The following is a 115,343-nucleotide window of genomic DNA, read 5'->3' as shown; positions in this document are numbered from 1 at the left end:
GACCAAGTTCCGCGGTGGGGACCCGGAGGCCGAGAACTTCGGCGCCGGCAACGTGCCCGGGGCCGTGCAGCGCAATCGTGAGCTGGCCGCCTACCCGGCGTCCCGCTCGTTCTGGCTCAACCTCAGCCTGGAGTTCTGAGCAATGACGACATCCTCGATGGTCCCGGCTCGCCGGGTCGTTGCGGTCGCCATGCTCGGCGCCGCACTCACTGTCACGGCCTGCAAGGAAGTGGTCGTGCCGAACTTCAACTCCCCGAACGTCGACCAGCTACTCGCCGCCCCCAAGGCCGCTGTGGTGAACACCACGGCGCTGGGGCTCCTCGTCGGCGCACGTGGCTCGATCGCCGGATACGCGTCGACCCTCGGGATCTTCGGCCGGGAGTCATATAATTTGGACGTCGCGGACGCCCGGTTCGTGCTCTCCTTTCTCGCGCAACCACTGACCCCCGGCGGCTTCGGGACGGACCTCGGTTGGTCCGCGACGTACCGACAGGTGCTCACGGCGCAGACGATCCTCGACATCGTCGACAAGGTGCCGGACTACACGGCACCGCAGAAGGAAGCGATGAAGGGCTTCACGAAGACCTTTATGGCGATGGCCTTTCTGGACCAGCTGCGGGTCCGGGACACCTTCGGGATCGTGCTGCAGGTCGACCCGACGGCAAGGGAGCTGGGTCCCTTCGTGACCCGCGAAGAGGGCTTCAACCGGGTGGCGACGCTCCTCGATGAGGCCAAGACCCATCTCACCGCTGGTGGGGCGGCATTCCCGTTCACCCTGCACTCGGGCTTCGCGGGCTTCAACACTCCCGCGAACTTCCTGCGGTTCAACCGCGCGATGAAGGCGCGCGCCGAGGTCTACCGCACCCGCTGGGCGGACGCCCTCACCGCGCTGAACGAGAGCTTCATCTCGACGTCCGCGACCACGGCGGCCGCCCTGGCCACCGGGGTCTACCACGTCTTCTCGACGTCTGCCGGTGATGCCACCAACGGATTGTTCGATCCGGCGCCGCGCGCGCTGGCGGCGCACCCGTCGATCATCCCGGATGCCCAGCTGCGGGCGAACGGCCAGCCAGACCTCCGCACCGGAAAGGTCACCACGGGCGCCACGATCTCGAACCAGGGCGTTACGTCGAGCCTGCGGTTCACGATCTATCCCACCAACGTGACCCCGATCCCGGTCATCAAGAACGAGGAGCTGATCCTGTTGCGCGCCGAAGCGAACAACGGGCTGGGCAACCGCGCGGCGGCCATCGCGGACCTGGACTTTGTACGGGTCAACTCCGGTGGTCTCGCCCCCCTCGGCGCCGGTTTCGCCGGCGATTTGGTCAGCGAGATCCTCTACAACCGGCGGTATTCGCTGCTGTTCGAGTACGGGCACCGCTGGCACGACATGCGGCGGTACGGCCGGTTGGCGCAGCTCCCCAAGGCGTTGCCCAGCCACCTGGTGTACCCGATCGTCCCGCTGCCCGCGGATGAGTGCAACCAGCGGACGCCCCAACCCAAGGGGTGTGTGCAGGTAAACGGCTTCTAGCCGAGGCGTCAACAGGAACGCCGCGGGCCCCGGCCGTGACGCCGGGGCCCGCGTGCGTGTTGGGACAAGCGGGAACGGACTTGCAGGAGTCGGGATATAACCATATAGTTATATCTAGTACCTCTTGCTCCCTGCCTTGTGACCCTTCGTCTCGTCGTCGCGCTCGCGCTGGCCCCACTCGCGGCGCACGCCCAACCCGCCCGCCTCGGCCTCGCCGACGCGATCGCCCGCGCGGACCAGCGTGGGTACGCCAATCGGGGGGCATCCGCCGGGGCCGATGCCGCCCGGGCGAACACGCTCCTCCCCCTCAAGGGCATCCTTCCCAGTGCCCGCGTGGAAGCGGGGTACCTGCGCACCACCGACCCCATCGGGGCCTTCGGCACCGCGTTGCGGCAGCGCCGCATCGCGCAGGCAGACTTCGACCCCACGCGCCTCAACTTCCCGTCCGCCGTGGGGAATCACGCGGCCGCCCTGGTGCTCGAGCAGCCGATCTTCAACGCCGATGCCTGGGTTGGACGCCGCGCCGTGACGCATGCGGCCGACGCGTCAACCGAGGTCGCCGCCTGGTCCCGGAACCAGACAGCGGCACAAGTGGTTCGCGCATGGTACGGGGCCGTGCTCGCCGGGGCCAAGGCCACGGCCCTGGAGACCGCGCTACAGAGCGCCACGGCGCACGTCCGGCAGGCCCAGTCCATGGAACGCAATGGACTGGTGACCCCAAGCGACGCCATGCTGGCGTCCGTGCGGGCGGGCGAGGTCGAGGTGATGCACCTCGAGGCGGTCGCGGCGACGCGGCTCGCACGCGCAGGGCTTGCCACGGCGATTGGTACGCCGGAGGACACCACCTTCGCCCTGCCTGCAGCGCTGCCCTCGTCCCAGCGCTTGCGCGAAAGCGTCGAGCAGGTGATGGCGTTGGGGACGACGGAACGCGCGGATGTACGAGCGGCGCGCACCGGAGCTGCCGCCGCGGCCGCCGATCACGATCGCGCGCGCGCACTGCTGCTCCCGCGGGTGAACTCTTTTGCCCGGCTGGACTGGAACTCACCCGACCTGCCGTTCGGGGGGCGCAACAACTGGACGGTGGGTCTCATGGCGTCGTGGTCCCCATTCAGCGGGGCCTCCGAGCTGTCGGAACGCCGGGTGACGAGCAGTCGTGTAGCCGCTGCTCGGGCGATGCAGGACGGCGCCATCGCCCAGGCCGCCCTTGAGAACGCGCAATCCCGCAGCGCCGTCGAGGTCGCCGCCGCCCGCCTGGTCATCGCGGAGCGCGGGGTAACGCAGGCGACCGACGCGCATCGCATCATCGCGCGGAAGTACGAGGGCGGGCTGGCCGCCATCACGGAGTTGTTGGATGCCTCAACCACGGAAGTGCAGGCACGCCTCGCCGAGGCCGCTTCGCGTTACGCACTGATCACCGCACTCACTGACCGACTGCAGGCCACCGGAAATGCCCCGGCCTGGCTCTCTCGTTTGGATACCCTCCCATGATCACGATCCGTACTTCATCTGTTGTCCTCGGCGCTGGCCTGGCCATCCTGGCAGCCTGCGGGGGAGACCCGGCGCCGCACGCTGAGAGCGCCACCGAGGCGGTACCCTCCGGCACGGCGTTCACCGTGACCGACACGACGATCACCGCCATGGTCGAGGCACCAGGCACCGCGGAGCCCATCACACAGTCCACCGTGAGCACCAAGCTCATGGGGACGGTGACGGCCATCCTCGTACAAGAGGGTGACGTGGTCCGAGCAGGGCAGGTCCTGGCTCGCATCGACGCGCGCGACGTGGAAGCCAAGGGGACGCAGGTCCAGGCCGCGATGGCTGCGGCCGAGGCGGCCCGCAACGAAGCGGCGCTGTACGCGGGACGGATGCGGGCGCTCTTTGCCGACAGTGCCGCACCGAAAGCCCAACTGGACGCAGCGGAGGCGGGATTGCAGCGTGCGGAGGCCGGAGTGAACGCCGCTCGAGCCGGCCGCGCGGAGGTGGATGCGATCGCCGACTACGCCACCGTGCGCAGCCCGTCGGCCGGGGTGGTCACACAGCGCTGGGTCGATCCCGGGGCGTTCGCGGCCCCCGGTGCCCCGCTCGTCTCCGTGCAGGACCAGTCCAGGCTCCGCGTGACGGCAACCGCTCAGCCCGTGGAGGCGCGGACGCTCCGTCGCGGCCAGCTCGTCGATGTGGTGATCGAGGGGACGGTGGCTCGCGGCGTCGTTGAGGCCGTGGTCCCCTCCACGTCGGGGGGGCTGTACACCATCAATGCCATCGTGCCTAACGGCGAGCGGCGACTGGCCGCCGGTGGGACCGCGACGCTCCGCATTCCCAACGGCACACGGTCTGCTATTCTCATTCCCGCGGCGAGCGTCCGGCGCCAAGGCGACCTCACCGGTGTCGTGGTTCGGACGGGCAACACGGCGACAACCCGCTGGGTGCGCGTCAGCGCGGGTCCCGAGGGGCGGCTTGAAGTCCTGGGAGGGTTGCGGGCTGGTGATGTGATCCTCGTGCCGACCGCCCCGGTCCGCGGGAGCTGACCATGGGTATCTCAGGTCGTATCGCTCGGGCGTTCCTCCAGTCCCGACTCACGCCACTGGTCACGCTCGCTTCACTCGCGGTCGGGGTGATCGGCATCATGGCGACTCCGCGCGAAGAGGAGCCGCAAATCTCGGTACCGATGATCGACGTGATCGCGGCGCTGCCAGGCGCCGGGCCCGAGGAGGTGGAGAACACCATCGGCCGTCCACTCGAACGTCGCATGTGGGAACTCCCCGGTGTGGAGCATGTCTACACCATGTCCGGCGACGGGTACGCCATGGTGACGGTGCGCTTTAAGGTCGGTGAGGACCAGGAGCGCAGCATCACGCGCGTCCATGCCAAGCTCGCGTCGTCCATGGACGCGATGCCGGCCGGCGCCATGCCGCCCGTCGTCAAGCCGCACTCCATCGACGACGTGCCCGTGATGACGCTCACCCTGTCGTCCGCGGCCTACGATGCGGAGGCGCTACGGGCCATCGCGGTGCACCTGGAGGACGAGGTCCGCACGATTACCGATGTTGCCGAGACTTCGGTCATCGGGGGGCGATCGCGCCAGGTGGAAGTGTGGTTGGACGCCGCCAAGCTGGCGGCTCGTGGGGTGACACCGGGTGAGGTCCTCCAGGCCATCCGCGGGTCCAACGCTCGTGTGCAGGCTGGGGACCTCGCGGTCGCAAACCAAGGCGTGCGTGTGGCGATCGGGGCTCCCCTGGCCACGGCACAGGACGTCGGCATGGTCGTGGTGTCGATGCGACAGGGAGCGCCCGTGATGCTCCGCGACGTCCCGGCCGTCCGCGAAGGGCATGGGGACGTCACGGACTACGTGACGCACGCGACCAGGACCGAGGGGCCACGCCCTGCCGTGACCCTGGCGATTGCCAAGCGCCCCGGCGCGAATGCGACCACGGTCACCCGCGCGGTCGAGGCCCGCCTGCATGATGCACAGGGGCGCATCGTCCCGGCGGATGTCTCCGTCGAGGTCACGCGGGACTATGGCGAGACGGCGGCGGAGAAGGCCAGCGAACTGATCCTCCACCTGCTCCTCGCGACGCTCTCCGTCACGCTCCTCGTGGGACTCTTCCTGGGGTGGCGCGAGGCCCTCGTCGTCCTCGTCGCGGTTCCCGTGACGCTCGCCCTGACCCTGTTTGCCTACTACGCCCTCGGTTACACGCTCAACCGCATCACGTTGTTTGCCTTGATCTTCTCGATCGGGATCCTCGTAGACGACGCGATCGTGGTGGTGGAAAACATCTATCGCCACATGCAGATGCGGCGCACCACGCCAGAGGAAGCGGCGATCGAGGGCGTCGACGAGGTCGGCAACCCGACAATCCTGGCCACCTTCACGGTGATCGCCGCGATCCTGCCGATGGCGGTGGTCTCGGGCATGATGGGGCCGTACATGCGCCCGATTCCCGTCGGCGCGTCCGTTGCGATGCTCGCGTCGCTGGCCGTGGCGTTCATTGTCACGCCGTGGCTGGCCCTGCGCCTGCTGCGTGGCCACGTCAGCGCGCTGCCACATCCGCCGGCGGACCGCGCGCATGAACCGGAAGAGGGTGGCCGCTTTGGCGGATGGTACACCCGCTTCATGACGCCGCTCATCGAACAGCCGCGACGTCGCTACATCTTCTACGGCATCACCGTGGGCTTGCTCTTCGTGTCCATGGCCCTCGTGGCGGTGCGTGCCGTGCAGGTGAAGATGCTGCCCTTCGACAACAAGTCGGAGTTCCAGGTGATCGCTGACCTGCCGGAAGGGACGACCTTGGAAACCAGCCAGGGCCTTGGCGAGGCGATGGCGACCTACCTGCGGTCGGTCCCCGAGGTGCGGAGCACCGAGGTCTACGCCGGTGTGGCGGCGCCATTCAACTTCAACGGACTCGTCAGGCACTACTTCCTGCGCCGCGGCGCCAACGTCGTGGACGTGCAAGTCAACCTGCTCCCGAAGGGCGAGCGGGACCGCCAGTCGCACGACATCGCGGTCGCCGTGCGTCCCACCATCGATTCGATTGCCCGGGACTTTGGTGCCTCGGTGAAGGTGGCCGAGATCCCACCGGGTCCCCCGGTGCTCTCGACCCTCGTGGCCGAGGTGTATGGCCCGGACGACGCCACACGGCTCGCGGCGGCCACCGAGGTGCGCAAGGTGTTCGAGTCCACGCCGGGCGTCGTGGATGTCGACTGGACCATCGAGGCACCGCAGCAACAGGCCACGTTCCGTGTCGACCGCGTGCTCGCCGCGCGATCCGGCGCGAGCGTTGAGCAGCTCACCCAGGTCCTGTATCTCGCCGTGTCCGGAGCCCCGGCGGGCCGGCTGGCGAGCCTGACCGCCCGTGAGCCGGGCACCATCGTGCCGCGTCTTGACCTGTCTCAGCGGACCTCGGTCGAGGCCCTCCTCGCCACGCCGGTGGCGACCATGGCTGGCCCGCAGCCCCTGGGGCGCTTTGTCACCGTGGAGCACGGGACGACATCGTCGGTGCGTATGCGCCGCAACCTACGCCCGGCGATCTACGTCACCGGTGACGTGGCGGGATCCATCGAGTCACCGGTGTACGCGATCCTGGAGATGAACCGCAAGCTGGACGCGGTCCGGATCAACGGGGCGGAGATCACGCGCTACAACGCGGTGCAGCCGACGGCGGTGGACGAACTCGCGATGAAGTGGGATGGGGAATGGCAGGTGACCATCGAGGTGTTCCGTGACCTGGGGCTCGCCTTCGGTGCGGTCCTCATCTTGATCTATGTCCTCGTCGTCGGGTGGTTCCAGTCCTTCACGACCCCGCTCGTGATCATGGCGCCGATCCCACTCACGCTGATCGGCATCCTCCCGGGGCACGCGATCACCGGCGCATTCTTCACGGCCACGTCGATGATCGGGATGATCGCCCTGGCCGGGATCATCGTGCGCAACTCGATCCTGCTCGTTGACTTCATTCAGCTGGCGGAGGCCCGGGGACGGTCGCTGCGGCAGGCGGTGATCGAAGCGGGGGCGGTGCGGTTTCGTCCGATCGCGCTCACGGCGGCCGCTGTCGTGATCGGCGGGCTCGTGATGGTTCTTGACCCGATCTTCCAGGGGCTGGCGGTGGCGCTGATGTTCGGCGCAGTCGCGGCCACCCTGCTGACCATGGTGGTGGTCCCGCTCCTCTATTGGGAGCTCCGCCACCGCGCCCCAACACCGGAGGCCGTATGAAGCTGCTGATGCTCATCCACAGTGGACCGCACGAGGACCGCCTGACGCGGCTGCTTGATGCCCATGACGCTGGTGGCTACACCGAGCTGCGCAATGTCCATGGGAGTGGACCGAGTGGGCCGCTGCTCGGCACGCGCGCGTGGCCCGGGAGCGGCACGATCCTGTTCAGTATTGTGCCGGCCGCTCGCGTGGAGGCCCTAGTGCAGGCACTGAAAGAGTACAAGGCGTCCCTCACGGCCGGGGAGCACCTCCATGTCGCGGTGCTCCCCGTGGAGACGTACTGCTGATGCGCCGCTCAGTTCGTCGTCTCGAGCGACGCCAGGGCGCGGTGCAGTCGCGCCTTGACCTCGGTGGCCAGTTCGGCGATGTCCGTCCGACCGGTGAGGGACAAGGCCTCGACCGGGTCCATCGCGGCGACGACACTCGTCCCCTCAGTGTCGCCCGCATACACGATGACGTTGCAGGGCAGGAGCAAGCCGATGTCTCGCTCCGCGGTCAGGGCTCGGTGCGCCAACGATGGATTGCATGCCCCCAGGATGACATAGGGGCGAAAGTCGACATCGAGCTTCTTCTTGAGCGTGGCGGCGACGTCAATCTCGGTCAACACCCCGAATCCCTCAGTGGCCAGCGCCTCGCGGGTGCGACGCGTGGCTTCCTCATACGGGACGGTCAGGGTCACGCCAAAGCCATACCGGGTGGTCTGCGCAATCATGTGGGCCTCAGGGGCAGGGGACGGATGTATGGCCATTCTAGCACCTCCCCACACCGTGTCTGTCCGGGTTCCCCTGCCCGCTGAGCGTCGTCTTCCCATCTCGAATCCATCCCCCATGTGCCCTCCTCGCATCATCCTCCGCATTGCTGGTGCCTTCGTGCTCACCTCCGTGGCCTTCGCGACCTGGCTCCACCCGGCCTGGCTCGCCTTCACGGCCTTCGTGGGCTTCAACATGCTCCAGTCGAGCTTCACGGGATTCTGTCCCCTGGAGCGAGGACTGGGTGCGCTCGGCTGGCTGGGCTGCCAGCCCCGAGCGGCACGTTAGGTTGCGTCCGGCCTCCCCGCTCTTGCTCATGCCACGCATCCTGACCCCCGCGCTGCTCGATCTGGTCGCCGATCGCTTCAAGGCGCTCGCCGACCCGGCGCGCCTGCGGTTGCTGAGCGCCCTCCGTGATGGGGAACGCACCGTGTCTGAACTGGTGGAGGCGACGGACCTCTCCCAGGCCAATGCATCCAAGCACCTCACGCTGCTACACACCCTGGGCTTCGTGAAGCGCCGCCGGGAAGGGAGCTGGACGTACTATGCCCTGGGTGACCGGGACGTGATGCGACTCTGTGACCTGATGTGCGGGCGGATCGAGGCCGAGGTGGAGCGGCGGGCCCAAATGCTGGGGTGAGGTGCGGGGGAGGGCGCGTGGCCCCAGATTACGGCGCGCCGCTCACACCCCATCATGCAATTCCTCCATACCAAGCGTGAACGTGCCGGTCTCCTGATCATCCTGCTTGGCGCGGGGATCCTGATGGCCATCTCCTCGTTTGCCGTCGGGCTGCTTGGTGCGGCAGTCCTCTATGTGTTGTGTGTCCCTGTTTACCAGCGTCTGCGTCGGCGCGTGGGGCCGGACGGTGCGGCGTCCCTGACCCTGGTCTTTGCGGTGGTTGCCATTGCGTTACCGGTGATGTGGATCGTCGCGCTGGTGGCCGACCAGGGTTCCGAGATGCTCCGTCGAGCCCAGGAGTCCAACGCATTCGCGCACCTCAGCAATCTCCCGAAGATCGGGACGGTGGACATCGGAGCGGAGGTCGCCAAGGCGAGCGGGACCTTCTTCCGCTGGTTGTCCCAGCAAGCGTTCGATTTTGTGGGTGGCGCCGCGCGCGCCACGTTGAACCTCGTGATCTCGTTCTTTGCGCTGTATTACATGCTGGTCTCGGCCGAGGTGTCGTGGAAGGCGTTCCGCGAGTTCCTCCCGTTCTCGGAGGAGGGGGCGAACCTGCTGCGTGATCGGTTCTACTCGGTCACGCACGCCACGGTGCTTGGGACCCTGCTGACCTCGCTCGCCCAGGGGACCCTGATCGGGATTGCATTCCTCGTGGTCGGCCTGCCTAACGCGCTCTTCTGGGGGGTCGTGACCGGCTTTGCGTCGATCCTGCCGGTGCTGGGAAGCGCTCTCGTGTGGCTCCCCGGGGTGCTGGTGCTCCTCGCCCAGGGACGGTATGGCGCGACGGTGACCCTCCTGGTGATCGGTGCTGGCCTGGCGAGCAACATCGACAACGTGATCCGACCGTTGATCTATCGGCGGGTCTCGAACCTGCACCCGATGGTGACCTTGATTGGCGCCTTTGCCGGGGTGAAGTACTTCGGGTTGCTCGGTGTACTGCTCGGCCCGCTGGCGATCCAGTACTTCTTCGAGTTCGTGACGCTGTATCGCAAGGAGTACATCGCCGCGCCCAGCGCTCCGACTTCCGTCGCCGCGTCGTCGTGAGGCGTCGCTGGCCGGGCGTCGCGGCAGCGGGGGGCGTCGCGCTGGTTGCCTGGGGGGTGTCGCAACTCGCGGCGCCGCGGGTGTCGTGGGCACCGGACGCGGTGGTCCTCGCCCTGCTGTTCGGGATGATCGTCCATGCGGTGCGCCCCTTGCCCGCGTCGTGGGAGGCGGGCGTTGCGTTCATGGGGCGCCAGGTGCTGGAAGTCGCGATCGTAGTCCTTGGCCTCACGACGGACCTGCGGCGGTTTGCGGCCGCCGGACCGCTGCTGGTGGCGTGCACGGTGGGGACGACGGTGGTCGCGTTAGGCGCCGGCATCCTCATCGGGCGCTGGTGTGGCCTCGGCCGGCGCCATGCGGTGCTCGTCGCGTCGGGGAATGCCATCTGCGGCAACACGGCCATCGTCGCCGTGGCGCGGGCGAGCGGCGCGACCGCCATGGAGACGGCGTCGGCGATCGCGTCCACGGCGCTCCTCAGCATCGGGCTGGTGCTTGCCCTGCCCGTGATCGGGACCGTGATGGCCCTGGACGACGCCCGCTACGGGGCGTTGGCCGGGATGACCGTCTACGCCATGCCCCAGGTGCTCGCAGCGACCTTTCCCGTCAGTGGCGCGGCGGGCGAGGTGGGCACGATGGTGAAGCTCGTGCGCGTGATGCTGATGGTGCCCTGGTTGGTCTGGCTTGGCCGCCACTCCGCAGGCGACGCAGCGCACGGCACCGGGGTGGGCGCGGCACTTCGCAAGGTGCTCCCGTGGTACCTCGTGTTGTTCCTCGCCGGGGCTGCGTTACGCACCGCCGGCGTGATCCCGACCACGGTCGCACACGGAGCGCAGGTGGTGGCCCACGCCCTGACGGTGGCCGCCATGGCCGGGGTTGGCCTGGCGGTGTCCCCGGACAGCATCCGCACGGCGGGGGTGCGCACCACGCTCGCCGCGCTTGCCTCGATGAGCCTGCTGCTCGTCGTGGCGCTCGCCGTCGTGCGGTTCCTCCTCCCGGGCTGAACCGGGAGGTCAGTCGCGGCGGAGCAATTCCAGGAAGTCGGCGGCGGTGACCGGTTCGGAGAACAGCGCCCCCTGTCCGTATTCGCACTTGAACCGGAGCAACTCGGCGAGTTGTTCCTCCCGCTCAATGCCCTCGGCCACGGTGCGAAGCCGCTTGAGCTTGCCTAACGCGACGATGGCCCGCGTGGCGGCGTGTTCCTCCGGCCGCCGGTTCACCTGGCTCACGTAGCTGCGGTCGATTTTGAGGATATCGACGGGGATCTCCCCCGGATCGCCGAGCGACGCCCCACGAGAGCCGTAGTCGTCAATGGCAATTCGGACCCCGAGGGTGCGGACTTCGCGCAGCCGGGTCAGCGCGGCCGCCTGGTGCGCGACGAGGGCGCCCTCGGACACCTCGAGGACGAGGCGGTGTGGTTCGATGCCCGAATCGCGGATGGCGACGGCGACATCGTCCACAAAGGTGCCGTGCAGGAGTTGCTTGGCTGTGACGTTGATGGTGACCGTCAGCGAACGATCGGGGCCGATCGAATCCTGCCAGGTGCGCGCCTGTCGACAGGCTTCCCGGAGGATCCACTTGCCCAACTCGATGATGTGCCCGGACTCCTCGGCGACCGGGACAAAGGCGGCGGCAGGAACCAGTCCTCGCGTGCGGTGATTCCAGCGCACGAGGGCCTCGACGCCGGCGATGCGACGGCTCCGGAGGATCACGATCGGCTGGTACACCAGGGAGAACTCCCCGGCGTCGATGCCGCGCTTGATGTCGTCCTCGAGTCGCGTATGCGACAACGCGGGTTCGTGCACCCGGGGGTCGAACAGCTCACAGGCCCCACGGCCGCGGCGCTTGGCCGCCCGGAGGGCGACGTCCGCGTGACGCAGGACATCGTCCACCGTGTCGTCTGGGGTGGCCGATGCAATCCCAAGGTTGGCATTGCCCACAAAGCCCGCGGGGCCCGCCATGAGGGGCGTGGCGAATGCCTGCCCAATCCGCTCCGCGACCTGGACGAAGTTGCTCTCGTCCGCCATGTCCTCGAGCAGGATCCCGAAGCGTGCGCCCTCGAACCGGGCGGCACTGTCGGTGCCGCGGAGGCACGTCGCCAGTCGGAGTGCGGCCGCCGCGATGACGGCTTCCACTTGCTGAATGGTCGCGCGGGTGGCGCCCGCGCGGAAATCCTCGAACTCGAGGAGAAGGACGGCGAGGGGAAGCTGCTGACGATGCGCGCGAGCGAGGGCGTGCTCCACCCGATCCCGGAAGAGGGCACGGGACGGGAGGCCGGTCAGGGGGTCCTTGAGCACATCGGTGCTTTCCTCGGCCTCACGAGCCGGGGCTGGACGCATCGACACCACCACGCACCGCTCGGCTGGGGCATCGGCGAGCCGGGTCGCGGTGAACTCGATGTCCACGAACGCCCCCTCATTGGTGCGTGTGCGCCAGCGCTGTGGCACGTGGAGCTCGGCGCCGTTCGACACGCGCAGGACGGCCTGCGACGCCTCGGCGACGTTGTCCTCGTGCAGCAACGAGGTGAGTCGCTTTCCGGCCAGGCCAGCTCCGGCAAAGCCAATGATGCGCTCAACGCCCTTGGACGCCTTGGCGATGATCCCGTCGCGACTGACGATGAGCACGGCGTCGGCGATTTTCGTCAACAACTGTTCGTCTCGCATCGGATCGGGGTCGGTCGAATCGGGATCGTGTCTCGCCATTGATGCAGGGGTCGTTCCTCGCGTGTCCGCGACGGAAGTATCGGCGTAGTCGTTGTCCGGCATCAACATACGGCTTCCGACGGCCGGGCGGCGGGAATTGCCGGTCGTGCGTTTGTGGGGGACGCAAGCGACAACCTGTGGGGCGAAACCCGGGGGCGCGGGGCGTGTATGTTCCCTACCCGTGTGGACCCCCGCCTGGCTTGGCCGATTCCAATTCGAGAGTCCCGTGGCTCTCGTCCTGCTGCTCCTCCTCCCCGCCTGGTGGTGGTGGCGGAGGCGGCGGCGTTCCGATCGGGCGATCACCTTCTCGGGGACTTCCGTCCTTGCCCAGGGCCCCAGAGTGGGGAGCTGGATCCCGGTGGCGCTGGTCGTCCTCCGCTCGCTGGTCGTCGCCGGGTTCATCCTGGCGCTGGCGCGTCCGCGCATCGCCGGGCGTTCCGAGCAAGCCAACAGCGAGGGGATCAACATCGTGGTGGCCTTCGATATCTCCAGCTCAATGCTGGCCGAGGACTTCCAACCCCAGAATCGGCTCGAAGTCGCCCGCGAGAAGGTGAAGCAGTTCGTGAACCTTCGCTCCAGCGACCGCATCGGGATCGTCGCCTTTTCCGGCGAGGCGCTCACGCAAGTGCCCCTGACGACGGACTACCCCGTGGTGCTGGCCGCCATCGATAACCTGCAGCCCGGTCAGTTGGAGGACGGAACGGCAATCGGAACGGCGATTGCGACCGCGGCCAACCGGCTGCGGGGGGCACCCGGTCGGTCCCGGGTCATCGTACTTCTGACGGATGGTGTGAACAACCGGGGGGCGATCGACCCGCGGACCGCCGCGCAGGCGGCGGCCGCCTTTGGCGTTAAGATCTATACGATCGGGGTGGGGACGGAGGGAATGGCGCCGGTGCCCGTGGGGCGTGGTGTATTCGGCCTGCGCTACGAAAATCGTCCGGTCGAGATCGACGATCAGTTGTTGACCGAGGTGGCCGAGCGGACGGGTGGGCGATATTTCCGGGCGCGGGATGCGGCGGCGCTCGACCGCATCACGCTCGAGATTGACCAGCTGGAGCGTACGCCGGTGCGCACGCGCGTGTTCACGCGTTATGCAGAGTTGTTTCGGTGGCCGCTGGGGCTGGCCATGCTCGCCCTCATGCTGGAGCTCGGGCTGGCCGCCTGGCGGGGTCCGCTGCCCTAGGCACGGAACGCAGCCGGGCCAAATATCAGGTCGGCCGTCACAGCCACTTGCGCCACCGCAGCAGGCCGACGAGCCCGGCGCCTAACGCCAGCTGGGCCACCAGCATGATCTCGAACCCCCAAGGGTGGTCCGTCAACGGGATGCTGCGGTTGAAGTTCATCCCCCACATGCCACTGACCACCACGAACGGCACGCTCAGCGTCGCCACCACACTCAGTCCCTTCGTCACCAGGTTCAGGCGGTTGGACACCTGCGAGAGGTAGCTCTCCATCGTGCTGCTCAACAGGTCGCGATAGGTCTCGAGCGAGTCGTTGATCCGCAGCATGTGGTCGTACACGTCGCGAAAGTAGAGTTGCAGCTCGGGGGCGAGCAGGGGCGAGGGACGGTTGGACAGGATGTTGAAGATCTCGCGCTGCGGGGCCAGGTACCGTCGCAGGGAGAGCACCAGACGCTTCACGGCAAAGATGTCGCGCAGCGACCCTTCGTCAAACGAGGCAAAGACCCGTTCTTCCAGCGAGTCGAGAAACTCGTCGACCCGGTCCAGGATCGGGAAGTAGGCGTCGATCGCGCTATCCATGAGCTGGTGCGCCACGCGGGCCGGCCCGCGCCCGATCACGTCCGGGGTCCGGTGGCAGATCCCCGCCAGCTGCTCCACGTGGTGCGACGGACCGGCGTGGACCGTCACCAGGTAGTTGGTCCCGATGAAGAAGTAGAGGTTCGCCGTCTCCAGGTCGTAGGGATCGGTGGTTTCGTCGACGAACCGCACCACGCGCAGCGTCACGAAGAGGTACTGGTCGTACTGGTCCACCTTCGGGCGGCTCATCGGGTTGAGGACATCCTCGATGGCCAGCGGGTGGAACCCGAACAACTTCTCAAGCAGCGCGAACTGCGCGCGATTGGAGCTGTCGATATCGACCCAGAGCGTCACTGCGGGGTCGACAAGGGCCGACGCCAGTTCCTTGAGGTCGATGTCGCGTGCGAGGGTGGCCGCACCGCCGCGCGAAAGAAACGAACGGGGGAGCTTCATCTCTGCCGGAGCGGGGGGCCCGCCCGCCGGGGAGCCGGCATTAGATGAAAGAGGGGTCGTCACGGGGGGCTGGCGTAAGGGAAAGGCTGACGGGAAGTTACGGGGGACCCACCCGCGATCTGGCGGAATAGTGGGGGTTAGATTCTGCCTGTGCCAGCGACCGCCATCCCCCTCAATCCGGACCACGGCACCTTGGCCCTTCAGGCCGATGGTGTCACGCGCCGGTACGGCCGTCGCTGGGCGCTTCGGGGAGCCAACCTTGTCGTCCGGCCGGGAGAGGTTGTCGGGCTCGAAGGGCACAACGGTTCCGGAAAAAGCACCCTGCTGCGCGTCTTCTCGACCCTCATTCGTGCGACGTCAGGGCGGGCGTGGGTTCTGGGAAGTGACGTCCGTGAGCGGCCGGATTGGGTGCGGGGGCAGGTCGCCCTGATGACCTACCACCCCGGGCTCTACGACGACCTGACCGCGCGCGAGAACCTCGAGTTCGCCGCCAGCATGTTGGGCCGCGAGGCGTCAGGGATTGATGCGGCCCTCGACCGCGTGGGTCTCCTTCGGGACGGTGACGAGCGTGTCCGCACCTTCTCATCCGGAATGCAGCGCCGGTTGTCCCTCGCCCGGCTCCTCATGCAGCGGCCCCGGGTGCTGCTGCTCGATGAGCCGTACAACTCACTTGATCGCCAGGGGGTCGCGCTGGTGAACGAGGTGGTGGCGGAGGTGGTCCGCGGGTCAGACGGTGGAGCTGCGCTCATCGTGCTGCACGATCGACAAAGCGCGGGCGCCCTCCTCGATCGGGTCGAGGTGATGTTTCAGGGTCGGGTGGAGGGACAAGCCGAGCCCCAACTGCCGTCGGCGAGCGAAATGCTCGCGGAGCTGGCGTCATGAGCTGGCGCGACGACTGGCGGCGCGTCCGCGCCGTGGCCATGAAAGACCTCACCGCCGAGCGCCGATCAAAGAGCGGGCTGAATGCCGTCACCTTTCTTGGCGTGTTGGTGCTCATGTTGTTCGGCTTCGCCCTCGGCCCAGACACGGAGTCGTTGAGGGAGGCCGCAACCGGGGCGATCTGGCTGGCGATCCTCTTCAGCGGTGTCCTGGCGTTCAACCGCTCCTACCAACTCGAGCTGGACGGCGGGGCGCTGGAGCCGCTGCTCCTCTATCCCGGGTCACGCTGGTCGATCTTCGCCGGCAAGCTCCTCGCGAATCTCGCGTTTGTCGGGCTCGTCGAACTGATCGTAATTCCGGTAGCCCTCGTGTTGTTTCATGTATCGATCCCCGATGCCTGGGCGGCGCAGCTCTTCGTTACACTCCTTGGGACAATCGGGTTCGTCACGCTGGGGACGTTCTACGCCGCGATGTCGAGTCGAAGCCGGTCGCGCGAAGTCCTGCTGCCGCTCCTGTTGTTCCCGATGATGATCCCGGTCCTGCTCGGGGCCGTGGAGGCGTCGACCTCCTTGCTCGAAGGGAACGTGATGCGCGACGCGGGCGCTTGGATTCGGATGTTGCTGGTGTATGACGTGGTCTTCCTCGCGGCCGCTCTGGCCGTGTTCGAATTCGTGATCGAGGTGTGATATGGAAAACGTGGTGAGCCGTGCTGAGGGAGTGGCCGTGCCGCGCCGTGAGGTGCGGTGGACCACCGTCGGGTTGGTTGGCCTCCTGTTGCTGGTCGCCGCACAAGCGTACGGTGTCCTGACGAGCCCGCCCGACCGAGACATGGGCCATCTGCAGAAGATCATGTACGTGCACGTACCGGCCGCGTGGAACGCGATGTTGGCCTTTCTTCTCGTTGCGCTGGCATCCTTGCGCTACCTGTGGAAGGGGCGCCTGGCTGATGACCTGCTGGCGGCCTCGGCCGCGGAGGTGGGGATGCTCCTCACCGGCCTGACCCTGGCGTTGGGAATGATCTGGGGCAAGCCGACCTGGGGTATTTGGTGGACATGGGAGCCACGGCTGACGTCCACCGCCGTACTGTTCTTCATGTTCGTGGCGTACCTCATCCTGCGAACGTTTGTGGATGACGCCGAGCGCCGGGCGCAATGGAGTGCGGTGGTGGGGTTGCTGGGTGCGCTCAATGTCCCAATTGTCTACATGTCTGTGCGTTGGTGGCGTACCTTGCACCAGATGCAGTCGAGCCCGATGACCCTGGATTCGAGCTACACCTGGCCCCTGCGGGCCAACGCCGTCGCGTTGATGCTGCTGATGGCCTATGCCGTGGCGCATCGCTATCGGTCCGCGCTCATGACGCAGACCGCGGAGGAACTCATGGATCGATTGGCCCTGAAGGGGACCCCCGGAGGTTCACGTGCCTGAGTACAACAATGCGTTCATCATTGCCGCCTTTGCCGTGACGTGGATGGCGGTTGTCGGGTATGGCCTGCACCTGCGGCGCGCTCGTCAGGCCGCTGAGGCGCGGGTAGCGAGCGCACGATCCGCACTGGGAGGTGGCGCATGAGCTCCGATTCGGGCCGCCGCACGGCCGTGTTTGTCATCGCCGGCGTCATCGTGGCCGGCGCGTTTGCCTACCTCATGCTGGGTGGCATCGAGGATAACCTCGAGTACTTCAAGACACCGGCGGAGCTGACGCAGCTGGGACCCGAGGCCTACGGCAAGACGGTCCGGCTCGGCGGGCAGGTGGCCCCCGGTTCGGTGAAGTGGGACGCGGACGCGCTGGACCTTCGCTTTCGCGTCACAGACGGGGCCCAGGAGATCGAGGTGCACTCCAAGGGGGCGCCGCCGCAGATGTTCCGAGACGGGATGGGGGTTGTGGTCATCGGCCGATACGGCGCCGGCAAGGTGTTTGAGTCCAAGGAGCTGATGATCCGCCACTCCGAGGAGTACCGGGCGCCCAAGCCGGGCGAGCGTCCCCAGGAGATGTATCGGTCGTTGATCAAGGGAGAGAAGGCCTCGTGACACGGGCGATTGGGGCGAGCGCGCTGTACGTGTCGCTCGCTGTGACGGTGGCCGCGCTGTTCCTGGTCACGTTTGGGGCTCGTCGGCGGCAGGCGGCATGGGTGAACGCCGGGTACGCGGCGACCTACCTGCAGTTCGGGTTGATGACCGCGGCGACCTTCGCGATGATCTTCGGTCTCGTCGCGCACGACTTCTCCATTGAGTACGTGGCACAGGTGGGGAGTCGCGCCACCCCGCTGTACTACACGGTGATCTCGTTGTGGGGGGCACTCGAGGGATCCATCCTCTTCTGGGGATGGGTCCTCGCCCTGCTCACGGCGCTGGTCGTGTTCTGGAATCGATCGCGCGCCGGCAACCTGATTCCGTATACCACATCCACCCTGCTTGGCGTCGGGATCTTCTTCCAGTTCCTCCTGGTGGCGCCGGCCTTTCCGTTTGGGGCGGTCTTTCCGGTGCCGCCGGACGGCCCTGGGCCAAACCCGCTGCTGCAGAACCACTGGTTAATGGGGATTCACCCCCCGCTCCTGTACCTCGGGTACGTCGGGATGACCGTGCCGTTCGCCTTTGCCATGGGGGCCATGGCCTCCGGTGAGGTTGGCGACGGCAGCTGGATTCGCCTCTCTCGCCGCTGGACCCTCGGTGCCTGGGCCTTTCTCACCGCAGCGATCATCGCCGGGATGTGGTGGTCATACGAAGTGCTCGGCTGGGGGGGATATTGGGCGTGGGATCCGGTGGAAAATGCCTCTTTCATGCCGTGGCTCACCGCGACCGCCTTCCTGCACTCCGTGATGGTGCAGGAGAGGCGCGGCCTCCTCAAGTTGTGGAACCTGAACCTGGTGGTGGCCACCTTTGCGCTCACCATCCTTGGGACTTTCCTTACGCGCTCGGGGGTGCTGTCCTCGGTGCATGCGTTCACGGAAGGGCTCATCGGGTACTATTTCCTCGTGGCCATTGCGATCACCCTGCTGGCGTCGTTTGTCCTCGTGGCTGGGAATAGCGAGCGTCTGGTAAGCTTCGGCAAGTTGGAGGGGGTGGCCTCGCGCGGGACGGTCTTCCTGTTCAACAACCTGTTGCTGACGGCCTTCACCTTCACCGTGCTGGTCGGGACGCTGTTTCCGCTGTTCGCCGAGGCGATCCGCGGCGAAAAGGTGTCGGTGGGCGAGCCGTTCTTCAACCGGATGACGATTCCCATTTGTGCCGCCCTGCTGTTCCTGATGGGAGTAGGCCCCGCGCTGCCGTGGAAAGAAGCGGATCGGGCCACGCTGCGGCGCAAGTTGCTCCCCCCGCTGGTCGGGGCCGTTGTCGGCCTCCTGTTGTCGACCTTCGCCGGGGCGCGGTCGCCGTATGCCGTGCTGGCGTTCGCCTTTGCTGCTTTCGCCGCCGTCGCAAACATTGGTGAGTTTGTCGAGGGCGCGCGGGCGCGTATGCGGATGCGCGGGGAATCGCCCGTGGATGCCCTCGGGAACCTCCTGGCCACGAATCGCCGACGATACGGGGGATATGTCGCCCACCTCGGCGTCGTGGCGGTCGCGGTGGCCATTACCGCCTCGGCCACGTTCCGCGCTGAGCACGAAGCCACCTTGAAGAAGGGCGAGTCGATGACGGTCGGTGGGCTCGAGGTGCGACTCGAGGAGGTCTGGGGCCGTGAGGAGCCGCAACGTTCGGTCATCGGGACCACCGTCGCGATCCTGAAGGGCGGCAAGGAGATCGCGCGCCTCGACCCTCGCATGAACTTCTATCCAACGTCGCAGCAGCCAGTCCCGACGCCCGCGGTGCGCAGTCGTCCGTCAGGGGACATCTACATGAACTTGCAGGCGTTCGCGCAGGACGGCACTAATGCGACGTTGCGGGTGATTGTGGAGCCGCTGGTGCCATGGATCTGGGCTGGTGGGATGATCATCTGCCTGGGAGCCCTCATCTCCATCGCGCCATTCCGTCGACAGGCGCCGGCGGTGGTCACCGAGCCTGAGGCGGCCCTGGCCGCGCCCACACCGGTTGCCGCCACATGACGACCCCCGAGGCAACCCCGGCTCCTGGGCTGAACTGGCGACGGGCAAGCATGGCGGGGTTGGTCGCCCTGCCCATCATCGCGCTGCTCGCCTTTGGGCTTACCCGTGATCCCGGCGAGATCAAGTCCCCGCTACCTGGCAAGATGGCACCAGACTTCGCCCTCGAAGTCTTCGCACCCGGTGAGCCGGGGCAGGAGCGTGCGGTCGGCGACACGATCCGGCTGTCGGAGCTGAGGGGGCAGGTGGTGGTGCTCAATTTCTGGGCCTCGTGGTGTCTGGAGTGTCGACGCGAACACCAGGCACTGACCGAGGTCGCTGCCGACTATGCGACCCGCGGGGTCAAGTTCTACGGGGTGTTGTATAACGACTCTCCGTCGGCAGGAAAGCGATGGATCGACGAGATGGGCGGCCAGTCCTACCCGTCCGTTAACGATGCGCGGACCCGAACGGCGATCGACTACGGGCTGTACGGGGCGCCCGAGACCTTCTTTATCGCGAAGGATGGGCGCGTGGCCTACAAGCACATCGGGGCGGTCACGGATCGCCTTCTGGCCCAGAAGCTGGATAGCCTCCTTGCGGCTCCTGTGGCAGGCGCGCCGTGAGCGTGTTCCAATCGACGGTCGGCGGTGCCTCGCGGCGGATCATCGTGGCACTCCTCCTGGGGCTCCCGGCTACGAGTGTGCGTGCCCAGGAGTCGGCGGCTCCTCCGGTTGTAGGTGCCGATTCCGCGCTGGAGCGCCGCACGCGCGAAGTCGCCGCGGCGCTCCGGTGCCCGGTGTGTCAGGGCCTCTCGATCGCCGATTCTCCGTCCGACCTCGCCCTGGAGATGAAGGGGCTCGTGCGCGAGCAGCTCGCGGCGGGCAAGAGTCCGGAGGAGATCCGCGCGTACTTCATCGACAAGTACGGCGAGTGGGTCCTCCTGGAACCCAAGGCGGAGGGGTTGAACCTGCTGGTTTACGTCCTTCCCGTGGCCCTCGTGGTCGGTGGCGGGCTGTTCGTCGTGCGCTACGTCCGCGCCAACAGCACCGAGAAGAAAGCGTGACACGCGTGTAGGGGAATCCCGGAGTTCCGGAAGTTCATTCGGGGTTTATGTTCGGTCCGGATTAGTCGGACGTGCCCCTCAACGATCGCAGTGCAGCGCGATCCCCCTCCGTTGTCGAGCACGTATCGGTACGACACCACTCCCACGTGAGGTGTACGTCGATGCGTGTACGTCGTTGGATGGCCCGTTGGCCGGCGTTTGCCGGTGCTGCTCTTGTCCTCGCCGGTTGCGTGGACGAGAAGATCGTCTATCGTGATGGTCCGAATTTCGCCGCGCCCCCGGCTGCGGCTGCCAGTTTCGTCGGCTACGACGACCAGGCGGCCAAGCTTACGGTGTGCGGCAATTGCCACGTGAGCCAGCAGGGCAAGTGGAAGGAGACCGCGCACGCCGGGGCCTGGAAAACCCTAGATGACAACGCGGGGAAGCAGGGGCTCTGTCAGGCGTGTCATACGGTGAACAACCTCGGGAACGCTGTTACGGACACCACGGTGGGATGGAGAACCACCAAGGACCCGCGGTACCAGGATGTGCAGTGTGAGAGCTGCCATGGCCCCGGGCTCCAGCACATCGGGGTTCCGACGCGCGGGCAGATGCTCCCCTCGATCAAGGCGGACACCGGCCGCGCCGTCACGAACGGGTGCTCGGAGTGCCACTCGGGTTCGCACCATCCCTTCGTTGAGGATTGGCGCAAGTCGCGCCACGCGACCTCGTACACTCGAGCCTACAACGGCACAACTGCTACCGCGCCAGAGGTGCCGGGTGGGCCGCGCGCGGCCTGCCAGGGGTGCCACATCGGGCAAGCGGTGATGGCCAACTGGGGCGTGAACACGAACTACGCCGACAAGACCTTTGCCACCAATACGACGGGGCAGGGTGTCACGTGCGTCGTGTGTCACGATCCGCATGGATCGAGCAACCCCAAGCAATTGCGCTATCCCATCGACTCACGCGATCCCGAGAACAACCTCTGCGTGAAGTGCCACAACCGGCGCGGCAACCCGGATTTCAGTGGGTCGCGGGACACGCCGCACGCCCCGCATGGCCCACTCCTGTTCGGGACGGCTGGGTGGTGGCCCCCAGGCTTGCAGTTCGATGAGGCGGAGAGTTCGCATGGCTCGGACAAGAACCCCAAGTTGTGTGCCGGGTGCCATTTGTCCAAATACGATGTGCGGGACAAGGCAACCAACAACTTTGTGGTCACCGTGACCGGCCACCGCTTTACGGCGATCCCGTGCGTCGACGCGAATGGCACGCCCACCGCGGACCAGTCGTGCACGCAGGTCACCCAGCGCTCGTTCAAGAGCTGCGCGGCCTCGGGCTGTCACACGGAAGCCAGCGCGCGCACCGTGTTCACCACGACCGAGCTGGACATCAAGACCCTGTACACCGCGTTGGACCAGCAGATCGCCGCGGGGCGAGCGAACGGAAAGATCCCGGCGACCGAGTTCGCCGCCGGCAAAGAGACGACGGCGCGTGGTGCAAACTTCAACTCCAACCTGGCGAAGATGCACGGATCGGAGGTCCACAACCCGTTCCTCGTGAAGGCGTTGTTGCGGGCCAGCCTCGCGCAGGTGCAGAGGGACTATGGCGTCCCGTCCCCGGTACCGGTGTCACGCCTGGCTCCGTATGACCAGTTGATCCTGAAGGCCTCAGGAACCAACTGAGCCGGTCGTTGGGCATGTTGTCGACGGTCAGGCGGCGGCGAGGGACCGAGGTGAGGTTCCTCGCCGCCGTTGCGTGTGCGCTCATGACGACGGCGCGCGCGGGGGCGCAAGTCGCGCAGATCCACGACTCGGCCTCCGCCGACTCGATCCGGTTCGACCAGGCGCCGCTTCCTGGCGGGGCCGCCGCGCTCTTCCGGTTCCTCTTTAGCGAAGTTCCGCAGTGGATCCAGATCGGCGGGGTCATCGTCGGCGCCGTGGTCGCCGTGGTCGGCGGCGCGCTGGCGTGGCGGCGACGCCGGGAGATCGTCACCTGGCTGGTGACTCGGTCACGCGGGGCGAAGATCGCGTTAGGCGCCACGACCGTTCTCACGTTGGGGGTCGCTGGTGGCGCCGGCGCATGGAGCTGGAACTTCATGATGCACGACAACGACTTCTGCTCGAGTTGTCACGTCATGAAGGGGGCGTTCAACCGGTTCCGCGTCTCCGAACACGACAAGCTCGAGTGCCATGCCTGTCACCAGCAGTCGATCTTCGCCAGTGCGCAGGAGCTCTACTACTGGGTCCTCGACCGACCGGAAAAGATCCCGCAACACGCCCCGGTCCCCAACCGCATCTGTGGGGAATGCCACGAGCAGACCCAGGCAGATTCAAGCTGGAAGCGGGTGATCGCAACGGCCGGCCACGCGGTGCACTTCAAGAGTGACTCGTCTGCGCTCAAGAACCTGATGTGCGTGGACTGCCATGCGAAGGACGTCCACGCATTCAAGGCGACCGACGTGGGCTGCAAGTCGTCCGGGTGCCACGAGGATACGAAAGTGCGCCTCGGGGCCATGGCGGACCAGAGCGGGTTGCACTGCGTGACCTGCCACGACTTCGGCCGCTCGGTCTCCGAACTGGTCGCGATCGACTCCACACGCAAGGCACTGGTGCCCGCTCGGCAGGAGTGCTTCTCCTGTCATGAGATGCGGGCGAAGCTCGCGGAACGGGACCTCGACAAGGACCCCCACCAAGCCACCTGCGGCACGTGTCACAACCCGCATGACCAGGAGAAGGCAGGGAAGGCCTTCGATAGCTGCGCGACCGCGGGATGTCATTCGTCGCCCGATACGCTGAGCGCCTTCCATCGCGGCATTGGCCAGCATGCCCTCGACCAGTGCGGCTCGTGTCACAAGCCACACAGCTGGAAGGTGGAGAGCACCAAGTGCCAGGACTGCCACCGCGACATTTACCGTCGCGGCCCGATTCCCCTGCGACGGACGGATACGGATGCGCCCGCCGAGGCGGGAGTGCCCGACGATCCACCGTTCGGCGCGCCGCGCGGGGGACCACGCGTCAGCGAGACGCCAGCGCCAATCGGCGGCCACGCGCCCCCGCGCACGGCCCTTGTGGAGCGCGGTGCACGGCGTGACACGGTCTTCGACCACGCGCGGCACCGGACAGTGGAGTGCACGGCCTGTCACAGCTCCTCCCGGGCGCACGGGACGGTCTCGATCAAGGCACCTGCGGATTGCACGTCCTGCCACCACGCCGCGGATGCGCGCGCCGGGACCTGCGAAACCTGCCATGCCCGCAGCGAGTTGCCGCCAGCGATCGCCGTCCCGACCGCCGTGCGCGTCACCGGGAAGGCACAGGTCAACACGCGGCCGCTCTCGTTCGATCATGGACAGCACGCGCCCGTGGCATGTGGGCGCTGCCATGCGACCGGCGCGCCGCAGCGTGTCACGACCACGTGCGCCGAGTGCCACGAGAACCACCATCGCGCGACGGCCAACTGCGCCAGTTGTCACGCCGACGCGCGCGCCACACACACGCGCGCCACACACGTGACCTGCGGCTCGTGTCACACAGGCGCCGGGACGGGAAAACTCCCGCCGACACGCGCGGTGTGCCTGGCCTGCCATTCGGCGCAGCGTGAGCACAAACCGGGCGGTGATTGCGGTGCCTGTCACCTGGCCGCCTGGAAGCCGGAGCCCGCCGCACCATGAGCCTCCGCGCAGCTCGCTGGGCGCTCCTCTGTGCGACAGCGGCCGGGCCGGCCCTGGCCCAGGGCGTGCGCGTGACGGGATCGAGTTGGTGGCAGGGGATCGACCTCCGCCCGTTCCGCCGGGACTCGGTGGCGTTCTCTGCCACGGTACCCAGTGGGGCGGTGCGCCGCGCGAGCGATGGCACCGTAGTGAGCTGCCTCGAGGGCAGCGCCTGGTGTTCTTACCTCCGTGCGTCCGATCGTCAGCTGTCTCAGCCGTTGCTGCATGACCTGAGCGTGGCGGGATGGGGGCTGGGCGAGGGGATCTCCTTTCGCGCGCACGGACGGGTTCGCACGGCGCTCGGTGGAACCGAGTCGGCCTGGCCACGGATGAACGATCGCTTTGACCTCCTCGACGCCTACGTTGAGGTGGAACGCCCGATCGGCCGGCTGCGGCTTGGCCGGCAATGGTCGCTGGGGGATCTCGGCGCCTACAGCTACGATGGCGCCTCGGTGTTGTGGCGCCGGGCGGGGATTGATGGCGAGCTGTTGGGTGGCCAGGCGCTGGTGCAGGGTTTGAACGAGCCCTACACATCCGAAGAGATCGGCCAGGTGGATGACCTGCCACCCGAGCAGCGGGCGTGGCTCCTCGGCGCGCGCCTGCGCTGGCGCGCGAGCTCGGGCATGCATGCGATGACCGGGACCTACCTGCGGGTGCTGGCCAACGACCGGAGTGGCCTGTATGCGGAGCGGGCGTCGCTGGACCTGGCGACGCGCGGGTATGGTGTCCGGGCCGAGGGGAACCTCGCGCTCGATGTGGCCAGCGGGGTGGTGAATGAGGCCCGGGTGCGCGTTTCCCGACGCCTGGCTTCGCTCGACCTGGGAGTCGATGCGCGGCATCACCGGCCCTTCTTTGAGCTGTGGACGATTTGGGGCGCCTTCGCCCCGGTGGGGTTCGATGAACTGCGGGCGTCGACCGGGTGGACCCGTCGCGACGGGGCCATGGGAGCGACGCTCTCTGCCGCGCGCCGTGCCTACCGGGATCCCGGCACGGGGCTCCAGTCGGTGGCGCTGCGGACCGATGGCTGGCGACTCGCGTTCGATGCGAACTGGGTTCCGGAGGCCCCCTGGTCGGTCGTGGCCAACTACGGGGTTGATGTCGGGGTCGGGGCCTCGCAGAGCGACGGAACGGTGGGGGTCGCCCGCCGGTTTGGCGAGGTCGGCTCGATTGGTGGGACGGTGAGCGCCCGCCAGACCATCTATGAGTATCGCGTGGGGACGGGGCGGATGCTGGGTGCCTTTGCCCACGCCGAGTGGCGGGTGCGCAGTGACCTGCGTGCACGGGTGGAAGCGGGGCGGTATCGGCACCGCCTGACGAACGACGCGACGGGTCCAGACTGGAGCCAGCGCCGCGCATCGATCCGCCTGGAGTGGGCGGTGGGCAGCGATCCGGGGATGCGGCGATGATCCCGGTGCGCGAGATGATTCAGGCAGTTAGGTGCTGCGTACCTGACCTGGGGGCCCCCCCCCGAAAAGCAATGTACCCCCACCCGGTCACGCCCCCGTCAGCGCTGGCCCGCTGGGGCACGGCGCTCCTCGTCACGCTTGTCATGCTGGGCAGCGTCCCACTCGACGCGCAGCGCCCTCCCATCAACTCGGTCCGCGGCCAGTCCACGCGCCCGTCACCCCTCGCGCCGCTCCGGCTGGCGCCCGGCGACTTCCCGCACCAGAAGCACGCACGCCTCTTCCCCACCTGCGAAGGGTGCCACGCCGACGTCACCCGCGGTACGTCGGCCGCGCTCTTCCCCGCGCCGAGCTCCTGCGCCTCGTGTCACAACGGGACTGACGCCCGACGCATCCAGTGGACCCCGCCCGCGCGACCCGCCGCGCCCGGACTCCTCGACTTCTCGCACCAGCGCCATTTCGCCGCATCGGACAGCACCGTTCGCCGGTGCGTCGCGTGTCATGCCACGCCGTCCGGCAACGGCTTCATGGACGTCGCCGCCGCCACGGCGCCCACCTGCTTCGGGTGCCACCAACATCGGACGCCGTCGCACTACGATCCGCCGAGCACCTGTACCACCTGTCACCGGCCACTCACGAGCGCCCGGCGCCTCGACCTGGACGCCGTGCGCGCCCTGCCGAAGCCGGCGTCCCACACGCAACCGGGTTTTGGTGGCGCGCACGCACCAACCTCCCCTGCCGCGGCGGCGACGTGCGCCACCTGTCACGCCCGGGAGAGCTGCGCCCGTTGCCACATGAATGTGGCCACCCTGCCGGTGGCGTCGTCCCTGGCGCCGGATCCGCGGGTGGCAGTACTCACCCGCGACCTGCTCCCGGCGTGGCCGGTGCCCGACACACATCGGCGCGACGGATTCGTCGAAGGGCATGGCCCGCAGGCCAGTGCCCCGGGTGCGACCTGCGCCAATTGTCATGCCCGGTCGAGCTGCACCACCTGTCACACCGGTGCCGGGGCCAGCGCGGTGATCCGCGCACTCCCCGAGCCCTCACGGGGGCCGCGAGGGGTGCAGCTCCGGCGGCCACTCGCTGATGCCAGCGGTCGCACCCCGGGCCGTGTGGTGACCACGCGACTGGTGGCCGACACCGGGTCGCGCGTCGTGCGCCCCCACTCCCGCAACTTCGTCGAGACGCATCGCACGGCGGCGGCGACCGGCCAGCAGTCGTGCGAGGGATGCCATACCCAGCGATTCTGTTCGGATTGTCATGCGGGCGAATCGCGTCGCGCCTTCCATCCCGTCAACTTCGTTGCCGGGCATGCCGCGCCGACTTACGCCCGGGATCGCGAGTGCGCGTCGTGCCACAACACCGAGGTGTTCTGCCGGGACTGCCATCGTGCGTCCGGGCTCCAGGCCGCCGGGCGGAATGCCGCGGTCTACCACAACGCGCAGCCCCAGTGGCTCCTGCAGCATGGTCGGGCTGCGCGCCTTGAGTTGGCCAGCTGCACCACGTGCCACACGCAAGCCACCTGCATGCGCTGCCATGCCACCACGGGCTGGGGCGTGAATCCCCACGGGCGTGATTTCGACGCCGAGCGCCTGGGGCGCAAGGCCATGGCCATGTGTGCCCGGTGCCACATCAAGGATCCGCGCGGCTCACGTTAGGCATCGGCCGTTCCCTGACGTCGGCGCTCCGCGAACGCTGACTGCGGGGTGACTCGGGCCGGTCTACCATGGCAGGGCACCTTCCAGGAGGCTCCATGCTGCGCGTCAAAGACATCATGACCCCAAACGTGGTGACGCTCACGCCGGAGCAATCGCTCCGGCAGGCGATCGACACCCTCGTCACCTGCCGCATTCAGGGGGCCCCGGTGGTCGACAACGGTCGGGTGGTGGGTGTGTTGTCGGCACCTGACCTGCTGGAATTCGAGTCGGTCGCCGGCAACGAACCGGAGGAAACCGACGAGGGGGATGTGGAGGAGTGGCAAGAGGGCGACGAGTGGTCCTCCAGCTACTTCACGGACCTCTGGACCGGGCGAGACGAAGACGTCGTCGAACGGGTCGCCACACAGGGCCGGGCGATGAGCTTTCTCGATAGCCACACGGTCGGCGAGGCGATGGCACGCACGGTCTGTACCCTCCCGGCTGACCTCGAGGTCTCGAACGCGGCCCAACGTCTCCTCGCCGCCGGGGTCCAGCGGGCGATCGTCACGGACGATACAGGCTTTATCGGGATCCTCTCGGCCACGGACATCTTGCGTGCCGTCGCCGAACACCGCCTGACCGTGAAGCAAATGGTCTTCGTGAAGTAGGCGACCCGCCCGTTCAACGCGAACAAAGGCCGCACGCCGGGCGTATCACCGGGTGCGGCCGTCCGTTCGTTGGAAAGGAGTGGGCTCCGCGCCGGTCTCGCGATTATCGTGCAGCGTTCCCGGCTCCACCCATCAACGGGGCGCCCGGCAAGGGGCATTCATGATCAAGCTGGTGACCGTGCTCGGCGTCTTCGCGGTGGCGACGGCGGGCGCTCAAGGAGTTGGCGGGGTCCGTGGGCGCATCACCGACGCCGCCGACGGACGCCCTATTCCCGCAACCACCGTGCGTTTGGTGGAGCTGCGCCGCATCGACGTCTCCCATGAAGATGGGGTGTACGAGATCAACGGCGTGCCGGCCGGACGGTATTCCGTGAGTGTGCAGCGCGTGGGGTACCGTCCGCGGACCGTGCCGCTCGTGGTGGCGGGCTCCGAAACGACGGTCCTGGATATCGCACTCGACGCGGCGGCACTACAACTCGCGCAAACGGTCGTCACGGCGTCTGCGGGGGAGCGGAGCAGCCGCGAAGTGCTCAGTTCGACGTCGGTCGTCAGCGGGGCTGCCCTCGACCGGCAGAGCGCGGCGACGGTGGCAGGGGTGCTCCAGAACCAACCGGGGGTGTCGGTGACGTCCATGGGGCCAACCACCGCCCGTCCCGTGATTCGTGGGCTGGGGGGCGACCGCATCCTCATGCTCGAGGACGGCCAGCGTTCCGGCGATCTCTCGTCCCTGTCCGGCGACCATGCCGTGGCCATCGAGCCATCCACGGCGAAGCAGATCGAGGTCGTGCGCGGGCCCATGTCACTCCTGTATGGCAGCTCGGCGTTAGGGGGAGTGGTCAACGTGGTCCGCGAGGAAATTCCCACCACCATTCCGGACCAGTTGCATGGTGCCCTGTCGTTCGAGGGTGCGTCGGTCAGCCGTGGGACCAGCGTCGGTGGGTATGCTGCCCAGCGTGCGGGCCCGCTCGCCCTGCGCGGCGAGGCGTCCTGGCGACGCTCTGCAAACATCCGTACGCCGCTCGGAGCGCTGGTCAACACGGAGGCCCAGACCGCCAACGGCGCAGGTGCCGTCGCCTGGGCCGGCACGGCGGGCCACGTGGGCGCCTCGTACCGCTTTTACGGCTCCAACTACGGCATTCCGGGCGGCTTTATTGGCGGACACGAACAGGGGGTCGACATCCGCATGCGACGCCACACGGTTCGTGCCGAGGCCGAGCGGACGAAGCGGACAGGGCCATTCACCTCCATCCGCTCCACCGCTACGATCACGCAATACGACCACCAGGAAATCGAGGCGGGCGGCAGCATTGCCACGCGGTTCGAGCAATTCCAGTCCGTCGGAGAGGTGGTCGCTCGGCATGAAGCGGCAGGCCCCTTCGCCTCGGGGGCGATTGGTGTGCGCGCGCAATACCGCGACATCGTCACGGGAGGGACGCTGCGGACGCCATCGACGGGAGACCAGACCCTCGCCGGTTTTGCCATCGAGGAGGTGAAGGTCGGCCGCCTCGCCCTGCAAGGAGGGCTCCGGTACGATTACGCGTCATACACCCCGCGTCGCCGCACCTTCATCTTTGTCGGTGGCGAGCGAATTCCCGTCGAATCACGGACCTTTGGCGCCGTCTCGGGCTCGGTAGGTGCCATCTACGACCTGCGCGAAGTCGTCCATCTCGGCGTGAGCCTCAACCGGGCGTATCGCACCCCGGACTTCAATGAGTTGTATTCCAATGGGCCGCATCTCGCCGCCAACTCCTTCGACGTGGGCGATCCGCGCTTGCGCCAGGAGACCGGACTCGGTGTCGATGCCTTCATCCGGGTTGACCGTGAGCACCTGCGGGCCGAGGTGAGTGTCTTCAGGAACCGACTCGACAACTTCATCTTTCCCTCGAGCCGTGGTCGCGCCGAGCTCGGGTCACAAGGCGCACGGCCGCGATTCCAGTATACCAATGAGGACGCGCGCTTCTCCGGCGCCGAGGGCCAGCTGGAGCTTGCGGTGACTCGCCGCTGGGTCGTGGACATGACAACCTCGATCGTGCGGGCGCGTTTCACCTCGATACGTGCGCCAATCCCGGTCATCACCGACCTGGACACCTCCTTTGTCCCGGCGGCCGCCCACCCGCCGTTCATTCCACCGATCAGCGGCAACCTCGGCATCCGGTACGACCGACCCGCCGCCTACGGAGGCCTCACCATGCGGTGGGCGGGACCGCAGGAACGACTGGGCGACTTCGAGGCACGCACCGCCGGTTACGCCGCGGTAGGTGCGAATGTGGGGTGGAGGCGACTCATTGGCAGCCGCCTGCACACGGTCACCCTGCGCGTCGACAACCTGTTCGATCGCGCGTACCGCGACCATCTCTCGCGCATCAAGGAGATCATGCCGGAGCCGGGCCGGAACGTGAACCTGTTGTATCGGTTGTCGTTCTAGTCGGGGATCGCCGGACAGGGGAGATTGCACCTCCTGACGCGTGGCGTGGTAGGCTGCTGACAGACGGAGTGCCTCGTTGGTGCGAAACTCCCGCCAAGGCATCGCAATGGTGCGAGCGCCGGATCGGGAGGCCTCATGTCCCTCACAACGACAGCTCCGTTCGCGGGCACAGATACCGCGGACGACGTACGCGGGATTGCCCCACGCGCTGACGGTCCGATCGTCGTGGCCAGTGATGGTACGACGTCCGCCGACGCAGCGGTCCGACTCGGCGCCCAGCTTGTGGCCCGCGGCCGTGGAGCCATGCATGTGGTGACCGTCCTGCCACCGGCGCCACTCGTGGCTGCAGATTACGGCGTCCTCCTGCCGCCCATCGAGACCGAGCAACAGCGACGCGACGCCCTCGTGAGCCGGGTGCGTGCGCAGCTTCGGGAGTTGTTAGGCAGCGAGGCGGACGTGGTGGTAGAAGTCCGCTCCGGGGACCCGGCGTCGCGTGTCGCGGCGTACGCCCGCGAAATCGGTGCACGCACCATCGTCGTTGGGCTTGGCCATCATGACCTGCTCGATCGCCTGTTCGGCGGCGAGACCGCGCTGCACATCCTGCGGCAGGCGTCGGTGCCGGTGCTGGCGGTGCCCGCCCAGGCACAGGTGCTGCCTTCGCGCGTGATCGTCGCGATGGATTTCAGCCCGACCAGCGTGCAGGCGGCCAAGGCGGCACTTGCCGTGTTTCCCGGTGTCAGCATCCTCTATCTCGCGCACGTCGCCCCGAGGCTCGAACTCCAGCCAGAGGCGTACGCGGCATGGATGACGGAATATCAGGGCGGCGTTGAGCCGGCCTTCCAGAAGGTACGCGCGGAGCTGCATGTCCCTCCGCAGGTGACCATTGAGACCATCACGCTCACCGGGAAGCCGTCGCGGGCCCTCCTGGACTTCGCGCGAAGTGCCCACGTGGATGCCATCGTAACGGGGAGCCGCGGTGCCGGCTTTGTGGACCGCATGCTCGTTGGGTCCACCGCCACGGGGCTGGTGCGCGGCGCCCACGTCATGGTCTTCGGCGTCCCCTCCGGTTCGGCGCCAGTTGAGGTCAGTGGCTCGCACGAGGAATGGGCGACCCGGCTCACCGACTTCACCCGGAGAAACGCGGGCAGGGATGCCACTCTTGAGGTCGATGATCCTGACCTTGGGGCCCAGACCATACACCGGGGATACCCGTTCCTCGGCGCCGCGTGGGACCACAATGACCAGCGCGTCGAACTCATGCTGGGAGAACAGGATACGACACGTCACTTCACGCGTGGTGTCACCGGGGTGACGGCAGTGGACGTGTTAACGGACGGCCACGGAAGGGACGCAGTACTACGGATCGCGCACGGTTCAGGTCAAACGATCCTGACGCTCGTTCGCTGAGGGGGCGGCGAGTCCGCGGACGGAGGCGACTCCGCGAGCGGCGTGCGTTTCCGGTGCCCCAGTCGGGGCACCGGGGACTGGATGTAGGGTAAAGCCCTACGGTTTCGTCCGGTGTACCCGACGGTGCCAGGGTTCCTTTGGTCGTACCCTTTTCAGATGAGGGAGCACCAGTGTCTGTCTCCATGCATGCTGTGGTCACACCGGTCGGCAGTCGGCCGGTGATGACGGTCATTCGCCGCGAGGTGGCCGGGGTCGATTCGCCCGGCCCCGTCGATCGCGTGCTCAACGCATTTCGACGCGCCCCCTTGATGGTCAAGGTCGGTGGGGCGTCGCTACCGCTCCTCGCCACCGTGGTCCTCCTCTCCTGGTGGAACCTTCGGCTCGAGGCGTTGCCGAGGTACGCGTTCGCCTTGGTGCTGGTCGTCGCCTTGGCGACCGTCGTGGTGCACCTGGCCCTGGTGTCCTTTGCCTGGCACCCCATCGATCACGTGCGCCAGGCGGTCGACGCCTTTGCACGCGGTGACGACCTCACGCGCGTTCGTCCGTCGAAATGGTCGGACGAGGACATGGTGCGACTGGAGCGGAACGTGGATCGCCTGTTTGATGCGGTGCGGCGCGACCGCACACGATATCGCGCGCTGGCGGCCCAGGTCGTGCGCCACATGGAGGACGAACAGGGGCAGATCGCGCGCGAGTTGTTTGATTCCACGGCCCAGTCCATGGCGGCGCTGTTGCTCGAACTGCGCGCCCTCACGTCGGGGACGACGGATGCGCGACTGCTCGATCGGGTGGACGGCGTCCGCCAGATTGCCGCGGGGGTCCTGGACGATGTGAAGGCGCTCTCACACGAAGCCAATCCGCGCTGGCAGGCCAACGAGGGACTGCAGGGGGCGCTGCAGCATCTGGTCAGGGAGCACAACGAGCACACGGAGACTCGACTGACGTTCGATGCGCCTAACGCCGCTGTCCTGGCGGACCCCGCCGCGAGCGCGCTGGTCTACCGAACGGCCCGTGCGGCGCTCCGATTTGCGGCGCAGGAGCGATGTCCCGGCCTTGACCTCTCGGTCCGCGTGGATGCGGATCGCCTGGTGCTCGACGTGATCGATGCACGCGAACGCGCGGCGCCGATCGCGGGGGCCACAGAACCGGAGTCTATTGAAGTGCTGCGCGCGCGCGCTGAGCTGCTCGGCGGGTCGCTGGACGTGCAGCGTGAAGGTGATCGGCGGCGTTTGCGTCTCGAGGTCCCTCTCGCCATTGGGTCGACTGGCGACCTACCCCAACAGGAGTCACCATGAAGTCAGACCTGATTCGCGTCGTCCTGGCCGACGATCACACCGTCGTCCGCGCCGGCCTCAAGGCGGTGCTGGGTACGGCCCGAGACATTGATGTCGTTGGCGAGGCGCGGGACGGCAAGGAGGCGATTGCCCTGGTCGACCGCTTCCACCCCGATGTGGTGGTCATGGATCTGTCGATGACCGGGATGGACGGCGCGACGGCGACCAAGGAGATCGTCGCGAAGGGGGAGGACACACGGGTGCTCATCCTGACCATGCATCCCGAAGAGGAGTTCCTCGTCCCGCTGCTCGAGGCCGGGGCCGCCGGGTACCTGGTCAAGAGCGCCGCCGACCGAGAGCTGGTGGATGCTGTGCGGGCCGTCGCCAACGGCGACCTGTTCGTGCGGCCGTCTGCGGCTCGGGTGCTGGCCAAGGGGCTCACGCGCAAGGACCCGCAAGACGCCGACAAGGACCGGTATGCACGCCTGACCGAACGCGAGCGGGATGTGCTCCGCCTGACGGCCCAGGGCTACTCGGCCCCGGAGATTGGTGAGCGCTTGTTCATCAGTCCGAAGACCGTCGACACGTACAAGCAGCGCATCAACGAAAAGCTCGGGCTGTCGCATCGGGCGCACTACGTGCAGTTTGCCCTTCGCTTGGGGCTCTTGCAGGAGGCGTAGTCATCAGCGAACAACCCGAAGGCAGCTCGGACGATCCGTCGCGCCGCTGGCGGATCGCGCTCACCCTGGCCGGTGTCGCGTGGGCCGTTGTGCTTCTCCTGCTGGTGGTCACGGTGGTCCAGCTGGAGTTGGAGCAGGGGTGGAGCCTTCAGCGGGGTTCCATCGTGCTGTTCGTCGTCGCGGTCCTCATGGGGATCGGCGGGACCGGGTTCGCGTTCAACTCGCTCCAGCGTCTCCGTCGCACGACGCGCGACCTGCAACGGTCCGAACGAACGTTCCAGGGGATCCTGATGATCGCCGCCGATGCGATCATCTCGGTGGACGAGGATCAGCGCATTGTGCACTACAACCACGGTGCCGAAGCCATGTTCGGGTATTCCGCCGACGCGATGGTCGGCCAGCCTCTGGAGCGGCTGCTGCCCGAGCGGTTTCGCGGCTCACATCGGCGCCACGTCCACGCTTTTGGGGCGGGGGCCGACGTGGCGCGTCGCATGGGCGAACGGCGACAGATCTTCGGGCTGCGGCAGGATGGCAGTGAATTCCCCGCAGAGGCGAGCATCTCCAAGCTGGAAGTGGACGGCGTGCGCCTGTTCAATGTCGTGCTGCGGGACATCACGGTTCGGCTGCGCGCCGAGGAGTCCGCGCGATTCCTCGCGCGTGCAAGCAACGACTTGAACGCCACTCTGGACTACGAAGAGTCGCTGGTGGCCGCGTGTCATGCGGCAGTGCCGTATCTCTGCGACTGCGCCGTGATCGACATCCTGGAGAGTGGTGGCGAGGTGCGCCGGCTGACCAGCGTGCACGATGATCCGATGAAGACGCGCGCCCTGCGTGTCCTGGCCGGCCGTCAGCCCACGGTCTCGGATTGGCCATTCCCGGTCGCGAGTGTTCTCGGGGGGGCAGCCGGCGGAGCCCGGCGCGGGATCCCGACGGCAGCTTCGGACGTGAGCACGCCGATTCGGGCTGCAGTGGAGTCGCTGGGGGTCGTGGCGAACATCACGATGCCGCTCCGCGCGCGGGGGCGCGTGTTTGGGGCGATGTCCCTGGTGTCGACGGACCCCAGGCGTGCGTGTGGCGATGACGAAGTGGCGCTCGCACACAGCCTGGCGGATCAGGTGTCGGGCGCGATCGACAATGCCGCATTGTATCGGGATGAGCGGCGCGCATCGCAAATGCGTGACGAGTTGCTGGGGATCGTTTCCCACGACCTGCGCAACCCGCTGTCGGCGATCAGCATGTGCGCGCGGGTGCTCGCGGAACATGAGCCAGCCACGACGGCCGGACGGTCCGAGGTGGCCGGTGCCATCCTGGACTCCGTCGCGGCCATGCAACGACTGATCCAGGACCTCCTCGACACCGCGACGATCGAGTCCGGCCACCTGCGGATCACCGCCGAGATGGCCTCGATCGATTCGGTCCTCCGCGGCGTGCGCACGATGATGTCCGAGTCGGCCGCGGAACAGGGGATCGTGCTCACGTTTGACACGGCGCCCGACCTTCCAACTGTTGAGCTGGACGCGTTGCGGATGGAGCAGGTTCTGGCGAACCTGGTGGGCAACGCCATCAAGTTCACTGAGCGCGACGGGCGGGTCACGGTGCGGAGCGCCCGTGCCCCGGGCGGGCTAAGCATTGAGGTGGAGGACACGGGGATGGGCATTCCCTCGGAGTCCCTGCCACACATCTTTGATCGTTTCTGGCATGCGCGGCGGGCGTCGCGAACGGCAGGAACGGGGCTCGGGCTGGCGATCGCCCGTGGCATCGTCCTGGCGCACGGCGGGACGCTCGCCGTGCGCAGCGAGGTCGGCGTAGGGAGCACCTTCTCGATCTTCCTCCCAGCGGCGACCGAACCCGTTCCGGTGAGTGCGTAGAAATTTGTATGTGTTACGTCTGAAAGTAGAAATTGTAGATGTGAATCAGGCTGGCTAGGGTTCTCCCGCGTGCTCCTCGGCACGTCGTCCCAGCCACCCGCCCGTGACTCCGGCACTCGCCTCACCCTTTGCCCCAACGGTCCCCGACGATGCGTCGGGGGCCCGCCACCTCTCGCCGCTCACGCGACTCTGGCGCCTGCTTCGCCAGGAGCGCTCCCTCGTCGTCGCCGTCTACGGCTATGCGGCGCTCGCCGGATTGTTTGGCCTCACCCTTCCCCTGGGGGTCCAGGCCATCATCGGCCTGGTGTCAGGCGGCCTGCTTCTCCAGCCGGTCGTGCTGTTGGTGGCCTTTGTCATCCTCGGGACCGTGGCCAACGGCGCCCTGCAGCTGCAGCAACTGGCCGTCGTCGAGCTGGTCCAACAACGGGTCTTCGCGCGATTCGCCTTTGACTTGACGGACCGGCTCCGGCGGGTGCGTCTCGATCGCGTGGGGGACGTCGACCTCGCGGAGTCGATGAATCGCTTCTTCGAGATCAAGACCGTCCAGAAGAGCCTGGCCAAGCTGTTGACCGACTGGGTGGCGGCCGGGCTCCAGGTCCTGCTCGGATTGCTCCTGCTCACCTTCTATCACCCATACTTTTCGCTGTTTGGGGCCGTGCTCCTCGGCGGGTTGGCACTCGTCTTTCGCCTCACCGCCCCACGGGGATGGCAGACCAGCCTCGGGGAGTCCCACTACAAGTACCGCGTGGCCCATTGGCTGGAGGAACTCGCGCGGACCTCGCGCACCTTTCGCTTTGCCGGCCCGACCGACCTGCCCGAGCGGCGCATGGAGGATGAGGTCAGTGCATACCTCGGATACCGGGCCGCGCACTTCCGCGTACTCGTCCGGCAGTCGGTGGCCTTTGTCGGCGCCAAGACGCTGATCACCGCCGGTCTCCTGATCATGGGGAGCCTCCTCGTGGTGAATCGCCAAATCACCCTCGGGCAGTTTGTGGCCTCCGAGATCGTGATCGTGACCGTCCTGCTCGCCGTGGAAAAGCTCATCCTTGGCTTGTCGGATGTGTACGACATCCTCACGGCGCTGGAAAAGGCTGGGCACGCGGCCAGTCTCCCGGTGGAAGGCAGGGACGGCGTGGTGCCGGGGTCCTCTTCGACCGGGATGGGCGCAGCGTTAAGCTTGCACGGCGCACGATTCCAGCACGAAGGGGCGTCCCGTCCGTCGTTGTTCGAGACCTCGTTCACGGTGAGTGCCGGCGAACGCGTCGGCGTGACGGGGCCGCGTGGCAGCGGCGTGTCGACCCTGCTCGGTGTGGTCGCCGGGATCCTGCCATCGTATGCCGGGGTCGTGACGCTCAATGGTGTTTCCTGGCATGACCTGGACGCAGTCTCCGCACGCGCAATGATTGGGTGGGTGGGAGCGGACCCGGACCTGTTTGACGGGACGTTGTTCGACAACCTGGCACTCGGACGTCCGGGGGTCACGGCCGAGGATGTCATCGCGCTATTGGACCGGGTGGGGTTGGGGCATTGGGTGGCCGCGTTACCCGATGGGCTTCAGACGCCGGTTCGGGCGGGCGGGAGGGCGCTGTCTCGCGGGGTCGTGGTGCGACTGCAGGTGGTCCGTGCCCTGGTGGCGCGGCCCGGCTTGGTTGTGGTGGACGGCGCCCTCGACCAGCTCGACCCAGCGGACCGCGCGGCGCTGTTCCCCGTTCTTTTCCCCGCGCGGAGCGAGTGGACCTGCCTGGTCGGCACGGCTCAGCGAGACGTCCTCGCCTCCATGGATCGGATCGTCAGGCTCGAGGCCGGGCAGCCGACGGTCGGCGGGACCGCGCGCGAGATGCTGGCTATGGATTCCTGGTGTTTGGCACTGGCGGTGTCCGCATGAGTGGCGCCGAGCTGGTGGTTCCCAGGCTTCCGTCCGCACAACTCCACCTTGCGCACGAGCGGCACTGGCGCATTGGCCGTATCCTGCTCGTGATGCTCGCGGTGGCCGTGGGCATCGCCTTTCTCCCGTGGCAGCAGAATGTGCAGGGCCGTGGTGCGGTGACCTCACTGCGACCCGAGGATCGCCCGCAAGTTGTGCCAGCGCTCATCGCGGGCCGGATTGAGTCGTGGCATGTCGCCGAGGGGGAACGGGTGTCGAAGGGACAACTACTGCTCACGTTGTCCGAAGTGAAGGAGACCTTCCTCGACCCGCTGGTGGTGGAGCGCACCGCGGCACAGGTCGAGGGCAAGGCCACCGCGGTCGAGGCGAAACGCGAGAAGGTGGCGGCGCTGACGCAGCAAATCGAGGCGCTGTCCCGCGCGCGCGAGCTTAATATTGGGCAGGCGCGCAACAAGATTGCCGAGGTCGAGGCATCCATCGTGGCTGCCGAGCTGGACTCGGTGATCGCTGGACGACAGCTCGAGCGAAATCGCGTCCTCTTCGACGGCGGACTCAAGTCTCGCACCGACCTGGAGGCATACCAGGTCAAGGCGCAGGTCGCGACCGCCCGGTTGGTGGAGCGGAGACAGTCGCTGACCAACGCGCGTCTGGAGGTGGCGGCGGTCGATGCGGACTACGCGGACAAGTATGCCAAGGCCATGTCGGAGCGCAGCGCGACCAACGCCGAGGTCGGGGAGGGGGAGGCGGATGTCGCCAAGCTCCGCAGCTCGCACGCCTCGCTCGCGCTGCGCCGCGAGATGTATCGCATCGTGGCCCCGCAAGACGGCTACGTGGTGCGCGCGGTGCGATCGGGGGTCGGCGAGACCGTCAAGGAGGGAGATCCCGTGGTCACGGTGATGCCGGCGGAGCCGCTGGTCGCGGTGGAGCTGTACGTTCGTCCCATGGATGTGCCCCTGCTGGCGCCCGGACGCAAGGTGCGCCTGCAGTTCGACGGGTGGCCCGCCCTGCAATTCTCTGGTTGGCCCAGCGTCGCGGTGGGGACGTTCGGGGGCGAAATCCGCGTGGTCGACTACATCAACGCCGCGGACGGTTCATACCGGGTGCTGGTGGTGCCGGATCCCCGCGACGAGCCTTGGCCCACGGAGCTCCGGGTCGGATCGGGCGTCCTGGGGTGGACCATGCTCGACGAGGTCCGCGTTGGGTACGAGGTCTGGCGACGGCTGAATGGCTTTCCGCCAGCGGTGAACCTGCCGCCCACGCCGCCAACGAAGCGCCTCCCATGATGACCGCGTTCGCTGTCCTGATGCAGGTCGTCGTTGCCGACACGGCGGTGCTGTCCTTCGCCGAGTTCCAGCGACGCGTGGCGACAGCGCATCCCATCGTCCGGCAGGCGCGCTTGCTCGACACCCTGGCCATGGGCCGGGAGCGGGCAGCGCGCGGGGCCTTCGACCCGCGCGTTAGTGCCCAGTGGGACCGCAAGGCACTCGCCGGCAAGGCGTACTTTGACTACCTGGATGTGCAGTTGAGTATTCCCACCCAGGTCGGGGTCGACGTCAAGGTGGGCTTTGAGCGGGCCCGCGGCCCGTTCGCCGCACCGGATCGAGGAACCCCAGGCGGGGGGTTACTGACGGCCGGTGTCTCATTGCCGATCGGACAGCGACTCGTGACCGATGAACGTCGCGTGGCGCTTGCGCAGGCCCGGGCGATCCGCGACGTGGCGGCGGGTGAGCGTGATGCGTTGGTGAACAAGCTCTTCTCGACGGCGGCGGACGCGTATGCCGCCTGGTACGAGGGGCACCAGCGCGTGCTGCTGGCAGAGGAGGGAGTGCGACTCGCGGCGATACGGCAGGTGGCACTGCGGGCTCGCGTGGAGCAGGGCGATGCCGCGGCGATTGATACCATTGAGGCCGGGCTGGAGGTAAGTCGACGCCAATTGGCCCGACGTGAAGCGATGCTGTCGCTCCAGAACGCAGGCGTGTTTGTCGAGAGCCTGTTGTGGGATGACCGCGCACAGCCCATGCAACTGGCGGACAACCTGCGACCGGGTGGCGCCGAACTCGCGTCGGTGTTGGCCGGCCGGGTGGATGCTCCGGAGGTGCTCGCGGCAGCGCGTGAGCACCCGGAACTTCGCAAGGCGCTGGCTAAGGTCCGGGAACAGGACGCCGTGCGCCGATTGGCGCTCCAGCGCGCCGTCACCCCGGATGTCAGCGCTACCCTTACCTCGCTTGCGGAGCCCGGGGATGCGCTCGGGTCCGTGACCGCGGACGCGAAGGCTGGAGTGGGGGCCAATGTTCCGCTCCTCTGGCGTAAGGAACGCGGAACCTTGCAGGCGTCCACCGCACGGCTCGACCAGCTCGCGTCTGAGCGCGCCGTCGTCGCGCGCGGCGTCACCATCGCGATCCAGGTTGCGCTCAACGAGTGGAGGGCCCTGGAGGAGCTGCTGTCGATGCAACGCGAGGTGGTGGAGCAGGCGCGGCGATTGCGCGAGGGGGAGGATCGGAAGTTCGCGGCAGGGGAGAGCACCGTGTTCCTGGTCACGGCACGGGAACGCTTGGTGTTGGATGAGGAGGTGAAGCGTATTGCCCTGGAGGCCAAACGATTTACGGCGCTGGGGAAGCTCACGGTCGCACTCGGTCGTCCGGCGAGCTGAAGCCGGGCCCCCGTGTACTGCAGGGAGGGCGAGTCCCCGCCGATACTCCCAAGGAAGCCCCGGGTTGAGGGGCGGCCTCCCTCGCAGCAATGCACAGATCCCCGCGACCGGTTGACCATCGGTTCAGTTATCGCCGAGCAGCGCGCCTCCTGAAGGAGCGTTTGTGGCGTACTGGGGGGTGGATTGTGCTCGGCGCTGCAGGAATTGGCCTGGGGACCGGTGAGTTGGCAGCGGGTGCCTTGGCGGGGGCCCTGGCCGCCGCGGTCGGGGCGGTCTGGTATCGGGCGGCGCACCATCGCACCACGCGGCGTCTGGCCCGACGGGCCAACCGGCCGACCACCGTCGAAGACAGGGATCGCCAGCTGGCGCGGGCCGCCATGACCGAGCGGCGTCTGGTGGACGTGGCCGCGAACCTGCGCGCCGCCCAGTCCCAGCTGGAGGCCGACATGGCGGCACGGCAAGCCATGGCTGACCAACTCGCCGTCGCCCTTGTCCGGGCGGGAGAAGCGAACCGCGCCAAGAGTGCCTTTCTCGCCAGCATGAGTCACGAGCTGCGCACCCCGCTCAATGCGATCATCGGCTTCTCGGACCTCATGCTGCGCGGCGCCCAGGAGCTCGCGACCAGCCAACGGACCTACCTCGAACGGATCAACCGGGGCGGGCGCCACCTCCTGGCGCTCATCAACGACATTCTCGACCTGTCGCGCATCGAAGCGGGCAAGGTGGTGGTGGAGGTGTGCGACACCGACCTGCTGCCTGTGATCCAGGAAGTCATTGAGCTGCACGCCACCCATGTCGCGCCCGGGGTGACCCTGGAGGCGGACGCCCCCACAGGTCCGCTCATCGTATCAACCGACGCCATGCGCCTGCGACAGGTCCTGGTCAACCTCGTCTCCAATGCCCTCAAGTTCACGAAGCAGGGCCGCGTCCTGGTGCGCGTCGCGCTAAATGAGCACGGGGCTCCGTCCCGGATCGACGTGACCGATTCCGGAGTTGGGATCGCCGCTGATCGGCTCGAGGCCATCTTCGAGCCCTTTGAGCAGGCCGACAACACGACAGCACGTACGCACGGTGGCACGGGCCTGGGGCTCGCCATTTGTCGGCAATTGTGTGCCTTGCTCGATACCCACCTTACGGTGACGAGTACGGTTGGTGTGGGGACGACCTTCAGCCTCCACCTGCCCGTCGCCGGCAACCTGCTGCGCACACGAGACCTGGTGGCCGCCCAGGCCACAGCGCACGCCACACCCCACCACCCTCCCACAGAGGTCCTCGTCCCATGACCCCCACCACGATTCCAGCGGAGATGCACGAGGCGATCACCATGATCGAGCGGTTGGGCGGACGGGCCCTCGTCGATAAGATCGTCACCATGTTCGAGTCCTCGGCGCGCGACCGATTCGCCAAGCTGGACGTGCTCATATCGGCCGGGGATAGCCACCAGGTCTCGCGGATCGGTCACGCGATGAAGGGGAGTGCCGCGCAAGTTGGCGCGACGGGATTCCGGGACCTCGCGGCGGCGCTCGAGAAGGACGCCGCGACCCTCGACGCGGAGGGGCTGGCAGCACTGGTGACGCGGTTGCGGGACGCCTTTTCCATCTCGCTCGACCAGCTGGCTGCCTGTCGTTCAGCGGGGGCGCAGGAATGAGGCGTATCGCGGTGGTCGAGGACAATCCGGACAACCGGCTGCTGGCGGTGGCGCTCCTGGAGGGCCGCTACCACTGCGACGAATATGAAACGGGCTTCGCGGCACTGGACGGGATGGTCGCGTCCCTCCCGGACCTCGTCCTGCTGGACATTTCCCTCCCGGGTATCGATGGTGTCGAGACCCTCAAGCGGCTCCGCGCGGACGCGCGTCTGGCTCGCCTCCCAGTGATCGCGGTGACGGCGCACGCCATGGCCGGCGACCGCGAGCGGTTCTTGGCCGAGGGCTTTGACGACTACCTGACGAAGCCGATCCTCGACGAGCAGGCGCTCCTGGGCGCGATCGCTCGCGGCCTGACGAAGGCGAGCAGCCCGACCGGCTAACGGCGCTGCGCAGCATGGAGGGCGACGCCCCCCAGCAGGTACGTCCGTCGACTCGCGACGGCGAACCCGGCGGCGTCGAGGGCGGACTCCCACTCGGCGACGGTGACCCAGGCGTCGATCGACGTCGCGATGTAGGAGTAGATCACCGGCGCCCGGTGCCACCACCAGCCGAACGCGCTACCGGCAAGATGCAGGTAGGTGAGGAACGCGCGCCGCCACGGTCGCGCGGCGGGGCGATAGAAGTCGAGCGTGTACAGCCAGCCGCCGGCGCGCAGGACACGGTGTGCCTCGCGCAGGGCCGCCGTCAGGTCGGGCACGTTGCGGAAGGCATAGCCGGCGGTGAGGGCGTCGAGGGACGCGTCGGGCACCGCCAGGTGCGTCAGGTCGCCCACGTCGAACCTCAGCCCGGCGCGTTGGCCGCCACGGGCCCGCGCCTGCTCGATCATTCCCGTGGCGGCATCGATGCCGAGGACCTCTGCCGACGGGTGCGCCGCGGCGACCGCGAAGGCCAGGTCGCCAGTGCCGCACGCGAGGTCGGCCACCCGCGAAGGCTGTCCCTGCACCAGCGCCAGCAGCTCACGCTTCCATGCCGCGTCCATCCCAAACGAGAACCACCTGGTAAAGGCGTCGTACCGCGGCGCGATGTGCTCGAACATCGGGGTCACAAACGCTTGCTTGCGTTCGGGGTCCCGCACGATGGCGGCGACGTCGAGCTCGTCGAGCGCTCGTGCGGACGGGACGTGGGGCGTGGGCATCTCCCCAGACTAACCCGGGGTGTGGCCTTTGGCAGCCGGCGCACCCAGATTGGCGTCATGAGTTCGGCATCCGCCGCGCAATGAGCTACCGACCGACCCCCCCTGTGCTGACCCCTCCCGTGGGGGGCGTCGGCGTACTGACAGGTGTCCGTGCGGCAGGTCCGGATCTGCTGGAGGCGAATGCGGCGATGTGGGCCGTCGTGCTGGCCGGCGGGATTGGGTCCAGGTTCTGGCCCCTCTCCGGGCCGCGGCGGCCCAAGCAACTCCTGCGCCTGGTTGGCGATGCGCCGATGATCGCGGAGTGCATCGAGCGCCTGGCGCCGCTGATTCCCCCGGAACGCGTTCTCGTCGTCACGAGCGCGGACATCGAGGCCCCGATCCGGAGCGCGATTCCTGGCGTTCCCCCGATGAACGTTCTCGTGGAACCGCGTCCCTTGGGAACGGCCGCCGCGATCGCACTGGCTGCGGATGCCGTGATGCGGCGGGCCGGGCCCGATACGGTGGTCTGCTCGATGCCGGCGGATATCGCCGCGGCGTTTCCGGAAGGGTTCCGGGACACGATTCGCGTCACCGGGGCCCTGGTCGCCCGGGAGGATGCGATCGGCGCGATTGGCGCGCGGCCGGTGCGGTCAGATGTCGGGTTCGGTTACCTGGTGCCTGGTGAGCCACTTTCAAGCGAGCAGCCGGTGGCCGCCGGCGGACCGGGTTGGGTCAGGCGCTTCGTCGAGAAGCCGACGAGTGAAACGGCCCAAGAGTTGATCGACGACGGTGCCTGGTGGCACACCGGGGTGGCTCTGTGGCGTCCACGCGTGATGCTGGACGCGCTACAGGCCCGCACGCCAGAGGTGGCCGACGCGCTCGGATTCCTGTCCGCGCAGGTCATGGATCGTTTTTTTGGGGAAGTGCGTTCCGTCTCCCTCGAGCGGGGGCTCTTCGAACGGCGGGTCCCGCTGTTGCTCGTCCCGAGCGACTTTGGCTGGGATGACGTCGGCACCTGGGCGTCGCTCCGTCGCTCCCGTGAGCTGGACGACCAGGGCAACGGGGCGCACGGCGACGTGCATTTTGTGGACGCGTCGGGCAACATCGTCCATGCCGAGCATGGCGACGTGGTGGTCTACGGCCTGGACAACCTGCTCGTGGTGACGGTCGACGGGATCACCCTGGTGACGAGTGTCGACCGGGCGACCGACCTCCGCCCGCTCCTGGAGCGCCTCCCGGCCGACGTCCGGATGATGCGCGACGCGGACGCCTAACGATCTGCGACCCGCCGGCGCTTCTCGGCCTCGGCACTCAAGTATCCGAACGACGCCCACTGCGATCGCGTGGCGATGATCCGGTCAAAGATCGCCTCGGCCTCGGCCGGTCGCCCGTTGTACAGGTGCCAGTTGCCGACGCCGTAGGCGGTGGTGACATCATCCAGCCCGCCATCGGCCCCGAAGTTGCGCAGAACCTCCTCCGGCTTGAGCAATCCCTTGTACAGCAGCAGCAAGCGGTGATACGACCCGTTTTCGATGACGGGCATGTCTGCCGTGATCGGATCGAGAATACGGGCGGCCTCCGCGTCACGACCCATCCGACGCAGCGTCATGTAGAGCCAATGCGAGGTTGCGACCTGCATGTCCGGGTTGGTCGACACCTTCATGTCCTCGCGGTAGGCGCGCAAGGCATTGGTGAAGTCCCCCTTGAGGTAGTACGCCAGGCCGAGGTGATACCAGATGTTGGATTGGAGGGTGCTCGTCGGGATGCCGCGCGCGTTCGGGGCGCCATCGGGTTCCACTTCGTCCTTGCGCCCGCGAATGAGGGTGGCGGCCTTCTCGAAGTCCGCGATGGCCTCGTCAATGCGGCGGACGCTGAGGTACCGGTGGCCGCGGTGGCGGTACATCCGCGCATCGTTGGGGTGCTGGGCGATCCCGTCGGTGAAGATGGCGATGGCATCGTTGAACCGGCCCGGATATGCGGTGCGCCGCCCCAACCAGATCAGGGAGTCGGCGTTGGCCGGGGCCATGCGCCAGGCGCGTCGCGCGTCCGCCAGTTGCTCGGCCATGCGAGTCGCGGCGGCACCGGTTGGGGTGTTGCGGTATAGCGGCTCCCCGGTGAGCGACGTGGCCTCGACAGCCGGGGCGGGACGGGACTTGAGGTGCGAGTCGAAGAAGCCGAGCAGGCGTTCGTGATAGTCGATGAACTCCGCGCCGTTCGTTCCCGGGGTCCCGTGACCGGAGTTCATGTAGTTCACCCAGGTCACGTCCTTTCCGAGGCGACGGAGCGCATAATACATCTCGCGCGAGTTGTCGGCCGGCACGTTGGAATCCTGCTCGCCCGTGACCAACATCAGCGGGGTGGTGATGCGGTCCGCAAACATGATCGCGGAGTGTGCCACGTATTTCTGCGGCTGCTGCCAGAGCGTGGCGCCGAGGCGGTCCTGGCTCTTCTCGGCAGCGTGGATGTTGCGAACACCCAGGCGCGGGCTGTCGGTGTAGAACGAGATCATGTCGACCTTGCCCGAAACGTTGACGGCAGCCTTGAAGCGTGGCGTCTGCGTGATGAGCAGGTTCGTGGCGTAGCCCCCGTAGCTCGTTCCGAATACGCCCAGGCGTGCCGAGTCGGCGATGCCGCGTTCGACGAGGGCGTTCGCGGCTGATGTGACCCCCTTCAGCCAGGCCTCACCGGGAAACCCTGTCTCGAAGGCAACGGACGGTTTGACCACCACGTATCCGGCCGAGGTGAACACGTTCGCCGTGGCGTCAAAGGTGTCGTCCAAGAACTCTTCGTAAACGTTGAAGAGGGTGGGGGCCGGTGTCCCGGTGCGGAAGTCGGCCGGGAGGTAGGCCACCCCGTAGCGGGTGCGCCCGTCGGTGTCGCGATACGTGATCAGCTCGGTTCGCGCCAGGGTCTTGCTGGCGAGCTGGGGGTTCGCGTTGGTCAGTGCCCGTGGCGTCCGCAGGGAGGGGTCCGCGCTGTAGAGTTCTCCCGGTCGGTTGCCTTCGCTGGCCGTGAACACCAAGCGCGATCCGTCCTTCGAAAGGCGAAAGCCCTGGTACAGACGACGATCCCTGGCGAGGTCTTCGCGCTGTCTGGTCGTGCGGTCCACGCGAAGGAGGCCTCGTTCCCACTGGGTGCGTGAAGCGTGAGTGAAATACAGGTGGGTGCCATCCGGTGACCAGGCGACCGGGGCGTATCGCGGCGCGCTCGGAAGGGTGTCCGTGGCGAGGACGAGCTCACGCTGGCCGGAGGCGGCGTCCGCGACCCAGAATCCCTGGGGATTCGTCAGGAGGAGCGCGTCGCCGCGGGGGGACCAGCGGGCAACCGAAAACCTGGCGGTGGCCCGCGCCTGCCGAGCGGCGGCGCTGGTGTCCTGGGCGGTGGCCGGCACCGAATCGGGCCCAGCGATCTGACGCGGGGCACCGTCGCCCAGGCGTGCGACGTAGACCCGGCCGTCGCGCGCATATGCATAACGCCGTCCGTCCTCCGCCCACGACAACGTCATCCCACGAAGCGTGGGGTGGATAATTGTCGCGGGCGCCTGCGAGCCCAGCTGGCGGAGCATCAGCCGATTTTCTGTCCCGAAGATCACGTCGTAGTCAGTCTTGGTCGTGATGTCCTGCTGATAGGCGAGGAGTGAGTCGTCTGCGGAGAGGGTAAAGCTGGCGATGTTGCCCTCCGGCAGGAGTTCGCTAGTGCGTCCCGTCGCGACATCGATCGCGGCGATCGATCGCACGTTGCCGAGTCGACGGATGCCGTCCCAGGCGAGGAAGGGGTCCTTGCTGTCCTGCACGAAGACCGGGCCGCGTGTGAGCCGCGCGAATTCGGCCGCGACACGTGCCTTCCATTGGACGGTACGAAGGGACACGACGACGCGGCGACCGTCGGCGCTCCATCGAAGGTCGGAGTTTTCGGCGACGTACTGTCCCGGTGGCACGGGCAGCGTCCGCGCGACGCCGGAGATCCGACTCCAGACCATGGGCACGAACGTGCTATCGACGAGGACCAGCATACCGAGCAGGGCGGCATCCGGCGACCACGCGGCTGCCCGAACATTTCGAGGGTCTGGAAAGACCTGACGACGTTCTCCGGTGGTGGCGTCGATGATCCACACGGTGGCGTGCGCTGGGCGGATGTATGACGGGTCGCCGTCGCGGCGATAGTCGACCCCGAGGCCGCTTCGCCGGGTGGTCGAGGTTGCCGCGATCCACCGGCCATCCGATGTAAGGTCGACGACAGCAAACGAGGTCACGTCAAGCGCGTCGTTGGCCGTGAAGGGCGACCTGGGCTGGCTGTGCGCGGTCGGGGAGAGGCACAGCACGACGACGAGGCAGGCGCTTCGAATCGACATGTGGGGTGGGTGCGGGTCACCCAAACTCGGGGTCGGCGAGGCGCCCCGCAACTCGGGGGCAGTCGCAGCGGCCCGTCCCATCGCGCTGTAGTAGACGGCGACTCGTCCCGTCCAGCGATCCATTCATCAAGCGAATGGATCGTGATGGTTTCTTGACCATTTCGTCACTGACACCGAAATTCCGCGCAGCGAGTCACTCCATGGCTCGCCGCCGGGCAGGTGGTGATGCCCGGCGCGTGGTTTCCCCAGTCCCCATCGAGGGAGGTATTTGTGCGAAGGTTTCTTGTATTCGCCATCGCATCGCTCGCCCTGCTGACGACGTCGTCGGCGGGGGCGCAGCAACGCGAAATCACCGGAACGGTGACGGTCACCGGAACGGGCCAACCGCTCACGGATGCCATCGTCGGCGTGGTGGGCAGCGCGGGCGGCGCCCGCACGAACGAACGCGGTGAGTATCGGCTGCGCGCGCCGAACGGCGATGTGACCATTCAGGTGCGCGCGATCGGGTACAAGCGGTCGACCCAGCGTGTCGCCGGCTCAGCGAGCACGGCCAACTTCTCGATGGAGAAGGACGTGCTGCAACTCGAAGGCGTGACGGTGACCGGTGCGGCTACCACGATCGATCGCAAGAACGCCGCGACGTCGATCTCCGCCGTGTCCGCCCAGGAACTCGCCCGCGTGCCGGCGCCGTCGCTTGAGAGCGCGATGCAAGGCAAGACGGTGGGCGTTTCCTTCAACATGAATAACGGTGCGCCGGGCGGTGGTGCCCAGGTGCAGATCCGCGGCGCGTCGTCGCTCCTTGGGAACATCCAGCCGCTGTTCGTGGTGGACGGCGTCATCATTTCGAACGCGGTGCGTGCCACGCGCCAGTCGGTCGCGACCCGCCAGCTCAACTCCGGCGAAGAGAACGGCACGAACCGGCTCGCGGACATCAACCCGAACGACATCGAGTCGGTCGAGGTGCTGAAGTCGGCGGCGGCGAGCGCGATCTACGGCTCGCAGGCGACCAACGGGGTCGTCGTGATCACGACGAAGCGTGGTTCGGCCGGCGCTCCGCGCTTCAATCTGTCTCAGCGAGCCGGTACGTATTCGCTGCTGCGGAACAAAGGGACGCGGAAGTTCAAGGACCTCGACCAAGTCCTGGGTGTGATCGGCAACAACGCCGAGGGAATTGCCCTTGCCCGCGCGAACTGCACGCCGCAGTGCCCGTACTATGACATGGTCGGCACGCTGTTCGGCCGCAACGACCCGACGCTCGAGACCTCGCTGACCCTGACGGGTGGCGTTGGCTCGCAGGGCCGGTATTTCCTGTCCGCGAACCATCGCGATGAGCAAGGGATCGCGACCAACACGTATGCCGTCCGGCAGTCGATGCGCGCCAACATCGACCAGTCGATTGGCTCGAAGATCAATGTGTCGCTCGGCATGAACATGATCCGCTCGCGCGGCGCGCGCGGCGTCACGAACAACGACAACACCTTCTCCTCTCCGCTGTACGCGTGGGGCTATACCCCCGCCATCGCGGATTTCACGAAGCGCAACGCGAACGGGATCATCGTCGATAATCCGTTCCCGGGCGGTGGCGTGCTTAACAGTGCCAACCCGTTCCAGACGTACGACCTGTTCAAGAATGACGAGGACATCTGGCGCCAGATTTTCTCCGGTCGCGCGAGCTACAACGCCTGGACCACCGACAAGAACAACGTGACCCTGACGGCGATTGGTGGCGCGGACCGATTCAGCAATGAGTCGTACGTCCTTGCCCCGCCTGAGCTCCAGCAGGTGCGCCTCGGGGCGCCGGGCGGCGGCGCGACGCCGGGCACCGTGGTTCAGGGCAACGGCACCAACAAGTTCGTCAACGGGACCGTATCGGCCGTGTGGAACAACAACACCTTCTCGTGGATGAACTCGACGACCCAAGTCGGGTTGCAGTACGAGGAACGCGGATCGAACGACTACAACCTGATCGCCCGCGGCCTTGCGCCGCAGCAGATCAACGCCAACGCCCAAGCGCAGGTGGTGACCGCGGAGCAGACGCGAACCCAAATCAAGAACCAGGCGTGGCTCGCCCAGCAGGAAGCGGTGATGTTCGACGAGAAGCTCTACCTCTCGGTCGCTGTGCGCGGCGAGCGGTCGTCGGTGAACGGCGACCCGACCAAGTTCTACTACTTCCCGCGCGCGTCGGCATCGTACCGGTTGGTCAACTTCGTGCCGAAGGTCAGCGAGCTCAAGCTGCGCGCATCGTATGGGCAGGCGGGCAACCAACCGCAATACGGTGAGCGCTTCCTCGTGCTGGCTTCGTCGGGTCAGATCGGCGGAAGCACCTCGCTCGTCCAGAACCCCACGGTGAACAACCCGCTCGCCAAGCCCGAGATCAACAACGAGATCGAGGTGGGTTTTGACGCCTCGATGTGGCGTGACCGCCTGCGGTTGGAGGCGACCTACTTCAATCGAAAGATCACGGACCTCCTCGTGCGTCCGGTGCCGGCGCCCTCCACGGGCGTTGCCTCGACGATCGTCAACGGCGGTGAGATGGAGTCACAGGGGTACGAAGTTGGCCTGACGGCCATCCCGGTGCAGACCAACAACCTCACCTGGACCTCGCGGGCCACCTGGTACCAGAACCGTCAGGACATCACCGATTTTCCCGAGGGAGTCCTGCCGTTCCTTGCCCCCGCTGGTGGTGGATTCGGGAACGCCTACGGCCGCCTCCGGTTCACCGAGGGGTACCCCGTCTCCACGATCTGGGGCAACACGGTGGGCGCCAACGGCGCGGTCTCGGCCAACGCCATCGCCGACGCGAACGCGAAGTACATGATGAACTTCACCAACGACGTGCAGTATCGTCGCCTGACGTTCACCAGCGTGCTGGACTACAAGCACGGCGGCTACCTGTCGAACCTGACGCAGTCCCTGTACGACGAAGGCCGGAACACGTGGGACTACGATGATCCGTCTCCGGATGCGGCCATCGGGGCCACCCTCGGCGCCTACCGTTTCAACAAATGGAACGGGGGCTCGGACGCTCGCGTGTATGTGCAAAAGGCCTCGTTCGCCAAGCTGCGCGAGCTGTCGGTCTCGTACGACATGCCGCAGAACTGGTATTCCCGTATCCCGGGCGCCCGCAACGGCCGCCTCTCGGTCTCCGGGCGCAACCTGTTCATGATCACGCCCTACAACAGCTACGACCCGGAAGTGAACAACGCCGGCAGCGTCGTGGCCCGCGTCGTCGACCTGGCGCCGTTCCCGCCGACGCGTTCGTTCTTCCTCACCATCGACCTGGGGTGGTAACCACATGACCACCTCCCATACTTCCATGAAGCACTCGCTCTTCCGGGTCGCGGCCGCCACCCTTGTGGCGCTGACGGCGGCCTGCAATGCGGACCAGCTGAATATTCGGGACTTCAACCGCCCAACCATCGACGGCGTGGCCAAGGACCCGAATGGGATCCAGATCCTCGCCACCGGTCTCACCGATGCGGAGCGCGACCAGTGGTTTGGCATGATCTCGGACTTCGGGATCTTCGGCCGCGAGTCGTATCGGTACTTCGCCACTGACGCCCGTTCCGTCTCCAACTACCTGATTGGTATCGCCGGCCCCAAGCTCGATCCGGCGGGCTTTGCCTCGGGCAACTGGGGTGGGCGGTTCCAGCAGATGCGGAACGTCGTGAAGTTCAACGAGGCCGTCGACGCTGCTCCCACCCTCTCCGCAAGCGACAAACGGGGAGCGAAGGGTTTTGCGAACACGTTCTATGCGCTGAACGTCATGTACCTCATTATCTCTCGTGACACCCTGGGGACCCCGGTGACGATCACGGAAGACGTGACCCAGCCGGCCCCCTTCGTCACGCGTGACTCTGCCTACAAGTTCGTGATCGGCACGCTCGACGCGGCCGCTCAGGACCTGGCGGCGGGTGGTGCGGCGTTCCCCTTTGCGTTGCACGCTGGCTACACCGGGTTCAACACACCCTCCACGTTCCTGCGGTTCAATCGCGCGCTCGCGGCTCGGGCGAATAACTACCGCGGGTCCCTTGGTTGTGGTGCGCCGTGTTACAACGCCGCGCTCACGGCCCTCCAGGGCACCTGGGTTCCGGCGCTGGGGTCGACGGTCACGCAGGCTAACCTGGATGTCGGTGTGTATCACATCTTCTCCACTGCGGCCGGCGACACGCCAAACACCGCGTCATTCACCCAGGATGCGCAGAACTACGCGCATGCGTCTACGGTGACCGATGCGCAGGCTCGCACCGGGGGCGTCGATGCCCGCGTCGAGCGTAAGGTGGTCGCACTCGCGGCGCCCGTGCCATCGCCCGGTGGCTTCGGGATTGCGGCGACGCATCGTTTCAACGTGTACCCGACCAACACCACCAACGGCCCGATTGTGCGAGCCGAGGAACTCATGATGTTGCGCGCAGAGGCCAACATCATGACCGGGAATGCGAATGGCGCGCTGCAGGATGTCAACGCGGTCCGCACGGTGTCCGGTGGTCTGCCGGCCGTGGCGAGCCTCGGCGCCACCCAGGCCGCGCAGCTCGACGCCATGCTGTACGAAAAGCGCATGTCCCTGCTGTTCGAAGGGCACCGCTGGCATGACCTCCGCCGGTACAACCGGCTCGGGACGCTGCCGCTGGACCGCACGAACCACTTCGTTGCCCGGGTGATGCCGATCCCGCAGGCGGAGTGCGATGGACGTTCAACGAAGCCGAACGGCTGCTAGTTCGGACGCAGGCAGGGAGGGGAGGCCGGGTTCGCATCGCGAGCCCGGCCTCTTCGTTTGCGGGGCCCGCCTAACGCGTCAGCGATACGTGGTGAGGGCGCTGTCCCCCAGGCGCACGCACGTGCCGCCGGGCGGCAGCGCATGACCGGTCGCGTGCTCGACGGACAACACACGCGCGAAGCGCGAGACCAGCCACCCCTCGATCAACCGATCGAGCATCCGTGACTCGTACGGCGGGTCGGCAAACGCGAGGTCGTAGGCCTCGGGCGCGATCGCTGCCGCGAAGGGCAGGGCGTCCTTCTTGAAGACTCGGGTTCGGTCTCGCACGCGCAGCGCGGCAACGTTGGCCTTGAGCGCATGCAGGCTGGACGGGCGCGTCTCGACAAAGTCGACGGAGCGGCTGCCCCGTGAGAGCGCTTCGAGCCCTACGGCACCGGTCCCCGCAAAGAGGTCCAAGACTCGTGCGCCCGGCAGCTCGGCGGCCACGAGCTCCATCCACCGGATCCGGACCAGCTCGGATGTGGGTCGCACGCGATCGTCGTTGGGCGACGTCAGGTCGCGCCCCGCAAAGGTGCCGCCGACGATGCGCATGGAGGGAGACGGTGAGATCCGGCGAAACGATGGCCCGGTGACCACGTACTTTAGTGCATGCCTGCCCCTGTTGCTTCCCCGCTCCCCGCCACGCGCCGCACCTATTGGCACGAGGCGCGCGCGCCCAGGTACAGCCTGACGTTCGCTGTGCCGCTGTTCGTCCTGTACGAGTTCCTGGCGGCTGCCCTCCACGGCGTCTCCGGCGGGGTTCGCAACGGGGCGGACGTGATGCTCAAGGCGCCGTTCATCGCGGCATTCGGAGGACGTGGACCGCTGGTCTTCGTGGGCCTGCTGGCCGTTGCCTGCGGCTGGGCGATCCTGAGAGACCGAAAGAAGGGCCCGATCCACGGGGCCACCTTCGGCCTCATGTTCGTCGAGTCGCTGGCCCTGGCCGCCGTGTTCGGTGTGGTGATTGGCACCCTCACCGCGAAGCTGCTGGGCCCGTTGCAGGGGACCGGGCTCGCCCTGGCGCAGCTGGATCGGCTGGGTGTGCCCGGCGGTATCATGGTGTCGTTAGGCGCGGGGCTCTACGAGGAGCTGCTGTTCCGGGTGGTGCTGGTTGGCGCGATGCTCTGGGGGGCGAAGCGCCTGCTCGGCTGGGGGCCGGTGGCGAGCGGCACCTTCGCCATTGTCGCGGGGGCGTTGGTATTCTCCGGGTTCCACTACATCGGGGCGTACGGCGATCCCTTCACGATCAGTTCCTTCACCTTCCGTGCCGTCGCCGGGTTGGCCTTTAGCGGGCTCTATGTGCTCCGCGGGTTCGGCATTACGGCGTGGACCCATGCCCTGTACGACATCCTCATCGTGATGTTTGGCGGCGGCTAAAAGGTCTCACCGCCCGGATGGGGCAGGCCTAACGCACCACGGAAATCGTGCGTCGCACGTCACCCACCGTCTCGCCGCGCGCCTCGATCCGCACGCGCAAGTCGTAGACGCCTGGGCCGAGGGCGGACAGGTCGAGCGCGAGGGCGCGCGACGGAATGGCGGCGGAACTCGGCGACTCTGCCACCCGCACATGGACGGGCGCCGCAGCCTCGGCCAGATGCAGGCTGCGCGCAAGTCGCGTGAGCCACGGCGCGGACCGGGGATAGACGCTGATCACGTGGGCGATGGATTCGCGGACCATTCCGGCATCGTACTCCCAGTAGAGGCCGAGGGGTTCGCTCCGGCGAACACGGGCGCCCACGAGCATTCGGGGCATCACCGATTCCAGAGTCGCATCGTCGGGGCGCGGATCCCGGTACAGCACCAGTCCGGGTTCACCAACGACCGGCAATGCCTGGCGGATCCGCGCGAAGGCGCGATGCGCGGAATCGACCGCCTCGATCGACATCCAGCGGGCGGCGCGCGGCACGGTCGTCGCCGAGATACCCGGACGCAGGGCGCTGACCAGGATGACTCCCGCTGAATCACGGGTCGCGACCGTCCAGATGGCGGTTGCCGCATCAAACGCGGAATCCATGGGCGATTCCACGGCCGTCAGCAGCACGAGGGAGTCCCCACGTTCAAAGCGCGCGACCTGGGCGGTGAGCACCACGGCGACGCTCGCATACGCGGGTGCATAGCGATTCACCGCGTCGGCGGGCCGCAGGTCCCAATTCGCCTGGGCCACGCGCTCTGGGGCGAGGAGCCCGCTGTCGCCAGGGAAGAACTGAAAGGCGGGGTGTGGCTCATGTCCCACGACGTGCACGTCGCCCGCGTTGTACCCCGAGGCGGATCGCCGCGACCAGCGCTCGGGCCATCCGTAGCGCAGCATCAACTCATGGGAGTCCTTGCCCCAGCTGAGGTGATAGGGCGAGCGCGACACGCGTTCGAGCTCTGACATGACGTGCCGCGCGAAGTGCTCCGTGCGTCGGTCGTTGCCTGGCACGCTCCATAGGGGATCGGCCAGTGCCCATCGGTGGCGATCCCAGTCCGCGCGTTTCGCACAGTCCAGCGCATCGAGCTCTCGCGTGCTGGCGGGAGGCAACAACACGCGGATGTCTGCCCACTGACAGCGCTGTGTCGAGTCCATCGCGCCGAGTGCACGGTCGAAGGCGGATTCTGCGGCGCTGTAGTCGCGGGCGGCGTGGTCCGCGAACCCTTCCAGTGCCAGGCACCACCAGCGCACCGACTGGCAGGCGCGCGCGGCCTCGCGGGCACCCGCATGGTTGCCGGATTCCACCAGGTAACGCACCCGTTGTCCTGCGATCCATTGATCACCGGGGAGCAGCGCTGCGGCGTCCCCGAGGGTGGCAAGCAGCTGGGCTCGTAGCGGCGAAATACTTGAGGGTTCCTCGGGTCCACGTGGCGACGACTCGTCATGCCAGTAGCAGAATCGCCCGACGCGCACATCGCACCGTCCGGCCGCCCCCCAGCCGACGGGGAGTCGTTGGCGACGCTGCCCCTCAAACGTCGCCTGAGCCTGCGCCGCCTTGCGCAGCACGCTCAGGGAGTCGGCCGCCTGGTGCAGGCGGAGACCGACCTCTGGTTGAAGGAGGACTGAAGCGACGAGAGCGAGCATGGGACGTTGGGACCCACACCACGTTACGGCGTTCCGCTCGGCGGGGCGAGAGCCTAGGTTGGCGGGACGCCACCTTCTCGCTCCCATGCCCACACCTCCCACTGCTCGACCGGCAACCATCGCTGTCCGGGCGGGTCGATCGCCAGACCCCGTCACGGGGGCGATCTCCGAGCCGATCACCCTCAGCACGACATTCCTGCGCGAGCCGGATGGGACCTACACCAGCGGCTACATCTACTCGCGGGAGAAGGCGCCCAACCGGACCGCGCTTGAGGTCGCTCTTGCGGCACTCGATGGGGGTGAGGACGCCGCCGCGTTTTCGTCGGGGCTCGCGGCGACAAGCGCGCTGTTGCAGGCGCTGCGTCCCGGCGATCACGTCATCTGCCCCCGCGAGGTCTACTACGGCGTCAAGAAGCTCTTGGGGCAGGTGTTTGCGCCGTGGGGACTGGAACACTCCATCGTCGACACGACGGACCTGGACGCCGTACGCGCCGCCGTTCGTCCCTCCACGCGGCTGGTGTGGGCCGAGTCACCGAGCAACCCGACGGTCTCCGTGAGTGATCTGTCCGCGCTGGCCGAGATTGCCCACGCGGCAGGTGCGCTCTTCGCGGTCGACAACACCTGGGGGACGCCCTTTGGCCAGCGCGTGCTCGAGCTCGGGGCCGATGTGGCGATGTACTCCACGACGAAATACCACGGGGGACATTCCGACGTGCTGAGCGGCGCCCTGGTGACCAGGACGCGCGGCGAGTGGTGGGAGCGTGTGCGGATGTTGCAGGCGACGATGGGTGCGGTGCCGTCCGCCTTCGATGCCTGGCTGGTGCACCGCGGGATCGCCTCGATGGAGTGTCGCGTGCATCGGCATTGCAGCAACGCCGAGTTTGTCGCCCGCGGGTTGGAGGGCCACCCGGCGCTGGAGGTGGTACACTATCCCGGGCTGGAGCGGCACCCGGGCCACGCCATCGCGCGCCGGCAGATGCGGATGTTCGGGGGGATGGGCTCGATCCAGGTGAAGGGCGGGGCCGCCGAGGCCCTCGCGGTCACGGGCCGGGTGCGGCTGTTTACCCGCGCCACCTCGTTAGGCGGTGTGGAGAGCTTGATCGAGCACCGGCATAGTATTGAGGGGCCGGAATCGCCAACCCCGCCCAACCTGTTGCGCCTGTCGATCGGGCTCGAGGATCCGCAAGACCTGCTGGACGACCTGCGGCAGGCGTTGAGGTAGGGAGCGAACGCTGGGGCTTGCGCTGGACTCGGTGGGTTGCTCGTGTCGATCGCCGTCTGCCGTCTGCCGTCTGCCGTCTGCCGTCTGCCGTCTGCCGTCTGCCGTCTGCCGTCTGCCGTCTGCCGTCTGCCGTCTGCCGTCTGCCGTCTGCTCCGCCTAACGCCGCTTGATCACCCGACCGGCTGCTACCCCGGTCGCTTTGCCGCCCGCGAACACGTCTCGACCGTTCACCCACACGCGCTCAATCCCCAGGGAAGGCGCGTGCGGCGTGTCCGGCGTGGCGCGGTCAATCACGGTCGACGGGTCGAACAGCACCAGGTCCGCCTTCATCCCCGGTGCCAACGTCCCGCGATCCGGGATCCCCATGTTGCGCGCCGCCAGGGACGTGCCCCGTCGCACCGCCTCTTCCAACGACATCACCCCATCGCCGCGCACGTACTTCCCCAGGATGCGGGGGAACGACCCGAATCCCCGCGGGTGGCTCCCGGTGAACGAGCCGTCGGTGCAGAAGTTCGTGAACGGCCAGCGCATGATTGCGGCGACATCCTCCTCCACCATACTCGTGGCGATGATGCTCTCCACGGTCTTGCCCTCGATGAACTCCGGCTGGGCCTCCTTGCGCATCCGCTCCGCGTCCCGGATCACGTCGATCAGGGCGGTCACCGAGTCGACGCCGCGCAAGGCGGCCACTTCGGCGAGCGTCTTGCCCTGATACTCCGGTTTAGGGAGGTAAACGGCCAGGCGCAGGCCACCCGGCGTCGTCGTTTGCGTCAGAGCGAAGTTCGCCGACACCCGATTCTCGAAATCGCGCTTCGGGAACAGCACGGTGAGCGTCGACTGCCAGTAGAGGTAGGGATAGATGTCCGCCGTGATATCGACCCCATCGGCGCGCGCCGCCTCAAGGATCCGCACGAGGGAATCAGCGCGACCCCACAAGTCGCGCATCGCCAACTTGGCGTGGGAGATCTGGACCGGAAGGCGTGCCTCGCGCCCGATGGTGATGATCTCGTCGATCGCTTTCCAGAAAGCGTAGTCTTCTGATCGGATATGCGAGATGTAGCGCCCGCCGGCCGCGGCGACGTCCTTCGCCAGGGCAAGCACCTCGTCGGTGCTCGAGTAGATGCCGGGGTCGTATTCCAGTCCGGTCGACAGCCCCAGCGCCCCGGCGTCGAGCGCGGCGCCAAGCAGCCGACGCATCGAGTCCACCTCCGCGGTGGTCGCCACCCGTCGGAAATCCTCGCCCATCGCCCGCATCCGCAAGGTGCCGTGTCCCACGTAGGTCGCCACGTTCACCGGCACCGGGCGCGCCTCCAGCTCTGCGAGAAACGCCCCGATGTCGGGATGCGATCCGCCGTCCTGTCCGCCGATGATCGTCGTGATTCCCTGGGAGACGGCGCCGAGCGCCGTCGTGTCCTCCCGCAGGTCGCCGTCCGCGTGTGAGTGGGTGTCGATGAACCCGGGCGCAAGGATGAGCCCGCCGGCGTCGACGACGGCTTCACCTTGCTGGGGGGTGAGGTCGCCAACTTCCAGAATGGAGTCGCCGCGAATGCGAACTGACGCGGCCCGGGCCGGGGTGCCAGTTCCGTCGATGACTCGGGCGTTGGTGACGAGAAAACCGTCGGGGCTGGCGGATGAGCAGGCCGCCACGGTGAGCAGGACGGCGAGAGCGCGCGTTGAGTGGCTAATCATCACGCGAAATTGCGCACAGGAGCACCGGCCGGCGAGCCCCGTGAGGGGGTTTTCCCGCCCGATGATTTGAGAAGCGTACCGGCGCCTGCCGGGGCAACCGCTCTCGCCTCCGTGAGATACGAGCGCGCCGAGCCCCGTGGGGGCATGGGCCTCTCCCCTCCCACCCTTTCCTCGCCTATTCTGTGCCCATGGAAGATCGCCGCTCCCAGCACCTGTTCGGCCTCGGCGCCCTCGCTGTTGGCCTCGTCATCGGACTTCTCGCGATTTCCCAGTCGCTCAAGGACATTCGGCGTGGGAATGAGGAGGTCGCTGTCACGGGCTCGGCCCGTCGCTCGATCCGCTCCGACTTCTCGGTGTGGCGACTCTCGGTTTCGGTGCAGTCCTCATCGCTGGCGGCAGCGTCGCAGGAGCTGACGCGAGGGGTCGATCGGGTGCGCGCCTTCCTCAAGGCTGAGGGGATCCCCGATTCGCAGCTCACGGTCAAGCCGGTGGAGGCGACCGGGGTACCGGAGATCACGCCTGAGGGACGTGAAACCGGGCGGATCCTGGCAAGTCGCGTTTCCCAGCTGATCGAGGTCCGGAGCGCTGACGTTGACGGCATCACCCGCACATCGCTCCGAGTGGGCGCGCTGATCGCCGAGGGGATCCCGGTAGCCCCGCAGTCTCCCGAGTACCTCTACACGAAACTTGGCGAGATCCGCACCACGCTCCTCGAGGAGGCCACAAAGGACGCGCGCCAACGCGCCGAAGCGATCGTTCGCAGCACCGGTGGCACGATCGGGGCCGTTCGCGATGCGCGGATGGGGGTCTTCCAGATCACCCCGCGATTCTCGACCGAGGTGGCGGACTACGGCATCAACGACGTGTCGTCGATCGAAAAGGACGTGACCGCCGTGGTGCGCGCGACGTTCACGATTCGGTAGGGCGGCGCCCGCGTCGCGTGTCGTGGTTCCAGCAGGCTCGAGGTCCCCGCAGGGCGAACGATCCCCCATCCCAGGAATTCCCATGTCCATCGTCCGTTCGATTGTGCTGGTTGCCGTGGTCTCGCAGGTCGCTCGTGCCCAGGGGGTCTGCAAGCCGGGGAGGACAGTAACGAGGCGAAGATGATGGCGTTTTTTGCTGCGCCGATCGCTTTCTCGCCGTCGGGCAACGCGGGCGCACTGCGCGCGGGGGAAATTCGCGTCTCGTTCGACGTGACCTACGTGCCGTCGCCGAGCGCGGAGATTACGCGGCCGGAGAAGTGCTACAACAACAACAAGACGGAGAACACCGAGTTGTCGCCCGTCTTCCCGCGGCCGCGCGTGGCGATCGGCCTCGGTGGCGGCTTTGCGGTGGAGGCGATGTACCTCCCGCCCATCACCGTGCTGGATGCCACGCCCAACCTCCTCTCGCTCGCGTTGAGCTATACGCGGTCCCTCACGGGTTCCGTCGCACTCGGCATCCGGGGGCACACCACCCTCGGGCAGGTCGGTGGCCCGATCACCTGCTCGAAGGACGTCATCCAGAGCAACCAACCGACCGGGAACTGCTACGCCTTCAAGCCGTCGGACGATACGTACAAGCCCAACATGGTCGGGGGCGAGGCGCTGCTCTCGTTCGGGACGCGTGCGTCGAGGTTCAGCACCTACGTCGGTGCGGGCTTGACCGCCCTCTCGCCGGAGTTCGAGGTCGGGTATGTCGACGCGCTCAATAACGTGGACGACACCCGCCTCGAGGTCTCCCTCACCCGGCTCGCCGCCTTTGCGGGTGGTGCCTACCGCGTGTCCCCGCGTTTCGCGCTCACCGGCGAGTTGTACTCCGTACCTGAAGACGTCACGACCGTGCGCTTTGGCGGCAGCTTCACCCTTCGGTCGGGGAAGTAGGCACTACCCCGATCTTTGGGCGGCTGCGACCTTTCTGACACCTGCTTCCCGCGTGCGCATGCTGTCCCTCAGAGCCCTGTTCGCCCTCGGCGCCGCCGCCTGTGCTTCCGCGGCGCCCCCGGCCACGCCGTCACCCGTCGCCAACGTCCCCGCGTCAGCGCCCACCCCGGTCGTCGCCCCTCCCACCCAGGATTACCTGCTGTTCACGGTGGCGGAGTCGGCCGACCAGGCGGCCCTGGTCCGTTTCGGTCCCCGCGGGATTCGGATCGAGCGCGAACAACGGGTCGGAATGATGCCCACGGAGATCAACGGCCCGCACGGCGTCGCGGTCAGCCCCGACGGCAAGTGGTACTACATCTCGATCGCGCACGGGACGCCCTACGGGACCTTCTGGAAATACAGCACGGCGAAGGACTCGGTGGCCGGACGCGCGACCCTCGGACTCTTCCCCGCCACGGTGCAGCTCACCCCGGACGGTGCCCTCGCCTTTGTCGTGAACTTCAACCTCCACGGCGAGATGGTGCCGAGTTCGGTGTCCGTGGTCTCGACCGATGAGATGGTGGAGATCGCGCGGATCACTACCTGCACCATGCCGCATGGCTCGCGCATCAACACTGCCGGGACCCACCAGTACTCGGCGTGCATGATGGACGACATGCTGACGGAGATCGACACGCGGACCCTGGAGGTGTCGCGTCATTTCCTCCTCGCGCGCGGCTCCGAGATGGGGATGCAGGGTCCACCCGGGGCGATGAGCCATGCCGGGCATTCCACCGCCGGGATGTCGCACGACAGCGCGATGTCGATGGCGAGTAGCGTGCAGTGCTCACCCACCTGGGCGCAGCCTTCGGCGCGTGGCGACAAGGTGTACGTCGCGTGCAACAAGTCGAACGAGATCGTGGAGATCGACTTTGCCACGTGGAAGATGACGCGCCGCTGGAACACCAAGGACGGGGTGTACAACCTGGCCGTGTCCCCCGACGGCAAGCTCCTGGTGGCGACGAACAAGCGGGCAAAGTCGATCACGATCTACGAGACGGCCGGGGGAACGGAGCTCGTGACCCTCCCGACCTTCAAGGGCGTGGTGCACGGTGTCGTGGTTTCCCCCGACAACCGCTATGCCTTTGTGACCGAGGAAGGGCGGGGCTCCGAGGCGGGAATACTCGAGGTCTTTGACCTGGCGGCGCGACGGAGCGTCGCCACCCTGGAGCTTGGACAACAGGCGGCCGGGGTCGATTTCTTCCGGATCGAACCCGCCCGATAGGTCCATCGGCACCTTACGGTCGGGGCGGGGTACGACCCGCGTCGACGTGTCACCCTCAGGCACCCTACCCACAGGACGCATGTTCTCTCGTCGTTACCTGCTGTTGGTCGCCCTGGCGACCGCTGCCTGCAAGTCGGATGGCTCGGGCCCCGACGCTGGGGTGACCACCCTCAACCTGTCGTCCGCGGCCAGCTTTGGCTTGGTGGGGGACTCGGTCCTCTTTACGGCACGGGTCATCGACGGCAATGGACAAACCGTTCAGGGAGCGGCGGTCACCTGGTCCTCCTCCAACAGTTCGGTCGCCACGGTGTCCGCCGCGGGATACGTGACGGGCCGCGCCGTGGGTTCGACGACGATTACCAGCCGATCCGGGACGGCCACAGCGTCCCTCACATACGAGGTCGATGCCAACCCTTGCACCGGTCAAGCCGCTTACGCACCGGGCGAGGTGCGCAGGCTTCGCGGAAGCACGGCCTTTGGCTGTGCGACGCTTCCCGGGGCGACGGCCGCCCAGGACTACCTGTTCATCGTGGGGAATGCGCAGGCGAAGCAGGACGACACGCTTGCGTATTCCTTTTCGCTCTCGGGAACCGGCGCATCAGCCCAGGTCAGCACCGACGCGTACGGCCTGCGCGACCCGCGCGACATCGCCGCCCTGCAGGCCATGGGTTTCCGGGATGGCGTCGAGCAGCGCCTGCGCGAGTTCGAACGAGAGGTGACGACCGATGCGCTCGACTACATGCAGTCGCGTCCGGCCGGCGCGGTGCGTGATGCCGCGCTGCGCTCGGTATCCGCCGCTGCCGTGGCTGCGGTGGGTGACACGGTCGCCATCCGCGTTCCGAACCTCAGCCCCGGGAAGGGGATCTGCCGCGACTTTATCGCCATCCGCGCCGTGGTGAAGGCGGTCTCGGCGCGGGCCACGCTGATGGAAGATGTCGCGTCTCCCACCGGCCGCATGAGCACCACCGACTACACCGAGATTGGCCAGGAGTTCGACGCCAAGATCTATGCGGCGGACACGCTCTGGTTCGGGGCCCCGACGGACATCAACAGCGACGCCCGGATCAGCATCGTCTACACTCCGGAAGTCAACAAACTCACGCCAGCGGGCAGCGGCGGGATCGTCGGCGGGTTCTTCTTTGGTGGCGACCTGCTCAAGCGCTCCGATTACCCGACGACCAACGACTGCCGCAACCAGACCAATGAGCAGGAGATCTTCTATCTCCTCGCGCCGGACCCGACCGGTTCGATCAACGGGAACGCGCGGACCACGGCCGGTGTGCGGCAAGTGAGCCGCGGCACGATCGCGCACGAGTTCCAGCACATGATCAACCAGGGCGTGCGCCAGTACAACCCGGCGGTGAAGGCGTTCGAGACCCCGTGGCTCAACGAGGCGCTCTCGCATTTCGCCGAAGAAGCGGTGGGACGCACCATCAGTGGGTTCGGCGACTTTCAGTCGCTGCGCACGGCCGATATCAATCCGTCCGCGGCCAATCAGGCCGACTTCCTCGCATTCTATCGCCAGAACCTCACACGCTTCCGGCTCTGGATGTTGAGGCCGGATACCGCGTCCCCGACCTCGGACCGCGCCCGCGACCAGTTGGCTCACCGCGGGGCCGCCTGGGCCCTCGTCCGGTACGCGGCGGATCGGTACTCGGGCGGCAATGCGCGAGCCTTCTTCCGCAAGTTGGCCGCCGGGCCTGAGACCGACATCACCAACCTCATGCTGCGCACGGGCGCCCCGTTCGATGAGATCATTGGGGGATGGCTCGTCGCGAACTACGCCGAGAATCGCGCCATTCCCGGGCTGGACCCGAAGTTCCTGTATTCGAGCTGGGACCTCGCGGACGCCATGAAGGGGGTCAACAACAACACGTATCCTCTTCTGCTCACCGCATTTCCCGGGAGCTTCACCTCGCCGGTCCTGTCGGGATCAGGGAACTACTATACGCATCGACTCGCCGGTGGGGCGGGACCAGTGAACGTCAATTTGCGAAACCCCGGGGGTTCTCCGATGACGGCCTCCGGCGCGCGCCTCTGGGTGGTCCGGCTGAACTGACGAACGGCGGCGTTATTCGCGCAGGGCCGCCATCGCGGTCTCCCTGAACACGTCGCGTCCCGAGAGGAACGCGATCCCTACGGCCATCGCCAACATGGCCAGCGCAATACCGGTGGCCGCGCCGAGCGCTGGCTCAAATGGCCGCTCGAACACCCACCGCATGATGGCCCAGGCTCCACCGATGGAAAGCACCATTCCGGTGAGCGAGCCGAGGACGCCCAGCAGGGCATACTCGGAGAAGAGGATCCGGCCGATCTGCTGACGGGTCGCGCCGAGTGTCTTGAGCAGTACCCCTTCTCGCACGCGCTCGCGCCGAGTGGCAGCGACCGCCGAGAAGAGCACCGGGATCCCCATCGCGAGTGAGAAGAGGGTCAGGAAACGGATCGCCACGGTTGCGCGCGACGAGATCTCGCTGATCGTCTTGCGGACCAGGGACAAGTCGAGCCCGGCCACGTTGGGGTACTTCCGCACGATGTCACGCTGGATCTGCCCTACCGTCGGTCCTTCGGGGACCGCGGCGAGCACCACGAAGGTCTGCGGAGCCTTCTCCAGCGTCGCCGTCGGGAACACGGCAAAGAAGTTCGTCTCGAAGCGCGCCCAATTCACCTCGCGAAGGGACGTCACGCGCGTGTTGACGCGCGCCCCCTGCACATCCCAGGTGATCACGTCGCCGATGGTCACCCCAAGGTCATCGGCAATCGAGAGTTCGAGTGAGACCTCCTCGGCCGGCTCACCCGGACCGGGCTTGGACTGACCGAACCACTTCCCCGCGACGAGGGTCTCAGTGCTGGTGAGGGAGTCGCGGTAAGTGGAGCGGTATTCGCGTCGCGCGGCCCAGCCGCCAGGACCCTGTCGTTCTCCGCGTTCGCCAGGTCGCCCACCCGAGTCGCTCGCCGCGGCCCCTTCGCGAGAGAGGGTGTCCGCCACGTTGGACCGTCGCCGCACCTCGACCCCATTCAGCGCGGCCACGCGCATCGTCACGATGGGCGTGCGCTGCACCAGCTCGACCCCCGTGGTGTTCCGTACGATGGAGTCCACGCCGCCGATCTGGTCCCCCTGGACGTCAAAGAGCACCAGGTTGGCCCGCGAGCTCATCTGGGTCAGCGAGATCTGCTTGAGCAAGTTGCCCTGCACGAGGTACAGGGTGGAGACGAGGAAGGCGCCGAAGCCTAACGACAGGACGACCGCCCGGGTCTGGTTCGCCGGCCGGTACAGGTTCGCCACCCCCTGGCGCACGACATACGGCCACCCCGCACGCATGGCACGCCGCGCCCCGCGGGAGAGCGCCACGGCGCTTGCCCACAATGCCACGACCACCACCGTGATCCCACCGCTGAAGGCGGCCACCTCGCGCAGGGACTGCGAACGCGTGGCCGAGATAGCGAGCACAGTGGCCGCGATGAACGCGTTCACCAGCACCAGGCTCCAGTCCGTCCCTCGGCGCTCCATGGGGTTCACGTTGCGGCGGATCGCCTGCAGCGGCGAAATCCGGCGGATCGCGATCAGCGGGCGCAGCGCAAAGGCCAGGGCGATCCACACGCCGAGCAGGATGCCCCAGCCGATCGCCACGGGCTCGACGCTCGCGGTCACGTCCACGGGCAGGTAGTCCTTGATGAGCCGCGGCAACCCGAACTGGATGCCGACCCCGAGCGCGGCACCGGCCGCGGCACCGACCAGTCCCATCACCGCGGCCTGCGTGGCGTAGATCCACATGACTTGCCGGCTCGTGGCGCCGACGCAGCGCAAGACGGCGACAATGTCGATTTTGCGCGCGACCCAGGCGTTGATTCCGCTCGCGACTCCAACACCACCGAGCAGCAAGGCGATGAGCCCCACGATCCCGAGAAAATCGGCCAGCTGGTCGATGGAATCGGCGAGGGAATTCTCGCGCTGCGTGACCGTGCGCGCGCGCACCCCGACGGAATCAAAGCGCGCACGGAACGGGTCGAGCCAGGTGTCCGGGTTGGTCCCTGCCGGCAGGCGGATGAAGGCGTCGTAGTCCGCCCGACTACCGAAGGTGAGCAGGCGCGTGTCGACCACGAACCGGTCGCTGATGTACAGCCGCGGCCCGAACGTCGAGGCGAATCCCACATCGCCGGGGACGCTGGCCAGCGAGGCCGCGATATGGAACGTCGTATAGCCGACCTGGAGCGAATCGCCGACGTCTGCGCCGAGGGCGAGCAGGAGCGCCGGATCGACGATGGCGATGCGCTCATCGTGCAGGCGCCCCCACACCCCGGCCGGGCTCGTGAGTACGTCGCCGTACAGGGGGAATCCCGCCGTGACAGCTCGGACCTGCGAGAGTCGCGTGTTGCCGGTGCGCGGTGCGAGGGCCATGGAGCCGAATGCTGTCTCGCGCGCCACGGTGACCCCTGCGGCCGCCAGGGAATCGATCAGCGAATCCGCCGCCGGTGTGAAGGCGCCGCGCGGGGAGAGGGCCACGTCGCCCCCGAACAGGGACTTCGACTGGTCGCGGACGGACCGCGTGACGTTTTCGGCGTAGGAGTCGATCGCGACGAGCGCGGCGACACCTAACGAGATGGAGGACATGTACAGCAGGAGCCGGCGGCGCGTGCTGCGTGACTCCCGCCAGGCGAGCGAGGCGAGGACGCTCCACGGCGCCTTGCGCGGGGCGGGGGCGCTCACGGAGCGACCGTCGCGACAGGTTCCACCGCGGCACCGAGCATCGCGCTGGCCGGACGATCCTCAACCACGACACCATCCGCGAGCCGAATGATCCGCTGGGTGCGCTCCGCCAAGCCGAGGTCGTGAGTCACCATCACGACCGTGGAGCCGGACTCGCGATTCAGCTCCTCCAGGAGCGCAACGATCTTTGCCCCGGTGGTGCCGTCGAGGTTGCCCGTGGGTTCGTCAGCAAAGAGGATCTTGGGCTGGTTCACAAAGGCGCGGGCGATGGCCACGCGCTGTTGCTCACCCCCGAAAGCTGCGAGGGAAAGTGATCGAGGCGGTCGGCGAGTCCGACCCGGGTCAATAGGTCTCGCGCGCGAACGTCGGCGCCCCGTTCACCCCGCAGCTCCAGCGGAACCTGCACATTCTCGATCGCCGTGAGGGTCGGGATCAATTGAAAGGATTGGAACACGAAGCCAACTTTCTCCCCGCGCAACTGGGCCCGCTGGTCTTCGGACAGGGAGGTGATGTCCCTGCCGTCGAGGATGACGGAGCCGCGGCTGGGGGTGTCGAGTCCCGCGAGGAGCCCGAGCAAGGTGGTCTTCCCACTACCGGATGGTCCGACGATGGCAACCAGGGCACCCTGCGGGATCTGGAACGAAACGTCGCGCAGGACCGTCAGGTGGTGGGTGCCACTGTCAAACTCCTTCGTGAGCTGTCGGGCTTCGAGCATGCGTCGTGGACTAAGTGTGGTTGTGCTGGCCGCCGCCTGTGGGACGGCGACCAAAGATACGGTCCGGACCGATAGCGCCGGGGTGACCCAGCCGAACGTCGGGGTCGCCGCGCCTGCGCCGGTGCGGAAGGGGACCGTGCTCCTCGTGGGCACCTCGCTGACGGCAGGCTACGGCCTGGACAACCCGGACGACGCCTACCCGTCAGTACTGCAACGCATGGCGGACTCCGCTGGTTACAGCATCGCCATCCAGAACGCGGGGTTGAGCGGCGAAACCTCTGCCGGGGCCCTCCGGAGGATCGATTGGCTGCTCCGGGACGACTTCACCGCCGTCGTGATCGAGACGGGGGCGAATGACGGCCTCCGCGGCCTGGATGTGGATTCGACGCGTGCGAACCTCAAGGCCATCGTGCGACGGGTGAAATCCGAGCTACCGAACGCGCGGGTGGCCCTGGTGCAGATGGAGGCACCACCCAACCTTGGCGCCCGTTACACGACGGCCTTTCGCGAGAGCTTCGGCGAGGTGGCCCGCGAAGAGGGGATCACCCTGTTCCCCTTCCTGTTGGACGGGGTGGGCGGGGTCGCCGGGCTGAACCAACGCGACGGGATCCACCCGAACGTCGAGGGGGCCCAGCGGGTCGCCCGGAACCTGTGGCCGGCGCTGGAAGCCCTGCTGGCAGGCACCGCGGCCGGCCGCTGACCCTGCCCCGGCGCCGGTCGAAAGTCGAGTGGCGCCGGCGCTGGACTGACGCGCCGCAGTGAGCAACGCCTGAGCTGCCGTCTGCCATCTGCCGCCTACCATCTGGGCAGGAACCGGGCTAAGTTTGTTGGCTGCCTTGATTTGCGGCAAGTTCCAACACCTGCTTCGGTACTCCTAATGGCCGTTCCAGCCACACAGATCCGCAAGGGCATGGTGATCGTGTATGAAGGCGATCCCTGCCGTGTGATCGACTTTCGTCACCACACGCCCGGCAACCTCCGGGCGATGGTGCAGACCAAGATGAAGAACCTCCGGAACGGCTCGAACTTCGAGCACCGCTTTCGGGCCGATGACGCCATCGAGAAGGCGTCGATGGAGACGCACGAGCTGCAGTTCATGTATGCGGCGGGGGATACCTACCACTTCATGAACACCGAGAACTACGACCAGATCGAGATGGACGCCGAGGCACTGGGCGACAATGCCCAGTGGATGGTGCCGAACATGGAGATCCTGGCCGAGTATTACGACGGGCGCCCGATCGGGATCGAATTGCCGCAGTACCTGGTGTTCGAGATCGTGGAGACGTCGCCGGTGATGAAGACGGCCACGAAGACGGCCTCGTACAAGCCGGCGAAGCTCGAAAACGGGGTGACGATCAATGTCCCCGAGTTCATTGCCACGGGTGAGCGGGTGCGGGTCAACCCGAGCACGGGGGAGTACCTGGATCGGGCGAAGGACTGAGGGAAGGGCGGCCGCGCCTGTGCGGCCGTCGGTGGTCGGGGAATGCCTCTGTCGGATGATGCGGCCCCTCATTAAAATCGTTGGTCCGGTCCCGGTTTGGTTTCGGCGGGCGCAGGCGGCTTGTCGAGGCCGTTTCCGAGGGTCGGTATGGTGACTGTAGCTCAACCGGTTAGAGCACCGGATTGTGGTTCCGGGGGTTGGGGGTTCAAGTCCCCTCAGTCACCCCTTGAAGTAGCAAGCAGCAACCAGCAGACGGCCCCAGCATCCAGCGAAGGGAACACGGCTGTGTGCATCGGACCGAGGCTGGTTGCTCGTCGCTTCATGCTGGGTGAAGGTCAGTAGCTCAATTGGTAGAGCACCGGTCTCCAAAACCGGCGGTTGGGGGTTCGATTCCCTCCTGGCCTGTCAGAGATGCTGGTGGCTGGTGGGTGGAGCTGAGGGCTGGGGCTGGAGTAGGGGCGGGTGGCCGTTTACCATTCACGGCTCTCCGGAAATCGCTGGCGGTATCGTCTAGGGGACTAGGACACAGCCCTCTCAAGGCTGGAACACGGGTTCGAATCCCGTTACCGCTACTGTCAGCAATCGTGTGTGCGGGGGTCCTGGCCCCATCGTCTATCGGTTAGGACGGCACCCTTTCACGGTGCAGAGAGGGGTTCGATTCCCCTTGGGGTCATGCAGGTGAAGTTGCGGGTATTGGGGCTGTAGCTCAGCTGGTTAGAGTGCCGGACTGTCACTCCGGAGGTCGCGGGTTCGAGCCCCGTCAGCCCCGCTTGAAAACCGAGTGTATGCCCAAGTGGCGAAATTGGTAGACGCGCCATCTTGAGGGGGTGGTGCCGAAAGGCGTAGCGGTTCGAGTCCGCTCTTGGGCATTCAGCAGGTGCCAGCGTAGCTCAGTGGTAGAGCACCCGATTCGTAATCGGGCGGTCGTCGGTTCAATCCCGACCGCTGGCTCTGAACGAAGTCAAACGGCGCCCGGGTCGCATCGCGACGCCGGGCGCTCGTGCGTTCAGCGACGGGTGGTGTCGCGGAGGAGTCGTCGGGCGCCGCGATAGGATGTGAGGAGCGCGAGCCCCAGCACCGCGCCTAACGCGATCCCGGTCGGGGCCGGGCGTGCGGGCCCGCCCGGGGTGTCGTCGTAGAACTGGCGCATCCAGCGGCTCGTGGCCTCCTCCAGCGTGTGCCCGGCGGCCGTCGCAAAGGCGGAGTCCGCAGCGCGCCCCGATCGCCAGAATTCGCCGAAGCGTTCCGGACCGAGTGCTCGCACCATGTCGCTCAGGAAGAGGCGCTCGTAGCGACCGAGCCGTGGGCCAGCCGTCGAGAAATCCCGAACGTTGAGGGGCGAGTACTCGGGATCAACGCCCCTCGTGGTGCTAGAGTCGAGCGCGAGGATCGCGCGGCAACCGTCCCGGTGCCCGAGGATGCAGCGCGATTGTGTCGCCGTCAGGTCCCAGCGCGGGAGACGCCGCTCACGCATGGGGTCGGACTGGACTGCCGCGTTGACCCATGATGCATTGGCCGCCGTGGAATACTCCATCGCCTCCAGCCACCGGCGCACGGCGGCGCCAGGTCGTCCAAACCGACCCACGAAGGCGCAGGGGCCAAGCAACGACGTGACCGAGGCCAACTGCAACTCGGCGACCTGCGCGCGATTCACGCGGACCACGGCGAGACAGCGCGACCTGAGCGAGTCCGGAAGTAACCAGGTCATGTCGATGGGCCGGCGCACGCGCAGCGCGCTCGCCTGAGTCGTGTCGGATCGCGAACCCGCGATGAAGACCTGCACGCCGATCTCCGAGATCTCCAGCCGGCGCGCCTCGAGGCGCACCAGCGAGTCGATGAAGGTGGCGGCGGCCGTCGCGACCCCGGTATCTACCAGGACGAAGGCGCGCTCCCCGCCACGCAGTCGACGCTGCGCATCTCGCACGGAGATTTCGGACTGCGCCGCATCTCGCGCGTCGATCACAGCGCGAAAGCGTCTGGCCAGGACCGCGCCCCGCTCCATGCGAGTCACACGTTCCGGCGAGAGCCCGGCGAGCCAATTCCGTGGCGCCACGGTCCAGGCAAGGACCACGAGGAAGACCGCCAGCCCCGCGAGATACCACTGCGCCAGGGTGAGGCCGCGGCGGGATCCAGGGCGTTCGGCATCACTCGGTTGGACCAGCCACGCCAGCGCACCGAGGACGATGAGTCCGATCACGAGCGACATCTCAACTCCTCGATCGGGGAAGGGCGAGCAACGCTGCGGCCGCCATGAGACTCGCGGCGATGGCGAAGCCACTGACCGGCGGCGAACCCTGCGGGGTCGCCACGACGCGTGCCCGCCAGGTGGAGATGAGCGAGTCGACCGGGACGCCAGCGACAACCCCGAGTCGTTCCGGGAGTGGCCGTGAGCTGGAGAGCAGTCGATCGATCGCCTGGGGGCCACCGATGTCGAGCGCGAGCAGCAAGAGTCCGCGGCGAACATCTGCGGTCGCCAGCGGTGCGGCGGCGCGGCCTGGTGGGGTCGTCGCGACCATCCGCTCGCACGAAGTAACGACGCCGCGGTCGCACTCCCCGACGAGTCGCTGGCGCGCGCGGTCGCCGTCGCGTGCCACGACGTGTGAGATCCATCGAAAGTCAGACGGCGCGTACCACGACGTGACCGGAGCCGTGTGTTCGCCCCCGAGACCGAGCGATCGCGCGCACGCCGGGACCGATCCGTTTAGGCAGTCGCGTGACGAGGCCGACGGGGATCGCACCATCTGCGTCCGGGCGATCTCCCAAGCCGGCGCACCTGGTGCCGCCGCTCCAAACAGCGAGGTGTCTCCGTCCACGAGGATGACCGACGAACGGAAGTTGCGCCGCCATTGACCCGCAGCGAGCCAGCGGGTGAGCTCGTGGTCGAAGCCGTTGCGCAGGATTTGATCGAAGACGCGGTTGATGGCGTGGCGGATCCCGGTGGCATTTCGCCGACCGACGGCGACCGCGGCCTTCAGGGCGGGATTCTCGCGATGAGAGGCGATGACCGAAAGCGCGAGCAGGCCAGCCTCCGAGTTCCGGTCCGGCACGATCCGGATCTCGAGTTGGGCGCCCATGCGCTCCAGCCAGCCCTGCCCACGCGCGCGGACGTCCGAGAGGCCGAGGCGAAGTCCCTCGCCCGCCAGGGCCACCACGCCGCTATCCACGAGGGCCTGGATCCCGTCGACCGTGAGCGCGTGGAGTCGCCGGGCTGTGACGTCCTCCTGGTCGAGGGCACGCAGTTCCCGCAGGCGAACGACGGCCAGCGAGTCCAGGCGACGGAGGCGGAGTGCGAGTTCGTCGTTAGGCTGCGCGGCCAGCGCACTTGCCAGGAGCGGGACGAGGATGAGGGGTCTCACAGGTCGATCACCGGCCACGCCGAGAAGAGCACGGCAAACGGTGAATAGCGACCCGTGAACACCACACTGATGGCTGCACCAACCGTGGGTCGACCCGCAGATACCTGGGGCTCGAGCCAGAGGGCGACCGTCAAGATCATGGCCGCCCCCATCAAGAGGCGTCGACCGCGGACCCCGAGGCCGAGGCGCAGGCCGAGCGTGAGCGAGAGCGCCATGACCATCACCACCCAGGCCCGCGACGCCGTCTCCCACGCGTACGTCTGCACCCCAGGCGGAAGCGCTGCGCCCACGTTGATCGCCGCGATGCCGAGGAAGATCGCGATCGCCGGTACCAGCAGGAGGAGTGCCCCGCACGCGGCGCGGTACCGCAGGAACGTGTCCCGCCGGATGGGCAGGCTCATCGCGTAGCTGTGGCCATGCCGCGCGTCCTGGCGCCACAACACGTCGCCAGTGATCGCCCCGGCGAGCACGGCCACCAGCGCGATCAGCATCCCCACCAGGCCCGCGGAGGCGAGGATGGCGTCGACCGACGGCGCGCTGACGGTCCAGGGCGACGAGATGCCGAGCACGGGGATCGCGGCACCAACGAGGGAAAGCAAGCCAAGCGGCAGGCGCAGCCACTGCCACGCCACGGTCAGGTGAGCCCGGAACATCAGCGAATCTCCGTGGGACGGGGGCGTCGGGTTGCGCGGAGGAGTTCGACCACGGTTTCCTCGAGGTCGAGCGGGACGGCCTCGATCACCTCGATCCCGCTCCGCGTCAGCCAAGCTTCGGTGTCGGCGCCGTGCCCGCGCACGACCCATTCTTCCGTGCGCCCGGTCGCGCGGCGCGCCACCATGGAGAAGGGCACCGCGCCCAACGTTGCCGGTGCATTCGCCACGCGGAGCCGGCGCAGCGAGTCACGAAAGGCGACGAGCGGCTCCTCCTGGATCAACCGCCCGCCCTCCATGAGCCCCACCCAGTCGCATACCCGCTCGATTTCGTGCACGAGGTGGCTGGCGATGAGGACGGTGGCGCCGGTGTCGGCGACGTACTCGAGCAGCGTGGACAACACATCACGCCGTGCCACGGGGTCCAGCCCATCGGTGGGCTCGTCGAGCACGAGGACGGACGGGCGCGTCGCGAGCGCGAGGAGCAGCTGTAGCTTTCCTGTTTCGCCCTTGGACATGGCGCCGACCACCTGGCTTCGCCGGAGGTCGAAGGCGTCGAGCGCCTGTGTGGCGCGTGCGGCGTCCCACGTGGCGTAGAACGACGCGTGGTAGGCCAGCGTCGCGTCCACCGTAAGCCCTGCGTACAGGTGCGGCCGCTCGGGGACGTACCCCACCGCGCTCAGGGCAAGATGGGCATCGTCAGGCATGGTGTGACCCGCGACGACCACCGTCCCGTCCTGCGCGCGCAACATTCCCATGATCAGCCGGATCGTCGTGGTCTTCCCCGAGCCGTTCGGGCCGAGGAGGCCGTAGATCGCTCCCTGTGGCACCCGGAGCGTCAGGTCGCGCAGGGTGAAGTCGCTGCCGAGCCGGCAGCTCACGTCGGAGAAATGAATCGGAAAGCTCATGCCTTGCGTCCTCCGGTTTCTTCGTCGATGGCGGCGCGTAGCTCCGCCGTGGAGATCCCCGCTCGGGAGGCGGTTTCGATGAACTGTCTGGCCAGGCGCCGGGCTTCGGCGCGCTTCACGCGTTGACGTTGCCCCGCCTCGAGTGCGGCGATGAACGAGCCCGCCCCCTGCTTCATCTCCACCACCCCTTCGGCGGCGAGTTCGCGGTAGGCCTGGACCACCGTGGCCGGGTTCACCCGCAGGTCGGCCGCGAGGGAGCGGACCGAGGGGAGCGGGTCGCCGCCACGCATCTCCCCGGCCGCCACGGCCAGGCGGACCTGGGTGGCGATCTGGGCGTAGATCGGGATGGGACTGCGGGGATCGATGGCGTCGAACACGGCGGATAAGTGTATCGGTGTACTAGTACACTGGGTCAGACGACGACGGCGCGCAAGCGTCACACGGGGGGTAGATTTGGCCGTCCCCTTACACCCGGTGGAGTCATGTTGCGACGTGGTCTGGCCTGTCTGGTCCTGGTGGTTTCCGCGGTGGCTGAGGCGCAGTCGAAGCGCGTGATGACGTTCGAGGATGCCCTGACCCTCAAGCAGCTCTCGGGCGTGCAGGTGTCCCCGGATGGACGACAGGTCGCCTATGTCGTCGAGTCCCTGGACCTGGCGGGGAACAAGACCGACACCGACCTCTGGCTGGCGGCCGCGGACGGTGGCACGCCGGCTCGGCGTCTGACCACGAGCGACAAGAAGGACCGGAGCCCGCGCTGGTCGGAGGATGGCCAGCGCCTGGCCTTTGTCTCGGAGCGCGCGGGTGCTCCGCAGCTCTTCCTGCTCTCGCCATTTGGCGGCGAGGCGGAACAGCTGACGACCGGCAAGAGCGGGGTCATCGACTTCCGCTGGTCTCCGGACGGGTCGCGGATTGCGTACCTCGCGCCGTATGCGATGACCGAGGAGGAGGAGAAGCGGCAGAAGGGCGGGGAAGACGCCATTACGGTGGACCTCAACCTGAAGCACAATCGGCTCTGGGTCATTACGGTCGCCACGAAGGAGGCGAAGGAGCTGGTGGCGCGCGACCTCGACGTCATCGACATCGACTGGTCGCCAGACTCCCGACAGCTGGCCTACACGACGGTCCCATCCATGCGGGCCGACGACATGCACCGGTCGGACGTCTGGGTGGTGGACGCGAGCTCCGGGCAGCAACGGCGGTTGACGGAGAACCTCGGCACGGACCGGTCGGCCCGTTGGTCTCCCGATGGACAATGGCTCGCCTTCCTCACGCGCGCCGCCACGGCGCCGATCATCGCCCATACGAGGTTGGCGGTGATGCCGGCTTCCGGAGGTCAGGCGCGGATCGTGATCCCGGATTCCTATTTGTACGAAGCGGGGACGCCGACTTGGTCCACGGACGGACGGTCGCTCTGGTTCGTGACCACCACGGGCACGACCTCTCAGGTGTTCGCCGTGCCCACCGCCGGCGGCATGCCCCGTCAGGTGACCAACATCGCCGGCGTGCTGGGCGGGTTGTTCGGGTCGGACGGCGTCTCGTTCTCTCGCGACCGTTCGACGTTCGCCGCGGCCTACTCCACGCTGGATCGCGGCCCGGAGGTCGGCCTGTTCGAAGCCAGCGGGGCTGCCCCGCGTGCCGTGACCTCGCACAATGCTCATGTGGCGACGTGGTCGTTAGGCGCGAGCGAGGTCGTCCGCTGGAAGTCCACGGACGGCATGGAGATCGAGGGCATTCTCTTGTATCCGGTCGGCTACGAGCGCGGGAAGAAGTACCCGACCGTGACCGTGGTCCACGGCGGCCCATCCGGCGTCTGGATGCAGGGATTCCCGGCGAGCTGGTACGACAACGCCGGGCATGCCTGGGCCGGGAAGGGGTGGGCGGTGTTCTATCCCAACCCGCGCGGTTCGTCGGGCTATGGCGAGAAGTTCATGCTGTCCAACGTGCGGGATTGGGGCGGCGGCGACTATCGCGACATCCAGACCGGCATCGACGAGCTCGTGAAACGCGGGATCGCCGATCCGGAGAAGCTCGCTCAGGGCGGGTGGAGCTACGGCGGGTACATGACGGCTTGGACCCTCACCCAGACCAACCGCTTCAAGGCGGTGATGGTCGGGGCCGGGCTCACGAACATGTTCTCGATGTACTCCACCAACGACCTGCAGACGCTCCTGGAGAGCTACTACGGCGGTGAGCCGTGGGATGTGAAGCAGCAGTACGAGAAGGCGTCGGCGATGACCTACATCAAGAATGCGAAGACGCCGACGCTCATCCTCCATGGCCAGGCCGACACGCGGGTGCCCGTCGGCCAGGCGCAGGAACTCTACATGGGGCTCAAGAAGAACGAGGTGCCCGTGGAGCTGGTCTTCTACCCCCGCGAGCCGCATGGCCTCCAGGAACCGAAGCACATGGTGGACAAGCTGCAGCGGGAGTACGCGTTTTTTGCTCGCTACGTGCTGGGCGAGCAGAAGGTCGTCCCGTAGGCGCCGGGGCTCGCGGACGGAGCGGGACCAGCCCGGGGGGAGGGCTGGTCCCCTCTGCGGCGGGGAGGGCAGCCTGTATGGTGAGGTCGGGGTCGGGCTGACCCCGGAAGGCCCCACGGCCCCCTACCCAGCGGACCGTCGTCGGCCTACCTTACGCTTCCACGCGGGCGTAATTCAGTTGGTAGAATGCCAGCTTCCCAAGCTGGACGTCGTGGGTTCGAGTCCCATCGCCCGCTCTGACCGATCGTGGAAACGGCGCCCCCCCGGGGCGCCGTTTCTCATTCCCGGGACCCCTTCCGTCCGCCGTGTGACGCGAACAGCTTGCCGCCCGTGACGTCCCCACCGCGCGAGCACGCGTTCCACAACCCCGACCGGCTCTGGTCGACCCCCACGCCGCGCGCCGCTTATGACGTCGTAGTGGTCGGCGGCGGTCTGCACGGACTCGCCACGGCGTATTACCTCGCGAAGAACCACGGCATCACCAACGTCGCGGTCCTCGACCGCTCGTGGATCGGCAATGGCAACGCGGTGCGAAACACCACGGTCATTCGCTCGAACTACCTGCGCGAGGAGAGCATGCCGTTCTACGAGTTCTCGCTGCAGCTATGGGCGACGCTGGGCGACGAGCTGGGGCATGATGTGCTCTTTGATCCGCGCGGGATGCTGACCTTGTGTCACTCGCGCCACGAGGCCGCGGTCGCACAACGCACGATGTATGCGAATCGCCTCCATGGGATCGATGCCGAATGGCTGGATCCGGGCGAGGTGAAGCGAGTTCTGCCCGATCGTGAACATCGCCGAGGACGTTCGCTACCCGGTCTACGGTGCGACCTTGCAGCGTCGCGCGGGGATCGCCCGGCATGACGCGGTGGTCTTCGCGCTGGCTCGCGCGGCGCACGCGCTCGGGGTCCACCTCATCCAGGGATGTGAGGTGACGGGATTCGAGCAGGTTGATGGGCGGGTGACCGGCGTGGTGACGACCCGTGGCCGCATTGGTGCGGGACGTGTGGGGCTCGTCGGTGCCGGTCGCAGCTCCCTGCTCACGCAACTCGCCGGCTTCGACGTCCCGATCCAGAGCTACCCGCTGCAAGCCCTCGTCTCGGAGATCTTCGACCAAGTGCTCCCCTGCGTCGTGATGTCCGGTGCGCTGCACGTGTACGTGAGCCAGGCGCACAAGGGCGAGTTGGTGATGGGCGCGTCGCGCGACAACTACCTGTCCTACGCACAGCGCGGGTCGTTCCACATCCTCGAGCACCAGCTCCAGGCGGCGCTCGAGTTGTACCCGATCATGGCGCGGGCCCACGTGCTGCGTGTATGGGCGGGGATCGTCGACATGACACCGGACGCGTCGCCGATCCTGGGTGTGACGCCGGTCCGGGACCTGTTCCTCAATTGTGGGTGGGGCACCGGGGGCTTCAAGGCGACCCCGGCATCGGGTTGGGTGTTCGCCCACACGCTTGCGACCGGGGAACCCCACGAGCTGAATGCCCCCTTCACCCTGGACCGGTTCACGACCGGGGCCCTGATCGATGAGCACGGCGCGGGAGTGAGCGCGCACTGATGCTGCAGATCCCTTGTCCCTGGTGTGGGCCGCGTGAGGAGGAGGAGTTTCGGTATGGCGGGGAGGGGGTCCCCATCCCGCCAGACGCCGATGATGCGACCTGGGCCCGGGTGCTCTACGTCCGCTCGAACCCGGCAGGCAGCTACGCCGAGCGGTGGGTGCATGCGGCAGGATGCCGGCAGTGGTTCCATGTGGTGCGGAGCACGCTGACGCACGAGCTTCTCGAGGTCCGGCCCATCGGGGAGGCGCCATGAGGCGGCTTTCGCGTGGTGGGCGCGTGGATCGCACGCGGCCGTTGTCCTTCTGGTTCGACGGCACGCGCTACGCTGGCTTTGCCGGGGACACGGCGGCGTCGGCGCTGCTGGGTGCCGGGGTCGACGTCATTGGCACGAGTGTCAGCGCGGGGCGTCCGCGCGGGATCATGGCGTCCGGCCTCGAGGAACCGACGGGGTTTGCCCAGGTGGTCGAGACCGGGGTGACGGAACCGCTCGTCCGGCTCTCGGCCATGCGACTGGTGGACGGGATGCGGCTCGAGGGGGCGAACCGGATCACCAAGGGCTACCTGCAGGACGGCGAAGACCCCGCGCGATTCGACAAGCGCCACGCCCACGTGGACGTGTTGGTCATCGGCGGCGGTCCTGCGGGGCTGGCGGCGGCCGCGACGGCGGCTGCGGCTGGCGTGGAGGTGATGCTCATCGACGCGGGCCAGGAGCCAGGAGGGGCGCTCCTGCGCGACGGGGAGGACGCCGTGGTGCACGAGCTCCGCTCCGCGTTAGGTGCCGTGCGTCTCCTCCCGCAGTGCACTGCAGTGATGCTGCTCGACGGGAATGGGATCGTCGCCCTGCAGCGCGACGTCGACGACGCCACGCGTGGCCGCCTGTGGCAGGTTCGGGCGAGGGCGATCGTGCACGCCACCGGGATGCTCGAGCGACCAGTGGTCTTTTCGGACAACGATCGCCCTGGCGTGATGCTGGCGTCGGCAGCGCGCGACTACCTGGAGCGTTTTGCGCTCGCTCCGGAACGCGGGACCGTGTTCACCACGAGCGACGATGGCTACCGGACCGCGCTGGCGTGGCACGCGGCCGGGGTGGAGGTGGCCGCGATCGTGGATCCGCGTCCCCCGGGGAGCGGCCTGCTACGCCATCGGGCCGAGCTGGCCGGGCTGCGGATCATCGATCGCGCGGTCGTCGAGGGAACCGACGGCGACGCCCAGGGCAGGGTCACGGCCATTCGGGTGCGCTCGCGGGACGGCAGGGTCCGCTTGGCGACTGACCTGCTGGCCGTCTGTGGTGGGTGGGAGCCGAACATCAACCTGCACCTGCATCTCCGTGGCGCCACGCGGTACGACGCCTGGTGGTGTGCGGCCGTGCCCGAGCGACCGTTGCCGGGGCAGTGGATCGCGGGCGGCGCCAACGGGCGCGGGGACACGGCGAGTTGCCTGGACGAAGGGGTGCGGGCTGCGCGCGAAGCGTTAGGCGCGTGCGGGATCGTGGCGCGGGAGGTGGTGCTGCCGGTGGTCCCTGCGGTCGTGGAGGACGAGCCGGCCCAGCTGTGGCGCGTGCCGTCCGCCGATGGCGACGAGTCCCGCTCGTTTGTGGACCTGCATCGCGATGCGACGGTGGCCGGCGTGGAGCGTGCGGCGGCCGCCGGGCTCACGCACATCGAGCACGTCAAGCGCTACACCCTCATCGGCACCGGGGTCGAGCAGGGGCGCAGTGCGCGCGTGAACGCGGGCGTCCTGACGGCCGCACTCCTGGACCAGCCGGTGTCCCAGATCGGCACGTCGGGGAGCCGTCCGCCGGTTGGAACCGGTGGCCTTTCATGCGTTCGCTGGCCGCGCGCACGGGGCGATGTTCGAGCCCGTCCGCCGGACCTCGCTACACCATCGCCACGAAGCGCTCGGCGCCACCTTCGAGCCTGCCGGCCAGTGGATGCGCCCGTCGTGTTACCCGCGTCCCTTCGAGGCGCCGGACGCGGCGATCCGTCGCGAGTGCCGGGCCGTGCGCACCGCCGTCGGCGTCGCCGATGTGTCGACGTTAGGCAAGATCGACGTGCAAGGGCCGGATGCGTCCTGGTTCCTCGACCAGCTCTACGTCAATGGGATCGGCACCATCCCGGTGGGCAAGGGGCGCTACTCCATGATGTGCCGGATGGATGGCGCTGTCCTGGACGACGGCCTGGTGTTGCGCCTGGCCGACCAACACTTCTTCGTGACGACCTCCACCAGCCATGCAGCCGCCGTCGTGGACTGGATGGAGGAGTGGCTCCAGACGGAGTGGCCGACCCGTCGCGTCTGGGTGACTCCGGTCACCGAGGAATACGCAACGGTCGCCATCGCCGGACCGAAGGCCCGGGAGGTCATGCAACGCGTGGCGCCAGCGCTCGACGCGAGCCGCGAGGCCTTCCCCTTCCTCGGCGTGCGGCGCACGGATATCCCCGGGGTGGGCGAGGCCATCGTGGCGCGAGTGAGCTTCTCCGGTGAGCTGGCATTTGAGGTCAGCGTGCCGTGGGACCTTGCCGCCGTCGTGTGGGACACCGCCGTCAACGCGGGCGCGACGCCGTACGGCCTCGAGGCGTTGCAGTCCCTGCGCATCGAGAAGGGGTATGTGATCGTCGGGCAGGACACCGAAGGGACGACCACGCCACACGATGCGGGGCTCGGTTGGCTTGTCGGCAAGGACAAACCGTGCGTCGGTCAGAGATCGTGGCGACGACCGGCGATGCTCGCGGAGGATCGCCCCCAGCTGGTGGGGATCGCCCCCTGGAACGGAGACGAAGTGATTCCCGAGGGCGCGGCGCTCACGCGGAAGGTCCATGCGCCCCCGATGCAGCTGGACGGCCACGTCACCTCGTATCGGTGGAGCGAGACGCTCGGGCGCTCGTTAGGTCTGGCGCTCGTCAAGGGCGGCCGTGCGCGGCTGGGCGAGACGTTGTACGTCCCGCTGGACGGAGGCGTCGTCGCCGTGTCTATCGTGGACCCGGTCCACTACGATCCCCGGGGGGCGCGTCGCGATGGATGAGTCGTCCCTGGTCGCGCTGATGCGGTCGGCGTCGGGCACGGCGGCCACGCTGGAGCCGCTTGATGTGCGCCCCGGCCTTACCCTGCGTGCGCGCGGTGAAGGCAACGACCGCCTCGCGGCCGCGCTCGGCGTGGCCGCGTTGCCCGTCACAAACCAGGTGCAGCGCCTCGCAGACGGGGCCCTCCTGTGTGGCCTTCGGCCTGACGAATGGGTGTGCCTCGGCGATGGTCCTCCCGCTGGACCTGTGCGGGAGGCCCTCGGCGAGGACGGCGCCGTCGTCGACACCTCTGCTTCGCGCGTCGCGTTTGCCCTGTACGGGCCGGGCGCGCGTGAGGTGCTCGCCAGCTGCTGTGCCCTCGACGTGCGCCCGCATGTGTTTGGCGTTGGGCAGTGTGCGCAAACGCTGCTTGGGCGAGTGGGCGTCTTCCTGCTCCCCCTGGCGACGGATCGTTACCTGGTCGCCTGTCGATCCAGTTCCGCCGACTACGTGGTGCGTTGGCTTACGGACGGGATGCGTTCGGTGCGCTGAGCGCGGGTGCGGGCGGTCGCACCAGGAGCCAGAGCAGCGCAGCGGTCACCTGCATCGCGGCCCAGAAGCCCAGCATGGCGGTCCATCCCCAGGCGTCCTTCATGGGGGGCACCAGCCAGATGGAGACGACACCACCCAGGTTGCCCATGAGGTTGAGGACCCCGCCGGCTGATCCTGGGTTGTCGCGGCCGATAGCGGCGGCGGTGGTCCAGAAGGGGGACTCCGTGCTGGAGATCAGCGCGACCGAAGCGCCTAACGCGAGAATGGCCAGGGTGGCGCTCGGGAGGTTGGCCCCAATCGTCACGAGCACGGCCGAGGTGATCAGCGAGGCCATGGCGGCGCGCTGCCGGGCGACCGGTGCGTCGATGCGTCGACTCCATCGGTCGATGGCGACGCCGAGGACGGGGGCCACGGCAAAGGCCATGAGATTGGGCAGGCTTCCCCAGCCCCCGCTGGCGAGCACGGAGAAGCCGCGGCCCTCCGTCAGGTAACGGAAGAACCAGAACACAAAGACGAAGTGGACGGCGGAGTGCAAGAAGTAACTCGCCGAGAGGACCAGGAGGTTGCGATCGCGCAGCAGGGCAAGCGACTCGCGCATCTGCAGGCCGAGCAGCCGGGCGGGGCGTTCGGTGGCCGTCGGGGCATCGTTGGGGGCGAGCGCGAACCAGGCGACCGCCATGGCGAGTCCCACTACGCTGCTGGCGATGAAGACCGCGCGCCATCCCATCGCGACCATGAGCGGGGCCAGGGTCAGCGGGGCAAGCGCCGCTCCAAGCATTGAGCTGGCAATGTAGATCGACACGGCGCTGACGCGACGGTTGGCCGGCACCGAGCGGGTGACGGCAAGGGCGGCCACCGGGAACGTCGGGGCCTGTGTCATCCCCAGCAGCACCCGGGTCGCGAAGAGCGAGAGGAACGCGAGGCCAGCGGTGGAGACCGTGAGGCCGGAGAGCAGGTTCGCCAGGCTCCAGCCAATGATCGAGAGCCCCATGATGAGGCGTGCGCCGTACCGGTCGCCGAGGAACCCGCCCGGGAGCTGGAAGACGGCGTAGACGAACTGGAATCCCCACGCGCTGATGATCCCCATGTCGGCCATGGTCAGCCCCAGGTCCGGGGCCATGTGCTCCTGGGCGATCGTGATGTTGGTACGCAGCCCGTACCCGACCAGGGTAACGGCGGCGAGCAACCAGACCAGGCGGTTCGAGGCGGATGAGGATCCAGTCATGCCAGGGGAAAGGGCGCGGGAACGTAGCGCACGCCGCCGCGTGGCACCACTGCGGAAACGTCAGCCGGGGCGCGGGCCCTCGAACGGCTCCATGTGGACGAGCACCGACTGCACGTTAGGCAACCTGGTGCGGATGGCTCCTTTCACCTTCCCCCCAAGGATATGGGCGTCGTGGAGCGACAGGTGGGGGTCCGCCTGGACATGGATTGTCACCCGGTAGTGAAGCCCACTCTTTCGCGCGGCAAGTTTCTCGGTGGCGCGGACGCCGTCCACCCCTTCCGCCGCGGCGCGAATGGTGTCGATCAGCGACGGGGCCACGGCGCGATCCATCAACTCGGCCAGCGATCCCTGCAGCATGCGCGCGCCATTATAGACGATGACCGCAGCCGCGACGAGGGCGGCCCAGTCGTCGGCACTCTCCCAGCCGGGTCCGCCCCAGACGGCGATCGAGATCCCGATGAACGCTGCCGCGGACGTGATGGCATCACTGAGATGGTGCCAGGCATCGGATCGCACAGCTGTGGACGAGATCTCGGTGGCCACCGAGCCCACGTGGCGGGCGAGCCACCACTTCAGCACGATGACGGCCACCAGGACCGCAAGGGTCCACGGTGCGGGGCTGTGATGCGGCGTCCGAATCTCGATGACGGCCTCGACGGCGATGACGAGGGCGGCCCCGAGCAACATGATCGCGACCGTGGCGCCTGCCAGCGTCTCGGCGCGGCCGTAGCCGAACGGGTAAGTGGCATCCGGTTCGCGGCTGGCGACGCGCAGCCCGCCCCACACGATCAACGAGGAGAGGATGTCCGCGGTAGACTCGATCGCATCGGCGATCAGTGCGTAGGAGTTGCCCACGAAGCCCGCCACCAGCTTGGTGATGGCGAGCGCGGCATTGGCGAGCACGCCGAGCTGGGCGACGCGCTCGCCGCGCGTATGTGGGGCGGTCATGGCCAGCGGGCCGGGGTGCTCAGGTTAAAGGCGCGGTCTGCGGCGCGGACGCGGACCATGCGCGCGCCGTTTTGGGGGACGGTACGGACGCTCCCCGGGACGGTGCGTTGCGTCCACGACGTCAGGTCGGAGGTGTGAACGATCCACCAGGCGGGTTCTTCCGTGGCCCCGGGCGCCATGCGAATGCTGGTGCCATCGACGGTGATGCTCGGGGCGTCCGGTGGGAGTGGGTCCAACCACGGATAGCTGGGCGACACGGCGGCCTCCCGCGTGGTGGAGGCGCGGAGGAGCGTCGTGAGGCCCCCGCGATCCCGGCGCATCGTCGACGCGTTGTACAACACGAATCCCGGGTTGGGGCGATTGAGTCGGAGGAGGCTCACCTGACTTGCGACCTCCTCGGCGACAAAGGCAGAGGCGGAGCCGTCGGCCACGCGGTAAGCTGCGAGCCCCGGCCAGATGTGGCGTCCCGCCGTGTTCTGCGACAGCCACCAGGCATTAAGGGCTGGGAAACTCTGCCCAGTTGATGCGATGGACCAGTAGAGCTGTGGCGCCATGTAGTCCAGCCATCCCTGTTGCAGCCAGTGGCGGGAGTCGGCGTAGATGTCTCGCCAGGCGTCGAGCCCGACGATGCCGGCGGGGTTGCCTGGGCGCCAGATGCCAAAGGGGGAAATGCCAACCTTGACGTGTGGCTTGGCGGCATGGACCTCGCGATACAGGCGCTGGACAAAGCGGTTGACGTTGTCGCGTCGCCAGTCGGCGAGGGCCAGGGCAGACGTGGTAGAGGCGGTGTATCGCGCGTAGGTGGCCGAGTCCGGGAATGGGACCGGGATAGGGGTTCCCGTCGTAGGATACGGATAGAAGAAGTCGTCGATGTGCACGGCGTCGATATCGTACCTCGCGAGCACGTCGCGTATCACGGTCATCGCGTGGTCGTGGACCTCGGCTTCGCCGGGGTCAAACCAGAGGGAGCCCCGGACCACGCGGGCGAGGTCCGGGCGTCGTCGCGCGAGGTGCGTCGGGTGCAATCGCAGCGTGTCGCTGGCGTTACCGGCGCGAAACGGATTGAACCAGGCATGCAGCTCGAGGCCCCGGGCGTGGGCCTCGCGAACGGCGACGTCGAGCGGATCCCATCCCGGGTCCGTTCCCTGTGCGCCGCCTAACGAAGCCATCCACGGCTCGTGGGGGGACGGATAGAGCGCGTCGCCGGCCGCGCGCACTTGGAGGAGCACGGCGGTGAGTTTCAACGACTGCGCCAGGTCGAGCAGCGCGATCAGCTCCGCGCGCTGTTGCGCGACCGGCAGCGCGGCGGCCGAGGGGAAGTCGATGTTGGCGACCGTGGCGATCCAGAGGCCGCGAAACTCGCGCGTCAGGGTTGGCTCGGACGCCGTTGGAATCGGCGGCGGGTCAGCCGGCGCGGTGACGGCGGCATCGCGACACGCTCCGACGAGCAGGGCAAGGGCGAGCGCACGCCGCAGGTTACGCATGCAATCGCTCGGCAAGGCGCGTGAGCGCGAGCGCGAGATCCGGCTTGTCTTCCAGCACCGGCGCCATCGGGTCACGTCCCAGCTTCGCCATCCGTTCCGGTGCGGTGCGAATGGTGAACCACCGCGGATCGAGGTCCGGGGTCAGCTCGTCCCAGGTGAGGGGCATCGAGACCGTTGCGCCGGGTTGCGGGCGCACGCTGAAGGGGGACACGATGAGCTGGCCGTGCCGGTTCTGCAGGTAGTCGAGGTAGACCTTGTCGCCGCGGCGCGTCACGTGGCGCGTGATGGTGGTGATCTCCGGCAGCTCACGGATGACCAGGCGCGCGAGCAACTCGCCTAACGTGCGGCACTGCTCGTAGGTGCACTGGCGGCCGAGCGGGATGAGGATGTGGAGACCGCTCTTGCCGGTGGTCTTGAGGTAGTGCGGCAGGGCGATCTCGTCGCACAAGCGGTGCAGCACCTGTGCCGTCGTGATGACGTCGCTGAACGGGGCTTCCTTGGGGTCCAGGTCGATGACGCACCAGTCGGGCTGCTCGAGGGTCCCGACGCGGCTCTGCCAGATGTGCAGGGGAATGCTCCCCATGTTGGCAATGTAGAGCAGCGCGTCCACGTCGTCGCAGACGAAGTACCGGATGAACCGGCTCGTGTCATTGGCCCAGATCGGGACGGTGCGCATCCACTCCGGGGCGAATTCGGGGGCGTCCTTCTGGTAGAACGACTTGCCGTCGATCCCATCGGGGAAACGCGTGAGGACGACGGGTCGGTTGCGCAGGTAGACGAGGAGCCAGGGGGCGATGGCCCGATAGTAGTCGATCAGGTCGCCCTTGGTGTACTTCTCCTCCGGCCAGAAGATCTTGTTGAGGTTGGAGAAGGCGACCGTGCGCGGCGCCGGGGTTTGCGGTGCCGGGGCAGGGTCGGCGACGTCTGGGCTCGTCGGGGTTGCGGCCGGCGTACCCGGCAGCGCCCGAGGGAGTGCCCGCGCGTCCTGGCGGTCGCAATCTTCGGGTCGTTTGTCTTCGCGCCACCGGAGGAAGGCCGGGTGGCGGAGCAATCCATCGGGGGTGAACTCGGTGTAGCGCACCTCGCAGCAGAACCGCGGTTCCACCCAGTGGGTTGTCGAGGTCTCGGGGATGGCAGCGGCGTCGCGTGGGGCCTGGGCGTCCATCGGGAACGGGCCCTCGCACGGCGGCGTGGCCCGCACAAGCGGGGAGAGCAGTGCGTGGTACTGCGCCAGCTGCTGATCGGTGAAGCCCGTCCCGGCACGTCCTGCGTAGACCAGCTGGCCCCCGACCCGGTCCGCCAGCTGCAGGGCGCCGAACCCGCTGCGCCCGCCGTTGGGGGTCGTGTACCCAACGATGGCAAAGTCGCCGGTGCGTTGCGCCTTGATCTTGAGCCACTGGGACGACCGCCCGCCGCGGTAGGCGGCGTCGGCCTTCTTGGCGATGATGCCCTCGAGCCCCATCGCCTCCACCTGCCGCAGCATCGCCTCGCCCTGCACAGGGATGTGCTCCAGGTAGCGGACGGCGCCGACCTGGGGAAGCGCGCGCTCGAGGACCTCCTTGCGCTTGAGGAGGGGAAGGCCGCGCAGGTCGAACTCCCCAAACGAGAGGAGGTCGAAGGCGAAGTAGGCTGCGGGAAGCTCCACGGCGGCGCGTCGCACCTCGATCTCGTTCGACAGCCGTCCGCGCCGCTGCAGGAGCGAGAAGTCCGGTCGTCCCTGCGCGTCCGTGACGACGACCTCGCCATCAATCACGGCGTCGTCGAAGGGCAGGGCGCGCACCGCCTTTGCCACCTCGGGGAAGACCAGGGTGTAGTCGTTGCCGTTGCGCGTGAGGAGTTGGACCTCACCACGCTTCTTGATGGCAAGGAGCCGGTACCCATCCATCTTCAGCTCAAAGACCCAGCCCTCCCGCGTGAACGCCGTCTCGGTGGATTCGGCCAGCATCACGGCCTGCGGGGCGAGCTCAACCGTCCCCACGGGCGCCTGCCCCTCAACTATCGCGCGAAGCATTCCGACTCGCGTCTGCCCCGCCTTCACTTCCTCCACCGTCAGCCCGGACAATACGGAGCCTTCGGGGAAGTCGGTCCCTGGCGAGCGCAGCCAGGCGTCGCGCTCCTTGATGAACAACCACTCCTTCTCGGTCTTCTTGATCTTCACCAGGGTCCACTTGCCCTTGAGCTTGTAGCCCTTGAGCTCAAAGAGGAGCTTGCCCTTCTCCAGCCCGGTGCGCCAATCCTCGAGCGGGACCCACTCGCCGCGATCCCACACGATCACCCCGCCCGCGCCGTAGTTGCCCTCGGGGATGATCCCCTCGAAGTCGCCGTACTCCAGGGGATGGTCTTCCACCCGGACCGCGAGGCGCTTGTCCGCCTGGTCATACGACGGTCCCCGCGGGACGGCCCATGAGCGCAACACGCCGTCCATCTCGAGCCGGAGGTCGAAATGCAGCTGGCGGGCGGCGTGCTTGTGCACGACGAAGAGCCGGCCCGGCACGTTGGAGACGTGGCCCACGGGTTCCGGCGAGCGATCCGCGGATCGCTTGGCGCGGTAGGTCGCGAGCGCGTCGTCCGGTGGGGCGCCACCATTGAGCGCGTCGGGTGAGTCGGCCATCCGGGAAAGCTAGGACGGCCACCGACGGCGGGAAGCCTCGCCGAGCCGGCACCTTTGCCCGAGCCCGGCATCGACACGGAGGAGGACCCCTGCATACATTCGGCGAGAGCCTTCACGCGCACGGGTGGCCACCCGGGGCGCCCGACCCCTGTCCGCCGGTCCCATGCCCGCACGTTCGATTGGCACCGCCACGATCTCCTTCGGCCTCGTTTCCGTCCCGGTCAACGTGTACTCGTCGTCCGAGTCACGGCAGAGTGTCTCGTTCAACCTGCTGTCGAAGAAGAGCGGGACGCGCCTGAAGCAGCAATACATCGATCCCAAGACGAGCGAGGTCGTGCCGCGGGACGAGATGGTGAAGGGGTACGAGTTCGCCAAGGACCAGTACGTGGTCTTCACCCCTGAGGAGCTCAAGGCACTCGAGGAGAAGGCGACCGGGACGATCGACATCATCGAGTTTGTCCCCCTGGCCAAGGTCGATCGGGAATACCTGTCGAAGGTGTACTACGTCGGGCCGGACAAGGGCGGTGATCGCGCCTATCGCCTCCTCGCCCGGGCGCTCGAGGAAACCGGCTACGCGGCCCTTGGACAGTACGCGGCGCGCGGGCAACAACACCTCATCCTGATCCGACCGCGCGAGGGCGTCCTCGTGATGGAGCAGCTGCACTATGCCGATGAGCTGCGTTCCGCCAAGGAGGTGCCGGTCGGTGAAGGGGAGATCAAGCCCATGGAGCTGACGCTGGCCAAGCAACTCATCGCGCAGACGGCGACCGAGGAATTCCACCCCGAGAAGTACCGGGACACGGTCCGCGAGCGCGTGCTCGAGGCGATCAACCGCAAGGTCGACGGCCAGGAGATTACCGCCGAGCCCAGCCAGGACGGCGGCGGCAAGATCATCGACCTCATGGAGGCGCTGAAGGCGAGCCTCGCGAAGCAGGCGGGAGGTACCGGCGACGCGGGCGGCGAAGAACGGAAGGCGTCGTGAAGGTACGGGTCGGGACCAGCGGGTACGCGTTCAAGGAGTGGAAGGGGACCTTCTATCCGGAGGAGCTCCCCGATGCCGGGATGCTGGAGTACTACGCGACGCAGTTCCCGACCGTGGAGATCAACAACACGTTCTACCGGCTCCCCAAGGAGCACGTGATGCGGGAGTGGGCGGCACAGGTGCCCGACGCGTTCCGCTTCTCCCTCAAGGCGTCACAGCGCATCACACACCATGCCCGCCTCAAGGAGGAAGCGGCGAGCCCGCTCGAGTTCCTGCTCAAGAACCTCGCGGCGATGGACCCCAAGCTGGGTGTGGTGTTGTTCCAGTGCCCCCCGAATCTCAAGAAGGATCTCGTTCGGCTCCAGCGCTTTTGTGACCTACTGCCCTCGGACCGCCGCTTCACCTTCGAGTTCCGGCATGCGAGCTGGTTCGAGGACGACGTGGTAGCCGAGTTGCGCGGGCGCAATCACGCCCTCACCGTCACCGACCAGGATGACTTTGCCTCGCCGCTGATTCCGACCGCTGACTGGGGGTACCTGCGACTGCATCGCTACGACTACGACGCGCACACGCTCACGACCTGGGCCCGCCGGGTGCAGGATGAGCCGTGGAAGGAAGCGTACGTCTTCTTCAAGCATGACTACGAGCCGTTTGCCGGCCCGCCCGCCGTGCGCGCGTTTACCGAGGCGTTGACGGGCTGAGCGTCCCTTCGTCGAGGCCCATCTCGGCGAGAAACCCCCGGTCGTCGCACCGCTTCTGGCCACGCGTATCCGCGACCGTGAGCACCAGCCGTTCCTCGGTGCGGGTCATCCCCACGTACAGGAGTCGACGCCCTTCTTCGACGTCATCCTCGCTCCAGCGGTCCGGCTTGCCGAGCACGATGTCATTGTTGCTCGCGCCCACGATATAGACGTGCTTGAACTCGAGCCCCTTCGTGGAGTGCAGGGTGAGCAGGTTGACGCGATCGTGGTCGGGAGTCACGCCGTCCTGTTGTGACAGGACAATTGTCTCGAGGAAGGCGCGGATCTGTTCCCCCAGCGAGTCGCCGGTGAGACCATCGAGGACCCGTCGCAGCCGCGCCATGAGTTCGGGGTAGCGATCGTCCGCGTCCCGTTCCTTGCGGAGCCTGGCCATCGTCACGACCCCGCCGAGCCGTTCGACGACCTGATCCCAGGAGGGCCACTCGGGGTGGGTGGCCTCCCGCGCATCGCGATAGGCGTCCAGCGACGTCGCATGCCGGAACAGCGGGAAGACCCGGATCTCGGCAAAGAGCCTGGACGCCTCGCTGGTGTGTTCCGGCGTGAGGGCCAACCCCAGTGCCAGCGCCTCCACGCAGCCGCCGAGTGCGGTTTTGCGCACCCGGGAGAACTTGAGGGCATTGAGGTGCGGCACCACCCCGGCGAGGGCCAGCGTGTCGTCGAGGGCGCGGTGGCTGGCGCCCGTGGGCACGCCGAACGCGGCCGCGAGTGCGTCGAGGCGCGCACTGCCCACGTGCACCTCACGGGCGAGTGGAAGCGTGTCGTATCCACGCACCTCGAAGCCCTCGCCCAGGCGCGCCACTTCGGCCTTGAGGAGCGGGAAGTCGTAGGTGTGACCGTTGTGGGCGATGACGAGATCGCGCCCCAGGAACTCCTGCAGCGCTGGCCACACGTCGGCGAACGTCGGCGCGTCGGTGAGCATGCCGCCGTCGATCCCCGTGGTCCGCGTGACAACGGGTGGCACCTCCACACCGGGTTGCACCAGCGCCTGGAATCGATCCACCACCTGGCCGGATCGTACCCGCGCGGCCCCGATTTCAATGATCCGGGCCCGCTGCGGGTCGAGGTCGGTCGCCTCGAAGTCCAGCGCCACAAAGTCGCCGAATACATCGGTGAATTCCCGCGTGGCCAGCAGCTGCAGTGCCTTGAAGGTGCCTAACGCCACTCCCAGGGCAGGCGTGGTGTCCGGGCCGATCACCAACGGGGGGCCGGGCCACGGTCGTTCCAGGAGCAGGCGGGCGAGTTGGGCCCGGCCGAACATGGTGCGGATGGCAAACTCGACGCCCTGCATGGGAGCCACCACCACCGGGCGCCCCGAGACCATCGCATGCTCGAGGTCCCGTGCCAGCGCGCGGACGTCGGGATCTTCGCGTGGGTCGCTCAACTCGTCGTGCAGGTCGTCCAGGGCGGATCGGTACTGTCCCACCCGTTGCGACAACAGCTCGTGGAGCAGGGCATCGAGGGTGGTGTGGCGCTCGCCAAGGGCCGCGAGGTTCTGCAGTTCGACCTGGGCACGTCGGATCATGCGAGCGGCGTCCGTGCCCTTCCGTTCGCGCGCGATCCCTTCGAGCTGCGCCGCGAGGTCATTGTCCCGCTGCTCCGCGCGGGCCCGCGCATCGGCGAAGAGGAGCGGCGGCAACACGGCGCGGAAGAATCCGGCCTCCCGCGCCGGATCGTTGGGATGCAGGATGACGCGAAGCGCCGAGAGGAGGTACACCACCACGGGATGGTCAGCGAGGGCGCGCCCGGCAGACATGCGGCACGGCACGCCAGCGCCGAGGAACGCGGCCTCCAGTCGCCCGCCCGCATCGTTGGTGCGGTAGAGCAGGGCGATGTCCCCCCAGGCCAGCCCCTCCGCCGCCCGGGTCTCGCGCACGTCCTGCAGCAGCCAGGTGGTTTCCGTCTCGACGGAGTCAAAGGAATGCAGCGTGACGGGAAAGCGGGATTGGCGCGGGGCCTCGACGACCTTGGGGTCGTCGAAGATGCGACGGTTGCGGTCGATGAGGCGTCGGGCCGGCCCCATCACCTGGGCCGGACAACGGCGATTCTCGCCTAACGCAATCTGCTGTGCGCGCGGGAAGGCATTGAGGAATGCGCCGAACACCTTCGGGTCCGCGCCGGCCCAGGAGTAGATCGACTGCTCATCGTCGCCGACGGCGAAGACGTTCAGGCTCTCCGGCAACATGGCCTTGACCAGCTCGAACGCGACCGGGTTGAGATCCTGGAATTCATCGACCAGGAGGTAGTCGAAGCGCGCCCGCACGGCATCGCGCACGGCGGGGACCTCCATTGCCCCGGCCGCCCGGATGACCAGTTGGTCGAAGTCGAGCACGTTGCGCTGGCCCAGGTAGGCCTCGTAGCGCTGCAGCCGCTTGGCGTCTTCCGGTTCGAGCGGCTCGTCGCGAAAGCGATGGCGGGCGAAGGCGGTCAACACCCCCTTCTGCCAACGCGCCTGGGTCCCGAGCCGGGCCAGGACGTCACACTGGTAGGCCTCGTCCGCAATGCCGAACCCGCGCGCCACGCCGACCGAGGCGCCGTGCGCGCGCAACAGTTCCGCACAGAACGCGTGCATGGTCCCCCGATGGACCTCACCGGCCCCCGGCAGGTCGGTCAGGCGATCCGAGATCTCGTTCGCCGCCTTGTTCGTGAAGGTGAAGGCACAGATCCGCGACGGCGTTATGCCATGCACGCTGATCAGGCGCCGGATCCGCTCGACGAGGCAGAACGTCTTGCCCGCGCCCGGCCCGGCGATCACCAGGACCGGGCCCATGTCGGCCTCGATGGCGCGCTGTTGGCTGGGGGACGGGACGAGACCGGGCATGGAGCGGAAAGGTACAGGACCCTGTCACGCGGACGTCAGGCGGGATGTGAGGGAATGGTCCGTCAGCTGTTCCCTGATGCCTGACGTAAGTGCCGCGCTCACCCGACACAACGGCGAGGCCCGCACGGGTATTCTCGATACGGACGCGCGGTGCCGGTCGTGGCTGGCGCGTCCTGCCCCTCGAGTAACAGGAGAGACCATGCGCCCCCGACTCTTTGCACCCGCCTTCCTTGCCTTGGCCGCTGGCGCAATGGCATGCGCCCCTGCCCTGACCGTTGGAGCGGATGCGGCGTCGAACCTCCAACCGGCCGCCTACCGGTCGTACACCTGGGAGATGCCGGACCAGTTGCCGACCGGTGACCCACGGCTCGACAACAATCCGTTCTTCATCTCGGAGGTCCAGCGCCAGGTCGACGACCAGCTGGGCAAGCTCGGGCTGATGAAGGCCCAGTCGGGGGGCGACCTCACCATTCACTTTCATGCGACCGTGCGGGATCGCGTCAACGTGTACGAGGCTGACCGCGCCGCCGGGTATGACCAGACCGGGTACGCTCAGTCGCAAGTCATCACCTACGAAGAGGGCACCGTCCTCGTGGATATCGCCGACGCGAAGGGCAAGAAGGTCATCTGGCGTGGCTGGATGCAGACCGACCTCAGCGGGGCGATCGGGAACAACCAGGAACTCGCCAAACGGGTGCGCGACGGCATGACCAAACTGTTCGCCAAGTTCCCGGCCGCCTGCATTTCGCCAGCAGGCTAGTTCAAGGCGAGGACAGCACCGCGTCGTGAGCGAGTGACTGAATGCGGGACAGGAGCGCGGGCGTCAGTCCACCGAACCCCGGGGGAACGGGGAGACCGGTGACCGGACGCCCGCGCACGCGTTCGTAGATGACGTAGGCCGCGAGCAGCGTGCCGAGCGCGGTTGGGTGGAACCCATCGACGTCGAGCACCGGAAGTTCCGGTGTCTCCGCGAGCGCCGCGCGCAGGGCCTCTCCCGCGGGGGCGAACAGCCCGCCGATCCCCGTGGCGGCGTTCTGGTACGCGGACTTCACCCCCGGAAAGTCCTGCGGCCGCGTGCGTGCAGGCCACACCTGGTATAACACGGGACGGGCGCCCGCCGTCGTGATCAACGGCGCGAACCGCGAACTCCACGTCGCCAAGTGTGCCTGGTTCTCGGGAAGCGAGGACGGACCCTGTTGCATGACCACGTAGTCCCATCGCTGGCCGCCGAGGGCGCGGGCCGCGCTCCCTTCGTTCCAGTGGTCTTCGAGCGCGAAGTTCGCGAAGGCCACCATGCGGGTGTGCATAGTATCCCCGGCGCTCCTCGCGACGGCGCCCAGGACTGTCGGAAGGTCATTCTGGTAGGTGAGGCTGTTCCCGATGAACAGGATCCGCGTGCCGGTTTCGGGGAGCGGGGGGATCGGCGCGAGGCTCGGCGCTTGGAGGCAGCCGACCAACGACAGGAGGGCAACAACGCTGTGTCTGGACATGGACCGGATGGTGCCACAGCCGCCGGTAAAGGCACAAATACCTGGGTGACGAAGCCCGCCCCACGAGGGATGAGAGGACCGTGGGCCACGATGTCACGGCCCGGCAGCAACCCTGCACTCGGTGCGGCGGTCAAACCCTGGGGGGGGCGGGCCCTCCACTCGTCGCGCTCCCGCACGCCTTGCCCCAGCCCCCTTGGAATCGTCGCCGTTTGCTCACAACATCCCCGTGCCCGGCGACTTTCCGCGGGGAGTGACGGCGAGGGGAAGCGTGACGAGTTCGACGCGCGTCAGGCAGCTCGAGCGGCGATCGGTGTGGCTCTACGTCTTTGCGGCGTGGACGTTGTATGGCGTGTGCTACAGCGTCATCTGGACGCTGGCGTATTCCACGCCGCGGGAAGCGCTGCGCTGGACGATCCCGTGCGCCTTTGCCATCGCCTGGACCTGGGCGGTCCTGACCCCCGGGGTCTTTCGCCTTGCGCAGTGGCTCGCCCCGCGTCGGGTCGGGTGGTGGGCCAGCATCGCGGGGCACGCCATCGCTGCCGCGGCGCTCGCGTCGGTGGTGTCGGAGGTGCGACGCCAGGCGGTGTCGTTCTTTGGCGAGCGCGCCATCGATCCGTACCTGCCCGTCTGGGTCTGGTGGCTCGATGTCTGGGTCTTTGTCTACATCACCCTCGTCGTGATCGGGCGCGCCCTCGAGGCCCAACGACGGTATGCCGACCGGGTGATGCGGGCCGACTTGTTGGAGACGCAACTCGCCCGGACCCAACTTCAGTACCTCGAGTCGCAGCTGCAGCCGCACTTCCTGTTCAACGCCCTGAACACGATCCAGGAACTCGCCCACGAAGCGCCGGATACGGCTGCGCGGATGTTGCGTCGATTGCGGGCCCTCCTGGCGATCTCCCTGGAACGCCGCGGCGAGGATGAAGTCTCCCTTGCGGATGAACTGGCGGGCCTCGAGCCCTATCTGGACATCCAGCGCACTCGCTTCTCGGACTGGCTGCGCGTTGAGGTGGACGTGCCGATCGCGCTGCGTCGCGGCCTGGTGCCGCACCTGCTCCTCCAGCCCCTGGTCGAAAACGCCATTCGGCACGGGCTGTCTGGCCGTCAGGCTGCGGGGTGGATCCGCATCTCGGCCACGCAGCCGAGCCCCGATCGGCTCCGCTTGCTGGTTGAGGACGACGGCGTCGGGCTCCGCCCGCAGCTTGATGCTCCAGCCAACGGCATCGGCCTCGCGAACGTCATCGAGCGATTGCGGCAGTTGTACGGCCGGGACCACGCCTTTGTGATCCGCAACCGATCCGGCGGCGGGGTTGAAGTGATGGTCGAAGTCCCATGGCAGGCGGCGGCTCCACGCTCGGCCGATCAGCCTGCGCCTTCACCGCTGCACGAGGACGCGCTGGCGGACTGGAGAACGGGCGAGTTTCCCGGTGGTGGCGTCCTGTCTGGTGCGCGGCGCGCGCTGGCCCTCCCCGTGGCCGTGGCGGAGGCGTCACCTGCACTGTCGGTGCGTATCTGGGTCGGCATCGCGGGCCTGTGGTTGCTGCTTGCCGTGTTTTGGACCAACCAGGTCGTGCTCTTCGGCAATGTCCGGCCCGAGGGGACGTCGATGGACGTCTGGACCGTGGCGTCACTTCAGCTGGGGACCTCGTTGATCTGGCTCGGGTTGTCCCTCCCGGTGTTGTGGATCGCCCGACGGTATCGCTTCACCCCGGAGAACTGGCCGCGGCGCCTCCCGGTCCATGTGCTGGGCGCCCTCGCCTGCGGCGTGGTGCATGTCGGTGGGTTGCGCCTGATGGGGTTGAGCGAGCAACCGGTGTTCTCATACGGCAACCTGAACCCGCTGACCGGGGACTTTTTCATCTACCTGGCGATCCTCGCCTGGTCGCATTCGCGCGACTTTGTCGCCTGGTATCGCATGCGGGCGGTCGAAACGGCGCGCCTCACCGCGCAGCTGGCCCGGTCACGGTTCCAGGCCGTGCGCGTGCAGCTGCGCCCCGAATTCGTCCTCGCGACGATGGAGCACCTGGAGACGGTCGTGCACCAGGACGCCGAGCATGCGGAGCGCCTCATTACGCGGCTGGCCGACACCTTGCGGCTGACCATGGAGATCGGTCGGAGGCCCAGCACCAGTGTCGCCCGGGAGCTCGAGCTGGTCAGTGCATGCATCGAGACCCATCGGCTGGGAGTTCGGCCGGGCGTGCAGCTCGTGCAGCGGGTGGACTCGGAGGCGATGACCGACCAGGTCCCTAGCCGGATCGTCTGTGCGGCCATTGATGAGCTGCTGGCGAACGCCTGGGTGGATCCGCATGACGCCCTGGTGGTCGAGGTCGACGCCAGCCGGCTGTCGGGAACCACGCGCATCGCGATCCGCGCCCGGATGCAGGGGCGGAGCCGTGCTGGCGGGTCTCACTTGTGGTGGCATCGGCATGGACTGGCGGAACGCGCCGTCGAGCTGGCCGGTAACACCGTGAGCGTGCTCGTGCCGGACCCGGCCAGCATCCTCCTGATCATTGGTGACGACGCGGAGGCCGCCGCCCAGGTGGCCACCACCATTCCCTCCCTGGCCTCATGAGTCGCCGTGGTCCAACGGTCTGCCACCCCTGTTCCCCCGTTCGTGTCCTTTCACCCGTACCGGAGAGATGCCTATGTCCGTTCGTGTGTTGATTGTCGACGATGAGCCCATTGCGAGACGCCGCATGCGTCGACTGCTTCGACTGGAGGATGATGTCGAGGTCATTGACGACGTGGGGAGCGGGCGCGAAGCGGTAGAGGCCATCCAGCGTGATCGACCGGACTTGGTCCTGCTCGATGTACAAATGCCGGACCTCGATGGGTTCGGGGTCGTCGATGCGCTGGGGATCGACCAGATGCCCCCCACCATTTTTGTGACCGCGTTCAACGAGTATGCCGTGCGCGCCTTTGACGTGCACGCCATCGACTACCTGCTCAAGCCGTTTGACACGGATCGTTTTCGCGCGGCGTTTGTCCGGGCGCGGGTGCACCTGGAGCAGCGCAGTTCGGCGGAGCAGGGGCGGAAGATTCGCGCCCTGCTGGAGCAGGTCCTCGGCGAGGGGCGGTGGCGAGCGTCGACCGGTCGCCGTCGAGTAACGGCACGGCGACCGCGGCTCCGAGCGCGCCTCGTCACCGGTATGTCGATCGGCTCATGGTGAAGCACGACGGCCGGGTGTTCTTCGTGAAGGCCACCGACGTCGATTGGTTTGAGGCGTCGGGGAACTACGTGCGGATCCACACCGGGAAGGTCTCGCACCTGATCCGGGAGACGATGCAACGGGTGGAAGCGCAGCTCGACCCGTCGATGTTCGTGCGGATCCATCGCGCGGTCATCGTCAACCTCGACCGGATCCGGGAGCTGCAACCCTGGTTCGCCGGGGACTACGTCGTCATCCTGCGCGATGGCCGGCAGTTGAAGCTCAGTCGGACATATCGGGAGCACCTGCACACCCGGATGCAGCGACTCGCGTAGGGGGACTCAAGTCCGGACGGCCTCGGGTCGATACCGGAACGGTGACGGGCACGCCCGCAGGTGGGCGTGCCCCGAACCGGAGCACTCCATGACCCCTGCGGTGGACTGTGCCACGCCGGAGTTGACCGGCCATGCCCTGATCGTCGACGATGAGCCGGCGATCCGGTCTGTGGTGCGGCGCTGGTTCGAGCGCCGTGGGTGGCATGTGGATGAAGCCTCCGATGGAGCCGGGGCGAAGCCGTTGATCGGCGAGCTGGCGGCTGGCCGTCCAGCGTATGACGTCATCGTGGCGGACCTGCGGATGCCCGTGGTGAACGGTGCCGAGCTGCACGAGTGGATTTCGGCTCACCGTCCCGACCTTGTCGACAGCGTGGTCATTGCGACGGGCGACGTGTACGAAGCCGACGCGGCGGCCTTTCTGGACCGCTCGCGATGCCGGGTGCTGCAGAAGCCATTTTCGCTCTCGGCGCTCGCTGACGTCGTCGCGGCGATCAAGCTCCCCAGTCACTCCGCCTGACGGGCCCGGCTCGGGCGTGGGCACTGGCTCGTCGCGCCGCCAGCGGGTACAAACTGCCGGAAGCGCTCAAGTGGGTTGGCCGTGGCGACGAGACTCGACTCCGACGCGGCCCCGGGTACGGGACCGCCACCCCTCGTCCACGGAGCCCACATGCGCCACTCGTCCGTTGTCCTCGCTGCCCTCCTTTGACCGGGGCCTGTGCCTCGGTCCCGCGCCAGGACCTCGAACCACTCGTGACCGATCGACCCGACTTTACCGAGAGCAGCGAAACGGTGCCCACGGGGATGGCCCAGCTGGAATCCGGGGCAACGGTGCAGCGAGTGGGAGAAGAGACCGGGACGACCGTCGGTGAAGCGTTGCTCCGCGTCGGCCTGGCATCTCGCGTCGAGTTGCGGCTCGGGTTCAACTCGTATGCCGTGGTCCGCTCACCCGGTGCCCGTCAGCAGGGGCTGGAGGACGCGTCGGTCGGCGCCAAGCTCGGCCTCATCAGCGGCGGCGGTGTGGTGCCCAAGATGTCGGTGATCGTGGCATCGTCGGTCCCGACCGGTGCGCAGCCCTTTCGCGCCGACAAGCTCCAGCCCGAGATGAAGCTGACCGCGGCCTGGGCCTCAGCGACCGTGTCGCCTTCTCTTCAAACCTCAACTACAGCTGGATTCGCGACGAGTTCGACACTGTGGGCGAGGCCGGTGCGACGGCGTCGTTCGGGTTCGGGCTGACCGACCGGTTGGGGCTTTACACCGAGTATTTCGGCTTCTTCCCGCAGCAGGCCTTCTCGCCGGCGTCGCACTACTCGAACCTTGGCTTCACCTGGGTGTTCAATCCCAACCTGCAGCTCGACGTGCGCGGGGGGATCGGCCACAACGGGCTTGGCCGCCGGGATGTCTTCAGCGGGATCGGGGTGTCGCGCCGCTGGTAGTTCATCACTGCGGTGGTTTCGGGGCCGGCTGATCCGCGTCCCTGGGTCGTATCCGACAGGGTGCTTCCCAAGGGCGCGGTCGGCGACGCATGCTTGTCCCTGTCTCTTGACGCCGTCTTCGGTCTCCTCGGCCGCGAAGGAACGGAGCGTGGACGGCACGTCGCCGCTGGTCGGTTTCTGGCACGGAGGTACGGTTGTGAAACGCACAGCGCGTCGGTCTCGCACGTGGCGGGGATGGGCCGTGATCTCGGTCGCTATCGCGTGCACGGAAGCGCCAACGAGCATTGGCGGCGGGCGAGCCCCGTTGCTGACCGCACAGGTTGGGCCGCGGGGCACCTACGACTGCGCTGCTGATCAGAGCCAGATCGCCGTCTCGGAGTGCGACGCATTGGTGACCTTCTTCGCCGCCACGGGCGGTGTCGGGTGGTCCCAGAGCAGCGGCTGGTTGCAGACGGCCAAACCGTGCTCATGGTTTGGGGTGAGGTGCGGGCCCAATGGCGTCACCGGCATTCACCTGTCGTTCAACGATCTCGTGGGCACCCTGCCTCGAGAGGTGGCGAACCTTCCGGGCTTGACCGACATCGACTTGTCGTTCAACCAACTGGCGGGTGCCTTGCCACCTGAGCTGGGCAGCCTGGCCAACCTGAACAGCCTCGTCCTGACGCGCAATTTCTTCGTCGGCTCGCTGCCGCCGGAGTTTGGCAACCTGAGCCAACTGACGGAGCTTCGCCTGGCCGTAACCGGGCTCCGCGGCCGCATCCCGTCAACCCTGGGCCGGCTCTCGCGGCTTCGCGAGCTCCATCTGAGCCTCAACAACCTCGAAGGTGCCATCCCTCCAGAGCTTGGTCAGCTGGGGTCACTCGAACGCCTGCATCTGGAGAGCAACCGACTCGGCGGGTCCATTCCGCCGTCTCTCGGCAGGTTGGGTGCCCTCAGGTGGTTGCGACTTGACCAAAACGGACTAGCTGGAAGAATTCCTGAGAGCCTCGGCAGGTTGTCGCGATTGGAGCTCCTGTACCTTCAGCGCAACCGGCTGTCCGGTGGAGTCCCGTCGAGTCTTGGCAACTTGGTAGCGCTGGATCGAGTCGCACTCGAGTGGAACGACCTCAGTGGCACTGTTCCGCTCCCCGTCGCTCAGCTCTTCCATAGCGTGGAGGTGAGTGCGCCTTCTGGCGGTTGCAGCATCCACAACAATCCCGGGCTGCGAATGGGGGGAGGGATGCTGTATCGCGAAGTGGATCAAGATGGGGACGGGTTCATCTGCGGACTTCCATTGTCGCGGTAGCCGCGACGCCTTCGCCTGAGGTGGGAATGGCCCTACCCAAGGCCCCCGGCGGCCCGAAACGACGAAGGAGCGGCGCGAGGCCGCCTTGAGGTCGCGGCGGCGGGATTTGGAGCGGAGGCGCGAAGCGCGCAGTCAAGGCCCCGGCGGCCCGAAACGACGAAGGAGCGGCGCGAGGCCGCCTTGAGGTCGCGGCGGCGGGATTTGGAGCGGAGGCGCGAAGCGCCGCAGCCAAGGCCCCGGCGGCCCGAAACGACGAAGGAGCGGCACGAGGCCGCTCCTTCAAGTCGGGACGGCGGGATTTGAACCCGCGACCCCCTGAACCCCATTCAGGTGCGCTACCGGACTGCGCTACGTCCCGAAACTCAAGCAACCTACTCACTGCGATGGGGTCGCGGGTTCCCGCGATCCCCTGATCCGCTGCCTCAGCAACGCTGAGGCGAGGACGGTGAGCGGGGGCGAAGCGCCCGCCACCAACCCCATTCAGGTGCGCTACCGGACTGCGCTACGTCCCGAAACCCTGTATCAACCTACTCAAGCTGCGTCCTGCCTACGACACCCCCGGAAATCCCAACCGCGGACGCGCCGTGGCAGGGAACCCAAACGTAGCCGGTTCGGGCCCAATTGCGAGTCCCTGACATCACTCATCGCGCGCCGCCGCCGACGCGGATAGCTTTGTCCCCGGGGCGACCCCCTCGGTTTCCCAGATTCCCCCAGGAGGCCCACGTGCAGTATGTGCGATGCGAGGCGTGCGGCGCGAAAGCCCTGCTTGCGGCATCGCAGTGTCCCAAGTGCTCGAATCCGCTCCAGCTCCGGGACCACCACGGAGAGTTCGTCTCACTGACGCAGTGCCGCAAGTGCGACACCTGGTACCCCACGTCGAGAGGGGGGCTGCAAGTGGTGCGGCACGAAGCCAGGATCCGGACCCTCATCGCGGGTCTTCGCAGGAATTGGCGCCTCGCTGGCGGTGGCTGCCCTGGTCTGGTGGATGGTCGCGCGAATGTCGGACCCTGCAGCGTCGGAGGCGCGCTCGCCCGCCGCGGAGATTCGTCCGCCAGCCGATTCGCTGCCTTCGGTCGCATCGGTCACCGTGACTCCCTCGGTGACGGCCCCACCTGAGTCCTCCACGTTCGGGAGCGATACAACCGCTCGCGGGGATTCCGTGACGAACCCCGCACCGAACATTGCGCCGCCTCCGGCACCCGCAGCCGCGCTGCCGCCCGGGGTCATGCAACCTCCCACCGGCTTCACCCGGAGCGGTATTGCCTCCCCAGACACGTACATCAACCTTCGCACGGAGCCGGATCGCGCGGCAGCGATCGTGGGAACGATCAACCCGGGGACCCAGGTCGAGACCGGCGCCCGCTTTCGCGGATGGCGCCAGGTGCGGACCCCCGCAGGGCAAGTGGGATGGGTCGACCCCCGCCACCTGGTCGATATCCCGACGCGGCCCCGATAGCGGCACACCGGCGCCATGATGCAGACCGACCACTCGGAGCGAAATCCGGCGATCTATCGCCAGGCCATCGCGGTCCTCGCCTTCCTCGCCGGGCTCATCGCCCTCTATCTGCATCTCGTGAAGGTCGGGACCTTCGGCGTCCCCTCGTGCGGGCCTGGCGGCGGCTGTGTGGCCGCGTGGTACAGCTCGTGGGGGAGCTTCCTCGGCATTGACGTCGCCCTCATCGGGGCCATTGGCTACGGGTTGCTGACCGTCGTCGCCCTTCTGGGCACCCGCATCGACCTGGAAAACTCGCCGGCCGTGACCAACACCATCCTGGTCCTGGTGTTGGCCGCTGTCGCCTTTACCTGGCGCCTCAAGTACGGGGAGTGGTACGTGATGGGGATCTTCTGCGTCTGGTGCTTCGAGTCCTTCATGACGATTCACCTGTGCCTGGTCCTCGTACTCCTGGACCGTCGGAGACTGCGGCGAGCGGGGTAGTTGGCGGGTCGGGGTGCCGATACTCCGACACGGCCCTTGACTCGACTCGTGAACTACTCGGCTCTCGCTGCGGCGAGCTCCACCATCCTCCTGCTGTTCGTCGCCTTCGTCCTGGGCGGGATTTCCCGGGCCCCGGGCTGGGAGCGCACCCGCGCGTTCGCGTGGGTGTCGGTGACCGCGGCCGCGTATGCCGCCGGCGACCTGCTCACCGTCAGCGGAGAGGTGCCGCGTGTTGCCCAACTCTGGGCCTCGCGCGGGCAGTTTATTGTGGGCTCCCTCCACGCGGCCGCCTGGCTCCAGTTTGCGTACGACACGGACGAGGGGCGGTCGGCGCGACGCGCCATGGGACTGCGGTGGATGTGCTACGGCATGGCGGCCCTGGGACTCATTCCGGGACTCGCTCTCGAAGCCACGTCCCGCGAAATTCGCGTGCCGGCGATTGGGGTGACCTACGCGATGTTTCCGCTCACCCCGGTGGGCAGTGTGGGTGGGGCACTCATGCTGGTGGGCATTGCCGTGGCCTTTGTCCGCGTGGCGCGCGAGGGATGGGGAGGCTCCCGGCTTTCTGAGTGGGCCAAGGTCGGGTTCGGTGCCTTCTATGCGTGCGCTGCGGTCGACTTCGGGACCGCCTCGGGGGTCTTCGAATTCGTGCCGTTGGCCGGCGTCGGATTCCTGGTGGCACTCATGCCGGTCGCCGTTTACATGATTCGGGCGTTTGTCCGCAACGCCCATCGGCTCGATCGGTTGTCCCGCGACTTGTCCGTTGAGGTGCAAGCGCGCACCAACGATGTCTTGGTCGCGCAACGCGCCTTGGCCGACGCCGAACGGCATGCCTCCATCGGTCGCGTCGCCGCCGGCGTCGCGCACGACATCAACAACCCGCTGGCGTGGCTGATGTTGAACGCAGACCTGCTGCGCGACTTTGGCTCACGGCATCCCATGCCGGCGGAAGCCACGGAGTCGATCGACGGCATCGTGGACGGGGCGGAGCGCATCAAGGCCGCCGTCGAGGCCCTGCGGGCTCGGACGCGGTGGTCGCCGGGGATGCGCGTCGCCGTCGCGCCGGACCGCCTGGTGCGGGTCGCCCTCAAGGCTGTGGCGACGGAGTTGCACCAGTCGCACGATGTCTCGGTTGACCTGGGAGCGACCCCCCTCGTGCTTGGGGACGAGGCCGAACTCATGGGCGCCTTCTCCGATCTCCTGTCCCTGGCGCAGCGCATCAGTTCCGCTATGCCGGGTGTCGCCCAGGTGCGCGTGGAATCCCGCACGGGGAACGACGGCTGGGCGACGTTCCTGGTGAGCGCCCGCCGCACCGCCGCCGCCAACGGCGCCCTCGACCTGTCGATGCTCGCGCGCGGCGACCAGAGGGGACTCGGCGCCGCGCGGCACGAGTTTGAACGTCACGGTGGGACGCTGCACATCGACGCCGCGCCGGATCAGTGGTCCGCCACGGTTCGGCTGCCGCCCAGTGGACAGCTCGTCACCCCCGACGGTCGCGTCGGCGCCTTCGCCGTCGCCGCGATGCCCTAGCGCTCGGGCCGAATGGGCGTGATCCCTGTAGCTTGTGGGGATGCAACGCTTCTTCTGGTGCCTGGTCCTGGCGGCCTGCGCCGAGGCACCGCCGCCGGCGACCTTGATCGTGCACAACGCGCGAATCCACACGCTCGCCTGGGGAGATCCGCGCCCGGATGGGACCCCCGCTCCGGATGCGCCGTGGGACAGCACCGCAGGATGGCGCCCCGACGCGACGGCGTTGGCGGTGCGCGGCGACTCGATTGTCCTCGTGGGCAGCGACAGCGCCGCCCTGACCCTGCGCGGGCCCCGGACCGCGGTGATCGACGCGCAGGGCGGGGTCCTGGTTCCTGGACTGGTGGACGCGCATGTGCATGTCGCCGAGTTGGGGCAGTCGCTCGACCGCGTGAACCTGACCGGGGTGCCTGACGAGTCCACCGCGGTCGCGCGGATTGTCGAGCGCGCGAGGGCGGTACCCCGGGCACCTGGATCCTCGGGTTTGGGTGGGACGAAGGCGCGTGGGCGAACCGCTATCCGGACCGTCGCCTGCTCTCGGCCCAGGTGCCCGATCACCCGGTGGTCTTGCGCAGCCTGCACGGGTTCGCCAGTTGGGCCAACGAGCGGGCGCTCTCGGCGTTAGGCATCGATGCGGCGACCGAGGCGCCGAGTGGTGGCGAGATCCGGCGCGAGGCGGACGGCCGGCCCGCGGGGTTGTTTCTCAATCGCGCGGTGCAGCTGGTGGACGACCGCCTGCCGCCGCCCACCCCGCCACAGCGGGATTCCCAGGTGGTTCGCGCCCTCCAGGTGATGGCGTCGGCCGGGTTCACCGCGGTGCACGAGGCGGGGACGCCGCGTGACGTGTTGGAGTCCTTCCGGCGGCTCGACGCGGCCGATCGCCTTCCGATTCGCGTGTACGCCATGTTGAACGGTCGCGACACCGCGCTCGTCCGCGAGTGGGCGGCTCGCGGGCCGCTGCGCGGCACCCCGTCGGGCGCCCTGGTCGTGCGCGCGGTCAAGGCCTACTACGACGGCGCCCTCGGCTCGCGCGGGGCCCAGCTGCTGGAAGACTACAGCGATCGTGCCGGCCATCGCGGCGTGAGCGGCGGTGCCTACGGGTTCGACCGGGCAGCGATCCGGGGCGGCGATGGCCGCCGGCTTCCAGGTCGCGATCCACGCCATTGGCGACGCCGGAAATCGGGCGACACTGGACTTCATCGATTCGGTCGCGCGTGCCGTGCCAGCCAGTCGCAGCCTGCGGCACCGCGTGGAACACGCCCAGGTCATTCACCCGGAAGACCTCGCGCGATTCGCGCGCGGCGACATCATCGCCTCCATGCAGCCTCCGCACGCGGTGGAAGACATGCCGTGGGCCGAGCAGCGCCTTGGGGCAGACCGCGTCCAGGGGGCGTATGCCTGGCGTCGCCTGCGGGCGACCGGCGCATCGCTGGTATTCGGGTCGGACCTTCCCGGCTCGGGCTGGAATATCTTCTACGGCTTGCACAGCGCGATCACGCGACAGGACACGTTAGGCAACCCCGATGGGGGATGGTATCCGGGCGAACGCATGACGCCGGAAGAGGCCCTGCGCGGCTACACCAGTTGGGCGGCGTTCGCCTCGTTCGATGACGCGCGCGGTGGCCAGCTCGCGGCCGGTCGCCGCGCCGACTTCACGGTGCTGTCCACCGATCCGTTAACGGCGGCCAGCACGCAGGACCTGCTCAGTGGCACCGCTCGCCTTACCGTTTCCCGAGGTCGCGTGGTGTACCGTATCCCCTCCACCCCCTGATGCCGCGCATGCGCCCCCTGTCTCCTGCCCACGAGTACGACGTGCCGGCCCTGGCGGCACTCAACAACCGCTTCAATGAGGCGGGGTTGACCCTGCCACGCACGGAAGCGTTTGTCGAGGGACACCTTGACGACTATCGGGTCATTCGGGACGACGATGGCCACGTGGTCGGCTGCGTGTGTCTTGATGAATACTCGCCCTCCCTGGTCGAGTTGGTGTCGCTGGCCGTGGATCCGGCGCACCACCGCAAGGGGCTTGGCCGCACGCTGATCCAGGCTGCGGTGGACCTGGCCCGTCGCCGGGGGTATCCCGAGATCTTCGCCGTCTCCTTCGCGGACGACCTGTTTCAGCGCTGTGGCTTCGCATCGCAGGATGTGACGCGTTATCCCGAGAAAAAGCGCCGGTATGACCGGGTCGCCGCCGACGAGTGGACCGTCGGCCAGAAGCACTGCTTTGCCCGACAGTTGGCGTGACCTGCCTTCACGACTCCTTCACGAGTGGGGTGTCTCATTCACGCAGGTCCACCTTTCCTGGAGTTGATGCGATGTCTCGAGTCGCCGCCCTTGCGGTCTTCCTGAGTGTACCGTTGTTCACCGAGGCCCAGGCGCCTCGCACCGCCGCGTTGGGCAAGGCTACTGCCCGGGCAAAGGAGGTGTTGTCGTTGGTCACGACGGTGCGTGAGTTGCGCAACGGCGACCTGATGGTTGCCGATCCCATCGAGCGCCAGGTGATGGTGTTTGGCGGGTCGCTGCAGGCGCGGCGCGTGCTGGGGAAGGAGGGCGGGGGCCCTGGCGAGTACCGGCAGCCCGATGCCGTTTGGCCCATGCCGGGGGACAGCACCCTGGTGGTGGACCTTGGCAACGCGCGGCTGTCGATCCTTGGGCCGACCGGGGTGTATGCCCGCAGCATCCCGATGGCCTCGGGCGGCGCCGGCGGTCCCGTGGGGGTGATGTTCCCCGGCGGCGTGGACGCGCAGGGGCGCGTGTACTACCAGCCCCCGGCCGGTGGCGGACCCGGCGGGTTGCCGGATTCGGCGAACATCATGCGCTTCGACCCGAAGGCTGGCACCGCGCAGGCGGTCGCGAAGGCAAAGACGCCGGACCTCGACCGACAGGAGTCCGGGGGCGCGAACTCGCGCCAGGTTCGCATTCGGGCGATTCCCTTGTCGGCGACCGACGGCTGGGCTGTGGCGCCTAACGGGGACGTGGCCGTGGCGCGTAGTGGCATGTATCGCATGGACTGGGTCTCGAACGGTGTCACGCGGAGTGGCCCGGCGGTGGCGGCCACCCGCGCGAAGATCGGGGAGGCGGAGAAGCGCGAGTGGGTGCAGCAGCAGATGCTGACCGGTGGGATCTCGATGAACGTCGAGGACAACAACGGCCAACGCACGATGTCGTTTGGCCGAGCGCGGCCGCAGCAAGAGCCCAGCACGGACGAGTACAAGTGGCCGGCTACCAAGCCCTTCTTCGAGGCGAACTCTCTTCGGATTGACGCCACGGGCCGCGTATGGGTGCGCCGGCTGGGCCCGGCCAATGCGCCGCGCCAATACGACGTGTTCAACACCAGCGGCGCCCACGTGGCCACGGTCAACTTCCCCGCCGGACGGGTGCTGCTCGGCTTCGGCGCCTCTGCCCTGTATGCTGCCGAGGTGGACGAGGACGGTCAGTATTTCCTTGAGCGGTACGCGCTCCCGCTGTGAGTGAAGGGGCACACGTCCTCCTCGTCGAGGACGAGCCCAAGACGGCTGATACCGTGGCCCTGTACCTCCGGCACGGAGGGTTCCGGGTCACGGTGTCGCGCCACGGCGCGGAGGCCCGTGACCTCCTCGCCTCGTCGCGCTTCGACCTTGTTGTCCTGGATCGCATGTTGCCCGAGGTCGACGGCCTGGCGCTCGCCCGGCAGGTACGCGAGGCGGCCGATGTCCCGATCATCATGTTGACGGCGATGGTGGACGAGGAGGATCGGTTGGCCGGTTTTTCCGCCGGCGTGGATGACTATGTCCCCAAACCGTTCAGCCCACGCGAGTTGGTGGCGCGCTGTCAGGCGGTCCTGCGTCGGGCCGTGGTGCAGCGCGAACGGGAGGCCGGTGGGGTGCGGCTCGGGACACTGTACATCCCGGCGGACGCCACCGAGGTCCTCCTCGCGGGCACAAAGGTCGCCCTGAGTCCAACAGAGGTCCGCCTCCTGCAGGTCCTCGCGCGCCGGCGGACGCGTGGTGTCGCGTGATGACCTCGCCGAGCGAGCGCTTCGTGGTGGCACCGAAGCCGGGGCCCGAACCGTGGACGCGCATGTGAAGAACCTGCGGCGCAAGCTGGAGTCGGCGGGTGTCTCCTGCATCGAGACAGTGTTCGGGGTCGGGTATCGCGTGGACGTCGCGGCGGTGCGCCGTGGCTAACCTGCGCATGCAAATCATCGCGCTGGTGACCGGCGCCGTGCTGCTTTCCGTCGCGTTGCTGTCTGCGTTTGGGGTGCGGTCGGCGACGGTCCAGTTCCGCGCGACGCTTCACGAACGCACGACCAGCACGCCTGACAACCCGACGACGGCGCTGGAGCCACTGAAGGCACTGGCGCGGGACAGTGGCCTGGCCGCCTTGGTGGCCAAGGTGGCTTCTGGCGACACGACCCCTGTCGCGCCGAGCGTGCTGGTCCTTGCCCCCGCCGGGACACTGCTCGCGACCAATGACACCACCTTCGCCGGCGCCACGACGGCACGACTCGGTGCCCAGCGGATATCGCTCGACGTGCGGCGCGCGGGGGAACTGCGCCGTCTCATCCTCGACGCCGGGGAGTGGCTCCTGTCGCCGTCCGGCGACACCTTGGCGCTCCTCGTCCAGGTGCCGCGCCCGCCGGAGACCGCGAACGTCTCGGTCTCGGTCGACAGCGCGTCGCGCGCGTTCGGCGCCGGGTTCAACCGCCGGCTGTGGTTTGGAGCGGCCGGCATCCTGTTGTTGTCGATCATCGCCGCGTTCTGGCTTACCCGTCGGCTGCTGGACCCCCTTGCCCGGCTTCGCGCCGCCGTCTCGCGCGTGGCAGGCGGGGACTACACGGCGCGTGTGGGGGCGACCGGGCTGGCCGAGCTCGAACCCGTGGCGCGAGCCTTTGACGAGATGGCCGAACACCTGGACCGCTCCGAGCGCAGCCGACGCCAACTCCTGCGAGACGTGGCGCACGAGCTGCGCACGCCGCTCACCAACCTCCGGGCCCAGGTGGAGTCGTTGCAGGATGGCTTGCGAGCAGCCGATGCGGAGGCACTGGCGTCACTGCACGAGGAGGCCCGCATCCTCGAACGCCTGGTGGCCGACGTCGACGTCCTGGCACGCGCGGACGCCGGACGGCTCGACCTGCACATCGAAGTCCTCGACCTCGCCGACTTGGTTGCGCGAGCGGCCAATGCGTTCGTGGCTGCCGGGCGACTCCCCGCGTCTCACCTCCACCTCGCGCTGACCCCGGTACAGCTCAATGGAGACGCGCATCGCCTGGGGCAGGTCGTGCGCAATCTCGTCGACAACGCCGTCCAGCATGGCGGCGACGGCGTGGCCATCACGATCACGTGCCGGACGCAGGGCGCGGAGGCCGTGCTGGAGGTCAGCGACTCGGGTCCGGGAATCCCGCCGGAACACCTCCCGCACATCTTCGATCGACTGTATCGGCCGGACGACTCACGGGCCCGTCGCACCGGTGGGGCCGGACTCGGCCTTTCCATCGTGAAGGCGATCGTCGAGGGCCACGGGGGGGCGGTGACCCTAACCTGCCCCCCGAGCGCCGGGACCGTCGTCACCGTGCGCTTGCCGATCACACCAACGGCGAGCTAGTGCTTCATCCCCTTCATGTCGTGGGGCGCGCACTTCTTCTCCACCGTCTCAAACTTGTCGTGCAGCGCGGTGATCGCCTTCGTGAGGTCGCCATCGGAGGCGTTGGCCAGCACCTGGTTGCCAATGGCGAGTGCGTCCGTGGAGATCGCGGCGACGGTCGACCTGGTCGCCGCGTCAGCGCAGGCCGCGGGCGGGGTTGACGCGGTCCAAGCCCGAGCGGCGGCGGCGAGGGCGTCGGCCTTCTCACGCAAGGGCTTCAGGTCCTTCTTCTCGCTCGCCGGATGAAAAGTGGCGCCGAGTAACGTGTGAAAGGCGTTCATTTCCTTCCATGCGCCGGACATGTGGTTCATTTGGCCCATGTCATGTTTCATGGCCTCCTTGGGCTTGTCCGACTGCCGGGCCTGGGCTCCCAGGGAGGTGGCGACGGTCAGGGAGGCGGCGAGGGCGAGGGCGAAGCGCATCGGGGATCCGGTTTGGGGGGTGGCGAGGTCCTGCGGCAAAGCTATGCGACGAAACGAGTTGTGGGGTCGGCAATACCCCGACTCCTGGGAGCCGGTTCCCTGTCCAGCGGCACCACCACCGCCGTCGCGACACGCACCAGCTTCACCGGCCCCCGGCTCGGTCATCTTGACCAAATCGAGCCTGGGTCGTCACTTCGGGGAGGGAAGAGCGGGGTGCCGACAGCCCCCGACGATGACTACGATTCAGTCACGAATGAGCATTCCAGCAAAACGACCGCGCCGTCGCATCGGCCGCGGCAGGGGGGGAAAGACCCCTCCCCAGGAAACATCGGTATCGACCAGCCGCGATGCCTACGTCGAGACCCGACGGTGGCTTCTGAGGCAGCATGGTCCGCTCTGCGCCTATTGTGGGCTGCGCTACGAGCCGGACACGATGACCCTCGATCACGTGACGCCGCGGCGAGGTCAAACCGCGTACGACCGTCGCGACAACCTCGTGTTGTGCTGCAAGCGCTGCAATAGCGCCAAGGCGGACAAGCCCTTCATGGTGTACTTGCTGGCGCAACGCCAGCGTGCCGTGCACCTGCTGCGGTACGGCGGCCACCTGTCTGAGGGGATCGTCGATCTCGTGCGTCACGTCGCCGCCGGGGTGTCTGTCGAAGTCACGGGAGCGATCGCCCCGCGCATCGTGTATGGGCCGGACCCGGACGACGACGAGTCGCCGTACCTCGAGTCGCCGTACCGCGAAACCGCCTGACGGTGGCGCGCCCCCGTCGCGGGGGCCCGCGCCGATGGGTCAGCGCCATCGCTCCTGAAAATCTCCCGGTGGCGTTGGGCCGTGTCGCACGGAAGATTTCCCGCGCGACCCGTCCGGACCGGTTGGGTCTCGCGCTGACCCCCGATGGAGTTCTCTCTATGCGAAAGACGTACGCCTTGCTGGCTGCGGCCCTCACCCTCGGCGGCTGGGCCGCGCCGCTGGTTGCCCAGGACGCGAATCCCGCCCCCAATCGACGCGAGGGGGAAGGGCCGTTCGACAAGCTCATCATCCGCGGCGTCACTCTCATAGATGGCGCCGGCGGCCCACCGCGCGGTCCGGTCGACATCGTCATCGAGAAGAACCGCATCTCGCAGGTGGTGGATGTGGGCTTCCCCAACCTGCCGATCGACCAGGCCCGGCGCCCCAAGGGCCCGGCGCGCGAGATCCAGGCCGAAGGGATGTACGTGATGCCCGGCTTCATTGACCTGCACGTGCACACCTGCGGCAAGCCCAAGGCGCCGGATGCCGAATACTGCTACAAGCTCTGGCTGGCCCACGGCGTCACCACGGTGCGCGGCGTCCCGTTAGGCGGCTTCGAATGGTCCTTGAGCGAAACGAAGCGGGCGAATGCGAATGAGATCACCGCACCGCGTATGGTCAACTGCCAGCGCCCAGGTGGCGGGCGTGGCTGGGGGGGCAAGCCGATCCTGACCGAGGAGGATGCCCGCGCCTGGACGCGCTGGGCGAAGGAGCAGGGGGTGGACTGCCTCAAGGTCGGCGCCCACGATCCCGCCGTGATGCGCGGCCTGATGGACGAGTCGAAGAAGCTCGGCATGGGGTCCACGGCGCACCTGCAGCAGCTCGGGGTCGGCAACATGAACGCCGCCGATGCCGTCACGCTCGGGCTTGGGGCCGTGACGCACTTCTACGGCATCTTCGAGTCGATGTATGACAAGAACGACATCCAGCCGTATCCGGACACCTACAACTACAACGACGAGCAGTGGCGCTTTGGCCAGGTCGCCCGTCAGTGGAACCTGGTGACCCCGGGGAGCGACAAGTGGAAGGCGTTCCTCAAGCTCCTCAAGGACAACAATGCGACGTTGGACCCGACGATGACGACGTACATGTCTGGTCGGGACCTCTCCAAGCGCCGCACCGTGGAGTGGCACGAGGGATACACCCTGCCGTCGTTGTGGGACTTCTACACCCCGAACCGCGAGAACCACGGCGCCTATTTCTTCAATTGGACGACGTGGGACGAGGTGGCGTGGAAGAAGTTCTACCAGGTGTGGATGGACTTCATCCAGGACTACAAGAACATGGGCGGCCGCGTGACCCCGTCCACAGATGCGGGCTTCATCTACAACACCTACGGCTTCAGCTACATCGAGGAGTTGGAGAACTTCCAGGAAGCCGGCTTCCATCCGCTGGAGGTCATTCGCGCCGCCACGCAGCACTCGGCCGAGGAGCTGAACAAGGCCAGCGGGAAGCCGATCGAGATGGGGATCGTCCGTCCCGGCATGCTGGCCGACCTCGTCATCGCCCCGGAAAACCCGGTGGCGAACTTCAAGACGCTGTACGGCACCGGGTTCCAGCGCTTGAATGACAAGACCGGGAAGGTCGAGCGGGTCGGCGGCGTGCGGTATACGATCAAGGACGGCATCGTCTACGACGCGAAGAAGCTCCTGGCCGATGTCGCGGCGATGGTGGAGAAGCAGAAGAAGGAGCGGGGGATCACCAAGTTGCCGGTGGCGCCGTTCGTCCCCTAGGCTCGGTGCTCACCCGGATGAACAGCGGCTCCCGATGGTTGGGAGCCGCTGCTGTTTTCCGGGCATTGTGACGCGACGTTGGTGACCCTTCATCTGGCCGTGTGATGCAGATCACAAGAATCCCGTGCCTAACGTCCAGTCGCGAAACGTCGAACGGAAAAATCTTCGTGGGGTAGTTACATTCCGGTGCACAGTCGTTTCGTGCCACGACTGGTCCCCTTGTGCGATTCCTCCTGGCACCTTCCGGCCTGACGGCTCCCCCAAGCCTCCGATGACAACTTTCCGCATCATCCCGTTAGTCGCACTGACCGCGGTCGTCGCCTGTGAGCGCGCAACGCCGGTCACCAGCGGCACCGACACCGGCGTGGCCCTCGCGCGCACCGCGGCCGCGAAGGACTCGCTGATTCGCGTCAAGGACTCGCTGCTGACCGAGAAGTCGCGTCAGCTGAGCGAGCAATCGCAGCTTCTCGGCGATGCCGCCGCGAGTGCCCGCATGGCGGCGCAGATCGAGAAGACCCTCTCCGACGTGCGCGTGGCGCGCGCCAAGGGCGAGGCGCCGGTCGCCGAGTCGTCGATGCCGTCCACCGCCGCCCAGCTTGAGTTGGCCGATAGGAAGGTCAAGACGCTTATCGCCCGGTTGAACGCGAGCCAGGCGCGGGTGCGCCGCATGCAGACGGACAGCGTCACGCGCGCGTCCATGGACTCCGTCACCCTGGTCCGCCTCGCCGACTACGAGCGCTCGATCACCGAGCTGCGTGGGACGGTGGAGCGTCAGCAGCTGGAGATCGTTGCCTTGACGACCCGCGTCGACTCGATGCGTCGGGAGAACGTGGTGCTCGTCGCCCGCAATGACACCATGCAGATGCGCACCAACGCCCTCCTCGCTCGCGAGGACAGCGCCTACATCGTCATCGCGACCGAGAAGGAGTTGATCGAGCGCGGGATTGTGCGCAAGGAAGGGGGCACCAAGTTGATGTTCGGCGCCGGCAAGGCGCTGGTCCCGGGGCGCACCTTCGACCCCACGGTCTTCCGCGTCGTCTCCAAGCAGCGCGACACGGCCATCGACTTCCCGCGCCCCGACAAGGCGTACCAGCTCGTGAGCCGTCACAACCTGCAGTTCACGAACCAGGCGGCCATCCGCGATGCCAAGGTGAAGGGCCCCCTCACGATCACCAACCCGGAGATGTTCTGGGCGGCGTCCAAGTACCTGATCTTCGTCGAGCGGGACTGATTCCACCGGCGTTGAGCTGTGCGAAGGCCCCGGCCGTTTGGCTGGGGCCTTTTGCTTTCATGGCCCGGGGGCGGGGCGACGCGCCGACGTCAGCCGAGGGCCCGGGCGGTGTCGCGCTGCAGTTCTGCGCGAAAATCGGGGTGGGCAATGGAGATCAGGGCATCGGCCCGTTCCCGGAGCGACATCCCGTGCAGGTTCACGGCCCCGTGTTCAGTCACCACCCAGTGGACGTGGCCACGGGTCGTGACGACGCCAGCCCCGGGGCTTAACACGGGGACAATGCGCGACACCGTCCCCCCCTTCGCGGTGGATGGGAGGGCGATGATCGGCCGTCCGCCGCGGGATCGCGCGGCGCCGCGAATGAAGTCCATCTGCCCCCCAATCCCCGAGTAGATGCGGCGACCGATCGAGTCGGCGCAGACCTGTCCCGACAGGTCAACTTCCAGCGCGGCATTGATCGCCACCACGCGCGGGTTGCGCGAGATCAGGGCGGTGTCGTTGGTGCGGTCGCACGAATGGAACTCGACCAGCGGGTTGTCATCGACAAAGTCGAACAACCTTCGTGAGCCGCTGACGAAACTCGTCACGATGCGTCCCGGATGGACCGCCTTGAAGCGATTGGTGACCGCACCACTTTCCACGAGGTCCACCAGTCGGTCCGAGAACATTTCGGTGTGAATCCCGAGGTCGCGCTTGTCGATGAGACGCGCGAGCACGGCGTCGGGAATCGCCCCAATGCCCATCTGCAACGTGGACCGATGTTCCACGAGACTCGCGATGCGCTCGCCGATGGCTGCCTCGACTGGACCCTCAGCGGCGGGCGGCCGCTCCAGTAACGGGGCATTGAGGTGCACGAAGGCGTCGATGCGATCGAGTGGGAGGGCGCGGTGTTCCCGTGGGTGCGCGGCATCTGCTCGTTGATGACGGCGACGACGAACCGTGCGGTGTCCACCGCGGCGCGGGCACAATCCACGGACGTGCCCAACGAGCAGTAGCCGTGGCGATCGGGTGGTGAGACCTGGACAAACGCGACATCGAGCGGGATGCCGCCGCTGAGGAAGAGGGCCGGGATGTCCGACAGGAAGACGGGCACGAAGTCGGCGAGCCCGTCGGCGACTGGCGCACGCAGGGCGGGCCCCGTGAACAGGCAGACGGAGCGAAAACGCCCGGCAAGCGCGGGTTCGGTCCACGGAGCCGGGCCCTCGGTGTGCATGTGGTACAGCCGAACGCCGTCCAGGTCCTGGCGACGGGCGAGGGCCTCGAGCAGCGGGGTGGGGGTCGCGGCTGCACCGTGTACGAACACCCGCATCCCACTCGACACCAGCGAGACGGCGTCTTCGGCGCTGACCGCTCGGGAGGTCCAGTCCTGGTGCCATGCAGAACTCTAGCCAGGGCGTCACGCGGACAACAGCGGAGAACCGATTACGTTAGGCACCATGGGAACGCCTGATCTGTGGACTGCCGTTGCCCTGGTGTTCGGGGTTGCTGCGGGGGTAGGTGCCACCTGGCTCGTCGGCCGGTCACGGGGTGATGCGGTCGTGGCCGCCTTGCGCGCCGAGCTGGAGGCCGAGCGCCGGTTCGCCGAGGAGCGCCGGGCACAGGCGTCGCGCACCGATGCCTTCCTCGGGCAACTGGCGACTCTCGCCGACACCCATCGAGACCTCAGCGCGCGGACGCAGCACCTGGTCGACGCGCTGCGGTCCCCGGTGGTCCGAGGGGAATGGGGCGAGATGCAGCTGCGCCGCGTCTGCGAGTTGGCGCGGATGCACGAGCATGTGGACTATGTCCTCCAGCGCGGGACTCCCGGCGATGCTGCCCTCCGGCCGGATCTCACGGTTCAACTTCCCGGCGGGCGTGCGATCGTCGTTGACGCCAAGGCGCCGATGCAGGCCTGGCTCGACGCGATGGAGGCGCCGGACGATAGTGCGCGCACCGATGCGCTCCGCGAGCATGCCCGTCACGTGCGCGACCACATCACCCGCCTTGGCGCCAAGGCGTACTGGTCGCAATTCGAGCACGCCCCGCGCTTCGTCGTGTTGTTCCTCCCGGGCGAGTCGCTCTTTGCCGCGGCGTTACAGCACGATGCGACCCTGGTGGAATACGGGATGAGCCGCCAGGTCGTTCTCGCCAGCCCGACCACGCTGCTCGCCCTGCTGCGTGCCGTTGGCGATGGCTGGGAGCGGGAGGCCGCACACCGCAACGCCGAGGTCGCGGTGTCGCACGGCCGGGAACTGCATCATCGGCTGGAGCTGTTCGCGGAGCACCTGGGTGAGGTCCGGCGCGGGATCGAGCGGGCGGTGGACGGCTATAATCGCGCTGCCGGTGCCCTCGAGCACCGGGTGCTGCCGCAGGCCCGGCGCCTGGGTGAACTGACGGGTGCTGGGGACGGGAGCACGCCAGAGGTTACGGCGGTGGAGGGGACACTGCGGGGGGCGAGCTGGAGGGAGACCTCGGGCCAGCGCGTAAGCGCGGTGTCGTGCGAAACGGCGCCGGCCGGTGAGATGCGCGTCCATCATCCCCAGCACCGCGGTGTTCATGATCTCACGCATCCGCCCGGCCGGGATGCCGCCCAGGACCCCAAGTTTGACGAACAAGGGCGAGATGTAGCCGAAGTCGGTCCAGTCGAGGTGGTTGGCTCCGGCGACGTTGATCAGCCAGGCCGAGCCCGACGCGCGCTGGAACTCCGTGTCGTACATACGCCGGTTTCCGCCGGACGTGGCAAAGAGAAACGGAGCAGGGATCGCGGTGTCCGCACCGGCGCCAAAGTTGAGGCCGTCCAGGTTGATCCCGACAGCACAGCGTGGATCCGCGGCGCAGAAGGATGCGGCGGTCGCTCCCCCGAAGGACATGCCGATGATCCCCAGGCGATCGGTCCGCAGGCGCCCGCCGAAGCCGGGGAGCGGCGCCTCGGCGCTCCATTGGGCGAGGAGGTCGGCCACGAATCGCGTGTCCTTCATCCACCGGTCCATCGAGCGATCCATCTGCATGATGGTGCGCATCTCGCGGGTAGCGCGATTGAGGGTCGTGGTGTCCGATCCACTGTCGAGGGTGGCGATGTGGGGAGGAG

97 protein-coding genes, 9 tRNA genes and 4 pseudogenes (2 of these 110 running past the window's edge) are annotated in these 115,343 nt (G+C 67.6%); 82 read left to right on the top strand and 28 right to left on the bottom strand.

The window, feature by feature from the left end; translation table 11 throughout:
* From IPK85_20780 to IPK85_20755, 6 genes are all read left to right on the top strand, one after another.
* A protein-coding gene (locus tag IPK85_20780; protein ID MBK8249801.1) for a SusC/RagA family TonB-linked outer membrane protein crosses the window boundary here: on the top strand, nucleotides 1–139 show its end. It extends 2,819 nt beyond the left edge of the window; 139 of the gene's 2,958 nt are visible here — the last part of the coding sequence; its start codon lies off the left edge, out of view; the stop codon is at nucleotides 137–139.
* A gap of 3 nt (nucleotides 140–142) precedes the next feature.
* Nucleotides 143–1,531 (top strand): RagB/SusD family nutrient uptake outer membrane protein, encoded by a 1,389-nt coding sequence (locus tag IPK85_20775; protein MBK8249800.1) that lies wholly within the window; start codon nucleotides 143–145, stop codon nucleotides 1,529–1,531.
* A 138-nt stretch (nucleotides 1,532–1,669) separates the two neighbouring features.
* Nucleotides 1,670–3,019 carry a TolC family protein gene (locus IPK85_20770; protein ID MBK8249799.1) on the top strand — a complete coding sequence of 450 codons (1,350 nt, stop codon included), beginning with the start codon at nucleotides 1,670–1,672 and terminating at the stop codon, nucleotides 3,017–3,019.
* On the top strand, nucleotides 3,016–4,056 hold the full coding sequence (locus IPK85_20765) for an efflux RND transporter periplasmic adaptor subunit (GenBank protein ID MBK8249798.1): 1,041 nt from the start codon (nucleotides 3,016–3,018) through the stop codon (nucleotides 4,054–4,056). Before IPK85_20770 ends, IPK85_20765 begins: the two co-directional genes overlap by 4 nt.
* A 2-nt stretch (nucleotides 4,057–4,058) precedes the next feature.
* Nucleotides 4,059–7,238, top strand: a complete 3,180-nt coding sequence (locus tag IPK85_20760) for an efflux RND transporter permease subunit (GenBank protein MBK8249797.1) — start codon at nucleotides 4,059–4,061, stop codon at nucleotides 7,236–7,238.
* Entirely contained in the window at nucleotides 7,235–7,525 is a 291-nt protein-coding gene (locus IPK85_20755) for a hypothetical protein (protein ID MBK8249796.1), read from the top strand. Before IPK85_20760 ends, IPK85_20755 begins: the two co-directional genes overlap by 4 nt.
* 8 nt (nucleotides 7,526–7,533) lie before the next feature.
* On the opposite strand, the gene IPK85_20750 is transcribed toward IPK85_20755, so the two are convergent.
* Nucleotides 7,534–7,950 carry a DUF302 domain-containing protein gene (locus tag IPK85_20750; GenBank protein ID MBK8249795.1) on the bottom strand — a complete coding sequence of 139 codons (417 nt, stop codon included), beginning with the start codon at nucleotides 7,948–7,950 and terminating at the stop codon, nucleotides 7,534–7,536.
* A gap of 115 nt (nucleotides 7,951–8,065) precedes the next feature.
* Here IPK85_20750 and IPK85_20745 point away from each other — a divergent pair, with 115 nt between their 5' ends.
* The 4 genes from IPK85_20745 to IPK85_20730 are packed head-to-tail and all read left to right on the top strand — an operon-like array spanning nucleotide 8,066 to nucleotide 10,708.
* The gene (locus IPK85_20745) at nucleotides 8,066–8,275 is read left to right on the top strand and encodes a DUF2892 domain-containing protein (GenBank protein ID MBK8249794.1); all 210 of its coding nucleotides are present in this window, start codon (nucleotides 8,066–8,068) and stop codon (nucleotides 8,273–8,275) included.
* A gap of 28 nt (nucleotides 8,276–8,303) precedes the next feature.
* Entirely contained in the window at nucleotides 8,304–8,627 is a 324-nt protein-coding gene (locus tag IPK85_20740; GenBank protein MBK8249793.1) for a winged helix-turn-helix transcriptional regulator, read from the top strand.
* Nucleotides 8,628–8,681: 54 nt separating this feature from the next.
* A complete protein-coding gene (locus IPK85_20735) occupies nucleotides 8,682–9,710 on the top strand; it encodes an AI-2E family transporter (GenBank protein MBK8249792.1) in 1,029 nt (342 codons plus the stop codon).
* Entirely contained in the window at nucleotides 9,707–10,708 is a 1,002-nt protein-coding gene (locus tag IPK85_20730; protein ID MBK8249791.1) for a putative sulfate exporter family transporter, read from the top strand. Before IPK85_20735 ends, IPK85_20730 begins: the two co-directional genes overlap by 4 nt.
* A 9-nt stretch (nucleotides 10,709–10,717) precedes the next feature.
* Here the strand turns inward: IPK85_20730 and IPK85_20725 are convergent, their stop codons facing one another.
* Nucleotides 10,718–12,367 (bottom strand): EAL domain-containing protein, encoded by a 1,650-nt coding sequence (locus IPK85_20725; protein MBK8249790.1) that lies wholly within the window; start codon nucleotides 12,365–12,367, stop codon nucleotides 10,718–10,720.
* Nucleotides 12,368–12,632: 265 nt separating this feature from the next.
* Here IPK85_20725 and IPK85_20720 point away from each other — a divergent pair, with 265 nt between their 5' ends.
* Entirely contained in the window at nucleotides 12,633–13,592 is a 960-nt protein-coding gene (locus tag IPK85_20720; GenBank protein MBK8249789.1) for a VWA domain-containing protein, read from the top strand.
* A 37-nt stretch (nucleotides 13,593–13,629) separates the two neighbouring features.
* On the opposite strand, the gene IPK85_20715 is transcribed toward IPK85_20720, so the two are convergent.
* Nucleotides 13,630–14,619 (bottom strand): magnesium transporter CorA family protein, encoded by a 990-nt coding sequence (locus IPK85_20715; protein MBK8249788.1) that lies wholly within the window; start codon nucleotides 14,617–14,619, stop codon nucleotides 13,630–13,632.
* A 150-nt stretch (nucleotides 14,620–14,769) separates the two neighbouring features.
* Between IPK85_20715 and ccmA the strand changes: the two genes are divergently transcribed.
* The 24 genes from ccmA (at nucleotide 14,770) to IPK85_20595 (ending at nucleotide 42,187) form a co-directional block, all read left to right on the top strand.
* A complete protein-coding gene (ccmA, locus tag IPK85_20710) occupies nucleotides 14,770–15,501 on the top strand; it encodes a heme ABC exporter ATP-binding protein CcmA (GenBank protein ID MBK8249787.1) in 732 nt (243 codons plus the stop codon).
* Nucleotides 15,498–16,184, top strand: a complete 687-nt coding sequence (locus tag IPK85_20705) for a heme exporter protein CcmB (protein MBK8249786.1) — start codon at nucleotides 15,498–15,500, stop codon at nucleotides 16,182–16,184. The genes ccmA and IPK85_20705 overlap by 4 nt, the downstream gene beginning before the upstream one ends.
* 13 nt (nucleotides 16,185–16,197) lie before the next feature.
* The gene (ccsA, locus tag IPK85_20700) at nucleotides 16,198–16,923 is read left to right on the top strand and encodes a cytochrome c biogenesis protein CcsA (protein MBK8249785.1); all 726 of its coding nucleotides are present in this window, start codon (nucleotides 16,198–16,200) and stop codon (nucleotides 16,921–16,923) included.
* The gene (locus tag IPK85_20695) at nucleotides 16,916–17,065 is read left to right on the top strand and encodes a CcmD family protein (GenBank protein ID MBK8249784.1); all 150 of its coding nucleotides are present in this window, start codon (nucleotides 16,916–16,918) and stop codon (nucleotides 17,063–17,065) included. The genes ccsA and IPK85_20695 overlap by 8 nt, the downstream gene beginning before the upstream one ends.
* Entirely contained in the window at nucleotides 17,062–17,523 is a 462-nt protein-coding gene (locus tag IPK85_20690) for a cytochrome c maturation protein CcmE (GenBank protein MBK8249783.1), read from the top strand. Before IPK85_20695 ends, IPK85_20690 begins: the two co-directional genes overlap by 4 nt.
* Before the next feature lie 143 nt (nucleotides 17,524–17,666).
* Entirely contained in the window at nucleotides 17,667–19,532 is a 1,866-nt protein-coding gene (locus tag IPK85_20685) for a heme lyase CcmF/NrfE family subunit (protein MBK8249782.1), read from the top strand.
* Nucleotides 19,529–20,134, top strand: a complete 606-nt coding sequence (locus tag IPK85_20680; protein MBK8249781.1) for a redoxin domain-containing protein — start codon at nucleotides 19,529–19,531, stop codon at nucleotides 20,132–20,134. The genes IPK85_20685 and IPK85_20680 overlap by 4 nt, the downstream gene beginning before the upstream one ends.
* Nucleotides 20,131–20,574 carry a cytochrome c-type biogenesis protein CcmH gene (locus IPK85_20675; GenBank protein ID MBK8249780.1) on the top strand — a complete coding sequence of 148 codons (444 nt, stop codon included), beginning with the start codon at nucleotides 20,131–20,133 and terminating at the stop codon, nucleotides 20,572–20,574. Before IPK85_20680 ends, IPK85_20675 begins: the two co-directional genes overlap by 4 nt.
* Nucleotides 20,575–20,735: 161 nt before the next feature.
* A complete protein-coding gene (locus IPK85_20670; GenBank protein ID MBK8249779.1) occupies nucleotides 20,736–22,238 on the top strand; it encodes a hypothetical protein in 1,503 nt (500 codons plus the stop codon).
* Between the two features lie 50 nt (nucleotides 22,239–22,288).
* Nucleotides 22,289–24,223, top strand: a complete 1,935-nt coding sequence (locus IPK85_20665; GenBank protein MBK8249778.1) for a hypothetical protein — start codon at nucleotides 22,289–22,291, stop codon at nucleotides 24,221–24,223.
* The gene (locus IPK85_20660; protein MBK8249777.1) at nucleotides 24,220–25,668 is read left to right on the top strand and encodes a hypothetical protein; all 1,449 of its coding nucleotides are present in this window, start codon (nucleotides 24,220–24,222) and stop codon (nucleotides 25,666–25,668) included. The genes IPK85_20665 and IPK85_20660 overlap by 4 nt, the downstream gene beginning before the upstream one ends.
* Nucleotides 25,669–25,739: 71 nt before the next feature.
* Complete coding sequence (locus IPK85_20655; GenBank protein MBK8249776.1) at nucleotides 25,740–27,323, top strand: cytochrome c3 family protein; 1,584 nt, start codon at nucleotides 25,740–25,742, stop codon at nucleotides 27,321–27,323.
* Between the two features lie 95 nt (nucleotides 27,324–27,418).
* A complete protein-coding gene (locus IPK85_20650) occupies nucleotides 27,419–27,970 on the top strand; it encodes a CBS domain-containing protein (GenBank protein MBK8249775.1) in 552 nt (183 codons plus the stop codon).
* 160 nt (nucleotides 27,971–28,130) lie between these two features.
* Nucleotides 28,131–30,395 carry a TonB-dependent receptor gene (locus tag IPK85_20645; GenBank protein ID MBK8249774.1) on the top strand — a complete coding sequence of 755 codons (2,265 nt, stop codon included), beginning with the start codon at nucleotides 28,131–28,133 and terminating at the stop codon, nucleotides 30,393–30,395.
* Nucleotides 30,396–30,530: 135 nt separating this feature from the next.
* Entirely contained in the window at nucleotides 30,531–31,802 is a 1,272-nt protein-coding gene (locus tag IPK85_20640) for a universal stress protein (GenBank protein ID MBK8249773.1), read from the top strand.
* 170 nt (nucleotides 31,803–31,972) lie between these two features.
* Complete coding sequence (locus tag IPK85_20635) at nucleotides 31,973–33,097, top strand: hypothetical protein (protein ID MBK8249772.1); 1,125 nt, start codon at nucleotides 31,973–31,975, stop codon at nucleotides 33,095–33,097.
* On the top strand, nucleotides 33,094–33,756 hold the full coding sequence (locus IPK85_20630; GenBank protein MBK8249771.1) for a response regulator transcription factor: 663 nt from the start codon (nucleotides 33,094–33,096) through the stop codon (nucleotides 33,754–33,756). The genes IPK85_20635 and IPK85_20630 overlap by 4 nt, the downstream gene beginning before the upstream one ends.
* An 89-nt stretch (nucleotides 33,757–33,845) precedes the next feature.
* Nucleotides 33,846–35,624 carry a PAS domain S-box protein gene (locus IPK85_20625; protein MBK8249770.1) on the top strand — a complete coding sequence of 593 codons (1,779 nt, stop codon included), beginning with the start codon at nucleotides 33,846–33,848 and terminating at the stop codon, nucleotides 35,622–35,624.
* 103 nt (nucleotides 35,625–35,727) lie between these two features.
* On the top strand, nucleotides 35,728–37,509 hold the full coding sequence (locus IPK85_20620) for an ABC transporter ATP-binding protein (protein ID MBK8249769.1): 1,782 nt from the start codon (nucleotides 35,728–35,730) through the stop codon (nucleotides 37,507–37,509).
* The gene (locus tag IPK85_20615) at nucleotides 37,506–38,792 is read left to right on the top strand and encodes an HlyD family efflux transporter periplasmic adaptor subunit (protein ID MBK8249768.1); all 1,287 of its coding nucleotides are present in this window, start codon (nucleotides 37,506–37,508) and stop codon (nucleotides 38,790–38,792) included. The genes IPK85_20620 and IPK85_20615 overlap by 4 nt, the downstream gene beginning before the upstream one ends.
* On the top strand, nucleotides 38,789–40,159 hold the full coding sequence (locus tag IPK85_20610; GenBank protein ID MBK8249767.1) for a TolC family protein: 1,371 nt from the start codon (nucleotides 38,789–38,791) through the stop codon (nucleotides 40,157–40,159). Before IPK85_20615 ends, IPK85_20610 begins: the two co-directional genes overlap by 4 nt.
* A 185-nt stretch (nucleotides 40,160–40,344) precedes the next feature.
* Entirely contained in the window at nucleotides 40,345–41,442 is a 1,098-nt protein-coding gene (locus IPK85_20605; GenBank protein MBK8249766.1) for an ATP-binding protein, read from the top strand.
* On the top strand, nucleotides 41,439–41,807 hold the full coding sequence (locus tag IPK85_20600) for an Hpt domain-containing protein (GenBank protein ID MBK8249765.1): 369 nt from the start codon (nucleotides 41,439–41,441) through the stop codon (nucleotides 41,805–41,807). The genes IPK85_20605 and IPK85_20600 overlap by 4 nt, the downstream gene beginning before the upstream one ends.
* Nucleotides 41,804–42,187, top strand: a complete 384-nt coding sequence (locus IPK85_20595) for a response regulator (GenBank protein MBK8249764.1) — start codon at nucleotides 41,804–41,806, stop codon at nucleotides 42,185–42,187. The genes IPK85_20600 and IPK85_20595 overlap by 4 nt, the downstream gene beginning before the upstream one ends.
* On the opposite strand, the gene IPK85_20590 is transcribed toward IPK85_20595, so the two are convergent.
* Nucleotides 42,184–42,942, bottom strand: coding sequence for a ubiquinone/menaquinone biosynthesis methyltransferase (locus tag IPK85_20590; protein MBK8249763.1), 759 nt, complete (start codon nucleotides 42,940–42,942; stop codon nucleotides 42,184–42,186). The genes IPK85_20595 and IPK85_20590 overlap by 4 nt on opposite strands.
* A gap of 104 nt (nucleotides 42,943–43,046) precedes the next feature.
* On the opposite strand from IPK85_20590, the gene IPK85_20585 reads away from it, so the two are divergent.
* Nucleotides 43,047–44,195 (top strand): mannose-1-phosphate guanylyltransferase, encoded by a 1,149-nt coding sequence (locus IPK85_20585; GenBank protein MBK8249762.1) that lies wholly within the window; start codon nucleotides 43,047–43,049, stop codon nucleotides 44,193–44,195.
* Here the strand turns inward: IPK85_20585 and IPK85_20580 are convergent.
* The gene (locus tag IPK85_20580; protein ID MBK8249761.1) at nucleotides 44,192–47,272 is read right to left on the bottom strand and encodes a prolyl oligopeptidase family serine peptidase; all 3,081 of its coding nucleotides are present in this window, start codon (nucleotides 47,270–47,272) and stop codon (nucleotides 44,192–44,194) included. The two genes, IPK85_20585 and IPK85_20580, sit on opposite strands and share 4 nt — an antisense overlap.
* Before the next feature lie 270 nt (nucleotides 47,273–47,542).
* On the opposite strand from IPK85_20580, the gene IPK85_20575 reads away from it, so the two are divergent.
* Together IPK85_20575 and IPK85_20570 are read left to right on the top strand one after the other, a co-directional pair.
* Nucleotides 47,543–50,563, top strand: coding sequence for a SusC/RagA family TonB-linked outer membrane protein (locus IPK85_20575; GenBank protein MBK8249760.1), 3,021 nt, complete (start codon nucleotides 47,543–47,545; stop codon nucleotides 50,561–50,563).
* A gap of 4 nt (nucleotides 50,564–50,567) precedes the next feature.
* Complete coding sequence (locus IPK85_20570; protein MBK8249759.1) at nucleotides 50,568–51,989, top strand: RagB/SusD family nutrient uptake outer membrane protein; 1,422 nt, start codon at nucleotides 50,568–50,570, stop codon at nucleotides 51,987–51,989.
* 78 nt (nucleotides 51,990–52,067) lie between these two features.
* On the opposite strand, the gene IPK85_20565 is transcribed toward IPK85_20570, so the two are convergent.
* Nucleotides 52,068–52,580: an RsmD family RNA methyltransferase gene (locus tag IPK85_20565; protein ID MBK8249758.1), complete on the bottom strand. Its 513-nt coding sequence runs from the start codon at nucleotides 52,578–52,580 to the stop codon at nucleotides 52,068–52,070.
* Nucleotides 52,581–52,637: 57 nt separating this feature from the next.
* Here IPK85_20565 and IPK85_20560 point away from each other — a divergent pair, with 57 nt between their 5' ends.
* Nucleotides 52,638–53,405: a CPBP family intramembrane metalloprotease gene (locus IPK85_20560; GenBank protein ID MBK8249757.1), complete on the top strand. Its 768-nt coding sequence runs from the start codon at nucleotides 52,638–52,640 to the stop codon at nucleotides 53,403–53,405.
* Nucleotides 53,406–53,433: 28 nt separating this feature from the next.
* On the opposite strand, the gene IPK85_20555 is transcribed toward IPK85_20560, so the two are convergent.
* Nucleotides 53,434–55,083 carry a hypothetical protein gene (locus IPK85_20555; protein ID MBK8249756.1) on the bottom strand — a complete coding sequence of 550 codons (1,650 nt, stop codon included), beginning with the start codon at nucleotides 55,081–55,083 and terminating at the stop codon, nucleotides 53,434–53,436.
* 85 nt (nucleotides 55,084–55,168) lie between these two features.
* Between IPK85_20555 and IPK85_20550 the strand changes: the two genes are divergently transcribed.
* Nucleotides 55,169–56,305 carry an aminotransferase class V-fold PLP-dependent enzyme gene (locus IPK85_20550; protein MBK8249755.1) on the top strand — a complete coding sequence of 379 codons (1,137 nt, stop codon included), beginning with the start codon at nucleotides 55,169–55,171 and terminating at the stop codon, nucleotides 56,303–56,305.
* Between the two features lie 156 nt (nucleotides 56,306–56,461).
* Here IPK85_20550 and IPK85_20545 read toward each other — a convergent pair whose 3' ends face one another.
* On the bottom strand, nucleotides 56,462–57,994 hold the full coding sequence (locus IPK85_20545) for a D-aminoacylase (GenBank protein ID MBK8249754.1): 1,533 nt from the start codon (nucleotides 57,992–57,994) through the stop codon (nucleotides 56,462–56,464).
* 188 nt (nucleotides 57,995–58,182) lie between these two features.
* On the opposite strand from IPK85_20545, the gene IPK85_20540 reads away from it, so the two are divergent.
* The 4 genes from IPK85_20540 (at nucleotide 58,183) to IPK85_20525 (ending at nucleotide 63,179) form a co-directional block, all read left to right on the top strand.
* A complete protein-coding gene (locus IPK85_20540; protein ID MBK8249753.1) occupies nucleotides 58,183–58,917 on the top strand; it encodes an SIMPL domain-containing protein in 735 nt (244 codons plus the stop codon).
* 180 nt (nucleotides 58,918–59,097) lie between these two features.
* Complete coding sequence (locus IPK85_20535; protein MBK8249752.1) at nucleotides 59,098–59,856, top strand: hypothetical protein; 759 nt, start codon at nucleotides 59,098–59,100, stop codon at nucleotides 59,854–59,856.
* Nucleotides 59,857–59,914: 58 nt separating this feature from the next.
* The gene (locus IPK85_20530) at nucleotides 59,915–61,120 is read left to right on the top strand and encodes a YncE family protein (GenBank protein ID MBK8249751.1); all 1,206 of its coding nucleotides are present in this window, start codon (nucleotides 59,915–59,917) and stop codon (nucleotides 61,118–61,120) included.
* A 79-nt stretch (nucleotides 61,121–61,199) separates the two neighbouring features.
* Nucleotides 61,200–63,179 (top strand): Ig-like domain-containing protein, encoded by a 1,980-nt coding sequence (locus tag IPK85_20525; protein MBK8249750.1) that lies wholly within the window; start codon nucleotides 61,200–61,202, stop codon nucleotides 63,177–63,179.
* Between the two features lie 12 nt (nucleotides 63,180–63,191).
* Here IPK85_20525 and IPK85_20520 read toward each other — a convergent pair whose 3' ends face one another.
* The 3 genes from IPK85_20520 to IPK85_20510 are packed head-to-tail and all read right to left on the bottom strand — an operon-like array spanning nucleotide 63,192 to nucleotide 66,540.
* The gene (locus tag IPK85_20520; GenBank protein ID MBK8249749.1) at nucleotides 63,192–65,825 is read right to left on the bottom strand and encodes an FtsX-like permease family protein; all 2,634 of its coding nucleotides are present in this window, start codon (nucleotides 65,823–65,825) and stop codon (nucleotides 63,192–63,194) included.
* Nucleotides 65,822–66,100, bottom strand: a complete 279-nt coding sequence (locus IPK85_20515) for a hypothetical protein (protein ID MBK8249748.1) — start codon at nucleotides 66,098–66,100, stop codon at nucleotides 65,822–65,824. Before IPK85_20515 ends, IPK85_20520 begins: the two co-directional genes overlap by 4 nt.
* Entirely contained in the window at nucleotides 66,076–66,540 is a 465-nt protein-coding gene (locus IPK85_20510) for an ATP-binding cassette domain-containing protein (GenBank protein ID MBK8249747.1), read from the bottom strand. Before IPK85_20510 ends, IPK85_20515 begins: the two co-directional genes overlap by 25 nt.
* Here IPK85_20510 and IPK85_20505 point away from each other — a divergent pair.
* From IPK85_20505 to IPK85_20465, 9 genes are all read left to right on the top strand, one after another.
* On the top strand, nucleotides 66,539–67,240 hold the full coding sequence (locus IPK85_20505) for an arylesterase (GenBank protein ID MBK8249746.1): 702 nt from the start codon (nucleotides 66,539–66,541) through the stop codon (nucleotides 67,238–67,240). The two genes, IPK85_20510 and IPK85_20505, sit on opposite strands and share 2 nt — an antisense overlap.
* A gap of 177 nt (nucleotides 67,241–67,417) precedes the next feature.
* Nucleotides 67,418–67,984, top strand: a complete 567-nt coding sequence (gene efp / locus IPK85_20500; GenBank protein MBK8249745.1) for an elongation factor P — start codon at nucleotides 67,418–67,420, stop codon at nucleotides 67,982–67,984.
* 150 nt (nucleotides 67,985–68,134) lie between these two features.
* Nucleotides 68,135–68,208 (top strand) — tRNA-His (locus IPK85_20495).
* Nucleotides 68,209–68,316: 108 nt separating this feature from the next.
* Nucleotides 68,317–68,389 (top strand) — tRNA-Trp (locus IPK85_20490).
* A 94-nt stretch (nucleotides 68,390–68,483) separates the two neighbouring features.
* Nucleotides 68,484–68,556 (top strand) — tRNA-Glu (locus tag IPK85_20485).
* 29 nt (nucleotides 68,557–68,585) lie between these two features.
* A tRNA-Glu gene (locus tag IPK85_20480) sits at nucleotides 68,586–68,657 on the top strand.
* A gap of 22 nt (nucleotides 68,658–68,679) precedes the next feature.
* Nucleotides 68,680–68,753, top strand: a tRNA-Asp gene (locus IPK85_20475).
* A gap of 18 nt (nucleotides 68,754–68,771) precedes the next feature.
* A tRNA-Leu gene (locus IPK85_20470) sits at nucleotides 68,772–68,853 on the top strand.
* Between the two features lie 10 nt (nucleotides 68,854–68,863).
* Nucleotides 68,864–68,935: transfer RNA gene (locus IPK85_20465), tRNA-Thr, on the top strand.
* Between the two features lie 55 nt (nucleotides 68,936–68,990).
* On the opposite strand, the gene IPK85_20460 is transcribed toward IPK85_20465, so the two are convergent.
* Genes IPK85_20460 through IPK85_20440 form a run of 5 tightly spaced genes read right to left on the bottom strand, consistent with a single transcriptional unit; the run spans nucleotide 68,991 to nucleotide 73,275 of the window.
* The gene (locus IPK85_20460) at nucleotides 68,991–70,190 is read right to left on the bottom strand and encodes a hypothetical protein (GenBank protein ID MBK8249744.1); all 1,200 of its coding nucleotides are present in this window, start codon (nucleotides 70,188–70,190) and stop codon (nucleotides 68,991–68,993) included.
* Between the two features lies 1 nt (nucleotide 70,191).
* The gene (locus IPK85_20455; GenBank protein MBK8249743.1) at nucleotides 70,192–71,340 is read right to left on the bottom strand and encodes a hypothetical protein; all 1,149 of its coding nucleotides are present in this window, start codon (nucleotides 71,338–71,340) and stop codon (nucleotides 70,192–70,194) included.
* The gene (locus IPK85_20450; protein MBK8249742.1) at nucleotides 71,337–71,993 is read right to left on the bottom strand and encodes a hypothetical protein; all 657 of its coding nucleotides are present in this window, start codon (nucleotides 71,991–71,993) and stop codon (nucleotides 71,337–71,339) included. Before IPK85_20450 ends, IPK85_20455 begins: the two co-directional genes overlap by 4 nt.
* Nucleotides 71,993–72,898 carry an ABC transporter ATP-binding protein gene (locus IPK85_20445; protein MBK8249741.1) on the bottom strand — a complete coding sequence of 302 codons (906 nt, stop codon included), beginning with the start codon at nucleotides 72,896–72,898 and terminating at the stop codon, nucleotides 71,993–71,995. Before IPK85_20445 ends, IPK85_20450 begins: the two co-directional genes overlap by 1 nt.
* Entirely contained in the window at nucleotides 72,895–73,275 is a 381-nt protein-coding gene (locus tag IPK85_20440; GenBank protein MBK8249740.1) for a GntR family transcriptional regulator, read from the bottom strand. The genes IPK85_20445 and IPK85_20440 overlap by 4 nt, the downstream gene beginning before the upstream one ends.
* Nucleotides 73,276–73,380: 105 nt before the next feature.
* Here IPK85_20440 and IPK85_20435 point away from each other — a divergent pair, with 105 nt between their 5' ends.
* The 7 genes and pseudogenes from IPK85_20435 (at nucleotide 73,381) to IPK85_20405 (ending at nucleotide 80,488) form a co-directional block, all read left to right on the top strand.
* On the top strand, nucleotides 73,381–75,378 hold the full coding sequence (locus IPK85_20435; GenBank protein MBK8249739.1) for a S9 family peptidase: 1,998 nt from the start codon (nucleotides 73,381–73,383) through the stop codon (nucleotides 75,376–75,378).
* 163 nt (nucleotides 75,379–75,541) lie between these two features.
* Nucleotides 75,542–75,614 (top strand) — tRNA-Gly (locus tag IPK85_20430).
* An 85-nt stretch (nucleotides 75,615–75,699) separates the two neighbouring features.
* Nucleotides 75,700–76,939: pseudogene (locus IPK85_20425) on the top strand (sarcosine oxidase subunit beta family protein).
* On the top strand, nucleotides 76,939–77,193 hold the full coding sequence (locus IPK85_20420) for a sarcosine oxidase subunit delta (protein ID MBK8249738.1): 255 nt from the start codon (nucleotides 76,939–76,941) through the stop codon (nucleotides 77,191–77,193). The pseudogene IPK85_20425 and the gene IPK85_20420 overlap by 1 nt, the downstream one beginning before the upstream one ends.
* The gene (locus IPK85_20415) at nucleotides 77,112–79,421 is read left to right on the top strand and encodes a (2Fe-2S)-binding protein (protein ID MBK8249737.1); all 2,310 of its coding nucleotides are present in this window, start codon (nucleotides 77,112–77,114) and stop codon (nucleotides 79,419–79,421) included. The genes IPK85_20420 and IPK85_20415 overlap by 82 nt, the downstream gene beginning before the upstream one ends.
* Nucleotides 79,357–79,959 carry a hypothetical protein gene (locus IPK85_20410; protein MBK8249736.1) on the top strand — a complete coding sequence of 201 codons (603 nt, stop codon included), beginning with the start codon at nucleotides 79,357–79,359 and terminating at the stop codon, nucleotides 79,957–79,959. Before IPK85_20415 ends, IPK85_20410 begins: the two co-directional genes overlap by 65 nt.
* On the top strand, nucleotides 79,952–80,488 hold the full coding sequence (locus tag IPK85_20405; GenBank protein ID MBK8249735.1) for a sarcosine oxidase subunit gamma: 537 nt from the start codon (nucleotides 79,952–79,954) through the stop codon (nucleotides 80,486–80,488). The genes IPK85_20410 and IPK85_20405 overlap by 8 nt, the downstream gene beginning before the upstream one ends.
* On the opposite strand, the gene IPK85_20400 is transcribed toward IPK85_20405, so the two are convergent.
* The 4 genes from IPK85_20400 to ligD are packed head-to-tail and all read right to left on the bottom strand — an operon-like array spanning nucleotide 80,460 to nucleotide 86,756.
* A complete protein-coding gene (locus tag IPK85_20400) occupies nucleotides 80,460–81,713 on the bottom strand; it encodes an MFS transporter (GenBank protein ID MBK8249734.1) in 1,254 nt (417 codons plus the stop codon). The two genes, IPK85_20405 and IPK85_20400, sit on opposite strands and share 29 nt — an antisense overlap.
* A gap of 60 nt (nucleotides 81,714–81,773) precedes the next feature.
* Complete coding sequence (locus tag IPK85_20395; protein MBK8249733.1) at nucleotides 81,774–82,661, bottom strand: cation transporter; 888 nt, start codon at nucleotides 82,659–82,661, stop codon at nucleotides 81,774–81,776.
* Complete coding sequence (locus IPK85_20390) at nucleotides 82,658–84,145, bottom strand: family 10 glycosylhydrolase (GenBank protein MBK8249732.1); 1,488 nt, start codon at nucleotides 84,143–84,145, stop codon at nucleotides 82,658–82,660. Before IPK85_20390 ends, IPK85_20395 begins: the two co-directional genes overlap by 4 nt.
* Nucleotides 84,138–86,756: a DNA ligase D gene (gene ligD, locus IPK85_20385; protein MBK8249731.1), complete on the bottom strand. Its 2,619-nt coding sequence runs from the start codon at nucleotides 86,754–86,756 to the stop codon at nucleotides 84,138–84,140. The genes IPK85_20390 and ligD overlap by 8 nt, the downstream gene beginning before the upstream one ends.
* Before the next feature lie 163 nt (nucleotides 86,757–86,919).
* On the opposite strand from ligD, the gene IPK85_20380 reads away from it, so the two are divergent.
* Nucleotides 86,920–87,738: a Ku protein gene (locus IPK85_20380; protein ID MBK8249730.1), complete on the top strand. Its 819-nt coding sequence runs from the start codon at nucleotides 86,920–86,922 to the stop codon at nucleotides 87,736–87,738.
* On the top strand, nucleotides 87,735–88,439 hold the full coding sequence (locus IPK85_20375; GenBank protein MBK8249729.1) for a DUF72 domain-containing protein: 705 nt from the start codon (nucleotides 87,735–87,737) through the stop codon (nucleotides 88,437–88,439). Before IPK85_20380 ends, IPK85_20375 begins: the two co-directional genes overlap by 4 nt.
* Here IPK85_20375 and IPK85_20370 read toward each other — a convergent pair.
* Nucleotides 88,417–91,317 carry a UvrD-helicase domain-containing protein gene (locus IPK85_20370; GenBank protein ID MBK8249728.1) on the bottom strand — a complete coding sequence of 967 codons (2,901 nt, stop codon included), beginning with the start codon at nucleotides 91,315–91,317 and terminating at the stop codon, nucleotides 88,417–88,419. The genes IPK85_20375 and IPK85_20370 overlap by 23 nt on opposite strands.
* A 199-nt stretch (nucleotides 91,318–91,516) precedes the next feature.
* On the opposite strand from IPK85_20370, the gene IPK85_20365 reads away from it, so the two are divergent.
* On the top strand, nucleotides 91,517–92,077 hold the full coding sequence (locus IPK85_20365) for a DUF4136 domain-containing protein (protein MBK8249727.1): 561 nt from the start codon (nucleotides 91,517–91,519) through the stop codon (nucleotides 92,075–92,077).
* Nucleotide 92,078: 1 nt separating this feature from the next.
* On the opposite strand, the gene IPK85_20360 is transcribed toward IPK85_20365, so the two are convergent.
* Nucleotides 92,079–92,807: a hypothetical protein gene (locus IPK85_20360; GenBank protein ID MBK8249726.1), complete on the bottom strand. Its 729-nt coding sequence runs from the start codon at nucleotides 92,805–92,807 to the stop codon at nucleotides 92,079–92,081.
* A 268-nt stretch (nucleotides 92,808–93,075) separates the two neighbouring features.
* Here IPK85_20360 and IPK85_20355 point away from each other — a divergent pair, with 268 nt between their 5' ends.
* The 7 genes from IPK85_20355 (at nucleotide 93,076) to IPK85_20325 (ending at nucleotide 99,009) form a co-directional block, all read left to right on the top strand.
* Nucleotides 93,076–95,379, top strand: a complete 2,304-nt coding sequence (locus IPK85_20355; protein ID MBK8249725.1) for a histidine kinase — start codon at nucleotides 93,076–93,078, stop codon at nucleotides 95,377–95,379.
* Between the two features lie 124 nt (nucleotides 95,380–95,503).
* Nucleotides 95,504–95,977 (top strand): response regulator, encoded by a 474-nt coding sequence (locus IPK85_20350; GenBank protein MBK8249724.1) that lies wholly within the window; start codon nucleotides 95,504–95,506, stop codon nucleotides 95,975–95,977.
* On the top strand, nucleotides 95,971–96,291 hold the full coding sequence (locus IPK85_20345; protein ID MBK8249723.1) for a LytTR family transcriptional regulator: 321 nt from the start codon (nucleotides 95,971–95,973) through the stop codon (nucleotides 96,289–96,291). Before IPK85_20350 ends, IPK85_20345 begins: the two co-directional genes overlap by 7 nt.
* Nucleotides 96,292–96,379: 88 nt before the next feature.
* Nucleotides 96,380–96,808 carry a response regulator gene (locus IPK85_20340; protein MBK8249722.1) on the top strand — a complete coding sequence of 143 codons (429 nt, stop codon included), beginning with the start codon at nucleotides 96,380–96,382 and terminating at the stop codon, nucleotides 96,806–96,808.
* Between the two features lie 233 nt (nucleotides 96,809–97,041).
* Nucleotides 97,042–97,524, top strand: coding sequence for a transporter (locus tag IPK85_20335; GenBank protein ID MBK8249721.1), 483 nt, complete (start codon nucleotides 97,042–97,044; stop codon nucleotides 97,522–97,524).
* Nucleotides 97,482–97,724 (top strand): hypothetical protein, encoded by a 243-nt coding sequence (locus IPK85_20330; GenBank protein ID MBK8249720.1) that lies wholly within the window; start codon nucleotides 97,482–97,484, stop codon nucleotides 97,722–97,724. The genes IPK85_20335 and IPK85_20330 overlap by 43 nt, the downstream gene beginning before the upstream one ends.
* A gap of 241 nt (nucleotides 97,725–97,965) precedes the next feature.
* Nucleotides 97,966–99,009, top strand: coding sequence for a hypothetical protein (locus IPK85_20325; protein MBK8249719.1), 1,044 nt, complete (start codon nucleotides 97,966–97,968; stop codon nucleotides 99,007–99,009).
* Between the two features lie 284 nt (nucleotides 99,010–99,293).
* Here the strand turns inward: IPK85_20325 and IPK85_20320 are convergent.
* A tRNA-Pro gene (locus IPK85_20320) sits at nucleotides 99,294–99,367 on the bottom strand.
* 801 nt (nucleotides 99,368–100,168) lie between these two features.
* Between IPK85_20320 and IPK85_20315 the strand changes: the two genes are divergently transcribed.
* From IPK85_20315 to IPK85_20275, 9 genes and pseudogenes are all read left to right on the top strand, one after another.
* On the top strand, nucleotides 100,169–100,465 hold the full coding sequence (locus IPK85_20315) for an SH3 domain-containing protein (GenBank protein MBK8249718.1): 297 nt from the start codon (nucleotides 100,169–100,171) through the stop codon (nucleotides 100,463–100,465).
* 15 nt (nucleotides 100,466–100,480) lie between these two features.
* Nucleotides 100,481–100,945, top strand: a complete 465-nt coding sequence (locus IPK85_20310; protein MBK8249717.1) for a vitamin K epoxide reductase family protein — start codon at nucleotides 100,481–100,483, stop codon at nucleotides 100,943–100,945.
* 36 nt (nucleotides 100,946–100,981) lie between these two features.
* Nucleotides 100,982–102,475: a HAMP domain-containing histidine kinase gene (locus IPK85_20305; GenBank protein MBK8249716.1), complete on the top strand. Its 1,494-nt coding sequence runs from the start codon at nucleotides 100,982–100,984 to the stop codon at nucleotides 102,473–102,475.
* A 471-nt stretch (nucleotides 102,476–102,946) separates the two neighbouring features.
* Nucleotides 102,947–103,546 (top strand): annotated as a pseudogene (locus IPK85_20300) (amidohydrolase family protein).
* A gap of 16 nt (nucleotides 103,547–103,562) precedes the next feature.
* Complete coding sequence (locus IPK85_20295) at nucleotides 103,563–104,243, top strand: amidohydrolase family protein (GenBank protein MBK8249715.1); 681 nt, start codon at nucleotides 103,563–103,565, stop codon at nucleotides 104,241–104,243.
* 8 nt (nucleotides 104,244–104,251) lie between these two features.
* Nucleotides 104,252–104,716, top strand: coding sequence for a GNAT family N-acetyltransferase (locus tag IPK85_20290; protein MBK8249714.1), 465 nt, complete (start codon nucleotides 104,252–104,254; stop codon nucleotides 104,714–104,716).
* Nucleotides 104,717–104,787: 71 nt separating this feature from the next.
* The gene (locus IPK85_20285; GenBank protein ID MBK8249713.1) at nucleotides 104,788–105,942 is read left to right on the top strand and encodes a hypothetical protein; all 1,155 of its coding nucleotides are present in this window, start codon (nucleotides 104,788–104,790) and stop codon (nucleotides 105,940–105,942) included.
* Nucleotides 105,939–106,638 (top strand): annotated as a pseudogene (locus IPK85_20280) (response regulator transcription factor). Before IPK85_20285 ends, IPK85_20280 begins: the two are co-directional and overlap by 4 nt.
* The gene (locus tag IPK85_20275) at nucleotides 106,631–108,055 is read left to right on the top strand and encodes a HAMP domain-containing protein (GenBank protein ID MBK8249712.1); all 1,425 of its coding nucleotides are present in this window, start codon (nucleotides 106,631–106,633) and stop codon (nucleotides 108,053–108,055) included. The pseudogene IPK85_20280 and the gene IPK85_20275 overlap by 8 nt, the downstream one beginning before the upstream one ends.
* On the opposite strand, the gene IPK85_20270 is transcribed toward IPK85_20275, so the two are convergent.
* Nucleotides 108,052–108,516 (bottom strand): hypothetical protein, encoded by a 465-nt coding sequence (locus tag IPK85_20270; protein MBK8249711.1) that lies wholly within the window; start codon nucleotides 108,514–108,516, stop codon nucleotides 108,052–108,054. The two genes, IPK85_20275 and IPK85_20270, sit on opposite strands and share 4 nt — an antisense overlap.
* Before the next feature lie 232 nt (nucleotides 108,517–108,748).
* On the opposite strand from IPK85_20270, the gene IPK85_20265 reads away from it, so the two are divergent.
* The 3 genes from IPK85_20265 to IPK85_20255 all read left to right on the top strand — a co-directional run bounded on the left by IPK85_20265 (nucleotide 108,749) and on the right by IPK85_20255 (nucleotide 112,276).
* Nucleotides 108,749–109,273, top strand: coding sequence for an HNH endonuclease (locus tag IPK85_20265; GenBank protein MBK8249710.1), 525 nt, complete (start codon nucleotides 108,749–108,751; stop codon nucleotides 109,271–109,273).
* A 158-nt stretch (nucleotides 109,274–109,431) separates the two neighbouring features.
* Complete coding sequence (locus tag IPK85_20260) at nucleotides 109,432–111,045, top strand: amidohydrolase (GenBank protein MBK8249709.1); 1,614 nt, start codon at nucleotides 109,432–109,434, stop codon at nucleotides 111,043–111,045.
* 271 nt (nucleotides 111,046–111,316) lie between these two features.
* A complete protein-coding gene (locus IPK85_20255; GenBank protein MBK8249708.1) occupies nucleotides 111,317–112,276 on the top strand; it encodes a hypothetical protein in 960 nt (319 codons plus the stop codon).
* Nucleotides 112,277–112,365: 89 nt separating this feature from the next.
* Here the strand turns inward: IPK85_20255 and IPK85_20250 are convergent.
* The 4 genes and pseudogenes from IPK85_20250 to IPK85_20235 all read right to left on the bottom strand — a co-directional run.
* Nucleotides 112,366–113,585 (bottom strand): annotated as a pseudogene (locus tag IPK85_20250) (acetyl-CoA hydrolase/transferase family protein).
* A gap of 211 nt (nucleotides 113,586–113,796) precedes the next feature.
* Nucleotides 113,797–114,294: a hypothetical protein gene (locus tag IPK85_20245; GenBank protein MBK8249707.1), complete on the bottom strand. Its 498-nt coding sequence runs from the start codon at nucleotides 114,292–114,294 to the stop codon at nucleotides 113,797–113,799.
* A gap of 54 nt (nucleotides 114,295–114,348) precedes the next feature.
* A complete protein-coding gene (locus IPK85_20240; GenBank protein MBK8249706.1) occupies nucleotides 114,349–115,275 on the bottom strand; it encodes a hypothetical protein in 927 nt (308 codons plus the stop codon).
* A protein-coding gene (locus IPK85_20235; GenBank protein MBK8249705.1) for a hypothetical protein crosses the window boundary here: on the bottom strand, nucleotides 115,230–115,343 show its final stretch. 327 nt of this gene lie beyond the right edge of the window; the window shows 114 of its 441 coding nt (coding positions 328–441); its start codon lies beyond the right edge, outside the window; its stop codon occupies nucleotides 115,230–115,232. Before IPK85_20235 ends, IPK85_20240 begins: the two co-directional genes overlap by 46 nt.

The organism is Gemmatimonadota bacterium, from assembly GCA_016712265.1.
Lineage (GTDB): Bacteria > Gemmatimonadota > Gemmatimonadetes > Gemmatimonadales > Gemmatimonadaceae > RBC101.
The sequence above is the reverse complement of the archived record's forward strand: the minus strand, read 5'-3'. Positions and strand labels throughout refer to the sequence as shown.

Excerpts from the sequence above, each read along its gene's own strand:
- IPK85_20775 (MBK8249800.1), top strand. The coding sequence starts at position 143 with ATGACGACATCCTCGATGGTCCCGGCTCGCCGGGTCGTTGCGGTCGCC.
- IPK85_20765 (MBK8249798.1), top strand. The coding sequence starts at position 3,016 with ATGATCACGATCCGTACTTCATCTGTTGTCCTCGGCGCTGGCCTGGCC.
- IPK85_20760 (MBK8249797.1), top strand. The coding sequence starts at position 4,059 with ATGGGTATCTCAGGTCGTATCGCTCGGGCGTTCCTCCAGTCCCGACTC.
- IPK85_20755 (MBK8249796.1), top strand. The coding sequence starts at position 7,235 with ATGAAGCTGCTGATGCTCATCCACAGTGGACCGCACGAGGACCGCCTG.
- IPK85_20750 (MBK8249795.1), bottom strand. The coding sequence starts at position 7,950 with ATGATTGCGCAGACCACCCGGTATGGCTTTGGCGTGACCCTGACCGTC.
- IPK85_20745 (MBK8249794.1), top strand. The coding sequence starts at position 8,066 with ATGTGCCCTCCTCGCATCATCCTCCGCATTGCTGGTGCCTTCGTGCTC.
- IPK85_20740 (MBK8249793.1), top strand. The coding sequence starts at position 8,304 with ATGCCACGCATCCTGACCCCCGCGCTGCTCGATCTGGTCGCCGATCGC.
- IPK85_20735 (MBK8249792.1), top strand. The coding sequence starts at position 8,682 with ATGCAATTCCTCCATACCAAGCGTGAACGTGCCGGTCTCCTGATCATC.
- IPK85_20725 (MBK8249790.1), bottom strand. The coding sequence starts at position 12,367 with ATGCGAGACGAACAGTTGTTGACGAAAATCGCCGACGCCGTGCTCATC.
- IPK85_20715 (MBK8249788.1), bottom strand. The coding sequence starts at position 14,619 with ATGAAGCTCCCCCGTTCGTTTCTTTCGCGCGGCGGTGCGGCCACCCTC.
- IPK85_20705 (MBK8249786.1), top strand. The coding sequence starts at position 15,498 with ATGAGCTGGCGCGACGACTGGCGGCGCGTCCGCGCCGTGGCCATGAAA.
- IPK85_20690 (MBK8249783.1), top strand. The coding sequence starts at position 17,062 with ATGAGCTCCGATTCGGGCCGCCGCACGGCCGTGTTTGTCATCGCCGGC.
- IPK85_20685 (MBK8249782.1), top strand. The coding sequence starts at position 17,667 with ATGACCGCGGCGACCTTCGCGATGATCTTCGGTCTCGTCGCGCACGAC.
- IPK85_20680 (MBK8249781.1), top strand. The coding sequence starts at position 19,529 with ATGACGACCCCCGAGGCAACCCCGGCTCCTGGGCTGAACTGGCGACGG.
- IPK85_20670 (MBK8249779.1), top strand. The coding sequence starts at position 20,736 with ATGCGTGTACGTCGTTGGATGGCCCGTTGGCCGGCGTTTGCCGGTGCT.
- IPK85_20660 (MBK8249777.1), top strand. The coding sequence starts at position 24,220 with ATGAGCCTCCGCGCAGCTCGCTGGGCGCTCCTCTGTGCGACAGCGGCC.
- IPK85_20655 (MBK8249776.1), top strand. The coding sequence starts at position 25,740 with ATGTACCCCCACCCGGTCACGCCCCCGTCAGCGCTGGCCCGCTGGGGC.
- IPK85_20650 (MBK8249775.1), top strand. The coding sequence starts at position 27,419 with ATGCTGCGCGTCAAAGACATCATGACCCCAAACGTGGTGACGCTCACG.
- IPK85_20645 (MBK8249774.1), top strand. The coding sequence starts at position 28,131 with ATGATCAAGCTGGTGACCGTGCTCGGCGTCTTCGCGGTGGCGACGGCG.
- IPK85_20640 (MBK8249773.1), top strand. The coding sequence starts at position 30,531 with ATGTCCCTCACAACGACAGCTCCGTTCGCGGGCACAGATACCGCGGAC.
- IPK85_20630 (MBK8249771.1), top strand. The coding sequence starts at position 33,094 with ATGAAGTCAGACCTGATTCGCGTCGTCCTGGCCGACGATCACACCGTC.
- IPK85_20615 (MBK8249768.1), top strand. The coding sequence starts at position 37,506 with ATGAGTGGCGCCGAGCTGGTGGTTCCCAGGCTTCCGTCCGCACAACTC.
- IPK85_20610 (MBK8249767.1), top strand. The coding sequence starts at position 38,789 with ATGATGACCGCGTTCGCTGTCCTGATGCAGGTCGTCGTTGCCGACACG.
- IPK85_20600 (MBK8249765.1), top strand. The coding sequence starts at position 41,439 with ATGACCCCCACCACGATTCCAGCGGAGATGCACGAGGCGATCACCATG.
- IPK85_20595 (MBK8249764.1), top strand. The coding sequence starts at position 41,804 with ATGAGGCGTATCGCGGTGGTCGAGGACAATCCGGACAACCGGCTGCTG.
- IPK85_20590 (MBK8249763.1), bottom strand. The coding sequence starts at position 42,942 with ATGCCCACGCCCCACGTCCCGTCCGCACGAGCGCTCGACGAGCTCGAC.
- IPK85_20580 (MBK8249761.1), bottom strand. The coding sequence starts at position 47,272 with ATGTCGATTCGAAGCGCCTGCCTCGTCGTCGTGCTGTGCCTCTCCCCG.
- IPK85_20570 (MBK8249759.1), top strand. The coding sequence starts at position 50,568 with ATGACCACCTCCCATACTTCCATGAAGCACTCGCTCTTCCGGGTCGCG.
- IPK85_20565 (MBK8249758.1), bottom strand. The coding sequence starts at position 52,580 with ATGCGCATCGTCGGCGGCACCTTTGCGGGGCGCGACCTGACGTCGCCC.
- IPK85_20560 (MBK8249757.1), top strand. The coding sequence starts at position 52,638 with ATGCCTGCCCCTGTTGCTTCCCCGCTCCCCGCCACGCGCCGCACCTAT.
- IPK85_20555 (MBK8249756.1), bottom strand. The coding sequence starts at position 55,083 with ATGCTCGCTCTCGTCGCTTCAGTCCTCCTTCAACCAGAGGTCGGTCTC.
- IPK85_20550 (MBK8249755.1), top strand. The coding sequence starts at position 55,169 with ATGCCCACACCTCCCACTGCTCGACCGGCAACCATCGCTGTCCGGGCG.
- IPK85_20545 (MBK8249754.1), bottom strand. The coding sequence starts at position 57,994 with ATGATTAGCCACTCAACGCGCGCTCTCGCCGTCCTGCTCACCGTGGCG.
- IPK85_20540 (MBK8249753.1), top strand. The coding sequence starts at position 58,183 with ATGGAAGATCGCCGCTCCCAGCACCTGTTCGGCCTCGGCGCCCTCGCT.
- IPK85_20535 (MBK8249752.1), top strand. The coding sequence starts at position 59,098 with ATGATGGCGTTTTTTGCTGCGCCGATCGCTTTCTCGCCGTCGGGCAAC.
- IPK85_20530 (MBK8249751.1), top strand. The coding sequence starts at position 59,915 with ATGCTGTCCCTCAGAGCCCTGTTCGCCCTCGGCGCCGCCGCCTGTGCT.
- IPK85_20525 (MBK8249750.1), top strand. The coding sequence starts at position 61,200 with ATGTTCTCTCGTCGTTACCTGCTGTTGGTCGCCCTGGCGACCGCTGCC.
- IPK85_20505 (MBK8249746.1), top strand. The coding sequence starts at position 66,539 with ATGCGTCGTGGACTAAGTGTGGTTGTGCTGGCCGCCGCCTGTGGGACG.
- IPK85_20510 (MBK8249747.1), bottom strand. The coding sequence starts at position 66,540 with ATGCTCGAAGCCCGACAGCTCACGAAGGAGTTTGACAGTGGCACCCAC.
- efp (MBK8249745.1), top strand. The coding sequence starts at position 67,418 with ATGGCCGTTCCAGCCACACAGATCCGCAAGGGCATGGTGATCGTGTAT.
- IPK85_20460 (MBK8249744.1), bottom strand. The coding sequence starts at position 70,190 with ATGTCGCTCGTGATCGGACTCATCGTCCTCGGTGCGCTGGCGTGGCTG.
- IPK85_20450 (MBK8249742.1), bottom strand. The coding sequence starts at position 71,993 with ATGTTCCGGGCTCACCTGACCGTGGCGTGGCAGTGGCTGCGCCTGCCG.
- IPK85_20445 (MBK8249741.1), bottom strand. The coding sequence starts at position 72,898 with ATGAGCTTTCCGATTCATTTCTCCGACGTGAGCTGCCGGCTCGGCAGC.
- IPK85_20435 (MBK8249739.1), top strand. The coding sequence starts at position 73,381 with ATGTTGCGACGTGGTCTGGCCTGTCTGGTCCTGGTGGTTTCCGCGGTG.
- IPK85_20420 (MBK8249738.1), top strand. The coding sequence starts at position 76,939 with ATGCTGCAGATCCCTTGTCCCTGGTGTGGGCCGCGTGAGGAGGAGGAG.
- IPK85_20415 (MBK8249737.1), top strand. The coding sequence starts at position 77,112 with ATGCCGGCAGTGGTTCCATGTGGTGCGGAGCACGCTGACGCACGAGCT.
- IPK85_20405 (MBK8249735.1), top strand. The coding sequence starts at position 79,952 with ATGGATGAGTCGTCCCTGGTCGCGCTGATGCGGTCGGCGTCGGGCACG.
- IPK85_20400 (MBK8249734.1), bottom strand. The coding sequence starts at position 81,713 with ATGACTGGATCCTCATCCGCCTCGAACCGCCTGGTCTGGTTGCTCGCC.
- IPK85_20395 (MBK8249733.1), bottom strand. The coding sequence starts at position 82,661 with ATGACCGCCCCACATACGCGCGGCGAGCGCGTCGCCCAGCTCGGCGTG.
- IPK85_20390 (MBK8249732.1), bottom strand. The coding sequence starts at position 84,145 with ATGCGTAACCTGCGGCGTGCGCTCGCCCTTGCCCTGCTCGTCGGAGCG.
- ligD (MBK8249731.1), bottom strand. The coding sequence starts at position 86,756 with ATGGCCGACTCACCCGACGCGCTCAATGGTGGCGCCCCACCGGACGAC.
- IPK85_20380 (MBK8249730.1), top strand. The coding sequence starts at position 86,920 with ATGCCCGCACGTTCGATTGGCACCGCCACGATCTCCTTCGGCCTCGTT.
- IPK85_20370 (MBK8249728.1), bottom strand. The coding sequence starts at position 91,317 with ATGCCCGGTCTCGTCCCGTCCCCCAGCCAACAGCGCGCCATCGAGGCC.
- IPK85_20365 (MBK8249727.1), top strand. The coding sequence starts at position 91,517 with ATGCGCCCCCGACTCTTTGCACCCGCCTTCCTTGCCTTGGCCGCTGGC.
- IPK85_20360 (MBK8249726.1), bottom strand. The coding sequence starts at position 92,807 with ATGTCCAGACACAGCGTTGTTGCCCTCCTGTCGTTGGTCGGCTGCCTC.
- IPK85_20350 (MBK8249724.1), top strand. The coding sequence starts at position 95,504 with ATGCGTCGACTGCTTCGACTGGAGGATGATGTCGAGGTCATTGACGAC.
- IPK85_20345 (MBK8249723.1), top strand. The coding sequence starts at position 95,971 with ATGGTGAAGCACGACGGCCGGGTGTTCTTCGTGAAGGCCACCGACGTC.
- IPK85_20340 (MBK8249722.1), top strand. The coding sequence starts at position 96,380 with ATGACCCCTGCGGTGGACTGTGCCACGCCGGAGTTGACCGGCCATGCC.
- IPK85_20310 (MBK8249717.1), top strand. The coding sequence starts at position 100,481 with ATGATGCAGACCGACCACTCGGAGCGAAATCCGGCGATCTATCGCCAG.
- IPK85_20290 (MBK8249714.1), top strand. The coding sequence starts at position 104,252 with ATGCGCCCCCTGTCTCCTGCCCACGAGTACGACGTGCCGGCCCTGGCG.
- IPK85_20285 (MBK8249713.1), top strand. The coding sequence starts at position 104,788 with ATGTCTCGAGTCGCCGCCCTTGCGGTCTTCCTGAGTGTACCGTTGTTC.
- IPK85_20270 (MBK8249711.1), bottom strand. The coding sequence starts at position 108,516 with ATGCGCTTCGCCCTCGCCCTCGCCGCCTCCCTGACCGTCGCCACCTCC.
- IPK85_20265 (MBK8249710.1), top strand. The coding sequence starts at position 108,749 with ATGACTACGATTCAGTCACGAATGAGCATTCCAGCAAAACGACCGCGC.
- IPK85_20260 (MBK8249709.1), top strand. The coding sequence starts at position 109,432 with ATGCGAAAGACGTACGCCTTGCTGGCTGCGGCCCTCACCCTCGGCGGC.
- IPK85_20255 (MBK8249708.1), top strand. The coding sequence starts at position 111,317 with ATGACAACTTTCCGCATCATCCCGTTAGTCGCACTGACCGCGGTCGTC.
- IPK85_20240 (MBK8249706.1), bottom strand. The coding sequence starts at position 115,275 with ATGCGCACCATCATGCAGATGGATCGCTCGATGGACCGGTGGATGAAG.